This window comes from Caballeronia sordidicola, from assembly GCF_000729995.1.
GTDB classification, from domain to species: domain Bacteria; phylum Pseudomonadota; class Gammaproteobacteria; order Burkholderiales; family Burkholderiaceae; genus Caballeronia; species Caballeronia sordidicola_A.
Map to the genome: position 1 here is coordinate 1 of NZ_JNFG01000020.1, position 115343 is coordinate 115343.

103 protein-coding genes and 1 pseudogene (1 of these 104 running past the window's edge) are annotated in these 115343 nt (G+C 59.6%); 53 read left to right on the top strand and 51 right to left on the bottom strand.

The window, feature by feature from the left end:
• Both FH08_RS53425 and FH08_RS0119255 read left to right on the top strand, forming a co-directional pair.
• On the top strand, positions 1-187 hold a 187-nt coding region (locus FH08_RS53425), incomplete at its 5' end, for a hypothetical protein (protein ID WP_035566649.1).
• 682 nt (positions 188-869) lie between these two features.
• Positions 870-1964 carry a hypothetical protein gene (locus FH08_RS0119255; RefSeq protein ID WP_031359905.1) on the top strand — a complete coding sequence of 365 codons (1095 nt, stop codon included), beginning with the start codon at positions 870-872 and terminating at the stop codon, positions 1962-1964.
• A gap of 205 nt (positions 1965-2169) precedes the next feature.
• Here FH08_RS0119255 and FH08_RS0119260 read toward each other — a convergent pair whose 3' ends face one another.
• Together FH08_RS0119260 and FH08_RS0119265 are read right to left on the bottom strand one after the other, a co-directional pair.
• Entirely contained in the window at positions 2170-2925 is a 756-nt protein-coding gene (locus FH08_RS0119260; RefSeq protein ID WP_031359906.1) for a CHAP domain-containing protein, read from the bottom strand.
• Positions 2926-2936: 11 nt separating this feature from the next.
• On the bottom strand, positions 2937-4091 hold the full coding sequence (locus tag FH08_RS0119265) for a S1 family peptidase (RefSeq protein WP_152602870.1): 1155 nt from the start codon (positions 4089-4091) through the stop codon (positions 2937-2939).
• A gap of 863 nt (positions 4092-4954) precedes the next feature.
• Between FH08_RS0119265 and FH08_RS0119270 the strand changes: the two genes are divergently transcribed.
• The 8 genes and pseudogenes from FH08_RS0119270 to FH08_RS0119310 all read left to right on the top strand — a co-directional run bounded on the left by FH08_RS0119270 (position 4955) and on the right by FH08_RS0119310 (position 13900).
• Complete coding sequence (locus FH08_RS0119270) at positions 4955-6631, top strand: AIPR family protein (protein WP_031359908.1); 1677 nt, start codon at positions 4955-4957, stop codon at positions 6629-6631.
• A 1082-nt stretch (positions 6632-7713) separates the two neighbouring features.
• Positions 7714-7860 carry a DUF3563 family protein gene (locus tag FH08_RS50480; RefSeq protein ID WP_152602871.1) on the top strand — a complete coding sequence of 49 codons (147 nt, stop codon included), beginning with the start codon at positions 7714-7716 and terminating at the stop codon, positions 7858-7860.
• Positions 7861-8015: 155 nt separating this feature from the next.
• Positions 8016-8825, top strand: coding sequence for an alpha/beta fold hydrolase (locus tag FH08_RS0119285; protein ID WP_031359909.1), 810 nt, complete (start codon positions 8016-8018; stop codon positions 8823-8825).
• A 447-nt stretch (positions 8826-9272) separates the two neighbouring features.
• Positions 9273-10448, top strand: coding sequence for an FUSC family protein (locus FH08_RS0119295; RefSeq protein ID WP_031359911.1), 1176 nt, complete (start codon positions 9273-9275; stop codon positions 10446-10448).
• 87 nt (positions 10449-10535) lie between these two features.
• Positions 10536-10640 (top strand): annotated as a pseudogene (locus FH08_RS53430) (LysR family transcriptional regulator); the annotation flags it as partial.
• Between the two features lie 273 nt (positions 10641-10913).
• Positions 10914-11555, top strand: coding sequence for a DsbA family oxidoreductase (locus FH08_RS0119300; RefSeq protein ID WP_031359912.1), 642 nt, complete (start codon positions 10914-10916; stop codon positions 11553-11555).
• A 330-nt stretch (positions 11556-11885) separates the two neighbouring features.
• Entirely contained in the window at positions 11886-13373 is a 1488-nt protein-coding gene (locus FH08_RS0119305; protein ID WP_031359913.1) for a CoA-acylating methylmalonate-semialdehyde dehydrogenase, read from the top strand.
• Between the two features lie 77 nt (positions 13374-13450).
• Positions 13451-13900 carry a PaaI family thioesterase gene (locus tag FH08_RS0119310; protein ID WP_031359914.1) on the top strand — a complete coding sequence of 150 codons (450 nt, stop codon included), beginning with the start codon at positions 13451-13453 and terminating at the stop codon, positions 13898-13900.
• Between the two features lie 25 nt (positions 13901-13925).
• On the opposite strand, the gene FH08_RS0119315 is transcribed toward FH08_RS0119310, so the two are convergent.
• Together FH08_RS0119315 and FH08_RS0119320 are read right to left on the bottom strand one after the other, a co-directional pair.
• The gene (locus FH08_RS0119315; RefSeq protein WP_031359915.1) at positions 13926-15242 is read right to left on the bottom strand and encodes an MFS transporter; all 1317 of its coding nucleotides are present in this window, start codon (positions 15240-15242) and stop codon (positions 13926-13928) included.
• A gap of 43 nt (positions 15243-15285) precedes the next feature.
• Positions 15286-16467 carry a M20 aminoacylase family protein gene (locus FH08_RS0119320; protein ID WP_031359916.1) on the bottom strand — a complete coding sequence of 394 codons (1182 nt, stop codon included), beginning with the start codon at positions 16465-16467 and terminating at the stop codon, positions 15286-15288.
• Between the two features lie 141 nt (positions 16468-16608).
• On the opposite strand from FH08_RS0119320, the gene FH08_RS0119325 reads away from it, so the two are divergent.
• Positions 16609-17541: a LysR substrate-binding domain-containing protein gene (locus FH08_RS0119325; protein ID WP_051888371.1), complete on the top strand. Its 933-nt coding sequence runs from the start codon at positions 16609-16611 to the stop codon at positions 17539-17541.
• Here FH08_RS0119325 and FH08_RS0119330 read toward each other — a convergent pair.
• A complete protein-coding gene (locus FH08_RS0119330) occupies positions 17524-17997 on the bottom strand; it encodes an Lrp/AsnC family transcriptional regulator (protein WP_031359918.1) in 474 nt (157 codons plus the stop codon). The genes FH08_RS0119325 and FH08_RS0119330 overlap by 18 nt on opposite strands.
• Before the next feature lie 119 nt (positions 17998-18116).
• Between FH08_RS0119330 and FH08_RS0119335 the strand changes: the two genes are divergently transcribed.
• Positions 18117-19016, top strand: a complete 900-nt coding sequence (locus FH08_RS0119335) for a DMT family transporter (RefSeq protein ID WP_031359919.1) — start codon at positions 18117-18119, stop codon at positions 19014-19016.
• A gap of 259 nt (positions 19017-19275) precedes the next feature.
• Positions 19276-20133: a 4-hydroxy-tetrahydrodipicolinate synthase gene (dapA, locus tag FH08_RS0119345; protein WP_031359920.1), complete on the top strand. Its 858-nt coding sequence runs from the start codon at positions 19276-19278 to the stop codon at positions 20131-20133.
• A gap of 53 nt (positions 20134-20186) precedes the next feature.
• Here dapA and FH08_RS0119350 read toward each other — a convergent pair whose 3' ends face one another.
• Entirely contained in the window at positions 20187-20990 is an 804-nt protein-coding gene (locus tag FH08_RS0119350; RefSeq protein WP_031359921.1) for a hypothetical protein, read from the bottom strand.
• 345 nt (positions 20991-21335) lie between these two features.
• Between FH08_RS0119350 and FH08_RS0119355 the strand changes: the two genes are divergently transcribed.
• The 3 genes from FH08_RS0119355 to FH08_RS0119365 are packed head-to-tail and all read left to right on the top strand — an operon-like array spanning position 21336 to position 24328.
• Positions 21336-22484 (top strand): CaiB/BaiF CoA transferase family protein, encoded by a 1149-nt coding sequence (locus FH08_RS0119355; RefSeq protein WP_031359922.1) that lies wholly within the window; start codon positions 21336-21338, stop codon positions 22482-22484.
• Between the two features lie 33 nt (positions 22485-22517).
• A complete protein-coding gene (locus FH08_RS0119360; RefSeq protein ID WP_152602872.1) occupies positions 22518-23201 on the top strand; it encodes a hypothetical protein in 684 nt (227 codons plus the stop codon).
• On the top strand, positions 23198-24328 hold the full coding sequence (locus FH08_RS0119365; RefSeq protein ID WP_031359924.1) for a helix-turn-helix domain-containing protein: 1131 nt from the start codon (positions 23198-23200) through the stop codon (positions 24326-24328). The genes FH08_RS0119360 and FH08_RS0119365 overlap by 4 nt, the downstream gene beginning before the upstream one ends.
• Before the next feature lie 23 nt (positions 24329-24351).
• On the opposite strand, the gene FH08_RS0119370 is transcribed toward FH08_RS0119365, so the two are convergent.
• Entirely contained in the window at positions 24352-25962 is a 1611-nt protein-coding gene (locus FH08_RS0119370) for a sensor histidine kinase (protein ID WP_235210413.1), read from the bottom strand.
• Positions 25963-26143: 181 nt separating this feature from the next.
• On the opposite strand from FH08_RS0119370, the gene deoC reads away from it, so the two are divergent.
• The 8 genes from deoC to FH08_RS0119410 all read left to right on the top strand — a co-directional run bounded on the left by deoC (position 26144) and on the right by FH08_RS0119410 (position 35913).
• Positions 26144-27154, top strand: a complete 1011-nt coding sequence (gene deoC, locus FH08_RS0119375) for a deoxyribose-phosphate aldolase (RefSeq protein ID WP_031359926.1) — start codon at positions 26144-26146, stop codon at positions 27152-27154.
• 35 nt (positions 27155-27189) lie between these two features.
• The gene (locus tag FH08_RS0119380; protein WP_031359927.1) at positions 27190-29571 is read left to right on the top strand and encodes an aldehyde dehydrogenase family protein; all 2382 of its coding nucleotides are present in this window, start codon (positions 27190-27192) and stop codon (positions 29569-29571) included.
• A gap of 80 nt (positions 29572-29651) precedes the next feature.
• Positions 29652-30137 carry an RbsD/FucU family protein gene (locus FH08_RS0119385; RefSeq protein ID WP_031359928.1) on the top strand — a complete coding sequence of 162 codons (486 nt, stop codon included), beginning with the start codon at positions 29652-29654 and terminating at the stop codon, positions 30135-30137.
• Positions 30134-31093 carry a ribokinase gene (rbsK, locus tag FH08_RS0119390; protein ID WP_031359929.1) on the top strand — a complete coding sequence of 320 codons (960 nt, stop codon included), beginning with the start codon at positions 30134-30136 and terminating at the stop codon, positions 31091-31093. The genes FH08_RS0119385 and rbsK overlap by 4 nt, the downstream gene beginning before the upstream one ends.
• Positions 31094-31109: 16 nt before the next feature.
• Positions 31110-32144 (top strand): ABC transporter permease, encoded by a 1035-nt coding sequence (locus FH08_RS0119395; protein ID WP_031359930.1) that lies wholly within the window; start codon positions 31110-31112, stop codon positions 32142-32144.
• Positions 32145-32230: 86 nt separating this feature from the next.
• Complete coding sequence (locus FH08_RS0119400) at positions 32231-33235, top strand: autoinducer 2 ABC transporter substrate-binding protein (RefSeq protein WP_031359931.1); 1005 nt, start codon at positions 32231-32233, stop codon at positions 33233-33235.
• A gap of 78 nt (positions 33236-33313) precedes the next feature.
• Positions 33314-34843: a sugar ABC transporter ATP-binding protein gene (locus FH08_RS0119405; protein ID WP_031359932.1), complete on the top strand. Its 1530-nt coding sequence runs from the start codon at positions 33314-33316 to the stop codon at positions 34841-34843.
• Positions 34840-35913, top strand: coding sequence for an ABC transporter permease (locus tag FH08_RS0119410; RefSeq protein ID WP_031359933.1), 1074 nt, complete (start codon positions 34840-34842; stop codon positions 35911-35913). The genes FH08_RS0119405 and FH08_RS0119410 overlap by 4 nt, the downstream gene beginning before the upstream one ends.
• Positions 35914-35929: 16 nt before the next feature.
• On the opposite strand, the gene FH08_RS48510 is transcribed toward FH08_RS0119410, so the two are convergent.
• From FH08_RS48510 to FH08_RS0119460, 10 genes are all read right to left on the bottom strand, one after another.
• A complete protein-coding gene (locus tag FH08_RS48510; RefSeq protein ID WP_200878765.1) occupies positions 35930-36166 on the bottom strand; it encodes a type II toxin-antitoxin system HicB family antitoxin in 237 nt (78 codons plus the stop codon).
• Positions 36167-36183: 17 nt separating this feature from the next.
• Complete coding sequence (locus tag FH08_RS0119420; protein ID WP_031359934.1) at positions 36184-36903, bottom strand: DeoR/GlpR family DNA-binding transcription regulator; 720 nt, start codon at positions 36901-36903, stop codon at positions 36184-36186.
• 171 nt (positions 36904-37074) lie between these two features.
• Positions 37075-38004 carry a malonate decarboxylase subunit epsilon gene (mdcH, locus tag FH08_RS0119425; RefSeq protein WP_031359935.1) on the bottom strand — a complete coding sequence of 310 codons (930 nt, stop codon included), beginning with the start codon at positions 38002-38004 and terminating at the stop codon, positions 37075-37077.
• The gene (locus FH08_RS0119430) at positions 38001-38630 is read right to left on the bottom strand and encodes a malonate decarboxylase holo-ACP synthase (protein WP_235210414.1); all 630 of its coding nucleotides are present in this window, start codon (positions 38628-38630) and stop codon (positions 38001-38003) included. The genes mdcH and FH08_RS0119430 overlap by 4 nt, the downstream gene beginning before the upstream one ends.
• Positions 38627-39445 carry a biotin-independent malonate decarboxylase subunit gamma gene (gene mdcE / locus FH08_RS0119435; protein WP_031359937.1) on the bottom strand — a complete coding sequence of 273 codons (819 nt, stop codon included), beginning with the start codon at positions 39443-39445 and terminating at the stop codon, positions 38627-38629. Before mdcE ends, FH08_RS0119430 begins: the two co-directional genes overlap by 4 nt.
• A complete protein-coding gene (locus FH08_RS0119440) occupies positions 39445-40290 on the bottom strand; it encodes a biotin-independent malonate decarboxylase subunit beta (protein WP_031359938.1) in 846 nt (281 codons plus the stop codon). Before FH08_RS0119440 ends, mdcE begins: the two co-directional genes overlap by 1 nt.
• Positions 40287-40589, bottom strand: a complete 303-nt coding sequence (locus tag FH08_RS0119445) for a malonate decarboxylase subunit delta (protein ID WP_031359939.1) — start codon at positions 40587-40589, stop codon at positions 40287-40289. Before FH08_RS0119445 ends, FH08_RS0119440 begins: the two co-directional genes overlap by 4 nt.
• Positions 40590-40604: 15 nt before the next feature.
• Complete coding sequence (locus FH08_RS0119450) at positions 40605-41462, bottom strand: triphosphoribosyl-dephospho-CoA synthase (protein WP_051888409.1); 858 nt, start codon at positions 41460-41462, stop codon at positions 40605-40607.
• A gap of 5 nt (positions 41463-41467) precedes the next feature.
• The gene (mdcA, locus tag FH08_RS0119455) at positions 41468-43144 is read right to left on the bottom strand and encodes a malonate decarboxylase subunit alpha (protein ID WP_031359941.1); all 1677 of its coding nucleotides are present in this window, start codon (positions 43142-43144) and stop codon (positions 41468-41470) included.
• Positions 43145-43190: 46 nt separating this feature from the next.
• A complete protein-coding gene (locus tag FH08_RS0119460; RefSeq protein ID WP_031359942.1) occupies positions 43191-43931 on the bottom strand; it encodes a GntR family transcriptional regulator in 741 nt (246 codons plus the stop codon).
• Positions 43932-44121: 190 nt separating this feature from the next.
• Here FH08_RS0119460 and FH08_RS0119465 point away from each other — a divergent pair, with 190 nt between their 5' ends.
• Positions 44122-45429 (top strand): MFS transporter, encoded by a 1308-nt coding sequence (locus tag FH08_RS0119465; protein ID WP_031359943.1) that lies wholly within the window; start codon positions 44122-44124, stop codon positions 45427-45429.
• Positions 45430-45703: 274 nt separating this feature from the next.
• On the opposite strand, the gene FH08_RS0119470 is transcribed toward FH08_RS0119465, so the two are convergent.
• Both FH08_RS0119470 and FH08_RS53435 read right to left on the bottom strand, forming a co-directional pair.
• Positions 45704-46099, bottom strand: coding sequence for a hypothetical protein (locus tag FH08_RS0119470; protein WP_031359944.1), 396 nt, complete (start codon positions 46097-46099; stop codon positions 45704-45706).
• Positions 46100-46121: 22 nt separating this feature from the next.
• Positions 46122-47018, bottom strand: coding sequence for a hypothetical protein (locus FH08_RS53435; protein ID WP_235210415.1), 897 nt, complete (start codon positions 47016-47018; stop codon positions 46122-46124).
• A gap of 330 nt (positions 47019-47348) precedes the next feature.
• Here FH08_RS53435 and FH08_RS53440 point away from each other — a divergent pair, with 330 nt between their 5' ends.
• Positions 47349-47483, top strand: coding sequence for a phage GP46 family protein (locus FH08_RS53440; RefSeq protein ID WP_235210433.1), 135 nt, complete (start codon positions 47349-47351; stop codon positions 47481-47483).
• Positions 47484-47738: 255 nt separating this feature from the next.
• Here FH08_RS53440 and speB read toward each other — a convergent pair whose 3' ends face one another.
• From speB to FH08_RS0119525, 8 genes are all read right to left on the bottom strand, one after another.
• Positions 47739-48677, bottom strand: a complete 939-nt coding sequence (gene speB, locus FH08_RS0119485; RefSeq protein WP_031359946.1) for an agmatinase — start codon at positions 48675-48677, stop codon at positions 47739-47741.
• A 10-nt stretch (positions 48678-48687) separates the two neighbouring features.
• The gene (locus FH08_RS0119490) at positions 48688-49230 is read right to left on the bottom strand and encodes a cupin domain-containing protein (protein ID WP_081889525.1); all 543 of its coding nucleotides are present in this window, start codon (positions 49228-49230) and stop codon (positions 48688-48690) included.
• A gap of 128 nt (positions 49231-49358) precedes the next feature.
• Positions 49359-50051 (bottom strand): DUF1989 domain-containing protein, encoded by a 693-nt coding sequence (locus FH08_RS0119495; protein WP_031359948.1) that lies wholly within the window; start codon positions 50049-50051, stop codon positions 49359-49361.
• 25 nt (positions 50052-50076) lie between these two features.
• Positions 50077-51327 carry a M20 family metallo-hydrolase gene (locus tag FH08_RS0119500; protein WP_031359949.1) on the bottom strand — a complete coding sequence of 417 codons (1251 nt, stop codon included), beginning with the start codon at positions 51325-51327 and terminating at the stop codon, positions 50077-50079.
• Entirely contained in the window at positions 51324-52127 is an 804-nt protein-coding gene (locus FH08_RS0119505; protein ID WP_031359950.1) for an amino acid ABC transporter ATP-binding protein, read from the bottom strand. The genes FH08_RS0119500 and FH08_RS0119505 overlap by 4 nt, the downstream gene beginning before the upstream one ends.
• Complete coding sequence (locus FH08_RS0119510; protein ID WP_031359951.1) at positions 52124-52777, bottom strand: amino acid ABC transporter permease; 654 nt, start codon at positions 52775-52777, stop codon at positions 52124-52126. The genes FH08_RS0119505 and FH08_RS0119510 overlap by 4 nt, the downstream gene beginning before the upstream one ends.
• A 7-nt stretch (positions 52778-52784) precedes the next feature.
• Complete coding sequence (locus FH08_RS53445; RefSeq protein ID WP_235210416.1) at positions 52785-54320, bottom strand: ABC transporter permease subunit; 1536 nt, start codon at positions 54318-54320, stop codon at positions 52785-52787.
• Between the two features lie 331 nt (positions 54321-54651).
• Positions 54652-55776, bottom strand: a complete 1125-nt coding sequence (locus FH08_RS0119525; RefSeq protein WP_031359952.1) for an ABC transporter ATP-binding protein — start codon at positions 55774-55776, stop codon at positions 54652-54654.
• A gap of 318 nt (positions 55777-56094) precedes the next feature.
• On the opposite strand from FH08_RS0119525, the gene FH08_RS0119530 reads away from it, so the two are divergent.
• The 7 genes from FH08_RS0119530 (at position 56095) to FH08_RS0119560 (ending at position 64557) form a co-directional block, all read left to right on the top strand.
• The gene (locus FH08_RS0119530; RefSeq protein WP_031359953.1) at positions 56095-57447 is read left to right on the top strand and encodes an ABC transporter substrate-binding protein; all 1353 of its coding nucleotides are present in this window, start codon (positions 56095-56097) and stop codon (positions 57445-57447) included.
• A gap of 73 nt (positions 57448-57520) precedes the next feature.
• Entirely contained in the window at positions 57521-58459 is a 939-nt protein-coding gene (locus FH08_RS0119535; protein WP_051888374.1) for a carbohydrate ABC transporter permease, read from the top strand.
• Positions 58456-59352, top strand: coding sequence for a carbohydrate ABC transporter permease (locus tag FH08_RS0119540; protein WP_035566658.1), 897 nt, complete (start codon positions 58456-58458; stop codon positions 59350-59352). The genes FH08_RS0119535 and FH08_RS0119540 overlap by 4 nt, the downstream gene beginning before the upstream one ends.
• Positions 59353-59398: 46 nt before the next feature.
• Entirely contained in the window at positions 59399-60391 is a 993-nt protein-coding gene (locus tag FH08_RS0119545; RefSeq protein ID WP_031359956.1) for a sugar-binding transcriptional regulator, read from the top strand.
• Between the two features lie 7 nt (positions 60392-60398).
• A complete protein-coding gene (locus FH08_RS0119550) occupies positions 60399-61151 on the top strand; it encodes an SDR family oxidoreductase (protein WP_031359957.1) in 753 nt (250 codons plus the stop codon).
• Between the two features lie 36 nt (positions 61152-61187).
• Positions 61188-62222: an NAD(P)-dependent alcohol dehydrogenase gene (locus tag FH08_RS0119555; RefSeq protein WP_031359958.1), complete on the top strand. Its 1035-nt coding sequence runs from the start codon at positions 61188-61190 to the stop codon at positions 62220-62222.
• 379 nt (positions 62223-62601) lie between these two features.
• Entirely contained in the window at positions 62602-64557 is a 1956-nt protein-coding gene (locus FH08_RS0119560) for a PhoX family protein (protein WP_031359959.1), read from the top strand.
• Positions 64558-64566: 9 nt separating this feature from the next.
• Here the strand turns inward: FH08_RS0119560 and FH08_RS0119565 are convergent, their stop codons facing one another.
• A complete protein-coding gene (locus tag FH08_RS0119565; RefSeq protein ID WP_081889515.1) occupies positions 64567-65997 on the bottom strand; it encodes a cytochrome-c peroxidase in 1431 nt (476 codons plus the stop codon).
• A gap of 113 nt (positions 65998-66110) precedes the next feature.
• Entirely contained in the window at positions 66111-67796 is a 1686-nt protein-coding gene (locus tag FH08_RS0119570; RefSeq protein WP_031359961.1) for a phospholipase C, read from the bottom strand.
• Positions 67797-68223: 427 nt separating this feature from the next.
• Here FH08_RS0119570 and FH08_RS0119580 point away from each other — a divergent pair, with 427 nt between their 5' ends.
• Genes FH08_RS0119580 through FH08_RS0119605 form a run of 6 tightly spaced genes read left to right on the top strand, consistent with a single transcriptional unit; the run spans position 68224 to position 73964 of the window.
• Positions 68224-69279, top strand: coding sequence for a substrate-binding domain-containing protein (locus FH08_RS0119580; protein ID WP_031359962.1), 1056 nt, complete (start codon positions 68224-68226; stop codon positions 69277-69279).
• Positions 69276-70289 carry an ABC transporter substrate-binding protein gene (locus FH08_RS0119585; RefSeq protein ID WP_031359963.1) on the top strand — a complete coding sequence of 338 codons (1014 nt, stop codon included), beginning with the start codon at positions 69276-69278 and terminating at the stop codon, positions 70287-70289. The genes FH08_RS0119580 and FH08_RS0119585 overlap by 4 nt, the downstream gene beginning before the upstream one ends.
• 10 nt (positions 70290-70299) lie before the next feature.
• Positions 70300-71124: an ABC transporter permease gene (locus FH08_RS0119590; RefSeq protein WP_031359964.1), complete on the top strand. Its 825-nt coding sequence runs from the start codon at positions 70300-70302 to the stop codon at positions 71122-71124.
• Positions 71121-72029, top strand: a complete 909-nt coding sequence (locus tag FH08_RS0119595; RefSeq protein WP_051888375.1) for an ABC transporter permease subunit — start codon at positions 71121-71123, stop codon at positions 72027-72029. The genes FH08_RS0119590 and FH08_RS0119595 overlap by 4 nt, the downstream gene beginning before the upstream one ends.
• Positions 72026-73084: an ABC transporter ATP-binding protein gene (locus FH08_RS0119600; protein WP_031359966.1), complete on the top strand. Its 1059-nt coding sequence runs from the start codon at positions 72026-72028 to the stop codon at positions 73082-73084. The genes FH08_RS0119595 and FH08_RS0119600 overlap by 4 nt, the downstream gene beginning before the upstream one ends.
• Positions 73085-73130: 46 nt before the next feature.
• Positions 73131-73964 carry a phosphodiesterase gene (locus FH08_RS0119605; protein WP_031359967.1) on the top strand — a complete coding sequence of 278 codons (834 nt, stop codon included), beginning with the start codon at positions 73131-73133 and terminating at the stop codon, positions 73962-73964.
• A 12-nt stretch (positions 73965-73976) separates the two neighbouring features.
• Here FH08_RS0119605 and FH08_RS0119610 read toward each other — a convergent pair whose 3' ends face one another.
• Positions 73977-75311, bottom strand: a complete 1335-nt coding sequence (locus FH08_RS0119610) for an ATP-binding protein (protein WP_031359968.1) — start codon at positions 75309-75311, stop codon at positions 73977-73979.
• Complete coding sequence (locus tag FH08_RS0119615) at positions 75308-75970, bottom strand: response regulator (RefSeq protein WP_031359969.1); 663 nt, start codon at positions 75968-75970, stop codon at positions 75308-75310. Before FH08_RS0119615 ends, FH08_RS0119610 begins: the two co-directional genes overlap by 4 nt.
• Positions 75971-76259: 289 nt before the next feature.
• On the opposite strand from FH08_RS0119615, the gene FH08_RS0119620 reads away from it, so the two are divergent.
• The 3 genes from FH08_RS0119620 (at position 76260) to FH08_RS0119630 (ending at position 78539) form a co-directional block, all read left to right on the top strand.
• Positions 76260-76991 carry a DUF4118 domain-containing protein gene (locus tag FH08_RS0119620; RefSeq protein WP_031359970.1) on the top strand — a complete coding sequence of 244 codons (732 nt, stop codon included), beginning with the start codon at positions 76260-76262 and terminating at the stop codon, positions 76989-76991.
• A gap of 1 nt (position 76992) precedes the next feature.
• A complete protein-coding gene (locus FH08_RS0119625) occupies positions 76993-77883 on the top strand; it encodes an alpha/beta hydrolase (protein ID WP_031359971.1) in 891 nt (296 codons plus the stop codon).
• 290 nt (positions 77884-78173) lie between these two features.
• On the top strand, positions 78174-78539 hold the full coding sequence (locus FH08_RS0119630; protein WP_031359972.1) for a hypothetical protein: 366 nt from the start codon (positions 78174-78176) through the stop codon (positions 78537-78539).
• Between the two features lie 126 nt (positions 78540-78665).
• On the opposite strand, the gene FH08_RS0119635 is transcribed toward FH08_RS0119630, so the two are convergent.
• Together FH08_RS0119635 and FH08_RS0119640 are read right to left on the bottom strand one after the other, a co-directional pair.
• Positions 78666-78986 (bottom strand): pyrimidine/purine nucleoside phosphorylase, encoded by a 321-nt coding sequence (locus tag FH08_RS0119635; protein WP_031359973.1) that lies wholly within the window; start codon positions 78984-78986, stop codon positions 78666-78668.
• 206 nt (positions 78987-79192) lie between these two features.
• Complete coding sequence (locus tag FH08_RS0119640; protein WP_031359974.1) at positions 79193-79702, bottom strand: Lrp/AsnC family transcriptional regulator; 510 nt, start codon at positions 79700-79702, stop codon at positions 79193-79195.
• 160 nt (positions 79703-79862) lie between these two features.
• On the opposite strand from FH08_RS0119640, the gene FH08_RS0119645 reads away from it, so the two are divergent.
• The 4 genes from FH08_RS0119645 (at position 79863) to FH08_RS0119660 (ending at position 83233) form a co-directional block, all read left to right on the top strand.
• The gene (locus tag FH08_RS0119645) at positions 79863-80879 is read left to right on the top strand and encodes a 1-aminocyclopropane-1-carboxylate deaminase (protein ID WP_031359975.1); all 1017 of its coding nucleotides are present in this window, start codon (positions 79863-79865) and stop codon (positions 80877-80879) included.
• Positions 80880-81298: 419 nt separating this feature from the next.
• Positions 81299-81916: a superoxide dismutase gene (locus FH08_RS0119650; protein ID WP_235210434.1), complete on the top strand. Its 618-nt coding sequence runs from the start codon at positions 81299-81301 to the stop codon at positions 81914-81916.
• A gap of 80 nt (positions 81917-81996) precedes the next feature.
• Entirely contained in the window at positions 81997-82500 is a 504-nt protein-coding gene (locus tag FH08_RS0119655; protein WP_031359977.1) for a DUF3455 domain-containing protein, read from the top strand.
• A gap of 55 nt (positions 82501-82555) precedes the next feature.
• Positions 82556-83233 (top strand): YceI family protein, encoded by a 678-nt coding sequence (locus FH08_RS0119660; protein WP_031359978.1) that lies wholly within the window; start codon positions 82556-82558, stop codon positions 83231-83233.
• A gap of 128 nt (positions 83234-83361) precedes the next feature.
• Here the strand turns inward: FH08_RS0119660 and FH08_RS0119665 are convergent, their stop codons facing one another.
• Together FH08_RS0119665 and FH08_RS0119670 are read right to left on the bottom strand one after the other, a co-directional pair.
• Positions 83362-84504 (bottom strand): DSD1 family PLP-dependent enzyme, encoded by a 1143-nt coding sequence (locus FH08_RS0119665; RefSeq protein ID WP_031359979.1) that lies wholly within the window; start codon positions 84502-84504, stop codon positions 83362-83364.
• Positions 84501-85172 (bottom strand): HAD-IA family hydrolase, encoded by a 672-nt coding sequence (locus FH08_RS0119670; protein WP_031359980.1) that lies wholly within the window; start codon positions 85170-85172, stop codon positions 84501-84503. Before FH08_RS0119670 ends, FH08_RS0119665 begins: the two co-directional genes overlap by 4 nt.
• A 77-nt stretch (positions 85173-85249) precedes the next feature.
• Here FH08_RS0119670 and FH08_RS0119675 point away from each other — a divergent pair, with 77 nt between their 5' ends.
• Complete coding sequence (locus FH08_RS0119675; RefSeq protein WP_031359981.1) at positions 85250-86185, top strand: LysR family transcriptional regulator; 936 nt, start codon at positions 85250-85252, stop codon at positions 86183-86185.
• 105 nt (positions 86186-86290) lie between these two features.
• On the top strand, positions 86291-87469 hold the full coding sequence (locus FH08_RS0119680) for a pyridoxal phosphate-dependent aminotransferase (protein ID WP_031359982.1): 1179 nt from the start codon (positions 86291-86293) through the stop codon (positions 87467-87469).
• A gap of 23 nt (positions 87470-87492) precedes the next feature.
• Here the strand turns inward: FH08_RS0119680 and FH08_RS0119685 are convergent, their stop codons facing one another.
• The 4 genes from FH08_RS0119685 to FH08_RS0119700 all read right to left on the bottom strand — a co-directional run bounded on the left by FH08_RS0119685 (position 87493) and on the right by FH08_RS0119700 (position 92894).
• Complete coding sequence (locus FH08_RS0119685) at positions 87493-89043, bottom strand: methyl-accepting chemotaxis protein (protein WP_235210418.1); 1551 nt, start codon at positions 89041-89043, stop codon at positions 87493-87495.
• Between the two features lie 73 nt (positions 89044-89116).
• Positions 89117-90439 carry an MFS transporter gene (locus tag FH08_RS0119690; RefSeq protein ID WP_081889516.1) on the bottom strand — a complete coding sequence of 441 codons (1323 nt, stop codon included), beginning with the start codon at positions 90437-90439 and terminating at the stop codon, positions 89117-89119.
• Positions 90440-90491: 52 nt separating this feature from the next.
• A complete protein-coding gene (locus FH08_RS0119695) occupies positions 90492-91319 on the bottom strand; it encodes a citryl-CoA lyase (protein ID WP_051888376.1) in 828 nt (275 codons plus the stop codon).
• Between the two features lie 9 nt (positions 91320-91328).
• Positions 91329-92894 carry a class I adenylate-forming enzyme family protein gene (locus FH08_RS0119700; RefSeq protein ID WP_031359986.1) on the bottom strand — a complete coding sequence of 522 codons (1566 nt, stop codon included), beginning with the start codon at positions 92892-92894 and terminating at the stop codon, positions 91329-91331.
• Positions 92895-93218: 324 nt separating this feature from the next.
• Between FH08_RS0119700 and FH08_RS0119705 the strand changes: the two genes are divergently transcribed.
• The 3 genes from FH08_RS0119705 to FH08_RS0119715 all read left to right on the top strand — a co-directional run bounded on the left by FH08_RS0119705 (position 93219) and on the right by FH08_RS0119715 (position 96629).
• A complete protein-coding gene (locus tag FH08_RS0119705; RefSeq protein WP_031359987.1) occupies positions 93219-94031 on the top strand; it encodes an IclR family transcriptional regulator in 813 nt (270 codons plus the stop codon).
• 163 nt (positions 94032-94194) lie between these two features.
• On the top strand, positions 94195-95409 hold the full coding sequence (locus FH08_RS0119710; RefSeq protein WP_051888377.1) for a M20 aminoacylase family protein: 1215 nt from the start codon (positions 94195-94197) through the stop codon (positions 95407-95409).
• Positions 95409-96629 (top strand): diaminopropionate ammonia-lyase, encoded by a 1221-nt coding sequence (locus FH08_RS0119715; protein ID WP_031359989.1) that lies wholly within the window; start codon positions 95409-95411, stop codon positions 96627-96629. Before FH08_RS0119710 ends, FH08_RS0119715 begins: the two co-directional genes overlap by 1 nt.
• Here the strand turns inward: FH08_RS0119715 and FH08_RS0119720 are convergent.
• Positions 96613-97833: an NAD(P)/FAD-dependent oxidoreductase gene (locus tag FH08_RS0119720; protein WP_031359990.1), complete on the bottom strand. Its 1221-nt coding sequence runs from the start codon at positions 97831-97833 to the stop codon at positions 96613-96615. The genes FH08_RS0119715 and FH08_RS0119720 overlap by 17 nt on opposite strands.
• A gap of 238 nt (positions 97834-98071) precedes the next feature.
• Between FH08_RS0119720 and FH08_RS0119725 the strand changes: the two genes are divergently transcribed.
• Positions 98072-98581 carry an RrF2 family transcriptional regulator gene (locus tag FH08_RS0119725; RefSeq protein ID WP_031359991.1) on the top strand — a complete coding sequence of 170 codons (510 nt, stop codon included), beginning with the start codon at positions 98072-98074 and terminating at the stop codon, positions 98579-98581.
• Between the two features lie 28 nt (positions 98582-98609).
• Here FH08_RS0119725 and FH08_RS0119730 read toward each other — a convergent pair whose 3' ends face one another.
• Positions 98610-99551, bottom strand: coding sequence for a LysR family transcriptional regulator (locus tag FH08_RS0119730; protein ID WP_031359992.1), 942 nt, complete (start codon positions 99549-99551; stop codon positions 98610-98612).
• A 108-nt stretch (positions 99552-99659) separates the two neighbouring features.
• Here FH08_RS0119730 and FH08_RS0119735 point away from each other — a divergent pair, with 108 nt between their 5' ends.
• On the top strand, positions 99660-101171 hold the full coding sequence (locus FH08_RS0119735; RefSeq protein ID WP_031359993.1) for a CoA-acylating methylmalonate-semialdehyde dehydrogenase: 1512 nt from the start codon (positions 99660-99662) through the stop codon (positions 101169-101171).
• A 131-nt stretch (positions 101172-101302) separates the two neighbouring features.
• On the opposite strand, the gene tssJ is transcribed toward FH08_RS0119735, so the two are convergent.
• The 10 genes from tssJ to FH08_RS0119785 all read right to left on the bottom strand — a co-directional run.
• Complete coding sequence (gene tssJ / locus FH08_RS0119740) at positions 101303-101986, bottom strand: type VI secretion system lipoprotein TssJ (RefSeq protein WP_235210419.1); 684 nt, start codon at positions 101984-101986, stop codon at positions 101303-101305.
• A gap of 17 nt (positions 101987-102003) precedes the next feature.
• Positions 102004-103023 (bottom strand): type VI secretion system baseplate subunit TssG, encoded by a 1020-nt coding sequence (tssG, locus tag FH08_RS0119745; RefSeq protein ID WP_031359995.1) that lies wholly within the window; start codon positions 103021-103023, stop codon positions 102004-102006.
• Positions 103024-103046: 23 nt separating this feature from the next.
• A complete protein-coding gene (tssF, locus tag FH08_RS0119750; RefSeq protein WP_031359996.1) occupies positions 103047-104858 on the bottom strand; it encodes a type VI secretion system baseplate subunit TssF in 1812 nt (603 codons plus the stop codon).
• Between the two features lie 19 nt (positions 104859-104877).
• The gene (tssA, locus tag FH08_RS0119755) at positions 104878-106485 is read right to left on the bottom strand and encodes a type VI secretion system protein TssA (RefSeq protein WP_031359997.1); all 1608 of its coding nucleotides are present in this window, start codon (positions 106483-106485) and stop codon (positions 104878-104880) included.
• A 61-nt stretch (positions 106486-106546) separates the two neighbouring features.
• Entirely contained in the window at positions 106547-110233 is a 3687-nt protein-coding gene (locus FH08_RS0119760) for an ImcF-related family protein (RefSeq protein WP_031359998.1), read from the bottom strand.
• An 82-nt stretch (positions 110234-110315) separates the two neighbouring features.
• Complete coding sequence (locus tag FH08_RS0119765) at positions 110316-110606, bottom strand: PAAR domain-containing protein (protein WP_031359999.1); 291 nt, start codon at positions 110604-110606, stop codon at positions 110316-110318.
• A 91-nt stretch (positions 110607-110697) separates the two neighbouring features.
• Positions 110698-111963 (bottom strand): hypothetical protein, encoded by a 1266-nt coding sequence (locus tag FH08_RS0119770; RefSeq protein WP_031360000.1) that lies wholly within the window; start codon positions 111961-111963, stop codon positions 110698-110700.
• 10 nt (positions 111964-111973) lie between these two features.
• The gene (locus tag FH08_RS0119775) at positions 111974-112954 is read right to left on the bottom strand and encodes a T6SS immunity protein Tli4 family protein (RefSeq protein ID WP_031360001.1); all 981 of its coding nucleotides are present in this window, start codon (positions 112952-112954) and stop codon (positions 111974-111976) included.
• Between the two features lie 98 nt (positions 112955-113052).
• Positions 113053-114426 carry an esterase/lipase family protein gene (locus tag FH08_RS0119780; RefSeq protein WP_051888379.1) on the bottom strand — a complete coding sequence of 458 codons (1374 nt, stop codon included), beginning with the start codon at positions 114424-114426 and terminating at the stop codon, positions 113053-113055.
• Positions 114427-114683: 257 nt separating this feature from the next.
• Positions 114684-115343, bottom strand: the final stretch of a protein-coding gene (locus FH08_RS0119785) for a DUF2345 domain-containing protein (protein ID WP_031360003.1). It continues 1809 nt past the right edge of the window; the window shows 660 of its 2469 coding nt (coding positions 1810-2469); its start codon lies beyond the right edge, outside the window; the stop codon is at positions 114684-114686.

Here is a 115343-nt window from a genome sequence, read left to right on the forward strand (position 1 = left end):
GGGACTTGACCACATCCTCTTTGATGAAATTGATGTTCCACATGCCGCATTCAATAATCCGCACTTCGTTGCGAGAGCAGGTGTCGTCGGAGTTTGTGCCGTTACGCGTTTTGACACGGTCTGGGCCATGAGCCGCCGCTCACACGCGTCGTCGATCGGACGTTCGGGCGTCGGCTCCGCCCCGTAACCGGCCATTCGATTGTCAAAGACAAGCGCTCCTTCATCGGCCTTTGCGGTCGTTCACACGCTAACGGACTCCGTGCCCAACGAGTGGCTGCTTATTAGCAAGCCTAGCATCGCAGCCCGCACACACGTGCAATTGGAATCCTCACCAGCTGAACAGTAGCTTTCGAAGTTCAACGCTCGTCGGTGCGCCTGCGAGTGCCGGCAGGTCTCGAGGCGAAGTCTTAACCTGTATGGGGGCGAAGTCGGGTGAACGTGGACAACCGCTTCGGCGAAGTTCGGATGAGCATGATCGACGCCCTCTCATCCGAAACGTATCCCTTGTGTCGGGCCTTGGGATGCGCGGTATCAATCCGAGAATTTTCCGAGCATGAAAGCGCCTTATAGAAGGCACCTTTCTCGTAGCACCATGTCAGCGCCTTCCCCCGTGCGACGGAGAAGGCTTGCTCGTCGAAGAGCCATCCTAATTTGTAGCTCCCGTTGGCGCGAAAGTCCAAGGGCACTAATTTTGCACTAAATGCCTACATTGGCTCTCGACGGTCCTTGGGACACAAAGCTGGTGTACAAGCGGCAGTGACAAACTACAGAATTCATCCTAACCTTAATACGCGAGATCGAACAATTTCTAGAACGTGACGCTGCTCGAAAGTCGCTTTGGAAACCGATATTTTTGTTGGAGACAAATCGTGCCGGCAGCCCGGTTGACCCCTATAGTCTCAGCCTTGCTGATCATCGTCACTGCTGTTCATGCCGCCGACGTTTACGACCGGAATGCGCAATTACGCGCGTCCACTATAAACGTAGCAGCGATTATCTCGTCGGTGCGCTCGAATATCGTTAAAGCGGGGAGTCCCGACGCCAGAGGAGCCGACACGCACATCACGTTTATTGTAGATCAGTCACCCTTGCCGAATGCGTCAGAGAATTCCGGGACAATTCGGATATCGAATAGCCTTCACGTGATGTTGCTTTATCTCGCCGACGTCGCAATCGAGCAGAAGGCGGATGCAAAGTTCAATCAATGCGAAGCGGCATATAACGATTATTTAATATCGGCGATCTGGCGAAACAAACCGCGCTTTGTAGACGACCAACCCTTGGACTACATCGCTGCGCCGGAGGAGTTCATCGCCCTTGCCCAGCCACTTTGCCACGGCTTCGAAAAGACTTTTCCCCTCCGGAAAGATTGGAGACCCGCACGAGACGAACGAGTAGCACATTTGCTGGCATTCATTTATCTTCATGAGTTAGGTCACTTCGCACTCCACCACACCGGTATCACCGAGGATGCGGTACACGCCTCATCGGTTGGAAGCGCAGACCCGCAAGTCTTGCTTGAGCTAACGCGCTCGCGCAATCAGGAGTTCGAGGCCGATGCTTGGGGCTATCGCGAGTATCTAAGAACGTATGGCCCTGATGTTGATGTTGCAATCATAGACATGATGCACTTACTCCAGATTATTGGGAATAGCTATGACTGCTCGCATGAGGCTGTGGCGACACATCCCGACGGCATCGAGCGCTACGCAGTTTTGCTGCCAATCTATCGCGAGGAGTATGAGAAGGCATGGGGAATGAGTGTGCCACCCCAGTTAGATAACCTGTTCAACCTCGTCATCAACTTTTCCGTCCGTGCCCGGGACGCGCTTCACTGCGGCCCAGGACAGGAGAGGGCGAAAATCGATCCGAGCGTCTATGGAGACTGCGCTGCGCAGAACCGATGCTTCGGCACATCGCCGGAGTTTCAAGTCCCGCCCGCATCAAGCGGTGTTGCTAAGTAGGCGGAAGTACGCTGTGTGCAGAAACGCCTATGCGGTACGGCGCGGCGCGTATTTCCCTTATCTCAGCGACCTTATTTAAGGTGACACTCGCAAGTGTTGGCGCGATGGGGGTGACACTTGCTATTGCTGCAGCGGCGCGACCCGGGAACTAGGAGAACCAATCGCAATGAATCGGTTGTCTCGATCGAGAGCAACGCGGATTGAGTCAGGTATCCGCCGACCGAGTCGGTATAGTTTTGTAATCCCTGAATGAAGCTTTTTCGAGAATATACCCATCTTTCGGAATGGAAGTTCTATTAATGGACGAATATTTTTTCCCGTGATACTGATTGCCCCCCGCAACCTCATAGGCCGCAGGCGTTTCCCCCAAGTAGATTGCCACGTGACCGTGGCCCACGTCCGGGTTTGCGCCGCGTATCTTAAACACTATAAGGTCCCCGGTGACAGGTTGTTGCGTCTCATGCCCAAGCCCTTTGCCATTACCATTGATGGAACGGAACGAGCCCGAGTCAGCGCGCCCCGTTCCCTCACGACCCAATCGATTCAAAGCCCAGTTTAGGTATGCCGCGCACCACGGAATCGTGTCACCTTTCACATACACCTGCTTATGATCAAGCGAAGTGGCGTAATAAAACTGGACGATGACAGGATTCCAACGATCCGGCCAGGCAGCGTTGTAAGCGTGTCCGTCCACGTTTTTTTCGGTTAAGGATTCAAACCAATCGGTTAGTTCGATAAGAGAATTGCCCTTGGCGGCCGCACATATGTCTAGAGCTTTCTGATTCTCTTCGTCCGTCGCAGGGTGCGTACCAAGCGGCTGAGGCTGTTCGGGAGGATTAGCTCGGTAGTCGGCATAGTCGTCATCGGCGGGATTCCCAATTGCAAACAACCTCCCCGGAATAAAAAGCGAAGGTGTTGCGCCGGCAATAAGGCCCGCCTTGAGCAAGTCACGTCGTAACATGCGACACCTCTTCAATTTAGCTTAACTTCTGTTAGGATCAGTCTCGCCTTAAGCCAACCCCGCCACTGATCGAATAGCGGCCCGCTTTCTAGGGTATAGCGATACACAATCGAAAAGCCATCTGGCGCAATTTCGCCCCTGTCGTTTGATACCCTCGTCGCGCTCAGCGTCTGGACATCGTATTTAACGATTCGGTAACCTGGCGTTGCCTTGATTGGCCCTAAAGTAAATTTTCGTTTTGTGGTTGCGAACGCATCGTGGTCCGAAAGTGTCTCGTCGATACTGTAGGCGACATTCAAAGTGTCCGGAAAACTCGCGTCCAGATTAGTCGGCAAAGTTGGAAGTCCGAGGCCGACAGAGGCGCCTGAGTTCGTTGCCTCAGCGTACTGTGCAGCGAGGGCCTTCCATTTCTCGCGTGTTGTCTCGGGCGGATTCTCCATTTCGGAGACGAGCGTGGGCGGCAGATATTGACGGACCTCGCTCAACAGAATAATCCGTCCCTTTCCCATAACGTAAGGATCACTGACCTCTGCAACTTTTTCTCCATCATGAACTAGTCCAACTACAACTCCATTTACGTAAGCAGGACCACCACTGAACCCTGCGAGCAGCAAGACATCGGTTTTTGCAAACGGGGTTTCGACTCCGGCAACATACCCTCCGGCCCCTTCGAGCGCCCCGCCCTTTGGAAATCCGCGAATCCACACTCTCTGTGATTCGGAAACGCTTCCGCTTAGCGAGACACGCGCCGGCAAAGGAATGGGCTTGTTTTCACCAACTGGGGCACAGTAAGCGAGATCCACGCTCTCAATTGGTGTACAGGCTAAGGTGAATTCACTGGGCGGGAATGTGCTTGATTGAGCCTTAATCTCAACGGCATCCGCCATATCGTGCCCGGGAAACAAGTGCTTTGCCGTCAGAATCGTGCCGCCAGAAGTTGTTTCAATACCTGTGCCGGAGGATTGACACTGATTGCCCGCCAAGCACCGTTCGTTATCAGGTCTCCCAACTTCATCATCGTCCTTTTTGCTTATCCATGTAGACGTTATGAGGAAGGTCGCAGCTGTGTCGGTCAAAGGAAAGACTGAGTCGTCGGAGGCCTCTGAAACTTGCAAGCGGACGCCGAGAAGAACCATACAGGAAAGGGCTTTCAATAATCGACGCATGTGTCTCCCTGCTGAAGGGCGCGCGATGCACGAACGAACGCAGAAGTCGAGCGTTGCTCCCAACCTCGTTCTTTTGAAAATGTTGAAAATAGGAAAACTTAGCCCTTAAGCCTGCATTAATATGTGCGCTCCCCAACGTTTTGGCCGAGATAAATTTTATTTTGTCGAGAACTCCACAAGCAGCGGCGGCACGGTAAAAATGACGCTGAAGAGCCGCTTTAGGGCTAGCTCGGTTAGTTTTTGAATGAAATCTAGCGACGTCTGGTTACCGTGACAAACATGATTTCCCCCACGCCCAGTATGGAAACACGTCAAATAGCAGCCTTGGGCCGCATTCTTGCCTGTGCGGACTTATCCGGGCTCATTTTTCCCCGACGAGTTGGTGTTGCATGAATTCGAAGCGGCGGACGTTGCGCCTCGCGTTAGCAACTGCGTTCCAAAGTAGCTTCAAACGGCGCGGCCCCCCGCAGTACATGTTTCGTTTAATTCGATTGAACCCCACATCACATAACCACGATGGCCCACCACAATAGCCGTTGCCCTTGCCTTGGACGCGTGAAGGAACATTTTGCGCACAGACAGGGACAGCAGTTGCGGCTGGATTTCACGCTCCCGTCACGGTAACTGCCTCGTGTGAAAGATACGCGAGCCTAGAGGCCACGGGAATCTAGCAATACTCGCTCAGCGCATCTCTCACGGACATCTACATCGATCCATTCGCGATTCGACGGGAACGACTCGCTTTCTTAGACGAAAATCGGGTTCTCTTGACATTTGTCCCTGTTATAGTGCACAAATCGTGCGGTCCGTTTTGGCCTTCACATAGTCCTGATGTTTGCGAACATACAATTGCGATTAAAGGTATGAAACCAGATCTGAGCTACCCAGCTATCCTTGAAATTATCGCCCCGTACAAAAGTAATAAGCGGACAGAAAGCGCCGCATTCTTGGCTTGGTACCTTGCGAACTATTATAGGCTTGACAATCTCGAGGCTATTGACTGCATTTGTGACCAACCAGGCGACAAGGGGGTGGATGGCATCTACGTTAATGAAGGCGCCGGCACTATTGATATCTTCCAAAGCAAAATCAGTCAGAAGGCCAATTCCAGCATCGGTGACACCCAGTTAAAAGAATTTCATGGAACCCTGGCTCAATTTCAGTCGGTTGAATCTCTTCAAAACTTAATAAACAGTGCCGGCGACGTTCAGGTTGCGTCACTCATAAAGCGGCTGGATCTTCTTAAAAAAATTGAGGATTACGACGTTCGTGGTGTCTTCGTTGCGAATCTGGATATCGATCATAATGGTTCAGCTTACCTAAAGACGGCAACGATAAAATTCGTCGGGCGCAGTGAGATGGAGGAGACTTACATTTCCGACCAGAAAGAGCAGATGCACACCGGCGAGGCTGAGTTCGATATTTTCGGTGTCACTGTCAGCGACTACGCAGTCGATGGAGAGACAAAAGCCGCGATCGGACCCGTACTAGCGTCGGATCTGGTGAAACTAGGCGGGATTGCGGACCAATCGCTCTTCTCGGCGAATGTGCGGGCATCACTAGGGAACACAAAGGTCAACAAAGATATTGCAAATAGCATTCGGAATCCGGCCTTGCATAAGGCGTTTCCGTTGTTTCACAATGGGATTACGGTCCTGGCAAAATCGGTAGCCCACGATGATAAAAAACTAACGATTAAAGATTATTATGTTGTCAATGGTTGTCAGAGCTTAAACGCGCTCCATCTCAATCGAGAATTCATCTCTGGCGATCTTCGTGTCCTTACCAAATTTATTCAGGTTAAAGTCGACTCCGATCTTTCAGAACTGATCACCACATATTCAAATAACCAAAACGGGGTTAAGGCGCGAGACTTCAAATCAAATCATCCGATCCAAACGAGGCTTCAAAAAGAATTTGATAAATTCTATGCCACTGATTATTCGTATGAGGTGAAACGAGGGGAGCCTCAAGCGGAAGATACGATCTCAATTTCGAATGAGGACGCCGGGCTATTGCTGATCGCATTTGATCTGGAGGAACCGTGGACAACCCATCGAAAGTACCAAATTTTCGAGGACCGTTACGCGGAAATATTTGGCAGACCGGATGTGACCGCTGACAGAATTGTGCTCCTGCACGAGATAGCGGAAGTGCTACGCGAGAAGCTCCCGGAGCTTAAAAACCAGCTTATTGGAAAATACGTATTGACGACGTTTGACATGCTTCTGGCTGTTCGTCGGATACTAGAGCAGGACCTTGTTGGCAAGGAAATGATTTCCACGCCTAAAAAATTCGCTAGAAGCCCTGAGATGCGGCAGAGGTTCCGAAAGATGATGGAATCAATCATTTCAGCGCTTGTCATAGATTTGGATGTGGAAACCCAGGATCTTGCAGACGACTTTGACTATCGGGGCAAGCTACGAGATCGCGAATATGTGGTTGGTCTGGTGAACGCGCTTGTCGCGTCGTATCGGAAAGACGTAATGCGAAAGAAGACACCCAGCATCGGAGAAGCATGGGAAGAAGCCGCGAAATGAGAGTAAGTAGAGCGTAGGCACGTTGGCATTAGGGACTGAACCCGCTTGTAGACTCTGTCTGGGGGTGGCGTTTTAGGCTCTAATGCTGACGTTTTCCTTTTTCTTCTCTCGGTGACAACATATTGCGGGCTAACCGACGGTAGCGGTTTCATCGAAGTAGCAGTCACATCTTCTGGACGCGATCATTTGCGTGAGGAGCCGCGTTGATCGTTTTTCGATATATTAGGCACCCTAAGTGGTTTGACCGCTGACTGAGCCAGAAGCCGTTCGGAGGAACCTGGGCCTTGTATCGCCGCAATGCTCTTAAAATGGTCATCGAGGCGTCTATGATCGTTCGGCGATTGCGGATCGACTTCGGTGCCAAGTTTTTCACGGAAGCTGCCGTTGACGTGGCCTCCCGATCATTGTCCGAAACGGGTCGAGAGCACGCGTTGGCTGACCTTGAGACCTGACATTGGGAGCCATCGTCGTGCGAACCGCAGGAAACCGAGCGGTAGCTGCCTCACCCACATCGTTTCTTGAGCGTCGGCTTCGGCCGATAACTTGCCGACCAACTCGGCGCGGCGAGCGTCCGTTGCACTCCGGTAGCTGCCGGTGCGGCGCCAGGAGTCCGAACGGCAGTTGTGGGTAGAGACCGCCGATGGATCCATATCCGGTCAAATGCCCATAGCGGATCGATCAGACTCATTCGAGCGCGCCGGGACGCGGTCCTTTGTGATCGCAGGTATCGGCAGAACCATCAGATGACGGCGTCGGCGAATACCCCTTCCCAAGACGTAGCGCTCGATATAACGCGACACCCACTCAACAGGTGTTTGTCACGGACCGACTTCCGCTCGACTATTCGTCGGCCCCGCGGCAACACTTCGCCCCATCCGCATCCCTCAGAGACCGCTGAAATTACCGCCAGTCAAGGCTCGCTGCAACATGGCATGGACTCTGCTCTACCCAGCGTCCAGCCGTAGCACGACACGCCCATCCATCGAATTCGATGTCCCGCACCGGATGCACGCCTGGAATCCGCGTGTCGCGCCCCGTTCGTGCCGATACGCAATTGACCAGATCGCCGACCGGAGGATGTTGTGTTGATTTTGTTTATCTATCTGTTGCCGTTTTTCAGAAAGGCGCTTGACCGTGCTGAACACAGTCGTCGTGACGCGTACCTCGCGTCCGCCGTCGACATGGGCGAGCTCGAACGTCGCATGCATTCGATGGAGACTGACCGCTGAGGGTGTGACAAACCAATGCGCCTTGAACTAATCAGTTCGGACTCCGGGACAAGCGCGCCGGTGTCCCGATCATAGCCAGCTACCCGCGCCGAGCCGATAGTGAGCCTTCTCCGGTCCGGCATCCGCGCCCCCACCTCTTGAGTACCATGAACGACATGAATAACACTATCGCGTCGCAAGCCTTCTCATCCGTAACATCGGTGATTGCACTGCATTGCTCCGGTTCGGGAGCGTCGCAATGGCGCAAGCTCGGCGAGGCGCTGGGCTCGCGCCACGCGTTCGTCGCGCCCGAGCACTACGGCTGTGATAGCACGGGCCCGTGGAGCGGTGAGCGCGCATTCACGCTCGCCGACGAGGCCGCAAGGACCATCGGCATCATCGACGCCTCGTGCGGCAAGGTGCATCTCGTCGGCCACTCGTATGGCGGTGGCGTGGCGTTACGCGCGGCCGTCGAACGGCCGGAGCGCATCGCGAGCCTGACGCTTTACGAGCCCTCGGCGTTTCATCTGTTGAAGGTGATGGGCGCGCACGGAGCACACGCGCTCGCGGAAATCCTCGCGATCTCGAAGCGCACCGCCGATGGCGTGAGCTGTGGCGATTATCGGGGCGCGGCGGCTTCGTTCGTTGATTACTGGGGCGGCCAGGGCGCATGGGAAGCGCTGCGGCCCTCGGTGCAGGCCGCGCTCACGCGCTGGGCGCCGAAGGCGCCGCTCGACTTCCGCGCGCTGCTCGACGAACGCATGCCCGCAAGCGCGTACACGGGCCTGCGTGTCCCGGCGCTGATCATGCGCGGCCAGCACGCGCCCGTCCCGACGCGCGCGATTGCCGAGCGGCTGCCAATGCTTCTGCCAGCGGCACGGCTTGCAATCGTTGAAGGCGCGGGACACATGGGGCCGCTCACACACGCCGACAACGTCAACGCGATCATCGTGCGGCATATCGCCGAGGCGGATGCGACGGCTTGAACCGGCCTCCCGATAAAACGCGGCGACTCGCCGCGTAGGGGGAGGTTGAAGGCGCATTCGCTGATTGGTTCATCGCGGGCGCTGTCGCAGCTTGCTTTCACAGTCGCTACCCGCGGTTCATTGTGACGATCTTTTGAGGCATGCAGCCAAGCCGGGATGCGGCCTCTTTTCCTCCTTTCCGATACATCGTTGCAGCGCATCGAGCCGGAGTCCGAAACGGACGCTTAGCGGCGCTTTCACCTCAGCTCGACGTCGGGTCGCCTCATCACGGAATAAACTGTCGTGCGAGGACGCGGGCAGCGACTGGACGAAACGCGTCTCAAGCCAAACGTGGAGTTCAACAACGATGATCTGCGATGATCCTCTGCCGGGCGCGTTGTACATCGGGCCGGCAGATCCGATGAGCGATGTTCCGCGCCTTACCCAAACGCGACTGCGGAGGCGCGGATGACGCTCGCCGGCACGCTGGTCCAGACCTGCCGGGCGGCCGTGTCGTCGCTCGGACGCGAATTGGCGGCCTGGAAGCCTTCCAGGGAGCGCGCGACATTCGGGACTGAAGCAATGCTCTCGGTCGCGCTTTCGGTCGCGCTCGCCAACGCGTTGCATCTGTCAGACACGTGGTGGGCGGCCATCAGCGGCTACGCTGTCATGCAAACCAGTTTCGCCGGCTCCGTGCAGCGCGCTGCGCACCGCATCATCGGCACGGTGATCGGCGCCGCACTTGGAACCTTGGCGGGACCGTGGATCGGCGACCGGCCGTGGCTGTTCGTGCCCGTGCTGGGGGCGATCGGCGGCGTTGCGGTGTATCAGGCCAACGGGCCCAGGGCGGCCTACGCCTGGGTGCTGGGCGGCGTCACGGCGCTGATGGTGACGTACGAAGCGCATGCGCTCGTATCATTCCGTGCGACCGCATTATTTGCAGCGCTGCGAGTCGCCGAGGTCATGGTTGGAACGCTCGCTTGCCTGCTGGTGGCGAGCGTATTTCACTTCGGGCCGACGTGGTACAGGAAGACGCGGCAACCGTCGATGTCTGCAACCGCCCGCGCAGCCGGTGAAGCCGGGACGCCTGACGCGTCAAGTCCTTCGCCGCCACTGGAAACATTGCGCCCGACTCGCATGCTGCTGGGCTTGCAGGGCGCACTGGCAATCGTGATTCTCTCAGCGCTAACGTACGTTTTGCATCTGCCAGGTTTCGCGCAAGCGATGGTCACGGCGATCGCGGTGCTGGTGTTGCAGGTAGGCTTGCCGGCAAACGGGACCCAGCAACCGGTCATCGAAAAGATGGTGCAGCGGGTGGCGGGCTGCTTGCTGGCCGGCGCGCTGGGTGTGGCGCTACTGCCGCTGATGCGGGGCCAGGCGATCCTGTGCATGCTCGCGCTGTCTGCCGGCGTATGGATTGGATGTCACGTGCAGTCGGGACGGGAAGGCGCGAGCTACGTCGGCCGGCAATTCACGATCGCGTTCATCATGGTATTTGTGCAGGACCATCATTGGTCGGCCGATCCGGTACCGGCGCTCATGCGGCTATCGGGCATCCTCACTGGAATTGTCGTGCTGGCAACGGTGATGCTCGCAACCAGCAGGCTGCATTTGCCGCTGTCGACGGATGATGCAAGCCGTTGAGACTCGCATGCACCACGCATCGCCTGGCACTCGTTTTCCGATGTCCGCCTTCGACCATATCGAGCGGCTACTTCGGGTTGACCTCGACTGTTCGCGGTGTATTCGCAGCGGCACCAGATGTCCAACCGGATTCGCGCTTTCGTTGACTTTATCGCCCATGATCTTCGGAATGAAGCGGGGGAGTTCAAGTAGGGTCGATTAGCGTTCCTGATGCGGCGAATTCAGCGCTACCCGGATTCGCAAAAGGGCTGACGCACGCATGCCTTACAGGAACAACTGAATTGCCGCGGGCCATGATCATGTCGCGTCGAAACTCGTCCAGAATAGAACCCATCTCCAATCAGGATTAAACGTCCGGGCGCAGCGGTCGGTCCGGCAAGCATTTGCAAATCCGGCTACGCTGTGTGCGGCTGTTGCCCTCGTGTCGAACCGGTGGCGCGACAGGAAATCATCATCAGGAAAGCAATGAAACAACCAATCAGAATCGATTTTGTCTCCGATGTAGCGTGCCCGTGGTGCGCTGTCGGTCTGTCCTCGCTGCAACTTGCATTGTCACGACTTGGCGATGAGGTCGACGCCGAATTCGTCATGCATCCCTTCGAACTGAATCCGCGGATGGGCGAGGAGGGTGAAGACCTTGTCGAACATATCGCAAAGAAATACGGGCGTACTCCGCAACAGATAGCCCAGGCGCAGGCCGAGCTCCGGCAGCGCGGCGCGGATGTTGGTTTCACCTTCGGCACGCGCACACGCATCTATAACACCTTCGATGCGCACCGCCTGATGCATTGGGCCGGTATCAAAGGTAAGCAGGTAGAGCTGAAACAGGCGCTGCTAAAGGCTTATCACGGCGAGGGCAAGCCGACGAGCAGCCATGACGTTCTGGTCGAAGCCGCGCAATCTGCAGGGCTTGACGGCGCTGAGGCGCGTTCTATTCTGCAAGGAGACGACTACGCCAATGAGGTTCGCGCAGAAGAAGAGAAATACCAGGCAATGGGCATTAATTCAGTACCGTCGGTCATCTTTAATAACCGCTACTTGCTGACTGGCGCACAACCCGCAGAAGCGTTCGAGAAAGCCATTCGACGGATTCTGACCGAAGCGTAATGTGACTTCGGGATCGCAATGGCGCTTCGCCGTTGATTTCTGGATCTCATCACTCGACAGTGAGCGGCTGCAAGAAGCAGTCGTTCACTGGCCCGCCCGGCAATAAGCTTACTCATCAATCAGCCGTCCACGGCTTCCCGTCAGATTTCGATTTGTTCCCGCTGTGCAAGACTGTTTGTTAGCTGCGGGTATTCGAAATCCGGCTCTATGCGCCTACATTTGCCTCTATTGGATTCGTTGGCTCGATCGGCGACGAAGCCGAAAAACCCATGTTCGAAGACATGAGGCGGCGTGGCGCGGGCGGCGCCCGCCTCCACCACGGGAGGACATATGAGCGAAGCAGATCAAGGCGCGCGCGTGCGCGAGCTGAGTCATTTCATCGACGGTCAACGTGCCGCTGGCGCGAGCGGGCAGTTCGCCGATGTATACGATCCGGCGCTAGGCCGAGTGACGGCCCGCGTGCCGGTCGCAAGCACAGCTGAAGTTGCCGCCGCCGTCGCTGCTGCGAAAGCCGCGTTCGCGGCCTGGAGCGAAACCGCGCCGCTGACGCGCGCCCGGCTGATGTTCAAGTTCAAGGAACTGCTCGACGCGCATACCGATGAACTCGCTGAGCTCATCACGCGCGATCACGGCAAGCTGTTTTCGGACGCGAAGGGCGAGGTGCTGCGTGGTATCGAAATCGTCGAATTCGCGTGCGGCATTCCGAACCTGCTCAAGACCGAATTCACCGATCAGGCTGCCAACGACATCGACGCCTGGAATCTACGTCAGCCGCTGGGCGTGGCCGCGGGCGTCACGCCATTCAATTTCCCCATGGTGGTGCCGTGCTGGATGTTCGTGATGGCGGCCGCGTGCGGCAACACGTTCATTCTCAAGCCCTCGGAGCGCACGCCGTCGGCATCCATTCGCCTTGCCGAGCTGTTCATCGAGGCCGGCTTTCCCAAGGGTGTCTTCAATGTCGTGCATGGCAGCAAGGCTGTCGTCGATGCGCTGATCCAGCACCCCGACGTGGTCGCGATGTCGGTCGTCGCCTCGACGCCGGTGGCTGAATACATCTACAGCGAAACCGCCAAGCGGGGCAAGCGCGTGCAGGCGTTGGGCAGTGCGAAAAACCATCTGGTCGTCATGCCCGACGCCAATCTGAACCAAGCCGTCGATGCGCTGATCAACTCGTCGTATGGCTCGGCCGGCGAGCGCTGCATGGCGACCTCGGTCGCGGTGGCGGTAGGGGATGTTGCCGATGAGCTGGTTGAACGCCTCGCGCCGCGTGTGCGCTCGCTCAAGATCGGCGGCGGCATGGAGCCCGATCTGGACATGGGGCCGCTCATCTCCGCCGCGCATCGCACGAAGGTGTTGGGCTATATCGATGCGGGCGTCGCGGCAGGCGCCAGGCTCGTCGTCGATGGTCGCGGCCAACCCTTTCCGGGGCACGAAGAGGGCTTCTTTCTCGCCGGCTCGCTCTTTGATGACGTGAAGCCTGATATGACTATCTATCGGGAAGAGATTTTCGGGCCGGTCCTGTCGGTTGTCCGCGTGCCTGATCTTGCGAGCGCGATAGCACTCGTCAACGCGCACGAACTCGGGAACTGTGTAACGCTTTTCACATCCGACGGCCGCTCGGCACGCACGTTCACCCGGCAGATTCAGGTGGGCATGGTGGGCATCAACATACCGAGTCCGGTGCCGGCGGCGTGGCATTCGTTTGGCGGCTGGAAGCGATCGCTGTTCGGCGATCATCACGCGTACGGCCAGGAAGCCGTGCGCTTTTACACGCACTACAAGAGCGTCATGCAGCGCTGGCCGGATAACGTCGCCTAAGTCAGGAATCGCTCCCGCGCCAGCAAACTGTGCATATTCACAGTATCATCGTTTCCAGACCAACCGGAGGGGAAACGATGAGCCTTATCGATGAAACCGGCGCGGGTCTCGACGGCCTCGCTCAGTTGCGGGCGCTGATGTCCTCGGGACGCAAGCCAGGGATTCTGGAGTCGCTGAATTTCGATTTCGTTGAAGTCGATGCGGGTCGCGCGGTCTTCGCCGGCATACCGGGCGATCACGCGTATAACCCGATTGGCACCGTTCATGGCGGCTACGCAGCCACGCTGCTGGATTCGGCCTGTGGTTGCGCCGTGCATTCACGGCTCACGGCCGCGCAGGCCTACACCACACTAGAGTTGAAGGTCGCGTATCACAAGGCCATCACGCGCGACTCCGGATTGCTGCGCGCCGAGGGCCGCGTGATCTCGATTGGCCGGCGCGCCGCATTCGCGGAAGCCACACTGACCGATGCTACCGGGCGTTTGTATGCATCGGCGACATCGACGTTGCTGGTGTTCGAGCGTTGAGCGTTGCGGCCGCTATGCCGCCAAATCAATCCAGCGCCTTCTGCGATTTTTCATCCATGAATGCGACGGCGATCAACCCCAACAGACCACAGCCGATCACATACCATGCGGGCGCGAGCACACTGCCGGTCGTCACGATCAGCGACGTCACGAAGAATTGCGCGAAGCCGCCAAAGATCGCGACTCCGAGGCTGTAGACCACGGCGCCGCCGGTTGCCCGCACCGAGCGCGGAAAGAGTTCACCGAGCATTGCGCCAACGCCGCCAATATTGATCGCGTGTACCGACGAAAGCAGCGTGACGACCGTGAGCAGCGTGCTGGTTGTCGGCCATCGGTTCAATGCAACGAAGGCCGGATAGATGGCAAGCAGCAGGACGATACGCGTGCCTTGCGCGAGCGCGTTGCGTCCGAAGCGGTCGGTCAGGTATCCACCGACCGGCGAGAGCACAAAAATAATCGCGCCCGATATACAGCCTGACAGCATCGCGATTCCCGGCGGCAGGCCGAGCGTTTTGACAGCGTAGATCGACAGATAAAACACGATGATGAAATGCGCCGATGTCCCGGCAATCGTCAGTCCCAGTCCCGTGAGCACGGCGCGCCGATGATCGCGGAGTACATCAATCAGCGGTAGCTTCGGCGCTTTCTGCTTGGGCGTGTGCACCGGTTCTTCTTCGAGCGTCTTGCGCAGCCACCAGCCGACCGGCACGATCAGCGTGCCGATCAGGAACGGCACGCGCCATCCCCAGCTTTCGAGTTGTGAAGTCGAAAGCGAAGCGGTCAACGCGACACCGGTCAATGCGCCTGCAAGCGCCGAAAGACCCTGGCTGGCGAATTGCCACGACGCATACAGGCCACGCCGGTTCGGCGGCGCTTGTTCGAGCAGAAGCGTAGTCGATGCCCCCACTTCGCCGCCCGCGGAAAATCCTTGAATGAGCCGCGCGATCACCAGGATGACGGGTCCTAAGAACCCGGCTTGTCCGTAGGTCGGCGCGACGGCGATCATCGCCGTGCCCACCGCCATCAGCCCTAGCGTCAGAATCATCGCCTTCTTGCGTCCGGCGCGATCCGCGTACATGCCAATCACAAGCCCGCCCACGGGCCGCGTGAAAAAGCCGACACCGAAACTCGCGACGGCAAGCAGTAACTGCCCGACCGGATCGTGGACCGGAAAGAAAAGCTTGCCGATCAGCAAGGCAAAGAACCCGTAGACCGTGAAGTCGTAGAACTCGAGCGCATTACCTACTGCTGCCGCCGTGACGAGCCGCATGCGGCTTTGCTTGCGCAGGCCCTGAGCAGCGCTCGGCGGAACGTCGAGGCTTGATACGGTAGGAATGCTCATGTCTTCTCTCGGAACGCGGTGGATTCTGCAGGTTTTGAATGGTTCAATCGGCCAGATACGCTTCGGTCAGGCGGACCCAGTAGCTCGCGCCGATAGCGAGAATGTCGTCGTTGAAGTCGTAGCCGGGGTTGTGGACCATGCAGCTGCCCTTACCCTCGATGCCATTGCCGATCCACGCATACGCACCCGGCACGACTTCGGCCATGAACGCGAAGTCCTCGCTGCCCATGAGCGGATGCGCTTGCGTATCCACACGTTGGGTACCGAGCATCTTCTGCGCGACTTCCGCGGCGAACGCGGTGGGTTCAGCGTGATTGACGAGCACGGGATAACCCCATTCATAGTCGATCTCCGCCTCCACCCCGAACGACGCCGCCTGCGCCTGCACGAGTGCCGTAATGCGTTGCCGCAAGAGATCGCGCACGGCGGGATCGAGCGCGCGGATCGACAGTTTCATCTCGGCGGTTTGAGGAATGACGTTGAAGGTATCGCCGGCTTTCACGCTGCCAACTGAGATCACTGCCGACTTCTGCGAGTCGATTTCCCGGGCCACAATGCTCTGCAGCGCGAGGATAATGCCCGCCACCGCGGGCATGGGATCCCGCGACAGATGCGGCAGCGCGCTGTGTCCGCCTAACCCACGCAGCACGATGGTGGCGCGGTCGGCTGAGGCCATCGCGGGGCCGGTGCAGAAGTTCATGCCGCCCGTTTCGTAGCCCGGCATGTTGTGCAGGCCGAACACGGCGTCACACGGAAACTGCTCGAATAGACCGTCTTGAATCATTGCGCGTGCGCCGCCGTAGCTTTCTTCCGCCGGCTGGAAGATCAGCGTCAGCGTGCCGGAAAACTGCCGGCTTTCTGCGAGGTAGCGGGCGGCGCACAGGAGCATGGCGGTATGGCCGTCGTGACCGCAGGCGTGCATGGTCTTAGGTACCGCGCTGGTGTAGGGAAGGCCGGTCGCCTCTTCGATGGGCAACGCATCCATGTCGGCGCGCAGGCCGATGCGCCGGCTGCCGCTGCCAAGTTTCATTACACCCACCACGCCCGTCTTGCCGAGGCCGCGCGTCACTTCGTAGCCCCATTGCGTGAGCAGGCTGGCGACGAGGTCGCTGGTCGCGCGTTCCTCGAACGCGAGTTCCGGATTGGCGTGGATCTGGCGCCGCACGGCGATGAGGTCCGGCGCAATGGCTGCTATTCCGGGAATGACGGGATCGACTGACAGCATGACTAACTCCTTGGATATTCGGCGGGATCAATTCAGCGTGACTGCTTCCGGTCAAGCATATAAAGTCACAAAGAAAACCAAAAGACAGTTAATTAAATTTCTGACTACTATCAGTTGTCGGTATAAACCCTTGAATCCCCGATGAAATACCATCAGTTGCGTGCGTTCCTTACGGTCGCCGAGCAGGGCAGCATCCGCGCGGCGGCGCGTAGCCTGCATCTATCGCAGGCGGCGTTGACGAAGGCGTTGAAAGAACTCGAACAGGACCTGGGCGTGCCGCTGGTCCTGCGTACCGCGCGCGGCGTGCAATTGACCGCGTTCGGCTCGCAGTTGCGGATTCGGGCGCAGATGGTCGTGAGCGAGATGCGGCGCGCCGAAGACGACATCGCGCATATGAAGGGCGCGGTGACCGGCAGCGTGGCCGCCGCCGTCACGCCGACCGCCGCGTTGTCGATTCTCCCTAAAGCGTTCAGCGCATTTCGAAAGAAGATGCCGCATGCGCGCGTGAGTTTTATCGAAGGATTTCCGGGCGTGGCGCTGCCGCGTTTGCGCGACGGGTCACTTGATTTCGTCGTGGCCGTCGTAGTGCCGGAGCATCTGGGTCCGGCGTTCGATTACATCGAGCTATACAAAATCAGTTCGGTGGTCGTCGCGCGGCAAGATCATCCGCTGGCGCACTGTACGTCCCTGGCTGAACTCGTCGATGCGGAATGGCTGTTGAATCCGTCGCCCGAAAGCTCGACACGCGGACTACTCGATTTCTTCGCCGCGAATGGTTTGCCGGTGCCGCAGAAAATTATCGAATGCCCGAGCTTCGTGATTGCGCACGGATTGCTGCGCGGCTCGGATACCGTTGCGATGTTGCCCGAGCCCTTGCTGGACCAACCGTGGGTGCGCGAGGGAATCGCCGTGTTGCCTGTAGCCAACCTGCCGCCGCCGATAGCAATCGGCGTAGTGACGCGCCGCGACAGCCCGCTGACGCCCGCGGCTTCGTTGCTGCTGGATTGTTTGCAGGATGCGGTGACGTCGCTCAGGTTGAACGTTTCGGCGCGCCGGTCAATCCAGGGGCGGTAAGCGGCGTTCGACCGGCGTCGACTTGATGATTGCCGTGCTTGTCTCCGCTCGCTCCGCGACCTTCGAGAGAATCTCGTCGAGTTGTTCGATTGTCTTGAGAAAGAGCCGGCAGACAAAACAGTCGTCGCCGGTGACCTTGTCGCATTCGACGAATTCGGGAATGCGCCGGATGGCTTCTTCCACCAAGTGCAGTTGACCTGGCAGCGGCTTGACTCGAACGATGGCCTGAAGCGTGTATCCCAGCGCGCGCGGATCGAGCTTGACCCCGAACCCCTGGATCACGCCACGCGCTTCGAGCTGACGCACGCGCTCGGCTGTGCTTGGCGCCGACAAGCCGATTCGGCGCGCAAGCTCGCTCATCGCGATCCGGCCGTCCTCGGATAGAACGGCGAGCAATTCGCGGTCGGTCTGGTCGAGCGATACAAGACCCGGCAGGGAAGAAAGGCGATTCTTCAAATGGACCTTCGATTTGAAGTTAAAACGTCAATGTCCGCTCATTTTACACATGGAATCACACTCGGCCGCCCACTAAACTTACTAGACTGAAGGACTGGCACCACTTGAAAGGCGAGGCGATGAGCTCGAGAGAAATGCGCGTTGGTTGCGTAGAAATGAGTGTAGCGATGCTGATATCCGGCACGGTCGGCTGGCTCGTCGTGTCGTCGCAGCAAACTCCCTTGAACGTGGTGTTCATTCGTTGCGTGTTCGGCACGGCGACGCTGTTCGTGATCTGCGCATTCAAGGGGATGCTGCGCAAAAGCCTGTTTTCCTGGCGCATGCTTGGACTGGTTGCGCTCGGCAGCGCGACGATTGTCGGCAACTGGGTGCTGCTGTTTGCGGCTTATTCGCGAGCTTCCATATCGATGGCGACCGCCGTCTATAACACCCAGCCTTTCATGCTCGTCCTGCTCGGCGCGGTAGTGTTTCGCGAACGGATCACCCTGCGCACGATTCTCTGGCTGGTCGTTGCGTTTCTAGGCCTTGTGCTGGTCGTGCGAGTGGAACCCGCGGTGCTGGCCAGGCCCGGTGAATATCTGGAAGGTATTGCCTATGCGCTCGGCGCCGCATTTCTCTATGCGATCTGTTCGATCGTGACCAAGCAACTCAAGGGAACGCCGCCCCATTTGATTGCGCTGTTGCATGTGGCGCTTGGCATCATCATGCTTGCGCCGTTTGTCGATTTCCGGCATCTGCCTACCACCCCGAACCATTGGGCGGATCTCGTCGTGCTCGGCGTGGTCAACACCGGCATCATGTACGTGCTGCTTTATGGCGCCATTCAGAAACTGCCGACTGCGGTGATTGGCGCGTTGTCGTTCATCTATCCGGTCGTGGCGATCATTGTGGACCGGGTCGCGTTCGGACAACGCTTAGGATGGCTGCAGATTGTTGGCGCGGCGTTGATTCTGCTGGCGGCCGCCGGAACAACGTTGGGTTGGGAACTCATGCCGCGAAAACGTGCGGCGTTCGAATAACCAGTCATCTTTTCGTATTAACAAGCTTCCCGGCAACTATCCGTCATGAACCTGCTTGACGTATTTCCGCGCAATGCACCCGATCACTTCCGAGTGATCCGACCAGTTGCGCACGCGGGTTCCAAAAGCAAAAAAACGTCGCTCATCTGACCGGAGCGCTGTTCCGTCAGGTGCGACGGAACAGATGCGGTCACTCGATTTCCATCCCTGTTCTCCGATGCCCTGACGGTTTTTATCGGTCAAACATGGAGAGTAGGGAATGTCGATTTTTTCTGGTATCTGGATTCCGCTGGTCACGCCGTTTTCAAACGGACGTGTCGATCACGACGCGCTGCGAAGGCTGGTCAGGTCTTACATCGATGCAAAGGTTGCAGGGTTTGTTGCGTTGGGAACGACGGGCGAACCTTCGTCGCTCGATCACGCCGAGCAAGAACAGGTGCTTGCGACCATTCTGGATGAGGCGAAGGACCTTCCCGTCGTGGTGGGGCTGGCCGGCAATAACGCGGCGGAGCTTCGCGAACGCGCACTTCGCTTGAACGAGCTTCCGATTACCGGTTTGCTCGTTCCTTCGCCTTACTATGTCCGGCCCTCGCAGGCCGGCTTAACGAGCCACTTCACCACCCTCGCCGATATCAGCACGGTCCCTCTGATTGTCTACGACATTCCGTATCGGACGGGTGTACGGCTGGACCTCGCGACCCTGTTGACGCTCGCGGGTCATCCCAACATTCACGCCATCAAGGATTGCGCCGGATCGCTCGAGACGACCCTAGCGCTGATCCTCGATGGACGTTTGTCGGTGCTGGCGGGTGAGGACCTGAATATGTTCAACACGCTATGTCTTGGCGGGCACGGTGCGATCGCGGCAAGTGCGCATGTGCGCGCGGCTGACTTCGTTGCGGTCTATAACGACATCAAGGGCGGGCGGCTTGATGAAGGGCGTGCGCGGTTTCATCGGCTGGTGCCGTTGATACAAGCACTCGGGTCCGAGCCTAATCCGGCACCCGTGAAGTGTGCGCTCGATGTCTTGGGGATGATTCGACAGGAACTTCGTGCGCCGATGACGCAAGCGACAGACCGGCTTCGTGATCAGCTTGGAACCTTGCTGCCGAGCTAGGCAAGAAACAGCGCGGCAGCCGGTGGATGCGATTCACGTGCATAGGCCCGCGCTTATTTCACCAAGTGCAGTCCCTTGGCCAGCACGATGCCCTTCTCGCGGTTGATCAGCCAGATATCGCCGACGTTCGCGTGCATTGTTGCCGTGCGTGTGGTGATATCGGTGGGCTCCTCGTTGCTGGGATCGGTATGGTCCTTGGTTTGTGTCAGATAAGGCGGCACCACGCGACAGATCAACACGAGCGCGAGATCGCCGTCTTCCTCGGAAAACGCGTCCGGCGACAGCACGAAGCGCCCATGCACCGTCGTCTTGTTGTGCTTGTTGACGGGATCCAGCTCGATGATATCGATGTTCTGTATATAGCCCTTGGATTTCGCTTCGGCCGCTACCACCAGCTTCCGCCCACGCGGTCCGGTGATGGTCTTCTTGAGGACTATCGTGTAGGGGTGGTCGCTGTCCGACAGATCCACGTCCACCGTCATTACGCGCACTTTCGACCGATAGCGAATTCCATAGGGTGCGGGCACCACGAAAGCCAGATCGCGGCTTAGCTTGGCGTCCATTAGCGCTGAGTCGTGCAACGTTTTCGGCAGCGCGTCGCCAATCAGATCTTCTACGCGATGCGTGAACGTGCGCGTCTTGCTATCGGTGAATTTGCGCGCCAGCGCGTCCCTGACGGCCGCCGGATCATCGCCGGTGAAACCGGGCGTTACCACGATGCTGACCGGCGCAACAGTCTCTGCTTGTCCGGGCGTCGTGACCGCGCTGCTGGCCGATTGAGCCTGGGCAGTTACACACAAGCAAAGAAGGGCACAAGCGGCGCTTACGCTCGCTCGTTTTATTTCCTGAAGACTCATTAGCAGACTCCCATGGACATGATCGCGGACCGCCTGGTCTTCGTGCTGCACGAGCAGCATTCGAGTCAATTCGTTGTTATTCAATTCTATTCAATGGTACCCGGCTAGAAAAGATAAATGGGAGACATTGGCGCGAGGAAGCGGTATTAACCATAAGGTGGAGAGCCCTTGTCCGCTGAAGATCCGGTGAGGTGTAGAGTTTCCCGAATCGAAGAGCATCTGGAATTTTGGTGCTTAAGAGAAATGCTGGTCTCGACCAACCTTTCCGCTAGGGAAAACCAATATGAAATCTCCCGCCATTCATGCGTTGCCGAGCCGGGATTGTTTATCGCATGAGACGTTGCGATGAGCGGGCCGCTCAAGGGAATTCGCGTGGTTGAGATGGTCGGGCTTGGGCCGTGTCCGTTCGCCGCGATGATGCTCGCTGACATGGGGGCGGACGTGATCCGCATAGATCGTCAGCCGACCGGCGGCGAGACGCCGTATCCCATGCAAGGCACGAAATTCGACGTGATGGCACGTGGGCGCCGCTCGCTCGCGCTGGATCTCAAGCAACCGGAAGCGCGGGAACTGGCGCTGCATCTTGTTGCTCAGGCCGATGCGCTAATCGAAGGTTTTCGCCCTGGCGTGATGGAGCGGCTTGGCCTCGGGCCTGATGCATGCATGGAGCGCAATCCGAAGCTTGTGTACGGCCGCGTGACGGGCTGGGGGCAGGATGGCCCGCTGGCTATGACCGCAGGGCACGATGTGAATTACATCGCGATGAGTGGCATGCTGCACGAGATTGGCCGTAGCGATGCACCGCCGGTGCCGCCGCTGAATCTGCTCGGCGATTTTGGCGGTGGCGGCATGATGCTCGCGTTCGGCGTGTTGTGCGCGCTGCTGGAAGCGCGCGGGTCGGGCAAGGGCCAGGTGATCGATGCCGCGATGGTCGAAGGATCCGCGCTGCTGGGCGCGATGATCTACGGCTACAAGGCGTTCGGCGCGTGGTCGGGCGAACGAGGCACGAGCATGCTTGCCGGCGGCGCGCATTTCTACAATACCTATGCATGCGCGGATGGCAAATTCGTGTCGGTTGGGGCGATCGAACCGCAGTTTTATGCTTTGCTGCTCAAGCTCTGCGGTATTGATGACGCGGCCTTCGATAACCAGATGGATCGCGAGCAATGGCCGTCGCTGAAAACGAAAATAGCGGCCATCTTCGCGACGAAATCGCGAGCGGCGTGGTGCGAATTGATGGAAGGCACGGATGTGTGCTTTGCGCCCGTGCTCGATATGGACGAAGCACCGGAGCATGTGCATAACCGGACGCGGGGGACGTTTATCGACGTAGAGGGGGTGACGCAACCGGGCCCGGCGCCGCGCTTTAGCCGCACGGTGCCGGAGGTGAGTTCGCCGCCGTCGAGTCCGGGGCAGGATACTGACGCGATTTTGCGGGACTGGAATGTGCCGAGTGAGTTGGTCGAGAGGTTGCGGGGGAAGAAGGTGGTTTAGGGGGGGCTATTCGTCGCCTTTCGCCCCAGACTCTTGCGATCGATCCCGGTTGACGAATCCCTATATCTCCGACAATATGCGGTTGACGAATTCGTCAAAAACCGAAAAAGAGATGGTGTTATGGATTTGCCGCTGCCTTGGAAGTCGAAGCCTGTACTCACGGAAGAACGTCTTAACGTGATCGCCCGTGATCTTCGCGATATTTATTACGGCGTCGAGTCGCTGCTCGATACAGAAGACGACTGTTCCTATGGACGCGGGACCCTGTTTTTCGGTCGTTCTCGACAACGGCTCATCCGACTGGGTACCTCAGGTGAGCACGAGTGGCTGAAGCTCACCAATGCTGCGATGGATATTACGCTCGAAATCGAGGGCGTTCCCTTCCGGTTTTTTCGCGACGATCATGAGTCGCCCAAGAAGAAGGGCTTTTGGCGTCGCAACCAGACGGACCAGTTGTTCGCGCCCACCGATGCCGAGGCGGTGGTCTTTCGGTTTATTGTTCAACGTCCTTTGACTGAAAACGACGAACTCGAGATCTATTTCGTTGGTTATAACGCGGTGGAAGATGCGCTATGCGAATGGCGATTTGGCGATGTCCGGGTCCTCAGCAGCACGGACGACCAGTTGCCGGATGCGGTTCATCAGGACGCTCCTCAAGCCGACCTTCTGCACACTGACGACGGCATTTCCCAACCTCACGCCGATACCGGTAAATGACAGTTGAATTCGATGCGGCCAATCTGAGATTGGTCCGCTGCGCTCAAAGCCTTTCGCTTGCTGATGTAGGGGACGCAGTCGGCAAGTCGAAACAATTCATCCAGCGGGTCGAGTCTGGAATGGCTCAACCCACTGATGAACTCGTCGATGCGCTGGCATCTGTGCTTCGCGTGCAGCGGCAGTTCTTTTTCCCGGGCGCACCGCAAGCGTTGCCCGAAGAGGCATTCCATTTCCGCAAGTTGACGACGGCGAAGCTGAGCGACAAGCAGACCGTTATCGCCAAAGGCGAGCTCTTCCGCCGGTTCGTCGCTTCGATTGATGCCCGGTTGCGGCTTCCCCAATTGGACTTTCCTGAATTCCCAATCGACAGCGCGGAGGCGGCGGAGCGTGCCGCCGAGAAATGCAGGGCGCATTGGGGATTGGGCGTGGGACCGATCGGCAATATGGTCCGCGTGCTTGAAAACGCAGGCGCCGTTGTGACTGCGTTTGAACATTCGGCGAAAGATATTGATGCGCTATCTATTGCGTCATCGCGGCCAATCGTGGTGACCAACCGCAGCGACGCGTCAGCGTGCCGCGTGCGCTTCGGATATGCACACGAGTGCGGTCACTTCGTTGGGCATGTCGGCCGCAAGACGGGGGACAAAGCATCGGAGTCCGAGGCTAATCGATTCGCCAGTGCTTTTCTGCTTCCTCGAAGCAGCTTCGTCAAGGAATTTCCCGCCTTGAGAGGCGGCACGCAGGTTAACTGGATTGCGTTGTCGGAACTGAAAATGCGGTGGCGCGTGAGCAAGGCTGCGATGCTGTATCGCGCGCGGCAACTGAACATTCTTGGTGAAGATCAATACAAGCGCGCGCTGCTAGGACATCTGTTTGAAAAAGGCGAGCGCCACATCGAACACGAAGACGTCTCCATTCCGCATGAAAAGCCGGAGCTTCTTCATCACGCACTGGCTGTGCTCAGAGAGAAACTGGGCTTGTCATTGAATGATATTGCCGTGTCCGTGCACATGACCCGCGCACTGCTCGCAGAAATTGCTCCCTTGGCGGACGACGAGCATGAGGCGGAGACCCGTGTTGTTTCCCTTGCGCAATTCCGCCAGGCTCGCGAGAAAACCAACGGCTAAGCCAACCAACATTATCGGCCGATTCACCCCGCCGGAAACCTCACCACAATCCGGCTGAACGGCACCGACCTGTCGACGGTCACCGCCCCCGCGCCCTTGCCCGCATAAGTCGTCACGAGGCGCATGCCGAGGCCTGTACCCTGCGGTTTCGGGAAGTCGATGGGAAATCCGTCTCCCTCGTCCTCCACGGTCAGCAGCACGGCATCATCAGAGCGTTCCAGCGTCACGCGCACCGTCCCGCGCCCGTACTTGAGCGCATTGGTCACGAGCTCCGCCGTCACCAGCCCGAGCGGCGCCAGCCGCGCGGCGGGCAGCACGATCGACTTTCCCTCCAGCGACACTTCCCGCCCCGCAGCCAATTCGGCCATATCGGCCGTCAGGCCGCGGAGGTAACTGGTTGCATCCGTGGCTTCCGCGCCGTCGTCCTGATAGAGCCGGTGGTGAACCGAGCCCACCGTGCGCACGCGCGTGGCCGCCGCCTGCAAATGCGTGGCGACGGATTTATCGCCGGCGAGATTCGCCTGCAGCGCGAGCAACGTCTGCACAAGCTGAAGACTGTTGCGAACCCGGTGATGAACCTCCTTCATCATCAGCGCCGAATTGCCAAGCTGCGTCTCCTGGCTCAATACGAGCGCGGCGAGTTTCTCCTCGTTCTCGTGCCGATCGGTGACATCGCGCATGGTCAGCACGATGCGCTTCACGCGCTCATCGGTATCGAGAATAGGCGCCACCGATACATCCCACCAGCGCGCATCGCCCGCACGGGTCGGACAGGGACCTTCGAATCGCACCGGTTCGCCGCTCGCGGATTTCGCCAGCGCCTGCAGGACCTTCGGGCGTTGATCGTCGGGCCACAGGTCGGAGCAAGCCGTGCCGCCGACCTCCGCGAAGTCGTCGATGCTCAGCGCCGTCAGGCCGTTATCGTTCATGAATTCGATACCGCCATCCAGCGACAGCACTTGAATACAGTCAGTGCTCGCGTTCAGCACGCTGGTGGAGAATAGTTCGTCAGCGTCGGTTTGCGATTCCGCGGCCAGTCGCTCGCGGCTCATGGAAATGACGTTCGCGATTGCTTCAAGAAAGACGATGTCTGTTTCGGTGAAGTCTTCGTCGTCGGAGCTATCGGCTTCGAGCACGCCGAAGGTTTCGGGAATGCCGCGAATGGGGACGTTGATGGCACGCTTGATGCCGTGCCGGGCAAGCAACTCGGGCGTGCGGAAACGGTGTTCGGTACCCAGGTGATTCGACAACACCGGGCGGCCGCTGACCAGCGCGTGGCCGGCGGGGCTGGCGTCGTCAGCGCCGAGCTCCGTGGTGCCGATGTCCGCCGGGTCCCAGCCCACGCCCGCTTCCAGCACGAAGTTTTCGCTTTCGGGCTGATAGCGCAGCACCTTCGCGAAGCGCGAGTGCACTCCAGCCGATACCGCCTTGCAGGCTTCATCGAGGAGCACGTCGGCACTGTGTACGCGCAACACCGACGTCGCGAACTGCACTGCGATCTCGTGCTGCAGGCGCAGACGGCTTACGGACCGGTCGACGGCACTGCGGATCGTTTCTTCGGGTGGCAATGCATCCATCGGGTTCTCCTTGACCGCGGTGTCGCCCAGGCTTTTTTTCCGGCGATTGGTGTTCACGCGTCAATTCTAACCGTGGAGATTAAAAGGCCACTTATTTGGCCGTGAGTTCCTTCGCGCCGGTGAAGCGCGAACGACCTCTCTCGGTATAATCCCGAATGTTATAATCGTAACAACAAGGTGTTAGAATAATGCATCGATTAACCGGAAAATGTTGTGCGCTGCACAACCGGCCATGCTCATGCTCGATGTTGCTTCCCAACCTGTTCTCCCCTTGCGCGGCAAACCGCTCTCTCATCATGATCAGCAGCGCAATCCCGGCGTTCCGCTAGATCTCTCATGGTTAGATGGCCTGCGCGTCAACCAGCCGGCAGTCGTGCGGCGAGTCAGCACGCTAGGCACGCGCCGCGCGGTTAAAAAAGACGCGCAAGCTGCGTGGCTGCTCAAGGCCATCACGTGTATCGACCTGACGACCCTCAATGGCGACGACACCGCTGCACGAGTCGAACGCCTGTGCGCCAAAGCTCGCCGTCCGATTCGCGACGACCTGCTGGAGTCGCTGGGCATGCCGCCCGGCTCCATCAAGACCGGCGCCGTGTGCGTGTATCACCGCTTCGTCGGCGCGGCCGTCGCGGCGCTTGCCGGTAGCGGCATCCCGGTCGCGGCCGTTTCCACCGGCTTTCCCGCCGGACTGATTCCGCATCCGCTGAAGTTGAAGGAAATCGAGGCATCGGTGAAAGACGGTGCGGCGGAAATCGATATCGTCGTCACGCGTGAACACGTGCTCACGGGCAACTGGCAAGCGCTCTACGACGAAATGCGCGACTTTCGCGCAGCGTGCGGCCCGGCGCATATTAAAGCGATTCTCGCTACTGGCGACATCCGCACACTCTCGAATATCGCCAAGGCGTCCATGGTCTGCATGATGGCAGGCGCCGACTTCATCAAGACGTCCACCGGCAAGGAAGGCGTCAACGCGACCCTCGACGTCTCGCTCGTGATGGTGCGCATGATCCGCGACTACCTTGAACGCACGGGCGTGATGATCGGCTTCAAACCAGCGGGCGGCGTGTCCACCGCCAAGTCGGTGCTCGAATACCAGATCCTGATGAAGGAAGAGCTCGGCCGCGAATGGCTCGAACCGGAGTTGTTTCGCATAGGCGCGTCGAGCCTTCTCGCCGATATCGAACGGCAACTCGAGCATCACGTCACCGGCCGCTATTCGGCTTTCCATCGTCATCCGGTTGCTTGATTCAGCACCGCATCATCTCTTACACGAGCTCCCCAATGAGCGTAGCCGACTACTTCAACTCGATGGATTACGGACCTGCACCGGAAGACGACGGCGCCGCGCGCGCCTGGCTGGAACAACATGCGACAGGCTTTGGCCATTTCATCGGCGGCGCCTTTCGCGCGCCTGTCGCCGGTGAGCAATTCGAGTCGCTGGAACCCGCGACCGGGCGCGTGATTGCGAGCATCGCGCAGGGGGATCAGGCGGATATCGACGCGGCGGTTGATGCTGCGCATCGCGCGCTGCCTGCGTGGCAAGCGCTGGGCGGCGCGGGTCGTGCGCGGCATTTGTATGCACTCTCGCGCATGGTCCAGCGGCATGCGCGCTTGTTTTCCGTGCTCGAATCGATGGATAACGGCAAGCCGATCCGCGAATCGCGCGACATCGATATCCCGCTTGTGGCGCGGCATTTCCTGCATCACGCCGGTTGGGCGCAGTTGCAGGATCGCGAGTTCGCCGACTGGGCGCCGCTGGGTGTTATCGGTCAGATCGTGCCGTGGAATTTTCCGCTGCTGATGCTCTCGTGGAAGATCGCACCGGCGCTTGCACTGGGAAATTGCGTGGTGCTGAAGCCCGCTGAATACACGCCGCTCACCGCGTTGTTGTTCGCTGAGTTAGCAGCGCGTGCAGGCTTGCCCGCAGGCGTGCTGAACGTGGTCACCGGCGACGGCCGCACGGGCGCCGCGCTGGTCGAGCATCCGCGGGTGGCGAAGATTGCGTTCACCGGATCGACAGAAGTGGGCCGCCAGATTCGCGTGGCGACCGCGGGCTCGGGCAAGTCGCTGACGCTTGAACTCGGCGGCAAGTCGCCGTTCATCGTCTTCGACGACGCCGATCTCGACAGCGCCGTGGAAGGCGTCGTCGATGCGATCTGGTTCAACCAGGGCCAGGTCTGCTGCGCAGGTTCGCGGCTGCTGGTGCAGGAAGGCGTGGAGAAGCGCTTCATCGATAAATTGAAACGCCGCATGGACACGCTGCGCGTTGGGCCGTCGCTCGACAAGGGCATCGATCTGGGCGCAATCGTCGATACGGTGCAGCTTGAACGCATCCGTTCGCTGGTCGAGCGCGGTGTGCAGGAAGGCTGCGAGATTCATCAGCCCAAAGGGCTGCGGATGCCCGAGCAAGGTGCGTTTTATCCGCCCACTCTGGTGACGAACGTCGCGCCCGCTTCCTTGCTCGCGCAAGAGGAAATCTTCGGGCCGGTGTTGGTGACAATGAGCTTTCGCACGCCTGACGAAGCAGTCGCGCTGGCGAATCATTCACGTTATGGACTGGCCGCGAGCGTGTGGAGCGAGACTATCGGCCGCGCGCTGGATATCGCGCCGCGTCTGCAATGCGGCGTGGTCTGGATCAACGCGACCAATCTATTCGATGCCGGTGTCGGCTTCGGCGGATATCGCGAATCCGGCTTTGGCCGTGAAGGCGGACGCGAGGGGATTTACGAGTATCTGAAGCCACGTGCGTGGACTAAGCTGGCCGTTCGCGCTGAGCATGTTGCGCAGCCTCCGGCTTTCGAAGCGGACACCAACATCAGCGCGCTCGACCGTACCGCGAAGCTGTTTATCGGCGGCAAGCAGGTTCGGCCAGATAGCGGTTATTCACGGCTGGTGCATGCACCGTCGGGGGCAATCGTCGGTGAAGTGGGCGAGGGTAATCGCAAGGACATTCGTAATGCGGTAGCCGCTGCGCGCAGCGCTGAAAAGTGGTCGCAAGCCAGTACGCATAACCGCGCCCAGGTGTTGTATTACCTCGCGGAAAACCTGTCGGCGCGTGCGGATGAATTTGCCGGGCAACTCGTGGCACGGACCGGCGTTTCCGCCGCCGACGCCGAGCGCGAAGTCGAAGCATCGATCACGCGTTTGTTCACCTATGGCGCGTGGGCCGACAAGTTCGATGGCGCGGTGCATTCGCCGCCGCTAAGAGGCGTTGCGCTGGCGATGCACGAACCGCTTGGCGTGATCGGCGTGGTGTGCCCGGACGAAGCGCCGCTGCTTGGCCTCGTCTCGCTGATCGCACCGGCGCTTGCGTTGGGTAACCGCGTGGTCGCCGTGCCGAGCGAAACGTGTCCGCTGATGGCGACCGATTTTTATCAGGTAGTCGAGACGTCGGACGTGCCGGCGGGCGCGTTGAACATCGTCACCGGCGAGCGTAAAGCGCTGGCGTCGACCCTGGCAAAACATGACGATGTCGATGCATTGTGGTGCTTCGGTGGCGCGGATTTATCGACGCTGACCGAGCGCGAATCGGTGGGCAACCTGAAGCGCACGTTCGTGGACTATGGCCGCGTGTTCGACTGGTTCGACGCCGCGAGCGAAGGCCTGCCGTTCCTGCGTCAGGCCGTGCAAGTGAAAAACATCTGGATCCCGTACGGAGATTGAACGTTCGAGCCCGGGTCACATAGAATCATGAGCGATGACCTCGCAATGCAGCGAGGCACGCTCAACATGAAGGAGACGCAATGCTGAAGAACCTCGATCCGCTGCTGAACGCCGAAGTCCTGCACGCGCTGTGCGCAATGGGACACGGCGATGAAGTCGTGATCTGCGACGCCAATTTCCCGGCCGATTCCGTCGCGCGCCAAACGGTGCTCGGCCATGTGCTTCGGCTCGATGGCGTGAATTCGCCGCGTGCGATTCGCGCGGTGTTGTCGGTGTTGCCGCTGGATAGTTTCGTCGATCATCCGGCCGAGCGCATGGAAGTGGTCGGCGACGCCAACGCGCTTCCTGCCGTGCAGCGCGAAGCGCAAACCGAAGTGGATGCCGCCGAAGGGCGCGCGACGCCCTTTGCTTCCATCGAACGTTTCGCATTTTATGAACGCGCCAAGCAGGCGTATTGCGTGATTGCGACCGGCGAAGCGCGTGGGTATGGCTGCTTCATCTTCAAGAAGGGCGTGAACCTGGCGCCCGATGCGCCTGCCGCTTCAGATTCGGAGAGCGCACGATGAACCGCAGCGTCGTCATCCTCGGCATCTACGTGACGGATCTCACGTTCCGCGCCGAGCGCATGCCGCTGCTTGGCGAGACCATCGCCGGATCGGCGTTTGCGATGGGACCCGGCGGCAAGGGGTCGAACCAGGCCGTGGCCGCTGCGCGCGCCGGTGCCAACGTCATCTTCTGCACGCGCCTCGGCGCCGATGCATTCGGCGACATCGCACGCTCAACGTGGGCCGCGGAAGGCATCACGGCGCGGGCGATAACAACGGACGGCGTGGCGACTGGCGCGGCGCATATCTTCGTTGACGACGCAACGGGCGGCAACGCGATCATCGTTGCAGCGGGTGCAGCAGGACGCTTGTGCCCCGAAGACGTTGAAGCGATAGAAGCCGATATCGCGACCGCCGCCGTGTTCGTCACGCAGCTTGAACAACCCGTTCCCGCTGCGCGGCGTGGACTCGAACTTGCGCGTCGTCATGGTGTGACGACCGTGTTCAATCCGGCGCCCGCAGCGTCGCTCGATGACGACATCTTCCCGCTCTGCGATTACATCACCCCGAACGAGACCGAAGCATCGGCTCTGACGGGTATCGCGGTTGCTTCCGTCGATGACGCGCGCCGAGCAGCTGATGTGCTGCTCGCGAAGGGCGTGCGCGCCGTGATCGTGACGTTGGGCGAAGCGGGTGCGTTGCTGCATACCCAGGAGCAGTCAGTGCTCGTGCCGGCCTTCAATTGCGGTCGCGTGGTCGAGACCGCAGGCGCGGGCGACGGCTTCACCGGCGGCTTCGCCGCGGCGCTTGCGCGTGGCGAAAGCCCACTGGACGCCGTGCGTTTCGGCTGTGCGCTGGCGAGCTTGTCGGTCACGCGTCCCGGAACCGCGCCGTCGATGCCGACGCTCGCCGAAATTGAAGCGGTGCTTCTTGGTGAACCCGTGAAGTCCGGCAGTGCGTCGGCCCACCAATCCTGAACGGAGGAGCGCCGCGATGAACCCATCGAAATGGTTCGCCGACCGGCAACTGAATTTTTTGGTCGGCGTGAACCTGCTGGTCGTGATTGTCGCGACCGCGTTGTCACGTGGCCAGTTCGTCGATATCGACAACCTCCAGTCCATGGGCAGCCAGTTACCCGAACTGGGGCTGCTTGCGCTCGGCATCATGCTCTCTATGGTGTCGGGTAACGGCGGCATCGACTTGTCGGGTGTTGCGCTCGCCAACCTCTCGGGCATGGTGGCCGCGCAACTGCTGCCCATGCTCGTTTCCGCCGATAACTCCCCGTCGCTCTATACCGCTGTGTTCTGCGTGACTACCGTGGTGCTTGGCGCGATCGGCGGCTTGATGAACGGCGTGATCATCGCGCGGTTGAAGCTCACGCCTATCCTTTGCACGCTCGGTACGTCGCTGCTGTTCACCGGCATTGCCGTGGTGTTGAGCAACGGCGCATCGGTGCGGGTGGAGTACGTCGATGCCCTCTCCGACATCGGCAACGGTACCTTCCTGCAAGTGCCTATTTCGCTGTGGATCTTTGTAGTCACGGTGTTGCTGCTCGGCTGGGTCTTGAAGCGCACGCCCTTCGGTTTGCGGCTCTATCTCATGGGCACGAATCCGAAAGCCGCGTTCTACGCCGGCATTCCCCGCGACCGTATGTTGATCCTGACCTACGGCATGTGCGGCGTGCTCGCGTCGCTTGCCGGACTCATCAGCGCGTCGCATACGTCTAGCGCGAAGTGGGACTACGGCAACTCGTACTTGCTGATTGCGATCCTGATCGCGGTGATGGGCGGCGTGAATCCGGCGGGCGGTTATGGCCGGATCATCTGTGTCTTCCTCGCCGCGACCGTGCTCCAGTTCTTGTCGAGCCTGTTCAATCTACTCGGCGTTTCGCAGTTCTTCGGTGACTGCGCGTGGGGCTTCCTGCTGCTAGCGTCTCTGGCGCTGGCGGGCGGAGAACGCGTGCGCGCGATTTTCGGCCTGGGCGGCGCCACTCCCATTTCGAAGGTGCCAAAACCACCGGCGGCGTAGTCAAATAATCACGCGGATAACCAAGCTTTCCCGGCTTCAAATTTCACCTCATGTGCAGCACAGACAAACCATAACGGAGACAACGCATGAAACTCAATCGAATCGCCATCGCGCTTACCGCTGTCACACTTGCAGCCGGAGCCATTGCTGTCGCGCAGGCCGCGACTGACGAAACCATCGTGACGGTGGTCAAGGTCACGGGTATCAACTGGTTCAACCGGATGGACGACGGCGTGAAGGAATTCGCCAAGGACAACCCCGGCGTGAACGCGTATCAAACAGGACCGGGACGCGCGGACGCTGCGCAACAACTGAAGATCATCGAAGACTTGATCGCGAAGAAAGTCACGGCGATCGCGGTCGTTCCCTACGATCCGCCGACCCTCGAACCGGCGCTGAAGAAAGCGATGGATCGCGGCATCAAGGTTGTTACGCATGAAGCGGACAACGAGAAGAACACGATGGTCGACATCGAAGCCTTCGATAACACCGCGTACGGCGCAGGCCTGAATGAACGCCTTGCGAAATGCATGGGCGACCAGGGCAAATGGGCCGTGCTGGTGGGCTCGCTCGGCAGCCGTTCGCAGGTGCAGTGGGCGGATGGCGGTATCGGCAATGCGAAGCAGAAGTACCCGAAGATGGATCTGGTCGAGCCGAAGCTTGAAACCAACAACGACGGCGAACGTGCTTATCAGGTTGCGAAGGAAGTGCTGCGCAAGCATCCGGACCTGACGGGCTTTCAAGGGTCGTCGTCGCTTGACGTGATCGGCATTGGGCGTGCGGTGGAAGAGGCCGGCAAGATTGGCAAGATCTGCGTGTACGGCACGGGCCTGCCGACGGAAGCCGGCAAGTTCCTTGAGAGCGGCGCGATCAACGGCATTGCGTTCTGGGATCCGAAGCTCGCCGGTATCGCGATGAACAAGGTCGCAAAAATGCTGATCGATGGCAAGACGGTCGAGAACGGCGCGGACCTGGGTCTGGTTGGTTATAACAAGGTCACGGTGGAGAAGGGTCCGGGCAAGGGCATCATCGTGCGCGGCACCGGCTGGGTGGACGTCGACAAGACCAACTACAAGCAGTATCCGTTCTGATTGTCTTCACGAAAGCAGTGAAGCGCGCACGGCAGCCGTGCGCGCTGTCTTCAGGAAGTTGAAAGGGTAGAAGGTTCAATGATGAGTACAGCGCCGCTTCTCGAAGTCGTCGATATCCACAAGCGCTTTACCGGCGTGTATGCGCTGCGTGGCGTGAGCCTTTCGTTCCAGCGCGGGCAGATTTATCACTTGCTCGGCGAGAACGGTTGCGGCAAGAGCACGCTGATCAAGATCATCTCCGGTGCGCAGCCGCCCGATCAGGGCGAGCTAGTGATTGAAGGCGTCAGGCATGCGCGGCTTGCGCCGCTGGAGGCGTTGTCGGCGGGTATCGAAACGGTGTATCAGGACCTTTCGCTGCTGCCCAACATGAGTGTTGCAGAGAACGTGGGGTTGACGTCGGAGTTGGCTGAACACGCGGGGCGGCTTGCGCGGACCTTCGATCGCCGCGCGCTGGCTAAAACGGCGGCGCGCGCTTTGGAAGCGGTGGGCTTGCCCGGCGATGCGGATTTCCAGGCCACGCTGGTCGAGCAATTGCCGCTGGCGACGCGGCAACTCGTGGCTATCGCGCGTGTGATCGCGAGCGAGGCGAAGTTCGTCATCATGGATGAGCCGACTACATCGCTTACGCAAAAGGAAGTCGACAACCTGATCGCGGTGCTGGCGAAACTGCGGGCCGATGGCGTCGCCGTGCTGTTCGTGAGTCACAAGCTGGATGAGTGCTACGCGATTGGCGGTGAAGTGATCGTGCTGCGCGATGGTCAGAAGATGGCGCAAGGCCCGATCGAGAATTACACGAAGGCGCAGATTGGCGAATTGATGACGGGCAAGCAGTTATCGAACGAGCGATATCGGCAGGCCGAAGTGATGGATGGGCAGCAAGTTGTGCTGGATGTGAAGGCGTTGTCGCGGTCGCGTCAGTTCGCCGATGTCACGTTCTCGCTGCATCGCGGAGAGATTCTTGGCGTGACGGGATTGCTCGACTCGGGGCGCAACGAATTGGCGCGGGCATTGGCAGGCGTGGCACCTGCGGATAGCGGCACGGTCACGCTGGACGGTTCTATCGTGCGGCTTAAAACGCCGTCTGATGCGAAGTGGCAGCGCATAGGCTACGTGCCCGAAGACCGCTTGAATGAAGGGCTTTTCCTCGATAAATCCATTCGCGACAACGTCATCACCGCGATGATCTCGAGCTTGCGCGATCGCTTTGGACAGGTTGACCGCAAGCGCACACGCGAGCTTGCCGAGCGCACGGTGAAGGAGTTGCAGATCGCGACACCTGACATCGACAAGCCGGTGCAATCGCTTTCGGGTGGCAACCAGCAACGCGTGTTGATCGGCCGATGGCTGGCTATCGATCCACGCGTGTTGATCCTGCATGGCCCGACCGTGGGCGTGGATGTGGGATCGAAGGACATCATTTACCGCATCATGCAGCGGCTGGCGGAGCAGGGGATCGGGATCATTCTGATCAGCGATGACTTGCCCGAGTTGCTGCAGAACTGCGACCGAATCCTGATGATGAAGAAGGGGCGCGTCTCGAACGAATATCGTGCGGGGCAATTGACTGAAGCCGATCTTTATCACGCTTTACTTTCAGAGGCAGCATGAGCGAGTCACTTCATCGCGTTGCTCAGACATCGCAAGGCGCAACCGCTGCCGGTCCGGCTTTGGCCGAGGTTGTGCCGCAGGTGCGGCAACTGAGTTTTACCGCGCGCTTGATGCGCAATCCTGAATGGTTCACAGCAGGTTTGATTCTCGTGACGTGTCTGGTGGTGGGCACGTTGAATCCACGCTTCTTCCAGTTCGCGACGCTCTTCGATTTGCTGCATTCAGGGACGACGGTGTCGTTGTTTGCAATGGGCACGCTGGTTGTGCTGGCATCGGGCGGTATCGATGTGTCGTTCACTGCCATTGCTGCGTTTACGATGTATTCGATCACGAAGGCGGTGTTCGCCTGGTGGCCCGATGCGCCGTTTTTTGTGATTCTGGTTTGCGGCGCAGTGGGTGGCGTGTTGCTTGGGCTCATCAACGGCGTGCTGGTGCATCGGCTGAAGGCGCCTTCGTTGATTGTGACGATTGGCACGCAGTATCTGTATCGAGGGTTGTTGCTGACGTTCGTGGGAACGCAGTTTTTCATGAATATCCCGCACAGCATGGATAGCTTCGGGCAGTTGCCGCTGTTTTTCTATCACACGAAGGACGGGCTTCGGGCAGTGTTGCCGGTCTCGGTGATTGCGCTGTTTCTTGCTGCCGGGGTGACGTGGTGGCTGCTCAATCGCACGATGATGGGGCGGGGCGTGTATGCGATGGGCGGCAGTTTGCCGATCGCCGAGCGGCTTGGTTATAACCTGCGGGCTATTCACCTGTTTGTGTTTGGGTACACGGGGATGCTGGCGGGGATTGCCGGGATCTTGCATGTATCGACGAACCGGCTGGCGAATCCGTTCGATCTGGTCGGGACTGAGCTGGATGTGATTGCGGCGGTGATTCTTGGGGGAGCGAGGATTACCGGTGGGACAGGGACGGTGATGGGGACGTTGCTCGGCGTGGTGCTGGTGACGCTGATTAACAGCGTCTTGATCCTGATCGGTGTGCCCAGTACTTGGCAGAAGGTGATTATCGGGGCGTTTATTCTGGTGGCGGGGACGTTGTTCGCGTTGGGGAGACGGGCGGCGTAGGGGTGGCTGATTTCAGTTACGCGCGGTCGCCGGTTGAAGTGTGCGGCAAATTTGCCGCGTGTAGCTCAGGGTCGATGCCGTTCTCCTTGCAGGCCTCGAGAAACGCAGCCAGGGACTTGGCGCCCTCGGCCTTGAGCGCGGGAATGTCGCTGGCGTAGAAGTCCGCGCCACCGTTCAAACCGAGAAATTCGCCGCGCAGCATATCGGCATCGGGGTCATAAGTGACGGCCGCGCGATAGTTGTCGATGCTCATAATATTCATGGTGTTAGTCACTTCCTGACTTCCATCCCCTTCTCGGTAATTAGCGAATCAAACTGATCGAGCTGAGAAAATCGCACCGCCTTGACCTTCCCCAACTTGCTGGCATCGACTACCAGATGCCTTTCAACCGCACTCTCCATGGCAGCCTGCTTGATCGCGACCTCGTGAAAATTCCAGCACGTTACGCCACGCGCTTCATCTACCCCGCCGGCTGAAATAAATGCCTTGTTGATCCCCATCCGCCGCAACGTCTCGATACTTTCATCGCTGGAAAACGAATCCGACGAAGGCGCATAAACGCCGCCCAATAGAATCATCCGCACGTTGGCCTTGCGCCGCAAAATCTCAGCCACATTCAGCGAATAACACACCACCGTCAAATGCATTTCAGCCGGAATGAGCCGCGCCAACGTGGTCAGCGTCGTCCCGCAATCGATGAAAATGGTCTCGTTGTCAGCAAGCAGCCTTGCAGCCACCGCCGATGCCTCCGCCTTGGCCGGCGCAAAATGATCCTTCTCTTCATCGATCGTATAACCCGCGCCGTTCGGGACATCCGAGGCGCGAACGATATAACCGCCAAGATAGGTAAACGTCCCCGGACTCGATGCTATGTCGCGGCGAACCGTCATCTCCGATACATCGAGCAACGTAGCCGCATCGCGAAGACGCATCACACTTTGCTCGCGCAAAGCATCGGCAAGAACACGCAAACGATCGCTTTTGGTCATTCGCTGAGGACAGTGGACGCAAGCTGCGCGTCGTGGATGTGGTTGTTAGATTTTGTTCGCTAGATGAAATGATTATAACAAGCGAACCCGCGAATAGTGATCGGGGAAAACGCTTTGCAATAGCGGGTTGATGAAACGTGTGGGGGGGAGCGATAAAGTGCAAATGGAAGGCTATCCGGCGGCGCGCGCCCGGATCAGCGCGGCGGCCGATGGGATCGATGTCTGCTCTATCGCGACTTTGGCTATGTCGGGCAGCGCGTCTTCCGCGAGTTGCGTCAGCGTGCGCCCCGGCGGCATTTCAACAAACACCTGCGCGCCGAGTTCACCCAGCACGATAGTCGAGTCATGCCAGCGAACGGGATATCGCAGGTTTGTCGCGAGGTCGGTACGGATAGCGTCAGCCTGGCGCAAAGGCCGTGCGCCGCGATTGCTGATATACGGAACCGTCGGCGCATGGAACGTGATCTTGCTCGCGGCTTCGGTGAGCTCGCGAGCGGCATCGTCGAGTAGTACGCAGTGGGACGGCACACTCACGGCAAGCCGCTCCGCCTTGCGCGCGCCGGCTTGCAGCGCGCGTTCTCGAACGAGGTCGAGATCCGCGTCGGCGCCTGCCACCACGATCTGTCGCGGCGCATTCAAATTCGCAATGTAAGCGGCCTGCGTATGGGCATTCGCGATCACAGCGTCCAGTTCACGCTCGCTTAAGCCGGATACCGCCAACATCCCGTAGCCGTGCGGATAAGCACGCTCCATCAATTGAGCGCGTAGGTGAAGGAGCTGCAAGGCATCGCTAAAAGATACGGCCTTGCATGCAACCGCAGCGCCATACGCGCCGACAGATAAACCCGCCACCGCCTCCGGTGCGATGCCTTCGTCCTGCAACGCACGCACAGTCGCGACGCTCGCAACGAGCAAGCTGAGTTGCACGGCGACAGTTGACTCTAATGCATCGGCCTGATCGAGCGAGAGCACGTCGACATGCAGCACATCGCATGCTTCTTCGATGGTTTCAGCAAAACGCGCATCCGGTGTCGCGCCACCAAGCGTGTGCAAAAAGCCCGCGAATTGTGAGCCCTGACCGGGGAAGAGGAAAGCGATCATGCTGCTTGACTCGTCTGCCACGGGTCGACGACGAGCTTCGGTCCATCGGCGCAACGCATCATTACGCGTGCGCCGGGATGCGCGAATTCTGCCAGCGAGAACGCGCCTTCACGCGTCTGCATTTGCATATCGATGCGCGTGCCATGGTCTAGCGCGGTTTGGGAGAGGGCATCAAAGAAGCTTTTAGCTGTCGCGCGGTCGAGAGGATCGGGGGCACGCATCAACAGATCGAGGTCGCTTGTTTGCGTGACTGTTGGACAACCGCTTGCGAGTTCAAAGCCGGCGCTGCCCGTAGGCCCCCAAACGTAGCCGCTCAAATCGCAGACCGGGGTAACCGCTTGCAGCAACGCAAACGCGGGCAACTTTGCACGCGTCATTGAGGGCTTTAACTTCGCAAGCAGCGTTTCGGGTTCAAGTACCTGCTCCACGTAACGCGGATCAAGCCAAGAGCCAAAGCGTTCGCTACGTGTCGAGCCACGAATGCCGACCGCAATCAACCCGTTCACCGACACCGCCCGTCGAACCACCACGAACGGTGCCCGTTTCAGCGATGCTGCAACCCACGACGGCGCATCGGAAAAATCAGGCGTACCCGGCGAGAGTTGCAGCAGGTCGTGTGGACTCACGACGCGTCCCATTGCTCCGCCATGCGCTTGCGGACTTCTATCGATGCCGCGCGAATCCGCTTGGCATCCGCTGACTGCAACCGCGACGAGAGATCGCGCGGACCTTTGCGTGCATCGTCAATAGCCGCGATCAACGAAGACTGCACGCGGTCGATATCCTCGTGCCCGGGCGTATCCGCATTGATGCCGCCGATCAGCTCATGCAGCAGCCCAAGCTTCGCGTAAGCACTCATCTTGTACGACATGGGCAACACGCGATCGCCGAGTTCATCGAGTCCTTCAACACTGCGGCGGGTGACCCGTGCGGCGGCTTCCTTGCCCATCGCGTGCACGGCGATGCCGTCCGCGTCGAGCGCGATAATCCGGTTCGCCTGATATCCATGCGCGAGAAAAGCACCGGACATCGCCGGGCCGACAATCAGCGCGATCACAGGATGACCGGCGAGCCGCGCGCTTGCATACGCATCGACGCCGGCCGCGCACGCGAGATGAACGCCAAGCAGTTCTTCTCGACGGCCGTACGCCTGGCTCTTCACATCGACAATAGCCACGATCGGGCGTTTGACCGATGCATCGCGGTCCGCATCCATCGCGTTCCGCACGGCGCGTGCGACCAACCAGCCCTGTTCGAGGCCGACCACGTTATCGGTCGCGCGCGGAAAGCGATTATCCGGATCCGGCACGATCGCGATGAAACGCGCGCTCGTGTCGCCAAGCGGCGCATCGGCGCTGCGGATCGGGCCTTCATTAATCGAAGCCGAGCGTTCGTTCGACGTCAACGCGTCGAACCAGATTTGCCCACGTGATGCGCTCATCAAACTTCTCCTTGCCAAAGCGTCCGTAACACAACGGGATCGATTGCCGACGGGTCCACGCGTGCAAGCCGTTCAAGTTGTGCATCGACCTGTTCGGTCCGATGGCTCGCCGGCACGCCGCGTTGGAACGCGCTGAGCACGGCGTCGCGAACCTGAGCGGTGTCGTCTTCCACGAGGGTGTCGACCAGGCCCACGGCTGCGCGTTGCTCGCCCCCGATCATCGACCAGATGAGGCGTTTATCGCGCGAATCGAGTTCTTCCACGCCCGCTTCCTGTTCGATGACTTCGGGCCCGTTCATCCCGAGCCGCGCTTGCCGCGTCATGATCAGCCGGCTGCACAACGCCGCCGCCAGCGACATCCCGCCGAAGCAGCCGACCATGCCGCCGATCACACCAACCACCGGGACGTGGCGGCGCAAAGCGACGATCCCTGCCTGAATCTCCGCGATCACCGCGAGACCGAGATTCGCTTCCTGCAGCCTGACGCCACCGGTTTCGAACAGAATCACCGGCCGAATCTTGCGGCCTGCTTCGAACTCGCGCACGGCCATTTCAAGCGCCGCGGCAATCTTCGCTCCCGACACTTCGCCGATGCTGCCGCCCTGAAATGCTGGCTCGATTGCCGCGATGACCGCCGCTTCGCCGCCAAGCGTACCGCGTGCAATGACCGCGCCGTCATCGGCCTGGCAAACCACATCCTGCATGGCGAGCCACGGCGATTCGAGCCGGTCGAACGGTCCGATCAACTCGCGGAAGGTGCCGGCATCGAGTAACGCGCGGGCACGTTCGCGCGCGGTCAGTTCGATAAAACTACGCTGCGCGATGAAGGTTTCGTGACCGCTCATGATGCGTCTCCTTCACTCGCTTCCACCGCTTCAGCGAGGCGCAACATGACGACGCCGGGTGTTGCACCGAAGTCGTTGAGTTCGAGTTTCGCGGCGCCATCGTAGCGCGAGAAGAAACGGTCCAGCACGCTTTTCCAAACGTGTTCGTAACCGTCCACGCTCGTGCGGATAACAACCTCCGCGTGTTGACTCTCAGACGGCGACAGCAGAATTTCCAGGTCGCCCGAGCCGACCACGCCCACATGCGCGCGTTGCGGCACAGGGCGGGTGGCGGGGTATTCGTAGCGCAAGTTTTCCATGGTCTTTTCTCCGCGTCAGCCGACGTGCGGCAGGGTATCGAGGAAGAGGGTGGCGGCCAGCAAGTCCGCCGCGCCTCCGGGAGATGCGTTCAATTCGGTCAGACGCTGGTCGAGGCGGGAGAGCGCAGCGCGGCCTCGCGGTTGTGCTGTGCCGCCAGCCCGCAGCACTTCGCGCGCGCCGGTTTGCGCGGCCTCGAGTGCGACCTGGCCGCCGCGATGCAGCAGGCAGGTATCGTCGAGTGTCGCGATGATCGCCAGCAGTGCGTCCAGCCGCGCTTCATCTTCCGTTGCGCCGCTCGCACGCGAGCGATGCAACGCGGGCAAGCCGGCCTCGAGCACGTGGGGGAAACCTTCCGCTGCCTGACCGCGTGCGCCGGCCACGCCGAAGCGCTGGACAACACGCGCACCGTTGCTCATCGCTTTGGGCGCCGGGGCGAAACGATCCTCAAAGCGGGCGATGGCGGCGGCTTGCTCACAGAGTTCCAGGGGTTCACGCAAAGAACACATTGCAGCCGCGGCGCATAACAAGCCAACAATCCAGATCGCCCCTCGATGAGCATTGCTGCCATTCGTTGCGCGCAGCATTGCTACTTCACCTTCGCGGCCGATACGCGCAAGTTGTTCACGCAACCGTTGCGAAGGAGCTTGATTGACGGCTGCGCGAGCCAGCGCGAGAAACGTCGGCCGCAACGAATGCGCTGAACGCAGCATGGTGTCGAGGTCGAGATCATGATGCGCACCGCTGCCACGCCGGTCCACCAGCGCGGGTTTCGGCGTGAGGCACGCCTCATCGATCAACGCAGCGATGGCAAGATCCGCGAGGGCCGACGGGTCGCAGGCAACATCGATTACCACGGGTTGAGTGCAGGCCATCGCGTTCACCAGCTGCGGAATTGCGCCGGCGGCTGATACAGCCCGCCCGACCACGCGACCAGATCGTCGATACTCCGTGCCGCCAGCAACGAGCGTTTTGCTTCACCGCGCCTGATGCCGAGATCTTCCGGGTACGCAACAATGCCACGCCGCCGCAATTCCGCCGTCTTGACGGGGTCGGCGCGCATGCCGATGGGTGTAACCCCTGCGACGGCGCGCAACGCTGCACGGCGCTCTTCCACACCCTCGGCGGCGTGCAGATACGCGATCCCTTCTTCCGTCACGACATGACTCACGTCGTCGCCGTAGATCATGACCGGGGCTATCGGCATGTTGCTTTGCTTGCCGACGGCGATGGCATCGAGGGCATCGACAATAGTCGGCTCACCGCCCTTCTTGAAGGTCTCGGCGGTTTGCACGACCAGCTTGTGCCCGCGTCCGATTGCGCTGTTCGGTCCATCGTTTTTCATCAACTTCAACCATGCCGCGCTCGAATGACGACGCCCGCGAGGATCGTGCCCCATGTTCGGCGCACCGCCGAATCCGGCAAGACGGCCGAGCGTAACGGTCGATGAATTCGCGTCGGCGTCCATCTGCAGCGTCGAGCCGATAAAGAGGTCCACGCCGTATTGACCCGCAAGCTGGCACAACACGCGGTTTGATCGAAGGCTGCCGTCACGGCCCGTGAAAAACACATCCGAGCGTGCTTCGATGTAATCCTCCATGCCCACTTCGCTGCCGAAGCAATGCACGCTTTCCACCCACCCACTCTCGATGGCGGGGATCAGCGTGGGATGCGGATTGAGCGCCCAGTGCGTGCAGATCTTGCCCTTCAGCCCATGCGCTGCGCCATAAGTCGGCAGCAGCAATTCGATCGCGGCGGTGTCGAAGCCAATACCGTGGTTCAGCGCTGTCACGCCATAACGCTCGTAGATACCGCGGATGGTCATCATTGCCATGAGGATCTGCAACTCGCCGATATGTCGCGGATCGCGCGTGAACAGCGGTTCGACGGCAAACGGCCGGTCGGCCTGCACGACGACATCGACCCACGAGCCGGGGATATCGACGCGCGGCAGTTCGTCGACGATCTCGTTCACCTGCGCCACCACGATGCCATGACGGAACGCGGTCGCCTCCACGATGGTCGGCGTGTCCTCGGTGTTCGCACCCGTGTACAAATTGCCGTGACGATCTGCCTGCACTGCGCAGACGAGCGCGACTTGCGCCGTCAGGTCAATGAACATGCGCGCATACAGTTCTATATACGTATAGATGGCACCGATCTCGAGTTGCCCGTCCTCGAGCAACTGCGCCACGCGCAAACTCTGCGGCCCTGCGAACGCGAAGTCCACCTTGCGCGCGATGCCGCGTTCGAACAGCGTCAGGTGCTCGGGCCGGCTGATGCTGGAAATCAGCAGATGAACATCATGCACGCGCGACGGATCGAGCTTCGCGAACGCGCGCGAGAGGAAGTCAGCTTGTTTCTGGTTATTGCCTTCCAGCGCGACACGATCGCCGGATTTGATCAGTGCTTCGAGGGCGTCGACTATGCGTTCTGCCTTGAGCACGCCGTTGTCGAGCCAGCCTTCGATACCCTTCAGGCGCCGTGCCTTTTCCAGCGCACGGGTGTTCCACTGGCGCGGTGCTGGGGGGGTGCCGGCTTGTGCGGGAGGATTCATGCGGTGACCTCGGTGGTGAGCAAAATCAGCGAAACGAAATCAGCGCTTAGTCTGATCGCGAAGTGGAGGGACGGCGGCGCTTCTTTGGCTGCGAGGCTTGAGCCTGCATTTGTGCGTCGTGGAGAAAACCATAAACCAGTTCGCCGGTCGCGAGCAGATGGCGCGCGACCAGCGTTTGCGCGGCTTCGGTATCGCGGGCATGCAATGCGTCGAGAATGGCTTCGTGCTCGGCGTCGGACTGTCCCTTGAAGGTAGGCATGCCGAACTTCAGCCGAAGATATCGCTCGCCCCGCCGATGCATCGTGCCGATCAGCTCCATCAGGTGAGGGCGCTCAGCAGGCGCATACAGGCTCATATGGAACTGTTCATTGCGTACTACATAGAGCGCTTGGTCCTGTTCGTTGGCCGCGGCCTCCAACAATTCGCGCGCCTCGGCCAGCGTTGCATCTGTATGACGCTCGATCGCGATGCCGATCGCCAGGCTTTCCAGCGAAGCACGGATCTCATAGATCTCGCGTGCTTCATCGGGCGATTGCAGGCTCACCGACGCACCCCGATTCTGTTCGATGGTGACCCAGCCCTCGGTGTCCAGTTGCCTAAGCGCCTCGCGCACAGGAATTGCGCTGACGGAGAACTGTTTGGCGATAGCGTCCTGGCGCAGCGGCTCGCCTGGCAACAGCGTGCCTTCGACGATCGCCGATCGCAACGCGTCCGCTATATAGCGCGACGTGCTTTGGCGCGGCTCGAAGTGCGCCTCGCGAAACAGGGGATTCAGTTCACTTTTCATGCTTTTTCCTACCGAAGCTAGGTACAAGTGCGGAGTGGTCAACACCTCGTTTTCAAATATTATATATGAAAATGCACATTTGGGGTTTGTAACGCAGACCCGGTGCTTAATGACAGATGCCCGGATCTCAGAACACAGCGCGTCGTTCATATCCGGCTCATACAGGTTTACACCTACCAGGAAGACAGTCATGCCAAGCACGCTGGAACCTTCGATAGGCGCCGCCCGGCGCACCCGTACGCCCCTTAACCGAACCCAGATAGTAGGCTTCTGGGGTGCCTGGGCCGGCTGGACGCTCGATGGCATGGACTCGTTCATCTATGCATTGGTGCTGGCGCCCGCGCTGACCGAGTTGCTGCCGAAGTCCGGCTATGCGGCCACGCCCGCGAATGTCGGTCTGGCAGGGTCGATCCTGTTTGCGCTGTTCCTTGTGGGTTGGGGACTGTCGTTCATTTGGGGTCCGCTCGCTGACCGCTTCGGGCGCACCAAGATACTAGCCGCGACCATCTTCACGTTCGCGATCTTTACCGGACTCGCCGCAACTTCACATACGGTGTGGGAGTTGGGCATCTATCGCTTTCTTGCGGGCGTGGGGATCGGCGGGGAGTGGGCGCTGGCCGGGACCTATGTAGCGGAAGCGTGGCCGGAAGATCGTCGCAAGATGGGCGCGGGTTATCTGCAGACGGGTTATTACGCGGGCTTCTTCATGGCCGCTGCACTTAACTATACGATTGGCGCGACCTTCGGCTGGCGCGCGATGTTCCTCGTCGGGATCGTGCCGGTGATCGTCTCCATTGTCGTGTTGCTGCGCGTGAAGGAAACCGACAAGTGGCAGAAGGTCGAAGCGACCGTGGTCAAGAAGGCGAGTTCGCTGCGATTGATCTTTTCACCGCAGTACCGGCAGCGCACCATCGTTGCGACCGTGTTGCTGACGGTTGCGATTATTGGACTGTGGGCGGGCGCGGTCTATGAACCGTCGGCGGTCATTCAGCTTGCGACGAAGGCGGGCATGACGAAGGCGGACGCGTCCAGGACCGCATCGATTGCTACCGGGTTGTTGTCGATCGGCACGATCATCGGGTGTCTTGCGTTGCCGCCAATGGCCGAGCGTATCGGCCGTAAGCTTACGCTCGCGGTTTATTTCGTGGGCATGGCTGTATCGATTGCGCTGGCGTTCGGATGGGCGTTCTATCTGGAGAATGGGCTTGTGCCGTTCATCGCACTGCTGGTCGTGCTCGGGTTCTTTGGCGGCAATTTTGCGCTGTTCAGCCTGTGGCTGCCGGAGCAGTTCGAGACCCGCGTTCGAGCAACGGCATTTGCATTCTGCACATCGATAGGACGCTTCTTTGGTGCCATCGTCAACTTCGGGATCGGCGCGATGGTGCTGCATATGAAGACGCTTGGTGTGCCTATTGCGCTGACTGCTGTTGCGTTCGTGATTGGGTTGGCGGTGATTCCGTTTGCGCCGGAAACTAAGGGGCAGGATTTACCAAGTTAGGGAGCTCGCGGTTGTGGGCAGTGTTGGAGTGAGTGGCCTTGGCTTTACCGGTCTGAGTCAGTGCCACACGCACTACTACGCGCTGCAATCGAGCTGCGAAGTCCTGGTCGAATTTGGCGCCGGGCCGCGCAAGGTGTTGATTACGCGCCGCAGCGATGAAGAATGGGAACGGCGGTTTGAGAGGCAACGCGCTAACGACGATAGCGTTAGCAATGCGGCATACGCCCGGCCACGCCGCAAGCGACGTGCAACGGCGCGACTACGCGAAGCCTCTTTACTCGACGTGGGTGACTGACTCGCAGACCACGACCAACTCCGCGCCTATTGACGGCTCCAAAACAAGAATACTAAATCGTCGATGCTGTATTCCGCTTAGAAAGTATGCAGCCCTTGCGTCGGTCATGGCGTGCTCGTAGCCATCCCGACTGCACGCCCAATTAATATTTTTACGGATATCATCCGGTGGAAATTCCCGCTCGGACGAAATCAACAACCGGGAAAGGACGTTTTGTAATCCCATTTCGCCAAGTCGAAAATGGGTTACCCCTTCACACCTTACGACGGCAAGATCGCCGCTCGCAAGCTGGAAACTCAGCATTAGCGTTTGCGTGTCTCGCGCGAAGTGCAGTCCGATAAATTCGGCGTCGTGAAAGTTTTTTGCCTGTTTCATTTTTTGCTCCATCGCGTTCGCGCTACCAAGGCAAAAGCGAAAAGCTCCGCCCGCCTTCTCGGTTGAATTTCCCGTCTTCGCTAACCGGTCCATAGTTGTGCGCGTGTGGAATTCCTTGGCCGTGGTCATGATCGAAGTCGAAGTCCACGACGGGCGCACCAGTATCGCCGTATAGCCGCATTTGTCCGCTACCGGGGTTCGTGTACCACGTACCCGGATCGCCGTAATTTGGCGTTTTCGCAATGTCAAAACTCTCGCCAAAGCTCGGCATATCGCCAAGCTTAAACGGCGCGGCGTCACCTAGCGACGTGCTTCGCCCGCCAATCTCGGTCACATCGCCAAGATCGAAAGCGTCATCGTCACCGGACGATGGCAGCGCCGCCGCAACAGCGGAAACTACGGATACAACCGACGCCGCAAGCGCGCTTATCTTTTCACTGGCGGCGCGCGCAGCAATGTTACGCGCTTGCGCTTCCGCCATTGTTTCCACGTGTCGGAACGGTTTCTGTAGTGCCCGAGATTCCCGTGCGATACGCTCGTCGATTTCCTGGTTATACGCCTTCAGGTCATCTCGGTATGCTTTCGACCGGGCCGCGTAACTGCTGGCGCGTTCAGCAATGTCACGTTCATACGCGTCATAATCGAATTCGCGCGTCGGAACGAAACCGTCATGAGCGATGTAGGCGGGTTCCGCTCGCACAATCACCACGTCCCCGCTGCGCAGTTCCCGGCAAAGCGCGTCGATAATGTTCTTCGGGCTTTCACCGTATCGACTAGGCCGGTAAGCTGGGAACGAATCGATAAGAAACTTTTGCACGCGCTCGACTAGATCGGGCTGGCTCGCCCAATGCTCGATATTAGCGGCCTTGAACAGCGCTTTTCCGGCATCCAGCGCCTCCTGCTGCTCTTTCGTTCTCATGTTTCGCGCGTAGTCCCACTTTTTATAAAGTAGGAAGCGATAGCGGCCATACCGCATCAATTCGGCTGTCATCTCAGTTATTTTGTAGTTACAACACCCCGGACGCTAACGCACTTTTCCGCGCGTCCATCTCAATAAACGGACGGACGCGCGGACGGTGACTCTCACGGGGGCTTGCGTCAGGGACTTTGCAGCAACGCGCGGATGGCATCGACGCGCCAGAGACCAACCGTGACCGACACCGCAACGCTTTGGGATATCCCCAATTCGCGCGGCGATTGGCATTTGATCGGCCCCCGCTGCAGATCGAAAACGACCTCTCAAACCGCGATGCTTAACAGCCTCTTTACCGACCGACAAGCGCGAGCCGATGACGTAATCCCTGATGGTTCCGACGATCCGCGCGGCTGGTGGCGCGATACCGACCCGTTGCATCCAATCCCAATGCGATACGAAGCAAGTTGATTGCGTCATAGAGTTCGCGGTTCAAGTCTCCCATGATTGAATAAGGTTCGGATTGCCTCCGGTGCCCGCGCCGCCGCTTCCAGTACCGCTTACGTTTCCGCCTAGCCCAAAAGCACGGTGCTCGCCAGAGCCACGGATGTGTGAACCCCTCTTTCTCCGAACACGGATACCCACACGCTTCGCCACCAGTGACTGAACCTGCCCAAGGTGCACCCCGCGCTATCCGCGGACAACCTCCCGCCAATCGCTGGGCTTTTACCCAAAGCGCCGTGCTAGCAGGCACAGGATTTCATACATGAGCGTGGCGGCGACAAGCGCCGTATTGCCGCTCGGATCATAAGGCGGCGATACTTCCACCACGTCACCGCCGACCCAGTTCAAACCATCAAGCCCGCGCAGTAGCGCCAGCGTTTCGCGCGTCGTCAGCCCGCCTATTTCAGGCGTTCCCGTACCCGGCGTGAAGACCGGATCAAGGCCATCCACATCGAGTGAAAGATAGGTTGGACCATCGCCCACGACCTTGCGCGCTTCATCGATGATCGCGCCCACTCCACGCGCTTCAAACTCTTCGATGAACACCACACGCATGCCGCTTTCGAGCGAATAGCGCCAGCCTTCGTCGGAATTCTGTGCGCCGCGGATACCGATCTGGATGGTTCGCTTCGGGTCCAGCAAGCCCGCCTCCACCGCGCGACGAAACGGTGCGCCGTGCGTGAATTTTGATCCCTTGAAACTATCCCACGTGTCGGTGTGCGCATCGATGTGCACCATGCCGATGGGCTGCTTCGGCGCCATCGCCTGGAAGATCGGGTAAGTGATCGAATGGTCGCCGCCCGCGCTTAGCGGAATTTTGCCGGCCGCGAAAATGGGTTCGAAGAAGCGCCGGATGTCCTCGTGCGAACGCTCGAGATGATAGAGGTCGGTGAACGGGACATCGCCTATATCGCCAACGCGGCACACATCGAAGGGATTGAAACGCGTCACATGATGGATCGCGCGAGTCATGCTCGACATGTTGCGGATTTCGCGCGGGCCGAACCGAGCACCCGGACGGGCAGTGACGCCACCGTCGAACGGCACGCCGGCCAGCACAATATCGAGTTCATTGATATCCGTGCAGTACGGCACCCGCATGAAGGTAGGAATGCCGCTGAAACGGGGTAGCGCCATCTGGCTTCGATCGGTGCCGGGCATGATGTTCTCGTCAGAAGGTAGGCGGAGTATTGGTCCACAGCACGCGCGTAACAGTCTTGCCGGGGTTCCGGTAACTGTGCGGAACGGTGCTGGGGAAATAAAAGGTGTCGCCGGCATGAAGCAGATAACACTCGTCGCCAAGCGTCAGTTCAAACTGGCCCTCGATCACGTAACCGAGTTCTTCGCCAGCGTGACTGATCTGCTCGTCGCTGCTTGCAAGCGGTTCAATCACGTGGATATCGCTTTGCAACAACTGTCCGGCGGCGGGCACAATCACCCGCTCCAACATGATCGAAAGGCGCTTGCCGGCTGACGGAAATTCCGTGGTGGGACGCTCGTTCGCGCGCTGCACGGGCGACGTATTGATGTCCGGTCCCGAGACGAGCGCGCCCACGTTGGTGGACAACGCCAGCGCGATCTTGTGCAGCGTCGCCAGCGAGGGCTGCGCGTGGCCACCCTCGAGTTTGGACAACATGCTCTCCGAACAACCGGCCTCCGCTGCGAGCGCTTTCAGCGTCAACTGCTTGACCATCCTCGCGTGCTTCAGGCGCACGCCGAGCGTGGCGGCCGGATCGGGCTGGGCCTCGGGCGGCAAGCTTACGGACCGGCGTGGGCTCACTGATTTGCGTGCTGCGGTTTTTTTTGTGGCCACCGGAAGGCTCTTCCTAAAAGTAAAGGGATCTACGCGAGCACCGTGAACTCGACTTCCAGCGGATTCAGCGCGTTGATCGGAATAATATCCTGCGGGCAAGCCGACATGACCACGACGCAATCCATCAACGCCTTGATCTCCACGTAATCACCCGCCTTCGATACCGGCGCGAGCCATTCAATGGAATAGTCCGGCTTGATCGGGATGTTCATCCACAGGTTGAATGGTTGTGGCACTTCGCGGGCGCGCAGGCCGATCGCTTTCAGCGCGAGCCGCATGTTGTCGGCGCAGTTGTCGTGATAACCGGTGACGCCCAGGTTCTTGTAACGGTACAGATCGCATGCGGCCATCAGTGTGTCATGCACGCCCGGGGAGGTGTCCGTGACCAGCTCGGCAATCGGCCGGCGATGATTGGTCATCAGCGGATCGCCGGCTTGGGGAATGACCTTGTCGAGCGATGCTCGGGCATGTTCGAATGACAGGAATTCGTCGAGGTGGGCGGCGTTGAAGATCCACGTATCGCAGACCTGGGTACCGTGCGTGTTCGTGATACGGATTGTCTGGCCCGACTGCACCCGCACCGCGCGGCCGTTGCGAGCCGGCACTGTGTAGGTCTTGCCGATTTCCGGGGTGCCATCGGCGGAAATGGGTTCGCGCAGCGTGGCGTTCTCGCCGAGTGCATGGCTGTTGTCGTGATGATGTTCAACGTGCGGCGTGCTCATGGTGACTCCTTCAGTCGTATCGGTTTCAAGGTGCTTCGTTACAGAGATGAACCAGGCAATGCGCTAGCGCACGTGTGCCCAGTACGAGGTGATCGTCGTCGGTGGCTTCCTGCGGGTTGTGACTGATGCCGCCGCGACTCGGAACAAACAGCATCGCGCTGGGGCAATGTCTCGCGAGATACATGGCGTCGTGGAATGCGCCCGACGTGATGTTGAGCGAATGCGTGCCGAGCGCGTGACATGCGTCGGCCACGCGTTGGACTACGGAGGGCGCGAAGACGACGGGAGGATGGATGAACAGCGCTTCCGATGTCACGGCGTGATGGGCGAGGCAAGCCGCCAACTGCCGATCGAACGCGTGGAGCACCGCCGGGTTCGGGTGACGGAAATCGATGGTGAACGTGACGTCCGATGCAATTGTGTTGATCGAGTTCGGCAGCACAGTCCAGCGGCCGAAGGTGACGCGCGTATCGTCGCCGCCTAGTTGGTGCGCAAAGGCCGAGATCTCGGCACGAATGCATACGGCGAGCGTCATGGCGTCGTGGCGGGCATGCATTGGCGTGGTGCCGGCGTGTGCCGCGACTCCCTTGCAACGCACCGCATACCATCGCACGCCTTGAATTCCCTTCACCACGCCCAGCGGAACATCGGCGAGTTCCAATAAGGGCCCTTGTTCAATATGCAACTCGATGAACGCGTGCGCGGCCTTGTCTGTAACGCGTTCCTCGAGCGATGGAAAAGCTTCGCGATGCGCGACGAGCGCGCGGTCGAGCGAGATGCCATCGGCGTCTTTCGTTTGGCCGTAGCGCTCCATCAATGCGGGATCGACGAACGCGCTCGATCCCATGGCGCCCGGCTGGAAGCGCGTGCCTTCTTCGTTGGTCCATACCACCACTTCGAGCGGGCGGCGCGTGCGGATACCGGCGTCGTTGAGCGCGGCGAGGCATTCGAGGCCCGCGAGTACGCCATAGCAGCCATCGAGTTTGCCGCCGGTCGGCTGGGTATCTACATGGCTGCCTGTCATCACAGGTGGAAGGTCTTCAAGACCAGGCCGACGGAAAAACAAGTTAGCGCACGCGTCGGTATGAACCGTACAGCCGAGCGCGAGCGCGTGTTCAACGAGAAAACGCCGCGCGTCGATATCGACCGAAGACAGCGCGGGGCGATCCACTCCACCGTCATCACGCGCGCCGAAGCGGGCGAGCGTTTCTATCGATTGGAGCAGACGCGATGCATCGATAAAAGAAGCGGCCTCAAGTGCGTCATTCGGGTTCATGCGGCCGCCGTGACAGAGGTAAGGCTGCGGTCGAACCACGGCTTCAGGAACTGCTGCAAGCGCGGCGTGCGAGAGTTGCCGAAGATTTGCCCGGGCGGTCCGGCTTCAACGATCTGCCCGGCCTCCATGAACACCACGTGGTCCGAGATCTTGGCGGCGAAGCTCATCTCGTGCGTGACCATGACCATCGTCATGCCGTCTTGCGCGAGCGAGCGGATCACGCTTAGTACTTCTTCCACGAGTTCCGGATCGAGGGCGGAAGTCGGCTCGTCGAGCAGCATGACTTCGGGTTCGATTGCCAACGCCCGCGCGATGCCCACGCGTTGCTGTTGACCGCCGCTCAGGGATGCCGGGTACGCATCGGACTTCTCGGCAAGGCCAACCCGCGTCAGTGCGGCCAGAGCCCGTTTATGGGCATCGGCCTTGCCGGTTTTCTTCGATAACACCAGCGGCGCGGCCACGTTGCCGAGCACGGTCATGTGCGGCCAGAGATTGAATTGCTGGAACACCATGGACACAGGCCGACGCACTTCCGCGATGCTCTTTTCACTATCGCGATCGCGTTCCGAACGGCCTGCGGAGCGATAGCCGAGCAATTGGCCTTTGATCCACACCTCGCCCTCATCGTAGGCTTCCAGAAAGTTCATGCAGCGCAAAGCGGTTGTCTTGCCGGAACCCGACGGCCCGATCAGCGAGACGATTTCTCCGCGCGTTATGGCGAGATCGATGCCCTTGAGCACACGGTTAGCGCCGTACGATTTTCCCACGGCACGCAGTTCGAGAATGGGCAATGAACTCATGAGGTTTTCCGCGAGGGAGCAATCAGCACCTGTGCCCAGCGGGCGGCGAGGGCGATACATTGCGTAAGGAGCCAGTAGCACACGATCAACATCGCGTACGGAGCGATGTACGTATAAGTCGACGAGACGATGTCGCTTGCCGTCATCGTCAATTCAGGCACGGTGATGATCGACGCCACCGCACTTTCCTTGATGACGAGAATGGTTTGATTGGCGAGCAACGGAATGACGAAAGCGATCGCCTGAGGCATTTCGATGCTGCGAAAAGCAGACCATCGGCTAATGCCAAATGCGCGGGCCGCTTCCCCGTGTCCGCGCGGAATGCTGGCCCAGCCGGCGCGAAAAATCTCCGCGAAGTACGCGGCTGAATAAAACGCAAGCGACACAATAGTGGCCTGCACAGCGGTCATGGTGATGCCGATCACCGGCAAGCCGAAATAGACAATCACCAGTTGTGACAGATACGGTGTACCGCGCACGAGCCACACATAGAACCGATAAGGTGCCGCAAGCCGGCGCGGAAACCGCAGCCGCAGCGCGTTCAGCGCGAAGCCAACCATCGCGCCAATGAAGGCCGCGAGCAAGCTGACCTCAAGCGTAACCAGGATGGCTTCGGCGAAGCGCGGTATGAGCGGGAGGAAACTGTTCATGTTCGGCTCACCCTCGACCCGCCACACGCCGTTCAATTCCCCGGCCAGCCAGCGACAGCAGCGAAGTGATCGCGAGATAAAAGCAGGCAGCGAGCGTATAGACCTCGAGCGGCCGGTAACTGACCGAAGACAGTTGCTGCCCGACGCGCATGAGGTCCGTGACCGCAATGACCGAGACCACCGCCGACGCCTTCACAATATCGATCATTTCCGACACCAGCGCCGGCAGCGTCAACGCGACGACTTGCGGAATCTCCACATGCCACAAGGTCTGGCGGCGTGTGAGATTGAAGGTCTGCGCCGCTTCGATCTGCCCGCGCGGAATCGCGCGAAAGCCGGTACCCAGAATTTGCGACTGGTACGCCGCCGTATTCATCGACAGACCCACTGCCGCTGCGACCACGCCGGGGATGGCCCACCCGAGTCCCGAGGGCACGTAGTAGAACAACAGCAATTGCGCGAGCACCGGCGTGCCGCGAAAGATGCTCACATAGACCCGCGAGGCGGCGGCTAGCGTACGGCTCTTGCTCGCCGACATCATGTAGATGAAGATGCCCGCGAAGAAGCCGCATGCCACCGCGATAGCCGAGAGCCACAGTGTCGTCATGGCGCCGTCCAGCAGTTGCGGCAGATAGCCGAGACAACGCGCGAGGAGATCGGGTGGGTTCATAGGGGTTGATGCTGCATACATTGACGGCTCGGGCATGGCGTCGGCGGGGACGTCCATGGTCGTGCCGAACCACTTCATTTGCAGTGCCTTCATCGTGCCGTCATGATTCGCGTGAGCGATCGCGTCGCTAAAGAGCTTGAGCAGCGTTGCGCTGTCCGCGTCCTTGCGTGCGACCCACGCGAAATAGCTCTTCGGTCCAATGCTTTGCGGCAATACGGCGAATACACCCGGACGCGATTTCAGCAACGGCCCGAGATTCGCGACAGATTGCGCGACCGCGTCGAGCCGGCCGACCGCGAGGTCCGCGTAGGCCTCATCGAAGGCGACGTATTGCTTGATCTGCTTGATGCCCGGACCACCGGCGGCCTTCAGGTTCTTGTCGAGCGTCATCAGCGCTTGCAACTGCGCCGAGCCTGTTTGCGATCCGACGATCTTCCCGTTCAGATCAGTGGGCGACTTGATGGACGCGTCGTTCGAACGCACCAGGACGCCCGCGGTTGCGTCGGCAATGGGCAGCGTGAACGCGAAGTGGCTCGCCCGGTCCTTGTTGACGGTGACGGCGGTGATCACCATGTCGAAGCGTTTTGCGTCGAGGCCCGGCAGCAAGCCCTGGAACGGCAGGTCGAGTTGCTTGAGCTTGACGTCGGGCAACGACTTCAGCACGTATTGCAGCAAGTCAGCGTCATAGCCGACTATCTTGCCGTTTTCGACGGATTCGAACGGCGCATAACGCGCTTCCGTTCCCACCGTGATTTCCTTGTTCGCTTTGATCTGGGCAAGCAGGTCGCCGCTTTGCGCGTGACCTGCGATCGACGCGCACAGCGCAAGCGCGCCGGCCATCGACAAAACAAACCTGCGAAGTGACTTATGCATGATGCTCCCGTGCGGCCACGCCGCAAAGTGGGGTTAGTGAGTGTATTCAAGTTACTTGAATAAAATTCACTATGCATGAAGTGTGCCATATGAAAAAGGCTTGCCGCGAGATGTTTTGGCCTCGCTTGTATGCACCGGAGTGGGATTTGAACGCGCACAGGCACCGATAAAGTGCCGTCATGCACAAGACAATGGCAGCGCGGCCGTGTATTTCGAACGAGGAGTGGGGGATACGACGAGGTATCGCCGATCACCGTTTGAAGCGCGCTTATTCGCGCGCACCGAGGCTGGTCGCCCCGGGTTTATCCAAACATGAGGGAATGACGAGGCCTTAAGCCGCAGTCGCGCTCGCTGCCACTGTCTGTGAGTGCTTCAGCGCTTCGCCATTTTCGCGGAACAGATGGGCATGCCTCACGCCGAAACCGGCGTCGATGGATTGCCCGTCCACCGCCATCGATTCGCCCGATCCTTTCACCTGGATCGTCGCGTCGCCGTCCAGATCGACATGCAGCAGCGTTTCACCTCCAAGGTGCTCGACGACTACGATCTTCCCCGACAACTTCCCCTGCGCACCGCTTGCCGCGGTTTCCGCCAGATGCTCGGGACGAATGCCGAAGGTCAGTTTATCGCCGGCTTTCACGCCCTCCGCACTGAACGGCAGCGTGATCGGCGTGCCGCCCGGCAAGCCGATCGTGACACCGGTTGCGTCCGCACGCTGCGCGGTGACAGGCAGAAAATTCATCTTCGGCGAGCCGATGAACCCCGCCACGAATCGATTCACCGGCGTTCTATAAAGCTCCAGCGGCGAGCCGATCTGTTCGACCTTGCCCTGATTCAACACGACAATCCGATCCGCCATGGTCATGGCCTCGGTCTGGTCGTGCGTGACATAGATCATCGTTGCATTGAGCTGCTTGTGCAGCTTGATGAGTTCGAGCCGCATTTGTACACGCAACGCCGCATCGAGATTGGATAGCGGTTCGTCGAAGAGAAACACCTTCGGTTCACGCACGATCGAGCGTCCGATTGCCACCCGCTGGCGCTGACCGCCAGACAATGCGCGAGGCTTGCGTTCAAGCAACTGTTCTATCTGCAGGATCTGCGCCGCGCGCTGCACGCGTTCCTTGATCTGCGCTTCGGGCAGCTTGATCATCCGGAGTCCGAACGCAATGTTCTCGTACACCGACATATGCGGATACAGCGCGTACGACTGGAACACCATGGCCACGCCACGCTGCGACGGTTCCAGGTCCGTAACGTCCTCACCGCCGATCAGTACTTGTCCCGAATCACTGCGTTCCAGGCCGGCAATGGTGCGAAGCAGCGTGGACTTACCGCAGCCAGAAGGGCCGACAAACACCATGAATTCACGGTCCGTCACCGCAATGTCCACGCTCTTCAACACCTCCGTACCAGCAAACGCCTTGCGGATTTGATGCAATTGAACTGCACTCATGCATGTCTCCTTCAGATGCTCGTGCCGCATGCCGGCGAGCAATGGAATGGGTGTTGGCACCTGCTTTTGCCTTGCGATGCAGCATGCAACGCCTTAGATAATTTGTTCTTGACAACCCGCTCGCGTCCAAATATACAATTGTAAAACTGAAATTACAAGTGAAACAGAACGCGGAAACGGAATCGGTGGAAGCGAGGCAGCGAATTGCAGGATCGTCATGAAAGGTGATGAGCGTCGGCCGTGAGGCGTTGCTTCGAGCAACTCAACCGGCCCTGATCGTTATTGGGCATTTTAAAAAGAACTTCCCAGGAGACAGTCATGAAGAAGCGTTACACGCAGGCCACCGCATTCGCGGTGCTGGGCGTTACGGCATCGTTGCTCGCTGTATCGAATGCGTCCGCCTGGACGCTGAAAGAAGCGGCCGAGCCGTATTCGGGCACCACCATCAAGGCCGTTTTCCTGGACCGCCCCGGCTACAAGGCGGCCTCGGCGCTGATCCCGCAATTCGAGAAAGAGACCGGCATCAAAGTGCGCACCGAAGTGGTCCCTTACGAGAATACCCGCGAGAAGGAAGTGCTCAACTTCGTGGGCGGAGGGGACCAGGACGTCGTGCTGGTGGACGTGGTGTGGATCGGTGAATTTGCGAGCAACAAGTGGCTCGTACCCATCAAGACCTTCACCGACAACCCGAAGCTAGCCGACCCGAAGCTCAACCTGCCGGACTTTTTCCCGATCCTGCTCGACTCGTTCGGCACCTGGGACAAGACGACGTACGGGCTGCCCTTCGATAACTACTCGGGCCTGATGTTCTACAACAAGTGCATGTTGAAAGACGCAGGGTTTAACGAGCCGCCGAAGACCTGGGACGAATTGCTCAACGTCTATGCGCCGAAGTTGACCAAGCCCGACAAGAACCAGTTCGCGTACGCACTGCAGTCGCGTCGTGGAGAAACGCAATCCGCCGATAGCTTCATGCGCATGCTCTGGCCGAACGGCGGCTCGCTTCTCGATGCCAAATTCAAATCGAATCTGATGTCGCAGCAATCGCAAGCGGGCCTTGAATATCGGCAGAAGCTGATGAAATACATGCCGCCGGGCATTGTCGACTACGACCACGCGGAGGCGGTGAATGCGCTTGCGCAAGGACAGGTCGCGATGATCACCGAGTGGTCGGCGTTCTACCCAACGCTCACGGACCCGAGCAAGTCGAAGATCGGCAACTGTCTCGCGATCACGACCGAACCAACGGGGCCTGCAGGACTGAAGCCGGCGCTCGGTGGATTCTCGCTGGCGGTGAACGCGAAGTCGAATGCGAAGAAGCAGGCGGCGTCGTGGCTCTTTATCCAGTGGATCACGTCTGCGGAAATGGCGAAGCCCTATCTGGACGCGGGCGGTGTCAGCGGCCGCATGGGGGTCTACAAAGACCCGGCGGTGCAACAGAAATTTCCCTTCGTGAAACCGATGGTGGAATCGTGGCAGGGCGGCGTGCCTGACTATCGGCCGCGTTTCCCGGAATGGCCGGCAGTGTCTGAAGTGATCGGCGAATGGGGCAGCAAGATCATGCTGGGCCAGGTGTCGGTGAAAGACGGTGCGAAGACGATCGGCGACAAGACGGAAGAGATCCTGAGCAAGGCGGGCTATTACGACGGCAAGAAGCCTTTGCTTAAGTAAAGCAAGCGCGGCGAGGCGCATTGGTGCCGCCTCGCTGCGCTCCCAGTCAGGACATCCCCCGCGGAGAAGGTTCATGCTCAAGACCACGGTTCCCCCGGCGACCGGCGCAATGCGGCCGCGACCGCGCGCACGCTTTCGTTTCATGCCGCGTTCGCCCGCGTTCTGGTTTCTGTTTCCGGCAGTCGCGGCGCTGGCGATCATCGGCATCTATCCTCTGCTGCTTGCGGTCTACAACTCGTTTCATCTGTACAAGCTAGCCGACGTCGCTGCAGGCACGCCATTTGTCGGACTCGATAACTACATCGCCACCCTCACCGATCCTTCGTTCTGGGGTGCGCTCGGCCGCACGGTGGTGTTCCTGTGCCTGACGTTGCCAATCGAGATAGCGTTCGGCATGTTCGCCGCGTTGATGCTGCATCGTTCGGGCTTGGCGTGGTTTCGTGTGGCCGCCCGCGTAGGCCTGGTTGTTCCGATGGCGACCACCTACGCCGTGGTCGGCCTGATCGGGCGGCTGATCTTCAACCGCCAGTTCGGGGTGGTCAACTATTTGCTGAGCCTGTTCGGCATTGCGCCGCTCGACTGGCTCGCAGATCCCACACTCGCGTTCGTCTCCGTGATGATCATGGACATCTGGCAATGGACGCCGTTCTGCGCGCTGATCCTGCTGGCGGGGCTCTCGATGGTGCCGAAGGAAGCAGAGGAAGCCGCGCGCCTGGAGACGCCGAAATGGAGCAAGATCCTGTGGCATCTGCAACTGCCGTATCTCTTGCCGGGCTTGACCGCCATCCTGATCCTGCGTTCGGCCGACATGCTCAAGATGTTCGACGCAGTATTCACCATGACGCGCGGCGGCCCGGGCACGGCGACTGAATTCATCAGTATCTATATCCAGCGTGTCGGGTTCCGCCTCTTCGATCAAGGCATGGCGTCCGCCCAGGCAGTAATCCTTCTGATCCTCACGATCGTGCTGTCGCGGCTTTACATTCGTTTTGTTTATCGGGAGGCTGTGTGAGCACATCAACGGATACCGGCGCTGCTTTGGACCCGTCCTCCACGCCCTTGTCGCCTCGTGCGCGTCGTGCGAGAAACGCCCGGCGTCGTGCAACGGGATGGCATTTTATAGGATTGCTGATCGTATTCCTCGCGTCGGTATTTCCGTTCTACTGGATGGTCACGACCAGCCTCAAGAGCCAGGCCGACGCGCTCGCCGTGCCGCCGGTCTGGGTGTTCACGCCAACGCTGAGCCATTACATTGACGCGCTGTTCGAGCATGACGTGGCGCATAGCCTGCTGAACTCGCTGATCGTGGCGAGCAGTGCGACTTTCCTGTCGCTGCTGCTTGGCACGCCCGCTGCCTACGCACTTGCGCGCTTCGAGTTTCGCGGCAAGGAGGACCTTTGGTTCTGGTTCATCTCGAACCGGATGGTGAGTCCCGTCGTGCTGGCGGTGCCATTCTTCCTGATCGCCACCAAGCTGGATCTTGTCGATACGCACATCGTGCTGATCCTGCTGTATCTGACATTTTCCTTGCCCATCGTCGTATGGATCTGCACCGATCAGTTCCGCAGCATTCCCGTTGAACTCGATGAAGCCGCGCGCCTGGACGGCGCGTCGCCGTGGCGTATTTTCTGGCGTATCAATCTGCCGCTCGCCATGCCCGGCATTGTTGTCTCGGCAATCTTCGCGTTCATTTTTTCGTGGAATGACCTGCTGTATGCGCTGGTTCTTACGCGCACCGACGCCATCACGTCGCCGGTGGCCGCGACCAGCTACATGAGCGGGTACGAACTGCCGTGGGGCGAAATCATGGCGACAGGTACGCTGATCGTGCTGCCGATGGTCGTGTTCGCACTGGCGGTGTCGGGCCGGCTGGTGCAGGGGCTTACCATGGGCGCGGTGAAATGACGGGTGAACTAAGATCCGTCCGTCCCTATAGAAATAGATGAAGCTCATGAATAAATCCGCACCGACTGCCGTCCCCTCGCTTGCAGAACCCTCCGTCGACTCATCCGCCGATCCCGAGGAGGAACTGCAGGCGCGGGTGGCCTGGCATTACTACGTCGGCAACCTCACGCAGCAGGAAATCGCGCAGCATATTGGCAGTAACCGCGTGCGCGTCAACCGGCTGCTGGCCGCAAGCCGTGAATCCGGGATGGTGCAGATCACCATTAATAGCCGGATCGCGCCATGCGTTGCGCTGGAGGAAGCGCTTACAAAACGCTTCGGCCTGGAGGCCGCCGTGGTGGTGCCGACAGGGGCCGACACCGACGCCAACATGGCCGCGCTCGGCATTGGCGCGGCTAACTATCTGTCGCGGCAGATCGAGGCGGGGCAGACGATTGGACTTGGCTGGGGACGCACCATTCGCGCCGTGCTGCGGGCACTGCCGCAGCGCTCGTATGGACCGGTATCGGCGGTGTCGTTGCAAGGTGGACTGTCGCATTGCCCGAGCATCAACACCTTCGACATCGTGTCCGACTTCGCCAATCTATGTCAGGCCGATGGCTTCCTGTTCGCGGCGCCGATCTATGTAAGCAGTCAAAAAGTACGCGACATGCTCCTGCAGGAGGACGCGGTGCGTGAGACCTACGAACGCGCACGCCAATCCGATCTGGCGTTGCTGACGTGCGGGGATCTGACGGAGTCGTTGGTGGTGACCTACGGCATCAACGACCCGGAGCAAGTGCGCACGCTTGAAAGGGCGGGTGCAGTGGGCGACATGCTAGGGCATTTCATGGATGCCGACGGCGAAGCAATCGATCACCCGCTCAATCGCCGCACGGTCGCCATCACGCTGGACGACCTGCGCAAGATTGGGCGTGTCGTGCTGGTCAGCGGCGGCGCGAAGAAATTTTCCGTCACGCGAGCGGCGCTGCGCGGCCGTTATCCGTCGGTGCTCGTCACTGACGAAGACACCGCACAGCGTCTTTGCAACGAACCCTGAGAGAACGATGAACGTGGACCGCAATCGCGAATTCGCCGGCAAGACTGTCCTCATCACCGGGGCGGGCAAGGGCATAGGCTACGCAACCGCGATCCTCATGGCGGAGCGTGGAGCACACGTGGTTGCGTTGAGCCGGTCGCAGTCGGATCTCGACGCGCTGAGCAACACGATCTCGTGCAAGACGATCGCCGTCGATCTCGCCGATGCTGCCGCCACGCTCGCAGCGGCGCAGCAAACCAGTGCTTTGCAGCCCGTGGATCTGCTGGTGAACTGCGCAGGCATTGCGGATCTGGCGCCGTTTCTCGAAACATCAGTCGATGCCTTCGATATCACCATGGCGGTCAACGTGCGCGCCGCGATGATCATCGCGCAGGAATACGCGCGTGGTGTGATCGCGCGAGGCACGGGCGGCGCGATCGTCAATGTATCGAGCATGGCCGCGCAGGTCGGCACGCCGTTGCACGCAGCGTATTGCGCGTCCAAGGCTGCGCTCGACGCGCTGACCCGCGTGATGGCGGTCGAGCTGGGCGTACATGGTATTCGCGTCAACACGGTCAACCCGGTCATCACGCTGACGCCGATGGCCGAGAAGGTCTGGAGCGAGCCCGCGAAATCCGCGCCCATGCTTGCCCGCATTCCCTTGCAACGATTCGTGCAGCCCGATGAAGTGGCACGCACGATCGCCTACCTGCTCAGCGGCGACTCGAGCATGGTCAACGGCGTAAGCCTCGCTGTAGACGGCGGTTTTCAGGCCGGCTGATTTCACTACTTTTACTCATAGCAGAGGGCTTCAATCATGGAAGCACTGGTTCTCGAAGAAGCGCGCCGCATCAGTTTGCGCCCGTTCACGTTGCCGCAAGTGGTTGGCGCACGCGACGTACGCATTCGCATCAACACGGTCGGCATTTGCGGCAGCGATATCCACTACTACCAGCACGGCCGGATCGGGCCGTTCGTTGTGAATGAGCCGATGGTCCTGGGTCACGAAGCGGCGGGAACCGTGATCCAGATCGGCGATGAAGTGAAGCACCTGAAAGTCGGCGATCGCGTCTGCATGGAGCCCGGCGTCCCCGACATGGAGTCACGCGCGTCGCGAGAAGGCATGTACAACCTCGATCCGAGCGTGCGCTTCTGGGCCACCCCACCGGTGCATGGTTGCATGACGCCGTTCGTCGTGCACCCGGCGGCGTTCACGTTCAAGCTGCCCGACAACGTGAGTTTCGCGGAAGGCGCGATTGTCGAGCCGTTGGCTATCGGCATGCAGGCGGCCACGAAGGCGGCGATAAAACCGGGGGACGTAGCCGTTATTCTGGGTGCCGGCACGATTGGCATGATGTGTGCGCTCGCCGCACTCGCCGGGGGATGCAGCCGCGCGATCGTGTGCGATCTCGTGCCGGAGAAGCTGGCGTTGATTGGCGCCGTGCAGGGCGTGACCGCAGTGAACATTCGTGACCAGCGCGTACAGGACGTGGTGTCGGAACTCACCGGCGGCTGGGGCGCGAACGTGGTGTTCGAAGCAAGCGGCAATGAAAAAGCGTTCGAGGGTATTGTCGATCTGCTGTGTCCCGGCGGTTGCCTCGTCCTCGTCGGGATGCCGCAACAAGCCGTGCCTATCGATATTGTCGCCGTCCAGATCAAGGAAGTGCGGATTGAATCGGTGTTCCGTTACGCCAACATGTTCCCGCGGGCGATCCAGTTGATCGCATCGGGTCGGCTCGACGTCAAGCCGTTCATCTCGCGCTCGTTTGCCTTCGCGGACGGTATCAAGGCGTTCGAGGAAGCCGCAAGCGGCAACCCCACCGACGTGAAGGTTCAGATCGTCATGGAATAGCAGGGGCGTTTTAATCTGATCTCATGAATTCAGGTCCAATGTTCAAGCAACGGACCTTCGCGTCCTCCAACAGGATCGCTGCGTGGAAACGGCAACGCTTCCATGGCAGCGATTTCTTTCTCTGATTACGTGCCCGTGCTCCGGCGCACGTCAGATAAAGCTCTCCCTAATCGCGTTGAAAAAACTGCTGCCTTATCGGCTGCCAAAGCACGTCTGCGAAATCTTCCATATTCAATACCATTAACTGTCATATGGCTTTCATTAATGAAACTTACACTTCGCCTTCATCGCGCACCCCGGAACCCATGACCTAAACGCTCAGACGTTTAAATGACAGGGTGCGCTGGCCCCCACCCAACAGAAAACCGGACCAGACGACATGCAAGAGCAGCCCAACGTATCGCGCCGCAAAGCCCTCAAATTGCTCGTGGGCGCACCCATGCTGCCCTTGGGCGCGTTCTCCGTTTCCACGCTGTTGTCCGGCTGCGGCGGTGACAGTGCAACCGCTCCGGTCACGTCGGCATCGTTCAAGTCCGCTTCATTCGCTTCAATGGCCGCGCCGTCTCTCGCGGACACGGCTGCCATGGCGACCACCACGGTCGGCTCCACGCTCACGGTGACCTACAGCGACGGCACGACGCAAGCGTACAAACTCGCCTACCAGCCATTCTTCGTGACGGGCGACAGGGTGCCGAACGGCAGCGGCGGCACGACGCTCGCCGGCGGTTATTACGACATCAACAACCAGCCGATCATCGACCAATCGGTGGCAGGAAAAGAGCGCCAGTTCTTCTCGGATTGCCCGGACGGCACGTCGCTGCTGTCACTCGATAAACCGACGGTTGCCGGCATCAAGGGCAAGGCCGTATTCGCAGTCGTCCAGTTCGAATACGCAACGCGCGACCAGAGCCTGGTGTCGACGTATGGACAATTGCCTTCGCCTATCGCCGTGCTCACGCTCGACCAGGACCAGACGACCGGCAAACTCACGCTCGTGAAGTATCACAACGTGGATACGTCGAAGGCGAACGGATTGTGGATCACCTGCGGCGCGAGCTTGTCACCGTGGAACACGCATCTGTCGAGCGAAGAGTACGAGCCGGACGCAACGGTCATTGCGACCAACAGCCAGTTCAAGGCGTTCAGCACGAGCCTCTACGGCGACGCGAGCCGCGCGAACCCGTACAACTATGGTCACCTCCCCGAAGTCACGGTGAACCCGGACGGCACGGGCTCGATCAAGAAGCACTACAACCTCGGGCGCATCTCGCACGAACTGGTGCAGGTGATGCCCGACAAACGCACCGTCATGATGGGCGACGACGCGACCAACGGCGGCCTCTTCATGTTCATCGCGGATCGGGCGGAGGACTTGTCGTCGGGCACGCTGTATGTGGCGAAGTGGGCGCAGACATCATCGGCGGGCGCGGGCTCGGCCAACCTGACGTGGATCAGGATCGGCAGCGCAACGAGCGCCGAGATCGAAGCGATGGCCGCGAAGCTGAAAGCGTCGGACATCATGGACGTGAGCACCAAGGACCCCCTCGACGCGAGCTTCACGAAGATCAATTTCAACGGCACGTTCAACTGGATTCGTATCAAGCCGGGCATGGAGAAGGCCGCGGCGTTCCTGGAGACGCATCGTTATGCGGCGTATATCGGCGGGAGCATGGGCTTTACGAAGCTCGAAGGCACGACGATCAACGCGAAGGACAAGATCGTGTACACCGCAATGTCACGCGTCGAGAAGTCGATGGTCAAGGGCAACGCGGCATCAACAGATGTAGCCGTCGATAAAGCCATCAACGCCGGTGCAGTTTATGCGTTGAACCTGAGAGCGGGGCAGAGGGATACGAGCGGTACAGCGATCAACAGCGAATGGGTGCCGGTAGACATGGCAGCACCGGCCGCGCTGGTGGGCGAAGACCTCTCGCCACCCGATGCACTCGGCAATACCGCGAACGCGGCGAAGATCGCGAACCCGGACAACCTGAAGTTCTCGGAGAAGTTGCGCACGCTCTTCATTGGCGAAGATTCGGGCATGCACGTGAACAACTTCCTGTGGGCCTATAACGTGGACACGCAGACTTTGTCGCGGGTGCTGTCGTGTCCGGCCGGTGCGGAATCGACCGGCCTTCACGCGGTTGACGAGATCAACGGCTGGACCTACATCATGAGCAACTTCCAGCACGCGGGCGACTGGGAGAGCCCGGTACACGACAAGGTGAAGGCCGCACTGGATCCGCTCGTGCGGGCCAACTACAAGGACCGTTTCGGCGCCACGGTCGGTTACCTGACCGCGGACGCCTCCAGCATCAAGCTCATCAAAAGCTGATCGAGTGGGTTAGCTGCCCTTGTGATAACCGTCGTTCAGCGTATGCAGGAACGCGATGATGTCCTTCATCTCCTGATCCGTCATCGCGGGCTTGTCGCCGAACTTGCGGTCGAACGGCGCATCCGTCACGTCGATGTTCGCGTGTAACTTCGCGGGCAGGTCGTCGTACTTATTGACCTTGCCGTCGGGGCCCTTCGGATAGAACTTCTCCGGCGCCGTATTGCGGTCGTTATAGAAGGACATCACGTCGTCGAGCGAATGGTAGACGCCGTTATGGAAGAACACTTGCCGTGTAGCCGAGTTCCGGAGCGTGGGCGTGAGGAACATGCCGCAATACTGCGTCTGGTCCTTGATGTCGTCACGGAACGGGCCGCATACGCCCATGTCGAAGAACTTCGGATCGTGGTTGACGGCAAGCGTGGTGTTACGCGGTACGCCGAGTGCTTCGTACTGGTAGTCGGTGAACATCGGCGGCACGCCGTCCGAACTGGGCTTGGACAAATGGCAGCCGGCGCAGTTGGCCTTGTCGGGATCGTTGAAGAGGCGCAAGCCATGCAACTCCGCTTGCGTCAGCCGTGCCTTGCCCTCGAGCCAGTAGTCGTACTTGCTCGAGTACGGATGGAACGACTGCTCTTCGACTTGATAGCGCGCAACCGCAAACATCGCCTCAGAGACGGTGAGCTGCGTGCTCTGGAAAATCTGCGGGCCGAACAGCTTCGTGAAGTCGGCCTTGTAAGCCGTGCGCTGCAATTTTGCGGAGACATCGGCTTCGCTGGTGTTCGCCATTTCCACGGGGTTGAGCATCGGGCCGGACGCTTGAGCTTGCAGCGTATCGGCGCGGCCGTCCCAGAAGAAACCACCTTGGGGCACCATGGCCGGCGCAGCGGGCGCTACGCCCGCGTTCTTTTGCGCCTTGGCGGTTCCTGCGGCTTGCGAGGCGAGGGCGGCGAAATCGGGCGGCGCTTCGGCTTCACCGGCATCGGGTCCAATGCTGAAGTTGGGCTGCAGATACAGGTACATCAGGGAAGGCGGCGGACGGTAGCCTTCCAGGTTCATGTGCGGTCCGCCCAACTGCACGGAAAGCTTGTTCGGCGGCCCATAGGCATGGTCCGGGCTGTGGCACGACGCGCACGACTGTTTCCCGGATCCGGACAGCGACTCGTCGAAGAAAATCTTCTGGCCCAGTTGCGCGACCGCGCTCAACGGCGCGACCGGCGGACGCGAGAGTACAACGGGATTCGGATTGGCACCCGTCAGGTCTTCCACGATGACGCCCACGCGGGCCGGTACTTGCGAAGGGAACGCGACGGCCCATGCGCTGAATGCGGCGGCGCCGAGAACCACGGCGGCGAGGCATCCGAGCAGGATGTGTCTGGGGCGAAGAAAGTTTGGCTTCTCGCCGGTGGCAGGCGTTACCGGAGGTATGACGGTGTGCGACATGTTAACCAGGAAGCAGAGGCAGTATGGAAAACGCCGCCGGCCAATTTCTCGGCGGCGACGCGGCAAGAGTAACCGCCCGCGTCAGTGATCCGACGCGGGCATTCAGGCAACAATCAGATCGTGGGAACCGATGCGACCGGCGTACCCAGGTTCGGATCGACAAACAGCGTCGGGTTGTTACCCGCACCGCTGAAGTTGAACAATCCGTTGATGCTGCCGGCAGTCGCGTCAAACGAACCGCCACCGAGACGCGTGCCGTTGAGCCAGTTGTCTTCGATGAAGCGAGTCACCGAAGCCTGGCTGATCTGCGTGTGGTCCACGTAGTTCACCTTGGCCCACGGCGAGATCACGACGAACGGAATACGCGTGCCCGGACCGCAGCGGCCATTCACCGGCGCGCCCTTCACACCCAGCGGAGCCGTAGCGGTGCCGCACGTGCCGGCGCCATTCACCTGGTCGGCAATCGCGTCGAACGACGACGAGGTCGGCACTGCATACGCATGGTCGTACCAGCCGTCCGAGTCATCCCACGCCACGATCACAGCGGTGCTCGCCCAATCCGGCTGCTGCTGCAGGAAGTTGACGATCTTCGCCGTAAAGGCTTGCTCGTCGAGCGGATCCGAATAGCCTGCGTGGCCATCCTGGAACGCCGGCGCCTTGATGAAGCTGACCGACGGATAGTTGCCGGCCTTGACGGTGGCGAAGAAGTCGTCGGTGTCGTACTGGTGATTCGCCGGTTCCGGCGTCTTGCCGTCCGCTTCGAGCGACAAGCCGATCACTGCCGCCGAGCTCGGGCGTGCATGCGTCGGGTTAGCCGTCGATGCGAAGTACTGGAACCAGTTGTGGTGCGGGACATAGTCGGCGGTTGTCTGACCCACCACCGGCGACAACGTGCTGCGCTTGCAACCAGTCGTGCCGTTGCTGTTCACGGTCTGCAAGTTGAAGCCGCCCATGAAGCCGCCCCACGAGATGTTCTGAGCATTCAACAAATCGCCGATGTTCTTCGCGTTCAGCAAAGCGGTGTCGGTCGTGCTCGAGCAAGTGTCGCTGGCCGGATCAACGTCGTTGATCAGCGTGAAGCCGCCCTGGCCGTCATTCACGTAGTACGAACCCGTGGCCGTCGCGCTGACCGGGCCCGTGCTGAACTTGACCGGCTGCAGGCCGTTGGTCTGGCCCGACACAACTTCAAGTGCGCCCGGCGTGGACGGACCGTAGGTGGACGTGTACGCGTTGTCGCTCATCGCGAACTTCTGCGCGTAGTTCCAGAGGGCGCCGACCGTGTTGCCGTCGAAATAACCCATGACCTGGCCTGCGGTACCGAATGCGCCTGCGCCGCCTGCCGTGCCCTTACCCGTGTACTTAGGGAAGAGGTCGGCTGCGCCGTTATCGTAGGCGTGTTGTTCGGCCGTGTACGCGTGGTTCTGGTCGGCGGTTGCGGCTTGCGTCCGGTCCAGGCGGAACGGATTGGCAGCGCCCGTGCCGTTGGCCGTGTTCGTGAAGTTCGGGTTGGCCGTCAGCAACGTACCGGTCAGACCATTGACTGCCGGCGTGCCCGCTGCCGGCGTGAATGCCGGTTCACCTGCCGGGTTCGCCGCGTTCGGATAGGTCGCGAAGTAGTGGTCGAACGAGACGTTCTCGTTATAGATCACGACTACGTGCTTGATGGGGGTAGCCGTCGCCAACCGGTTTTGGATGGATTGCGACGAACTAGGATTGCTGTTGTTGCCACCGCCGCAGGCATATAGGCCGATAGCCATTGCTGCAGTGGGTACGCCAACCATTAAGGCTCGACGAAACATGTGTGAAGCTCCCGATGTCGTTGTTTCAGTGCTTGTGTGGCCGCGTGGCCTTTGGGGGGACGGGTGCGGACTAGGATGCGGACTTTAAAAGACCTTTCTTTCGATCCGAGCGCATTGGAACACTTACGTATGAACCCTAAAAGACGGTCTGCTTTCGCTGAGGTTACGTGTAAATAACAAGCAGAAAGAGTCGGTAAGGTTGAAGGTCGAAGTACGGTATGGGCTGACGCTTCGATGCCCGTGACGCGAGCGCTGGACCGAGTGTCGGGTGGTAAGTTTTTTTTGCGCATGAAAAGAGAAGGGTGGTGCGATTCATCCGCATGAGCCACCAAGCTTTCAAGCTTTCACGAGCACGTCACAGAGCCCTTCGATAATCGCGGCTGTAAACGTTTTCAGCGAATTCTTGCCCAAGCTCTTGCCACAGCCCATGCACTCCACCATCAAGGACGTAGCCGCGCATTCAGGCGTGTCTATCGCCACCGTCTCGCGTGCGCTTAACGCCCCGCAATTGCTGAATGCAGAGACGCTCGCCAAGGTGCGCGAGTCGATCGAAGCACTCGACTTCATGCCCAGTGCACGAGGCCGCCAGCTTCGCGGCGTACGCACGCGGCTGGTCGGCGTGGTCGTGCCGACACTGGCCAATCCCGTCTTCGCCGAGTCGCTGCAAGGCATTGATGAAGCGGCATCCGCCAGTGACTACCGCCTGATGCTGATGACCACCGCGTATGACAGCGCGCGTGAGCGCCGCGCGATCGAGACCTTGCGCGAGCAACGCGTGGATGGCCTGATTGCAACGGTGGCCGACGCCGAATCCAACCCCTTGCTGGACGACCTCGATCGCATCGGCTTGCCTTATGTGCTGGCGCATAACGACACGGCGTACCGTGCGGCGGTATCGGTGGATAACCGGCGGGCGGCGCGTGACGGAGTGTGTGCGTTGCTGCAGCGCGGGCATCGGCGGATCCTGATGCTGGCCGGTTCGTTCGCGGAATCGGACCGTGCGCGCTTGCGGTATCGCGGTTACGAAGACGCAATGCTCGACGCCGGCCATACGCCTCATCCGCCTATCGAACTCGATTTCAACGCGGACGATCTGCCGCCTACGCTGCTCGCACATCTTTCCGATCCCGCTCGCCGGCCCACTGCGCTTTTCTGCAGCAATGACCGCCTGGCGATCATCGTGATGCGCGGTTTGCGGCATGCGGGTTTGTCCGTGCCGCACGATATCTCGGTGCTCGGCTTCGACGGCATTCCGCTTGGCGAATGGTTATCGACAGCGCTGTCCAGCGTCGCCACGCCGAACCGCGAGATTGGCCGGTGCGCATGGCTTCATCTCGCGGCCCGGCTTGGTTTGCCCGGCGATACAACCAGTGGCCCCGTCCCTTTCAAGTTGCCTCATAGCGTAAGAACCGGCGCGACCATCGCGCCATTGATCGATCCTGCGGCCAGAACGGCCTCCCTCGTATCGGAGAATCCTGCATGAAAATTCGTCATGTCCTCGCCACGCTGCTAGCAGCAACGGCTACCTTCTGTGCGGCCGGCGCGGCCTATGCCGATGGCACCGCGATCTGCTACAACTGCCCGCCGGAATGGGCGGACTGGGCGAGCCAGATTGCTGCCATCCAGAAGCAGACCGGCATCCGCGTGCCGTTCGATAACAAGAACTCCGGCCAGGCTATCGCGCAGATGATGGCCGAGCAAAAGAGCCCGATTGCCGACGTGGTGTATCTCGGCGTTTCATCGGCGTTCCAGGCAAAAGACAAGGACCTGGTGCAGCCATACAAGCCTGCGCACTGGAACGATATCCCTGCCGGCATGAAGGATCCCAACGGCTACTGGTTCGCGATTCACTCGGGCACGCTGGGCTTTTTCGTCAACAAGGACGCGCTCGATGGCAAGCCGGTACCGCGCTCGTGGGCGGACTTGCTGAAGCCGGAATACAAGGGCATGGTCGGTTATCTTGATCCGTCGTCGGCGTTCGTGGGATATGCGGGGGCAGTGGCCGTGAACCAGGCGTTGGGCGGCACGCTCGATAACTTCAAACCCGGTCTCGACTGGTTCGCAAAGATGAAGGCCAACGCGCCGATCGTGCCGAAGCAGACCGCGTATGCGCGCGTGATGTCGGGCGAGATTCCGATCCTGCTCGACTATGACTTCGACGCGTATCGTGCGAAATACAAGGATCATGCGAACGTGGAGTTCGTGATTCCGAAGGAAGGCACGATCGTGGTGCCGTATGTGATGAGCCTCGTGAAGGGCGCGCCGCACCAGGCGAACGGTGAGAAGGTGCTGGATTTCGTGCTGTCGGATGAAGGCCAGCGTCTGTGGGCGAACGCGTATCTGCGACCGGTGCGCGGCGGAGCGTTGCCGCCTGACATCGCCGCGAAGTTCCTGCCGGCGTCGGAGTATGAGCGCGCCAAGGACGTCGACTTCGCGGAGATGGCCAAGAAGCAGAGCGCGTTCGGCGAAGAGTATTTGCGCGTCATGCACTGATCTTTCAACGATGCAAGATTCCACCTTCTCCACCCGCGCGCGGGTCTTCCTGCTGGCGCCTGCGCTGGCCGTGTTCTGCGCGTTCTGGTTGCTACCGCTGGTCGCGTTGCTGCAGGCCAGCGCGGTGCCGGACGCGTTCACTGCGTATCGCGAGGTCCTGACCAACTCGCGTTATCTGCATAGCTTGCTTGCGACGATTGCGTTGTCGCTGGCGGTGACGGCGGCGACGCTGGTGTTATCGACGATCGCGGGCTTGTTTCTCGCACGCCGGGACCTGCCGGCGAAGCGCTTGCTGGTCGCGTTGCTGACCTTTCCGCTCGCGTTCCCCGGCGTGGTGGTGGGGTTCATGGTGATCATGCTGGCCGGGCGCCAAGGGTTGATCGGCGCCATCTCCACACGGCTGACGGGCGACCGCTGGGTGTTCGCGTATTCACTCAGCGGTTTGTTCCTGGGCTATCTGTATTTCTCGATTCCGCGCGTGATCGTCACCGTCATGGCGGCTGCAACGAAGCTGGATGCGTCGCTGGAAGAAGCGGCGCGTTCGCTGGGGGCATCGCCGTGGCGGATCTTTATCGACGTTGTTATGCCCGCCCTGATGCCTGCATTGATCGCGGCGGGTGCAGTGTGCTTTGCTACCGCGATGGGCGCTTTCGGCACCGCGTTCACACTCGCCACCGACCTCGACGTATTGCCGATGACCATCTACACCGAGTTCACGCTGAACGCGAATCTTGCGACGGCAGCAGCGTTGTCGATCGTGCTCGGCCTGGTTACGTGGGCCGTGTTGGCGGTCGCTCGCAGCCTCACCGGCGCGACTGTCGCCGCTACCGCATGAGGACGCCGATGCCTGAGTTCCTGAGACCGCGTCGTTTGCTTGTTGCCGGGCAATTATTGCTGACGCTGGCGCTGGTTGCGTTCATGGTCGTGCCCGTGGTGATGTCGGTGATGGCCGGATTGACCGTCAACTATTTTCGCGGCGTGTCGAGCGGGTTGACGCTCAAATGGCTCGAGCAAGTGTGGGAGATGTATCAGGGTTCGGTCTGGTTATCGATAGAGATCGCGCTCGCAACGCTCGCCATCACGCTCGCGATTGGTGTGCCTGCAGCGTACGCCTTGGCGCGCAGCAACACGCGTTGGGCACGGTTCGTGGAAGAGCTTCTGGTGCTGCCTATTGCGTTGCCAGGGCTCGCTACCGCGTTGGCTTTGTTGTCCGTGTACGGCGGCTGGAGCGCGTTTCGATCGAGCATGTGGTTCATCGTCGCCGGGCATGTGGTCTTCACCTTGCCGTTCATGGTGCGCTCGGTCGCCGCCGTCTGCGCGGGTACTGACCTGCGGACCATGGAGGAAGGCGCGGCGAGTCTGGGCGCGTCGTTCACGCAGCGCTTCCTGACGATCGTGCTGCCGAATGCGCGTCCCGGCATTGTTGCCGGCGCGCTCGCGGTGCTGACTTTATCGATAGGCGAGTTCAACCTGACATGGATGCTGCATACGCCCGACACCAAGACACTCCCGGTCGGACTCGCCGATGCATACGCGTCCATGCGTCTTGAAGTCGGCAGCGCCTACACTATTCTTTTCCTGCTGATGACCTTGCCGTTGCTGATAGCGATGCAGTGGCTGGGCGTCGATCCGGCTGGGGCGCAAAGTGCCCGCGCCGCAGCAAAACGCAAGCGCGCATTGTCGCGAAGCAGCGCTCCGGGGCAGCAAACCCTTACCCAACCCGTAGAGACCGCACGATGAGACTCGAAGCCGTTCCCGTCACCCTCAGCCGTTGTGCGAAAACGTTTCGCGGGCAGCGTGTGCTCGAACCTGTCGATCTCAGCATCGAACCCGGCGAGACGCTGGTGCTGCTCGGACCGTCAGGCTGCGGCAAGACCACCACGCTGCGGTTGATTGCGGGGCTGGAAAAGCCCGATGCCGGTGGCCGCGTGAGCTTCGGTGCCGACGATGTCACGGCATTGCCCATCGAGCGTCGTCAGGTCGGCATGGTGTTCCAGAATTACGCGCTGTTTCCCAATCTAACCGTGCGCGGCAACGTGGGTTATGGCTTGCGGATCCAGAAGGTGGAGGCATCGGCGGCGCGTCGGCGGGTGGATGAATTGCTCGAGATGACTGAATTGAACGCCCACGCCGACAAGCCGATTACGGAGTTGTCCGGCGGTCAGCGCCAGCGTGTTGCATTGGCTCGCGCACTGGCGCCGAGGCCGCGTGTATTGTTGCTCGATGAACCGCTGACCGCACTCGATGCCCGCCTGCGCGAAACCCTGCGTGCCGAGATGAATGCGTTGCTGCGCGAGCTTCGCGTGACCAGTATCTACGTCACGCATGACCAGTCCGAAGCGATGGCTTTGGCCGACCGGATCGTGGTGATGAGCGAAGGGCGCATTGAGCAGTGTGGCACGCCGCGCGAGATTTATTACCAGCCGGCGAGCCGCGCGGTGGCGCAATTCATCGGTACATTGAATCGGGTGGCGGGAGAGTGCCGCGATGACGTATTCGTCACGCTTGGCGGTACGATTAGCGTGACGGGACTCGTTGCGCAATTGCGTGCGCGGGATGGTGCGCGGACGGAAGTTTTCTTCCGGCCGGAAGATGCTGTCCTTGTCGATCCGCAATCTGCGCAGCTGCGCGGCGCGGTGGAGTCGGCGCTGTTTTTGGGTGAACGTACCCGCTTGAAAATCAGGGACGCGGCGCCGGATGCATTGATTGTCGATGTGCCCGGCCGCGTTGAACTGGCGCAGGGAACGGCGGTGGGGATATCGGTGCGCGACGAGGGCTGGGTCGCGTTGCGTTGATTCTTCACGTTCTCTCGTTCGCCTGAAGCCAAACCAAGGAGATGCCATGCTGCTCGCTCAAATCACGGATTTGCATATCAAGCTTCCCGGTGTGCTCGCGTATAAGAAAGTCGATACCGCCGCGTGTCTGCGTGCTTGTGTCGAACGGTTGAACGCGCTGAGTCCGCGTCCTGATGCGGTGCTGGTGACGGGCGATCTGGTGGATTTTGGAACCGTCGATGAATACCGGCACTTGGCAGCGTGCCTGAAGCCGTTGGAAATGCCGGTGTATCTGATGGTCGGAAACCACGACGATCGCGCGGCATTGCGCGAAGTTTTCGATGCCGGTTATCTGCACGAAAGCGGTACAGGTAGCGACTTTGTGCAATATGCGTTCGATCTGCAAGATATGCGGATCATCGCGCTGGATTCGCAGAAGCCGCAGGAAAGCCCGGGCACGTTATGCGATGCGCGTCTTGCGTGGCTTGAGCATCAGTTGGAGGCCGCTGACGGTCGTCCGGTGATTGTCGCGTTGCATCATCCGCCGTTTGCTACCGGTATCGGGCATATGGACGACATGGCGCTTGACGCGCAGGCCGCGTCGAAGCTCGAGGCGCTGATTTCGAGGTATCCGAATGTGGAGCGTGTTTTGTGTGGGCATGTGCATCGGCCGGTGTTTAAGCGCTTCGCGGGAACGATCGCTTCTATTGCGCCATCGACCGCGCATCAGGTGGTGCTTGATCTGCATGTCGACGCACCGTCGGCGTTCGTGCTCGAGCCGGGGGCGTTTGCCTTGCACTATTGGACGCACGACGTGGGGCTCGTGTCGCATCATGAATACGTCGAGCAGTTTGACGGCCCGTATCCGTTCTTCGATGACGATGGGGCGTTGGTGGACTAAGGGCTTAGCCGGTTACTTCCCCGGCGCCAACGACCCCACTCTCACCGTCAACCCACCCCCATCCTCGCGATTGCGCACCTCGAGCGTAGCCCCATGCCGCCCCGCAATGCTTGATGCTATCGCGAGTCCAAGCCCGCTACCCGCCCCCTGCGCACCCGTACCGCGATAAAACCGGTCAAAAACCCGGCCCAGTTCATCGGGCGCAATGCCCGACCCTGTATCCACGACTTCAACGCCCATGCCTTGTACATCACGCGTAAGGATCACATCGACCTTGCCGCCCTCGGGCGTATGGCGAATCGCGTTATCGATCAGATTGTTCAGCAGGATCCCAAGCGAATGTTCATCGCCCAGCACGACATACTCGTCCGATGCATTGCGCGTGCGCTCCTCCAGTCCCAGATCGATGCGTTTGGCCTCCGCCAGCAACGAGAGATCACTGACTGACCTCTCCGCGAGACGGCGCAGACTCACGGGCGCCATCGACGCAGCACGATTCGCATCCTCGCGTGCCATCGCCAATAACTGATGTGCAAGGTGAATGATCCGGTTGAGCCGTCCCTCGAGACGCTCGAGTATCTGGCCGTCGCCTTGCAAAGTGCCGTCACGCCGGGCCGCCTGAAGCTGCAACTTCAACGCGGTCAGCGGCGTGCGCAATTCGTGCGCCGCATCGGCAACAAAAACTCGCTGCGCTTGCGACGCATCGTTCAACCGGCGCAGCAAGTCGTTGAGCGCATCGACCAGTGGACGGATCTCGACCGGCACGCGAGCGCCAGCTTGCAACGGCTCAAGCGAGTCGAGCGAGCGCCGCGATAACGCCCGCGACAACCCACCGATCGGCGCAAGCCCCCGTGCGACGACAAACAACACCAGCGCAATGGTCACCGGCACCACCAGCGCTAGCGGCCACAAGGTGCGCCAGGCGAGCCGCAGCGCAAGATCCTCGCGAACCGAGAACGGTTGCGCCACCTGAATGTACCGCTCAGGTTGCTGCAGGCCAAACACGCGCCATCGGTAGTCATCGCGTTCAATCGACCGGAATCCTTCAGCGATGCGCGGCAACGCCGGCTCCTTGAGCGAGTGGTAAACGAGCTTGCCTTGTTTGTCCCAGATATCGATAGCAATCCGGTCGTCGGCTATGCCGCTGAAGTCGTGGTTGGCCCGTTCGGTAGCATCGGCGGTAGCAATATTTGCCGGCAACGACAGCGCGACGGTGCGCAGCTCGTAGTCGAACAACTCGCTCGCTTCACGGCGCGCGGTGTTAAAGATGCCATAGGCCGCAGCCAGCGACGTCGCGGCCAGTCCGAAGATCAGCCAGCCGAGCAGCCAGCGGCGGATAGATGTCATTCGATACCCTTGAGCCGGTAGCCCACGCCCCGGACCGTCAATATTTGCTCAGCGCCAATCTTGCGTCTGAGACTGTGGACATGTACCTCAATGGTATTGCTGCCCACTTCCTCTCCCCATCCATACAGCTTCTCCTCCAGTTCCGCACGCCTGAAAACGCGTGTTGGCTCCTCGATCAGCACCTGAAGCAACGCGAACTCGCGCGGCACCAGCGGCAACGGCACACCCGCCTTGCTAGCTTCGTGCGACGCGGGATCAAGGGCAAGCTCGCCATGCGTATAGATGGGCTGCTTTTGTCCGGTACGACGTCGCAGCGCCGCGCGCACGCGTGCGGCCAGTTCGTCGAGATCGAAGGGTTTCATGAGGTAGTCGTCGGCACCTGCATCCAGCCCGCGGACGCGGTCGTCCACGGCATCGCGCGCAGTCAGGATGATGACTGACGCCGCTCCGCCGGCCTTGCGGTATGTGTTCAACACCTGGATGCCATCGCGTTTCGGCAAGCCGAGGTCGAGCAGCACGAGGTCGTACACGCCATTGCCAAGCGACAGTTCCGCGGCGCGTCCGTCCGCCGCCCAGTCGATTGCGTAACCCAGCCGGCGCATGGAGTCGAGCACGGTCTCGGCAATCATCTCGTCGTCTTCTACCAGTAATAGCCGCATCGTGAAGTCTCCCCGGTCCTACCAAAAAATATCGAGCATGAATTGTCTGCGGCAGCTGCTTAAGCGTTCCTTAAGCACGGGCTTCCCAGAATCAATCGCTTGTGCCATGAATCTTTCGAATTCACAGTAATCCTTACCATGTCTTTATCCAGGGCCGGCCCTTCTCCGTGACAAGTCCAATGCCCGGAAGTCTTTAAGCATCGCTTAAGCTTATGCATGCGACACTGGCTGTAACTGTGTGTAATAATCCACCCTCGTTCTGGTTATCTCGCTGAAACAATCCGCATTAATGAATATTCAAAACGCCCGCCGCTGGGCGCCGCGAGGCAAGCGAGTGTGGGTAATGAGCGCGCTCGCACTTTGTGTCGCCAGCGGGGTCAGACTCGCCTTGCACCCATTCCTCGGCCCGGTCATGCCAGGTGTCGCCTTCTGCATAGCGGCGGCCATGGTCGAATATTTCTTTGGCCTCATTCCTTCGCTGACAGTCATGCTGCTTGGACTGGGCATTGCCGATTTCCTGTTCGTTCCACCTTACGGCCAGATTGCGGTCATCGATCGCGCTGACGTCATGCTCGCGATTTCGTATCCGCTCGTCACGCTGTCCACTATCACACTTATCGAACGGCTGCGGCGCTCGCAATTCAGTACAGAACTGATCGCGGCAGTGGCGCTTTCACGCTACGAAATGCTGCTGCGCGCCGATAATGAGCGTGCGCTGTCGCGCCGGGCGGTGGACGAAACGCATCGGCTGGTGCGGCATCTTCCGCATTACCACGACGCCATCATCTTGCTGCAGGCCGTCGATCGCAACGCGGCGCCAGGCGCCAAGGAAATGGCGCCGGGGCGGCTTTTTGCCAGTGCGCATCCTGACGATATCGAAAGGCTACACCGTGGTTTGCAACCGGGGCGGCATCGCGTGCGCATCAGTTCGGGCGACGGTGTGCACAGACTCGTGGAATGCATTTGTGAGCGCTTTACCACCCACGCCGGTGAGTTTCTGATCTTGCGCAGGGTTGATTAGCGTGACCAAGAAAACCTCCGCGTTGACCGCGTCGACCTTCTACTCCGGCAGCGACCATGCAGTCCTGATGCTGCACGGCCTGTCCAGCTCACCGCTCGAAATGCGCCATCTCGCGCGCTACTTGAATAGCGAAGGGCTCACCACCTGTGCGCCCAACCTCCACGGTTACAGTGCAGGCACGCCGGAACTGCGCATGGAAGCATGGGTTGCGGCCGCGGTCAGGGAATTCGATGCGCTGAGCGAGCGTTACTCGCGAGTCTCCGTGTGCGGCCTTTCGATGGGCGCAGCGCTCGCACTGGCGCTCGTGCGTGAGCGGCCCAGCGCGCAGGCTATCGTGCTGCTGTCTGTCACGCTCGACTACGACGGTTGGGCGATGCCGTGGTATCGCTTCCTGCTCGGCTGGGCGTATTACACGCCGCTGCGCCATCGCTGGCGGTATCGCGAGGAAGCGCCGTTCGGGCTGCGCAACGAGGCGTTGCGCGCGAAGGTCGGCCGCGCGATGCAGCGTAACGACTTGAGCGAAGTAGGCCCGTCGAGCATCTCGCTTCCTGCGTTGCATGAAGCGAGCCGCCTTGCCGCGAGCGTGAAAAGAACACTGGCGGCGCTCAAGAACGATTGCCTGCTGATTCATGCAATCGACGACGAGACCTCCAGTCCGCGCAACGCGCAATTCGTTGCGTCGAACATTGGATCGCCGGTTCTGCGCACCATCTATCTCGACGATTCGTACCACATGATCACCTCCGACAACGAGCGGGAAATCGTCGCCCGCGAGACCGCCGTGTTCCTCAAGGAAAGCGAAGCCGCCAGCAGTGCCGAAGGAGGAGCTAAGCCGGTGGTATCGAAGGCGCTTGCACGGCGCCTCAGGCAGATGGCCTCCATCAGCAAATAAAGCCTGGGCGACAGCCTGGCGGCGGCCTGCAGCGGTGCCGAAGCTTTCAAAACAATTTTTGGTAACTGAACGCTCCGCGCGCGGATAAGCGTCGCTTAAGCATGTCCCGTGCACTCTATCTGCACTGTGGGCTCGGTCGGTTGTGCGGCGGGCGGATTTCGCCGGCTTACCGCGGCAACGCGTTCCGCGTTCCGCCTTGCCGTGGACATTGAGCCCAGCATCGGATGGAAGCGGGGCCTTGTTCAAGATTGAAAGCAAATTTCGCTTGGTGCGAGACCGGAGAAACCGTCATGCAAACCACTTTGTCGATCGCATTGCGCGCCCATGCGGTGCTCTTGTCGGCATCGGTGGCGGTGCTGACGGCGATGTGTCTATGCATCGTCTTGTTGCTGCACCTGCCGTTGGATCATCAGGGCACGTTCGGACTCAGGGCGACAGTGTTCGTTATCGCGGCGCTCGGCGCGCTTTATGTGCGGCATAGGGCAAGCTGCGCGTTCAACGCAGCTTTGCAGGCGCGGCAGATCCGCTTAAGCGACGTCAACGCGAACGGCATTTCAATCAGCGACGACTGCCCGCACGCGTGGATGGTTCAGCTATACGCAGAGCTCCATCCGGCGGCGGCGCGTCGGCAGATCGCGTCGAGGAAATGTGCTTAATGCGCATGCGACGTGCGTTGCCCGAAGACGGTGGACTGACGGCACTACAAACCCCTGTCGTCAATTAATCATCTTTTTGTTCAAGTCAGGCGCGGCGGGCACACCCCACGACGATCCAGCCTGAGCTCAAAAGTAGTGGCACACGTAGTCGACGGTCTCAATCACTTCGATCTCGAAGCTGGTGTTGCCCGGCACGGTGATGGACTCGCCGGCGCCATATTCACGCCACGCTTCTTCTCCTGGATTACGCACGCGGCATCGTCCGGCATTGACGTCGATCTGTTCCGGCGCTTGCGTAGAGAACGTCAGCAGCGCCGGGAAAATAACGCCTAGCGTCTTGCGCGTGCCATCGGCAAGCAGGATGGTATGCGAGACACATTTGCCATCGAAGTAAATGTTGGCGTGCTTGATGATCGAGACGTTGTCGAATTGTGCAGTCGTTGTCATGCGTGGAAATTCCTATGGTCCGGGTTGTTGGCCGACGGCATGGGGCTCAGGCCGTCGGCGCATTGATCTGTCGTAATCGTATCGCGAGGCGAGGGATCGCCGATCCTGGAAGCGTGGTTTGGCGCCCGGCGAAACATAATCATTATCCTTCAGCTTGGCAATGATTCGGCGCGTGCGCGATGCACCCGGCGGCTAAGCGCGGAACCCTAGATAGGGAAACTGGTTGTCGACAGGATTTCCTTCAGGACCATGAAGGTCCTGACCTGGCGCACACCGGGCAAGTACAACAACTGCTCGGCGTGAAGGCGGTTGAAGCTCTCGCTGTCGCGCGTGCGTACCAGCATGAAGCAGTCGAACTCGCCCGTCACAATGTGGCACTCCATGCATCCCGAGACCTTTTGCGCGGCTTTCTCGAACGCGGCGAAAGACTCCGGCGTCGAACGGTCGAGCACCACACCGATGATCATCAGCATGCCCGCGTTGAGCTTCTTCGGGTCCAGCAACGCGACCGTCCCGCGAATCAAGCCCGCTTGTTTAAGGCGCTCTACACGACGCAAACAAGCGGGTGCACTCAGGTTCACCTTGTCCGCAAGCGCGACGTTGGAAATAGAGGCGTCACGCTGAAGCTGCCTGAGGATCGCGCGGTCGACGCGGTCCAGCTCAACGCCGGATTGCTCGCTTACACGCGAGCCGGCACGAACTTTTGTTGCGCTCATGACTATTTCTCCACACGTTAATTACGCCGTTCAGTCATTCGTTCAGTGAGAATTAAACAAGCGACAATTTATTCGCAACCCTGTTTCAGCCAAAGTTTTTTACCATACTTCTCATCGACGCAAATTAATGCGACGAAGTGGCTGTCTACCGGAGCGACACATGAACCTCAAGAAATTTCCCCGTCACGCGCTCACTTTCGGGCCAACACCGATCCAGCCGCTCGCACGGCTGTCGGAACATCTTGGCGGCAAGGTCGAGCTCTATGCCAAGCGCGAAGACTGCAACAGCGGCCTAGCATTCGGCGGCAATAAAACCCGCAAGCTCGAATACCTGATCCCGGAAGCGATCGCGCAAGGCTGCGACACGCTGGTGTCCATTGGTGGGATTCAGTCGAACCAGACACGTCAGGTCGCCGCCGTTGCCGCGCACCTCGGCATGAAATGCGTGCTGGTGCAGGAAAACTGGGTGAACTACTCGGACGCAGTGTATGACCGCGTGGGCAATATCCAGATGTCCCGGATCATGGGCGCCGATGTGCGCCTGGTCGCGGACGGTTTCGACATCGGCTTTCGCAAGAGTTGGGAAGACGCTTTGGACGATGTACGGAAAGCGGGCGGCAAGCCCTATGCGATTCCCGCTGGTTGTTCGGACCATCCGCTAGGCGGCCTGGGCTTTGTGGGTTTCGCGGAAGAAGTGCGCCAGCAGGAAGCGGAGCTGGGTTTCAAGTTCGATTACATCGTGGTCTGTTCGGTTACGGGCAGCACGCAGGCGGGCATGGTCGTGGGTTTTGCGGAGGACGGCCGTGCGGATCGGGTAATCGGTATTGATGCATCGGCCAAGCCTGAAAAGACCCGCGAGCAGATCCTCCGGATCGCGCGGAAAACGGCCGAGCAGGTAGAGCTCGGACGCGACATCACGTTGAACGATATCGTGCTGGATGAACGCTATGGCGGTCCCGAATACGGCTTGCCGAATGAAGGCACGCTCGAGGCCATCCGCTTGTGCGCGAAGCTGGAAGGTGTGTTGACCGATCCCGTGTACGAAGGCAAGTCCATGCACGGCATGATCGATAAAGTGAAACGCGGTGAATTCCCGGAAGGCTCGAAGGTGCTCTATGCGCATCTTGGCGGCGTGCCGGCGTTGAACGCCTATAGCTTCCTGTTTCGCGAAGGCTGATCGAGTAAATGCGCGGACGAAAAGCGCTCGGATGCAGGGCGTTTCGTTCGCGGCTACGGCCATGGGGATATGACGACACTATGTCTTCGCCCCGAAGCCATCGGTATCGAAGCAGATGTTGCTGAATTCTTCAGCTTGTTTCCGCCGCCCGTTAATAACTTGCGGAGCCGATGGAATAGATGTCGAACCCGAAGCGTTGTGTGAATGCAGCCCGAACAGACCGGTGAACCGGTGATGGCTGCAATCACTCCACACTTACGGGTTTCTTCATGCTCAACTCGCTCATTTCCCGTCGTCGCCTGATTGCAGGCGGAACAATGGCATCGGCCAGCGTCGCGCTCTCGAAGTTCGCGTTCGGCGCTTCCATGCAAGACACATCGGCCCAATCTCCCGCCGATGCAAAACCGACGCTCGGCGTTGTGCCCGCTTACCTCGGTTCATCGCCGCAAACGCTGCCACCCTTGCCTTACGCTGACAACGCGCTCGAACCGGTGATCTCGGCGCGCACCATCGGATTTCATTACGGCAAGCACCATCGCGCGTATTTCGATAACCTGCACAAGCTGCTGGCCGGTACGCCGCTGGAGCAGGCATCGCTTGAACAAGTGATCATGCAATCGCACGATCAACCCGCTCTCGCCGATGTCTTCAACAACGCCGCGCAAGCCTGGAATCACAATTTCTACTGGAATTCGCTGAGCCCGGTTACCACCCAGCCGAGTGAAAAACTCCAGGCGGCAATCGTACGCAAGTTTGGTTCAACCGATGCGTTGACGAAGGCATTGGTGAAGACGTCGGCGTCGCAGTTCGGCAGCGGCTGGGGCTGGCTGGTCGTCGACCAGGGCGAGCTTGCGGTCGTCAAGACGAGCAACGCGGAGACACCATTCACGCGGGGACTTGCGCCGTTGCTCACGGTTGATGTATGGGAACATGCGTATTACCTGGACTATCAAAATCGCCGTCCGGACTACCTTGTCGCTACCGTGTCACAGCATTTGAACTGGGCGTTTGCGTCAGCGAATCTGGACCGCGTCTGAGCAGGACTGGACCGATATGCCCGCAGCGTGGCCGCAGGCGCACAATCCATGCTCACCAATTCCATTCAAGCAGGAGTTTCATGTTCACTCATTTCGACCGCGCGAGCCGGGTGGCGGCTTTGATGGTCCTCAGCGTTGCCAGTACTGCCGCGTCCGCCGCGTCCTCTATCGATCCTCCTCAGGCGGAACGCGTCGTGACGACGACCGCTTCCGGCGTGCAAGTGTATTCATGCGAATACGATGCGCAACATCATTTGGGTTGGGTGTTCAAGAACCCGCAGGCAACGCTCTACGATACAAGCGGCCAGGCGTCGATCCGGCACTCGGCGGGGCCATCGTGGGAGGCGGATGATGGCAGCCGGATCGTGGGCCACGTGATAGCGCAAACGCCGAGCGAGACCACCGCAAGCGTGCCGCAGTTATTGCTTGAAACCCACAGCACTGCGGCGAGCGGCATGCTGTCTGCTATTCGTTATGTTCAGCGCGTGAACACCGTAGGCGGCGTGATGCCGGCCTCGCCGTGTTCGACCGAACATGAGCTTGGCAGCTCGCCTTATATCGCTAACTACATTTTCTACAAGTAGCACAGGCGGCCGTGATGGCTTGCGCTACAAGCGTCGATCTCTTCAAAGGACAATCATGCGTGACTCCAGATTGTTGCCTCGCTTTCGTGCGCTTCGTGCACTCCGTACGGGTTTGCTGATTGCGTTTGCCTTGTCGATGTCGGCTTGCACGGCATTGAGCGTGGTGACACATTCAGTGTCGCCTGATGAAGCAAGTGTTCCTGCGGGGCGTTATCAACTTGACCCGCATCACTGGAACGTCAGTTTCGATGTGGATCACTTCAAGTATTCGCGCTTCGTCATGCGCTTCGACAAGACGACCGCGCAGTTGAACTGGAATGCAGCCGGCATGGAGCAGAGCACGGTGACGGCGGATATCGATGCAACCAGCCTGGACACCAACGTCCCGATTCTCGACAAGATGGTCAAGGGCCCGGATATGCTCGACGTCGAGCGTTTTCCGACGATTCATTTTGCGAGTACGGCGTTCAAGCGTACGGCGGACGACAAGGGCGAACTCACCGGTGACCTGACCATCCATGGCACGACCAGGCCGGTCACGCTCACGGTTACGTTCAAGGGGCACGCGCCGAATCCGCTGACCAAGCAACAGACGCTGGGCTTTTCCGCCGACGGGCATTTCAGCCGCGCACAGTTCGGTTTATCGACGTGGTATCCGGCCGTGGGTAACGACGTGCACGTGGCGATTCAGGCTGAGTTTGTAGCGGTCGCGCCGGACGCCGCGTCTCAGTGATTGACGGCGTGAGCGCGGGGAAGCGGGTGCTTTATCTGCTTGCTACACGTCGCGGGGCGCGTCATGCGCCCGCGCGTTTGATCCTGCCTGCTGTTCGGACACTCGTCGTGAGTGAGGTCGTCGCTGATCTACCAGCCGTAAAAGCGGTTCCATGCGGCCACATCGCCATCTTCCGAGCGCGCGTGATAAACGGGAAATTGCGCACCGGTAGCGCATGCATGATTCGGCAAGATCAACAGCCGTGTACCAACCGGCAGATGGACCGAGATGTCCTTGTCGGGATGATCCACGTTCGCGAGAATGCCATGCTCCTGGTTCGCGCCCGTGAGCATGTAACCATCAAGCGGTGCGCCATCGAGCGTACAAGCCTGTCCGTAACCATAGTCGTGCGTCTGCTTCGCCGTGCCGCGATCGCGGCTCATCGCCATCCAGCCGGCATCGAGGATAGCCCAGCCCTTGTCCACCTGATGACCGATGACCGTCGTCAACACGCTGAGCGCCAGATCGCCGGTCGTGCAGACGCCAACGTTGCGCATGACGAGATCAAAAAACACATACACGCCGGCCCGTACCTCCGTGACGCCTTCAAGATGCTGCGCGGCAAGCGCCGTTGGCGTGGAACCAACGCTAACGACATCGCACGGCAGACCCGCGTCGCGCAAACGCTCGGCGGCGTGCACGCAACCCGCGCGTTCCTGTTCGGCTAGCGCGGCGAGGGCGTCGGGCGTGTTGAGATCGTAGCTCGACCCGGCATGGGTCATGACGCCACCAAGACGCGCACCACGGCGATCGCCATCGCCATGCAGCGTCCGCCCGATATCGAGCAAGCGAGGTTCATCGGGCTGGACGCCGGAACGATGACCGTCGGTATCTATTTCGATCCACACCTCGAAGGTTTCACCATGAGCGCGGCCGAATTCGGCAACGGCCTGCGCGGCCTCCAGGTTATCGACGATCAGTTTGAGATCGCATCCCGCTCGCCGTAACGCCAGCGCGCGCGGCAGTTTCGATGCAATGATGCCCACCGCATACAGGATGTCGTGAAAGCCCGCCGCGAAAAACTGCTCCGCTTCCTTGAGCGTCGACACCGTGATGCCGCGCGCGCCCGCATCGCGCTGCGCCCGCGCGACTTCCACACATTTCGTCGTCTTCACATGCGGGCGGAACGCGACACCGAGCGTGTCCATCCGGTTCTGCATCCGAGCGATGTTGCGCTCCATGCGCGGCCGGTCGATCAACGCGGCAGGGGTTTCGATCTGATCAAGAATCATGACGTGGACGTTCCCTTCGATAAGTTGAAACCGCGCAGCCAAGGCAGCAACGCGTCGAGCGTAGGTGCTTCGAGCTCGGGCGCCTGCGCGCCCGGCACGAGTTCCAGACCCACGCGGTTATGCCAGTAAGTGCGCAAGCCGGTCGCTGCCGTGCCGAACATGTCGTAGCTCGAACCGGCAACGAATGCAGCCTCATCCGCGCCGACCTTCAAACGATCGAGCGCCATCTGATACGGCCGCGGGTCGGGTTTATAGAAGCCCGCGCTTTCGGCGGTCACGATCACGTCCCAGTCGATATCGAACAGACCGGCGGCCTGCTCGCCGAGGCGCTTTGAGCAGTTCGTCACAATCGCCAGCCGGCAATGCGGCGCGAGCTTGCGCAGCACTTCATTCGCGCCGCTCCAGGGCGCTAGTTGCAGCCATTGCGCTTCCAGCACGCGGGCGGCTGACTCACGCAAACCGACCTGCACCGCGGCCTGGCTTACGAGTTCTTCGTAGGGAACGTAGGCGCCGCAACCGTAGGTCAGGCGCAAGTATTCCGCGCGCCAGGCGCGGCCGGCGGGTTCACTGCCGGCTGCACGATTCCACAGGCTCCATGAATCAAGCAGGGCGGTCAGCAGGTCGAACAGCACCGCTTTTGGATAAGTCAGGGTAGATTGATTTGGCATGATGGAAGCGACTTTACTGATGAAACCCTAAGCTGTGTTTAAATTCAGGCACATCTATCCTTAAGTAAAATTGAACGATGGAACTCGCTGACCTTAGGCTCGTCACCATGCTTGCGCGCTCGGAATCCTTGAGTGCGGCGGCGCGCGTCCTGAACGTGACGCCGTCCGCGCTCTCCATGCGGCTCAAGAAGCTGGAGAAGGCGCTGGGCGTGACGCTCGCTACCCGCGATGCAAGGCATATGTCGCTGACTGCGGACGGCGCGAGACTGGCACGCGAAGCGCAAGGGTTGCTGAGCGCCATCGAGGCACTCCCCGACACCTTCCGCGAACAGACCGCGCAACTCGCCGGGCATATTCGGATTGCCGCGCCGTTCGGTTTTGGACGCGTGCATATTGCACCATTGCTTGCGCGGTTTGCCCGCGCGAACCCGGGGATTCGCCTGCAACTCGATCTGCTCGAAACGCCCTGGCCCCACAGCCATGCCGCCGATATCGTGATCCAGATCGGCACCGTCCGCGACTCATCGTGGAGCGCGCGGCCGTTGCTTGCGAACGAGCGCTGGTTGTGCGCGAGTCCGGGTTATATCGCGGCTCGGGGTTATCCGTGTGAGCCGCGCGAGATTCTCGAACACGACTGCATCTGCATCCGCGAAAACGATGAGGATGTGACACTCTGGCGTGTGCGCCGGCGAAAGTCGGATGCTGGCAGGAAGCCGTCGTCACCCAACACGTTGCGCGTCACGCCCGCGTTCACCACAAACGACGGCAGCGTCGCGCGCCGATGGGCGGAAGAGAGTCTGGGGCTCGTGCTGCGCTCGCAATGGGATGTGGCGGATGCGGTCGCGGCCGGCAAGCTGGTGAGGCTCCTGAGCGAGTGGGACTTCGGCAGCGCGCCGGTCATCGCATTGGTGCCTACGCGCAAGGGGCGCTCGCTGCGCATCCAGGCGTTGTTGAATTATCTTGTGGAGAATCTGGGCGCGGAAACTACCGGCGAAAGAACAAAAGGGCGCTGACGCAGCCGCTTGACGTCTGCATTCCGGTGGACTTTATAATCGAAGCGATCGAATTAAAAAATCATCGCGTGCCGGGTCGATCGTCACGCTTCAGGGAGTGAGCGCATGAAGTATTCAAACCTCGTGGAGCGCCTGCAGGGCAAGCGCACGGCTGCCTGGGAAATCCATCACGCGGCGCAGCAGGCTTTGCAGAACGGCGAGGACGTCATCGTCCTGAGCGTTGGAGACCCCGACTTCGCGACACCCGAAGTAATTGTCGATCGCGCGGTGGCCGCGCTGCGCGGCGGCGACACGCATTACGCGGAAGTGGTAGGCCGCGAGCCGTTGCGTTCGGCCATCGCACGGGATCACTCGCGCCAGACTGGCACGAGCGTGGATGCGGGCCATGTGATCGTGGTCGCGGGCGCGCAGAACGGGCTCTTCGCTACGTCCTTGTGCCTGTGCGAAGCGGGCGACGAGATCATCGTGCCCGAGCCGATGTACCTGACCTACGAGGCCAGCGTCCGCGCATCGGGCGCCACGCTGGTGCCCGTGGCCGTCGATCCGGCGAGAGCATTTCATCTGGACTGCGCGGCGCTTGAGGCTGCCATCACCCCTCGCACCAAGGCAATTTTCTTCGCCACGCCCTGCAACCCGACGGGTGTAGTTATGCCGCGTGAAGATCTTGAACGTATCGCCGAACTGGCTCGCAAGCATGATCTCTGGATCGTCGCCGACGAAGTGTATGCAGACCTGACGTTTGAGCGCGAGCATGTGAGCATTGCTTCGCTTGCGGGCATGGCCGAGCGGACTGTGACGATCGGCAGCTTGTCCAAGTCGCATGCCATGCCCGGTTGGCGCGTGGGCTGGGTGATTGGACCGAAGACGCTGATCGAACATCTCGGACGGCTTGCGCTTTGCATGCTCTACGGCTTGCCGGGCTTCATTCAGGAAGCGGCGTTGACCGCGCTCGAGAACCGGGCGCAGATCGTGGCGGACATGCGTGAGATTTACCGGCGGCGGCGCGACGTCGTGTTCAATCGTCTTCGCGACGTGCCGGGCTTGCATTGTTTGTTGTCCGAGGCAGGCATGTTCATGATGGTCGATGTGACCGGCACGGGGCTCGATGCCTATGAGTTCAGCTGGCAGCTATTCCGGGCGCAAGGCGTTTCGCTGCTCGATGCCAGCGCGTTCGGCGAGACGGCGAACGGTTACGTGAGGCTGGGTTTTGTCGTCGATGAAACCCGGCTCGCGCAGGCTTGCGATCGCATCGCGGCGTTTGTTGCTGGCTTGACGCGGGGTTGATGCGGACGGTGAAGAATGGAACACTAACCAATCGTACCGATTTTAAAAACACTGACGATCTGCGTAAGCTTGGCGCTGTGCTCTTTCAGCGAACTCGAGGCGGCCGCAGCCTCTTCCACCAAAGCGGCGTTCTGCTGCGTGACCGTATCGATCTGCAGGATCGCCTGGTTCACCTCCTCGATGCTGATCGACTGCGTCTGGCTGGCAGAGGATATTTCGCCTACCAGATGCTGGACATGCTTGATGTTCTCCACCATCTCGAGGATCGTTTTTCCCGCACGTTCGACGAGGTAAGTCCCAGTGTCCACTTTGCCGACCGAATCACCGATCAGCGCCTTGATTTCCCGTGCGGCAGACGCGCTGCGGTGCGCCAACCCCCGTACTTCGCTCGCCACAACGGCAAAGCCTTTGCCTTGCTCACCGGCTCGCGCTGCCTCGACGGCCGCGTTCAAAGCAAGGATGTTGGTCTGAAAAGCGATGCTGTCGATGACACCGATGATGTTGACAATTTGCTTGGCAGAACTGCTGATTACGGCCATTGTCGCAACGACTTCCGCCACTTCCATGCTGCCACGCAGTGCCACTTCGCTGGCTACCCTGGCGAGTTGATCAACCTCACGCGCATTTGACGAATTGTTCCTGACTGTCTGAGTCAGACTTCCCATGGTCGCGGAGGTCTGTTCCAGCGATGCGGCCTGTTCCTCCGTACGCGCCGACAGGTCGATATTGCCAGCTGCAACCTCCGAAGAAGCGACTTCTATCATGTCCGAACCGCTACGCACTTGCGCGACAATTCCCCGCAACGTGACGCTCATCTGATCGAGCGCATCAAGCAGTTGTCCTGGCTCGTCCTTTGCCGAGTTCCGGATGCTCGCGGTCAGATCGCCGTCTGCCACGAACCTGGCCATCCGTAGCGCCGACGCTAGCGGCCGCGTAATGCTCAACGTCAACAGCAAGGCGACGAGGCCGCCTGCGAGCATCGACAACACCGCCATCATGATCAGCGCATTGCGCGTCCTGAACTCCGCCGCATCAATCTCATCGGAGACATGGTCGATACTCGTCCTTTGTGCGTCGAGCAGATCGCGTAAGCGTAGTTCGTACTCTTTTGCCGCAGGAACAAAGGTTTCATCAAGCATTTTGCTCGCGAGTTCGTTCTTCCCGTCTTCCTTTGCCTTCTTGAGCGCATCTCGCGATTTGGCATACTTACCCCTCGCATCAATCAGGGCAGTGTAGAGCGCCTTTTCCTGATCTGTTTCCAGCAATGGTGCGATCTTGTTCTGCATGTCAGTCGCAAGCTGCAAGGCGTCAGCGGCGTCCTTTGCGAAGAAGCTGTCAAGCGACGTATCGTTGCTTTTGGCTATCGCCATGGTCCGCCGGATCGAACCGTAGGTTGCGCGGTACCAGTCACTGATCATTCGTTCTTTGGCGAGTGGGGTATGCATCATTTCGTGCGTCGTCGTTGCCACGTCATGCAGACGCCAGATGCTCACGAGCGAACTTGCCAATGAAACGAGAAAAATCAAAGCGAATCCAACGGCCAGTCTCTTGCCGATCTTCATGTCGCGAAGCATGTTTATCACCCTCTTCTGATATTTGGCCGCCGTTCGACCCATTTCTCGCCTGGCGGCTGGCTTATCCGTGCGCTTATTGCGACGGAACCAACCAACGCGCAGACCTGACGCTGCGTCCGAAGGCCATCGTGAGCATGGCGGCGAGAAGCAGAAATCCGGAGAGTGCCAACAGCGAGCCGCTATAACCCGGCGTGGTCTGCTTGAGCCAGCCCACGAGGTAAGGGCCGAAGAAGCCCGACGAATTGCCTATCGATAGAATCAGGCCAAAGCCGCCCGCTGCCGCGCGGCCCGTGAGAAATGTCGACGGCAGTGCCCAGAATGTCGCAAGAAAACCGAATGCACCAATCAGCGCGACCGTCAGTCCGATCATGATGAAGATGCCGTCGTGCGCCAGACTGCTGGCCGCCATGGCGACCGCGCCGAGCAAACACGTTGCCGTGACGTGCCAGACCCGCTTGCCGGTGCGGTCGGAACTCCGGGCCCAGAGGATCATGGCGACCGCACCCAGGAAGTTCGGTATCGCGCTGACGAGGCCCACTTCGACATTGCTGAGGCCCAGCGATTTCACGATCTGGGGCATCCAGTAATACACCCCGTTGAGCCCGATCAATCCCGTCAGATACGTGCATGACAGGATGACGACGCGCAAGTCCGTGAGGGATTGGCGCAGGGTCATGTGACCCGTGGTTTCGATCCGGGCGCGCTCAAGCTGAAGCTCCGATTCGAGCCAGGCCTTTTCTCCGGGGCTCAGCCAGGTTGCTTTCGATGGCGAGTCCTTCAAGGTGAAAAGGCAAAATATCCCGAGCGCCACCGCAGGGATGCCCTCGAGCAGGAATAGCCACTGCCACTGCTTCAGGCCACCCAGGCCGTGCAAGCTCAGGATCGCACTGGACAGCGGACCGCCGATCACCGCCGCAAGCGGGACCCCGAGAAGGAATGTGGCGATAGCCTTGGCTCGCCACTGCGCTGGGAACCAGTATCCGAGGTAGATGAATATGCCCGGAGCAAACCCGCCTTCGGCCACGCCGAGCAGAAAACGCGCGATGGTCAATTGTGTGGGCGTGCGCGCGAATGCGCATACGACGGTCATGATGCCCCAGGTAATCATGATCCGGGCAATCCAGATTCGGGCGCCGAACTTCTGCAGCGCAAGATTGCTGGGAATCTCTGAAATGCAATAACCGATGAAGAAGACGCCGACCATCCATCCGAAGCCGGTGGGCGTAATGCCCAGATCCTTGTTCATCGTGAGCGCGGCGAAGCTGATATTCGTCCGGTCGATGTAATTGACAAGAAAACAAAAACACACGAACGGCAGGATGCGACGGGCGACCTTCCCCATGGTTCGCTCCTGGCTCACCCCCTCTTCGAAAGCATCCACTGAAACAGAATTCACGACACGTCTCCCCATTGTCTGGATTATCTTTGATTGCACTACCGGCTGTCAGCTACCGGGATTGGGAACGGCCGGTTTGTGGAGCGACAAACGGAATCGCTTCCTCCACGGTGTCCCAGATGAAACGCCCGGACGGACACTCTTGTTCCTCGACAATGTGCGAGACCAGGCCGGCCGCGCGCGAGATGACGGCGAAGCCTCGCATGGCATCGGTGCGCACACCCACTTCGCCCAGCAACGCGGCTACTGCACCCGTCGCATTGATCGTGATCGGGCGCCCGAATACTTCGTTGATAGCGGCGGAAAACTGCTCGAGCATGGCGACCTTCTCGCCCGGGAGATCGGGCTCGGCCTTGGCCAGTTCCAGCAGTTTGTAAGCACGCGGATCGACGGGCTTGTGAAGATGGTGGCCGAAACCCGGGATCGCCTTGCGCGCCTCTTTGTGCTCGCGCGCGATAAGCAAGGCTTCCGCATAGGCGTCGTCAGAAGCCAGCAAATGATCGAGCAGGCGAGAGCAGTTTTCCATCGTACCCACAAACTGGCTGCCGACCGCCAGCAATCCGGACGCGACTGCACCCTGAAGATTCTCGGGTGCGCTCATGTAGACGAGACGTGTTGCGATGGAGCTTGGCGTGAGGCCGTGCTCCATCAGCACGACCAGCACCATGTCGACGATCCTGACATCGACCGCGCGCACAGGGCGGCCAAGAATCTGCATCAACAGAACTTCGGTAAAGGTTTTTTTACCGATCAGGTCATCGACGAGATTGGCGTCGCCGTAGTGGAGCGTCGTCAGCGTATGCGTGCAAAGTCGCGTGACAGGCGGCTCACGGTCAGATGCTTTAGCAGATTTGGCAGTGGATTCCGTAGCGGATGTCATGGCATTTCCTTAGGCGTCGACATTTGACGCGATGTTCGATAAAACGTCTTCACGCACGGCGTTCTTCAGCACTTTCCCAATGGAGGAGCGTGGCAGGTCGTCGTAGAAATAAACATGTTTCGGCGTATGTACCGGGCCCAGCTTTTCCCGCACGAACGCGGTCAGTTCAGCCTCGGTGACAACCATGCCGGCGCGCAGTTGTACCGCTGCTTGTACGGCCTCTCCCCACTTATCGTCAGGAATGCCGAATACGGTGCATTCGTGCACGGCCGGATGCTGTCCCAGCGCATTCTCGACATCGACCGGATAGACATTGAAGCCGCCGGTGATCACCAGGTCGCGGATTCGATCTTTCAGGTAGAGGAAACCGGCCTCGTCGATAAACCCGCTGTCGCCCGTATGAAGCCAACCGTCCACAAGCGTTTCCGCGGTTTTCTCAGGCAGATTCCAATACCCCGTCATCAGCAGGTCGCCGCGTGCCACGACCTCACCCACTTCGCCTGAAGGCAGTAGCCGGCCTTCGGGCGACATGATCGCGACGTCGCTGAACCACGTTATTGCGCCAACGGACGACCATCGCGCGGGATCTTCGAAATCTTCCGGGCGCATGACCGTCAGGATCTGCGGCGCTTCGGTCTGGCCGTAGGTGGTTCCCAATACCGGGCCGAAGAATGCGCGCACCTCACGGATCTTTTCGGAAGGCATTGGCGCACCGCCATAGATCAGGCGCCGAAGCTTCGGAAAATCCTCCCGCGAGACACCGGGGAGCGCCATCAACATGTAGATCAGGGTGGGCGGCATGAAGCTGACCGTTCCGGCGCGATCACGAAAGGCGTTGCGCACAGCTTGTGCGCCTGCTTCCGCGAGAATGACGTGGCATCCGCCCTGGGCAAGAATGGGCAAGATGTAGGTTGAGGTGCCGTGAGTGATCGGTGCACCTACGATATAACGGTCGTGTTCATCGAACCGCCATGCCTGGATCTGGTTCGTCACGTTGGCCATCCATGCACGGTAGGGCTGCATCACGCCTTTGGGCGTGCCTGTCGTGCCACCGGTAAACTTGATGGCTTGCGTGGCGTTGTCAGGCAGGTCGAACCTGCTTGGCGATAAGCCCGCGTAAGCAGCAACGAGATCGTGTAATCGAGGTTCCAGGGCTTCCTGATTCTCTTCCCCGTGCCCGGTTTCACTCGCATGATCGCCGTAGCCTCGGCAGAAGATCCGGCGTGCCGTTGCGCCCGCTATCAAGTCGACGTATGCCGTATCCACTATCAGGATGGTGGGCTGCGTGGTGTTGATAATCCGTTGAATCTCCGGCTGAGTGCTGCGCGGATTGAGCGGCACCCAAACCTTTCCGCTGGCAAGCACGGCGAGCAGCGCGATCAGATGTTCCGTGCTGTTGCCCGCACAAATGCCGACGCGGCTCTGCAGATTCGGATCGATCGCCTGAAAGGCCGCAGCCAGTGCTGAAACCTGGCGCCCAAGTTCGTCGTAACGGATCTTCCCGTCGGGCGCGTCGATTGCAATACGTGTAGGCCACCGCCGGGTAGCGCGCCAGAAAAAATCGATTGGATACATGCTAAGGAATCCTTCGAGACGCCGCGTGGCTGTCCCTTGTTGTGCGGGCTTGACGTTCGGGAGCGATAGGCGACTTATGTTGCTGTGGCGCCGATGTCCCCTCCGAGTAGTCGCCATTCTCCCTATTTACTGGACTATGGGAAAACTGGATCGTCCGGTGAGTGGACGTTATGAGCGGTTTGTCAGCCCTCAAGGAGTTGGTGTTTTCCCTGCTTGCGGAGAAATTTTTCAGATCGAGACGGCGTCGATTTGTCTTAAAACCCTGCTGAATAGGGAATTCAATCTGGCATACTGCCTTCCATCCTCCACACCCTCATTCCTCTCATGTCTCCAAGAGCCGCCGGCCAGAACGTTCATCAAACGGACACTGTGAGCGAGCCGGACAATGCAAGTTCAAGGACGCTGCGCCGAGGTTTGAATGTGCTGGAAGTGATTCTGAGCGCAGGCAGCGAAGGTGTTCGTGTCATTGATATTTGCCGCCGCTGCGCGCTGGAGCGGGCGACCGTATACCGTCTGTTGCAGACGCTTATCGACGAAGCTTATGTCGAACCGAGCGGTCGATATCGATACGTGCCGGGGAAAAAAGTGAACCAGTGGCGAGTCGAAAGCATGCTGACGCAGTCAGGCATTGCGGCACGGCTTGAACCTGTGCTCCAGCATGTCAGCGCCGTCAGCGGCGACGCCGCATTCGCGGTTGTCCGGGAGGGCGGCATGTCCTCTTGCATCGCCCGGCAGGTGGGAACCTACCCCATCCAGATACTTGCCGTGCAGGTGGGAACGCGGCAGCCACTGGGTGTCGGTGCTGCGGGCCTCGCGCTTCTCGCGGCTCTACCGGAGGACGATGCAGAGGCGGTCATCGCCCAACACGACGCCATGTTGTTGAGCTACGGCGGCATGACGCAGGACCGGTTGCGGCTTCTGGTCAAGGCATGCCGGGAGCGCGGGTGGTCGGTGATCGGCAATCATGCGGCCAAGGGCGCTATCGGCGTGGGGATGGCGGTTAGCGACCGTCTGGGAAACCCTGTCGCCGCCGTGAGCGTGGCTGCGCCTATCGACCGGATGCCTCGCCCACGACAGGAGTTTATTGTCGGCGCCATTCGATCCGCGCTTAAAACGGTGATTGGGCAGGGACTGTGATGCGCGATGATTGCTTGTACCGTTCCGCGAATTGACCGTGCCGGTTCGGGCCTATAAATAGAATGAAATTATCGAAGATGGCGCCTTCAGTGAGATTTTTTCTCAGTCGATGGTTCCTATACTGGAGCACAGCAGGAATCGAGCGGACACGGGGAGATATACGATGGACACAAGCAGCGCAGCGTTGGACTTCGATCGTCAATTGACGCAGTGGCGACACCGCTTTCATCGCGTGCCCGAGACCGGCTTCGAGGAACACGAGACAAGCGCCTTCGCGGCGGAGGTGCTTGAGGGCTTCGGGCTTGAGGTGACGCGGGGTATCGGCGGAACGGGTTTTGTTGCGAGCCTGTCCTGCGGCGACGGTCCCGGTGTGATTGGTCTGCGTGCGGAGATGGATGCGCTCAACATCCATGAGCAAGCGCCGGAGCGCAGTCACGCGTCCATGCGCACCGGCAAATCCCACGCTTGCGGACACGATGGTCACATGAGCATGGTGCTCGGCGCGGCGAAGCTTTTGAGCGAGCGTCGCGATTTCAACGGGACCGTGCGTTTCATCTTCCAGCCCGCCGAGGAACACGGCAAGGGAGCGAAGGCGATGATCGCCGACAAACTGTTCGAGCGGTTCCCCATCGATGAAATCTATGGTGTTCATAACATTCCAGGCATGCGAGCGGGATCCATCGCAACGCGGGCCGGCGGGATCATGGCGAGCGAAGATAATTTCGTTATCCGTATCAATGGCCGGGGTGGACATGCTGCACGACCGCATATGACTATTGATCCCATTGTGATTGCTGCAGAGATAGTGCTGGCTTTGCAGACGGTTGTATCGAGGAGTGTCGACCCCGGTGTTCCCGCGGTGATCTCCTGCACGGAGTTGTTCACCGATGGTATTCGCAACGCGATTCCCGGACAGGTGATCATCAAGGGCGATACACGCAGTTACACGCCTGACGTGCAGCGGTTGCTCGAGAGCCGGATGCGCAGCATTAGCGAGGGCATTTGCGCGGCTCACGGCGCCGAATGTTCGTTCGAATACACGCATGAGTTTGTTCCCACGGTGAACACGCCAGAATGCGTTCCGACAGCGATCACGGCCGCGACGGCGATTGTGGGCGCGGCGAACGTGAACGGCAACGTGGCTCCGATGATGATCTCGGAAGACTTCGGCGCGTTCCTTCAGGTGGTGCCTGGAAACTTCGCGTTCATTGGCAATGGCGCTGAGGGTGAGCCGGGTGCGACGCCGCTTCACAACGCACGCTACGATTTCAACGATGCTGTCTTGCCCATTGGCGCGCGTTATCTAGCCGAGATCGTGCGCACGAAACTGCCGGTCGTCCATGGCCATAACCCTATCCAGAACCAGAGGAAAGTTTGATGCTGCAACTTAACACCGGCGCGCGCCGGGGGCGTTACGATGAATCGCTTCGCGACATCCTGAACATTCAAGCCGCCGATGAAAGCCGCGCGTGGTTATCGACGTGGGATGGATTGAACGCCGGTCCGACACCGTTGTGGGACTTGCCGGATCTTGCTGTCCGGCTGGGGGTTGGATCGATCAGCGTGAAGGATGAAGGCCGTCGTTCCCCGCTTGGCAGCTTCAAGGCGCTGGGCGCACCGATCGCGCTGATCCGTTTGATTCGACGCCTTTGGCCCGAGCAGGACTTCGTCCCGGCGAAGTTAACCGCTGGGCATTACAAGGCGCTGCTGCGGGATTTCACGGTCATCAGCGCGACCGATGGCAACCACGGCCGTGCATTGGCTGCAGCTGCGCGCAGTATTGGTTGCCGGTGCGTGATCGTGCTGCATCGCCACGTGAACGATGAACGGCGACTCGCGATAGAACAGTTGGGCGCGGAGATCGTGCAGATCGACGGCAACTATGACGAGTCGGTGAAGGAGGCCGCGCGTTTGGCGGACGAGCATGGCTGGCACGTCGTCTCCGATACCTCATACGACGGCTATGAAACCATCCCGTGCGATGTGATGCAGGGATACGGGACAATCGCAGCCGAAGCAATCGAGCAACGTAGCGAAGGCCTTTATACACATGTGTTCATTCAGGGCGGAGTGGGCGGACTGGCGGCCGGTGTCGTCAGTTACTTCGCCGAACACTTCGGCGAGCGGCGGCCGTTCTGCGTGATTGTCGAACCGGACCAGGCGGATTGCCTGTTCCAAAGCGCGGTTAAAGGACAGGCAGCGCTTGCCACCGGCTCCGTCGACTCGATCATGGCAGGGCTTGCTTGCGGAGAAGCGTCGCCGCTGGCGTGGCGTTTCCTGGCCGTTCTCGCCGATGCCTTCATGACCATTCCCGACGATGCCGCCGTCGATGCCATGCGGATCTTCGCAGCAGGTGCCGAGCGTGATGTTCCGATTGTGTCGGGGGAGTCGGGCGCAGCCGGTCTTGCGGGACTCATCCAGGCGGGCAGCAGCGCGGAAGATCGCGCTGCGCTGGGACTCGATGAACGCTCGAACGTCCTGCTGCTGAACACAGAGGGCGCTACTGCGCCGGCGTTGTATCAGCAGTTGGCGGGGTTTCATGCCGATGAGGTGCTAGAGGCGCAGCGGCGCCGGCTCGCAGTTAGGCAACAACAGTGACCGCGGGATCGGCCGCGGCGAATGCCGCTGCGCGATCGGCAGCAGGCGGATAGATCCACTCGGTGCAAATCTGCCGTTTGAGCGCCTTCGCCTCCGTGCCGACGAGCTTGATCTCGCGATCCCACCCTTCGGTATAAACCGCGCCCCACGATCCGAGATCGAGACACGTCACATACACCGGCTGCCGATAAGGCAAAAGCGCCACGCTGACCAGATCAGCCGCCACGTTGTGGCCTGCGAACCGGCCCATGTTCATCGCGTGCTGGCATGACATGAGTGCGTGATTTCCTAGGTCGTCGGTAGCGGCGAAGGCGACATCGCCGGCGGCGAAGATGTCTTGCGTTCCGGATACACGCAGGTCCGCATCCACATGCAAGCGCCCGAGCCGGTCGCGCTCGGCGTCAAGTTTCTTCGTGAGCGCGTTGGCGCGCATACCCGCTGTCCAGATCACCGTCTTTGTATCGATGCGTTCGCCGGTCGATGTGACGATCCCATCGGTATCGATGGCGCTCACCGCGGTGCCCAGATGCACGGTTATACCGAGTTCGGTCAAAGCTTGCTCAATCACAGGCCGGGGACCGAGGCCAAGATCCGGGCCTACTGCATCGGCTTGTTCTATCACGATCACGTTGACGGACGTGGTGTTTCCCAACACAGACCGCAAGCGCTCCGGAAGCTCGGTCGCTATCTCGATGCCTGTGAATCCGCCGCCCACCACGACTACCGTGTTGCGGGCCGGCGTATCAGGTTGATCGGCGAGCTTGCCGAGATGCGCCTCGAGAAGCGCGGCGTCCCCGATCTGGTCGATGCTGAACGCGGCCGTAGCCAGGCCCGGCACCGGAGGACGAAAGAGTGAACTTCCGCTCGCCAGCACGAGCTTGTCATACCGTACTGTGAACGTGTTTCCGTCCGCGCCGATGGCCTCGACTTCGCGGGCCGCCGCACGAATTTCGCTCACGCTGCCCTGAATGAATCGAACGCCGGTTGCGTCGAAGAGCGGCAACAAGGGCGCTTTCATGCCAAGCGGATTGGACTCGTGAAGACGCGGCCGGACATGCAGCATCGGCTCGGGTGCAATCAAGACCACTTCGATCCGCTCTCCCGATTTGTTTGCGATGTCCAGCAGGCGAGCCGCACCAAGCGCGCTCCACATACCGGCAAAACCGGCGCCGACTACCAATATTCTCTTGCCGCTATCAGTCATTTTTCGATTCCATTCATTGATCAGGTCATCTCACTTCGACGTCATGCGTTGGGACTGCATGACGAAATTAAGAAGTTTTGTCGGTCGCGTAACTACGACTATAATTGTCGTAGTTAGATTTGGCAAGTACCTACTTCATCTGTCTGTGTTTCGGATACCTGCTGTAAAGATTGATGTTGCTCGCCATCGGCTGACTATATAAAATGTCAAAACTAGGATATATAGAGTCGGAGATAAGATGAGCCACATCAGTTCGGGCGTCGAATACGCGCTGCACTGTCTTTTGTATTTGACCGACGCGCCCGCAGGCGTGGGCGAGGCGAGCGTGCGTGACCTGGCCGAGCTGCAAGGGTTATCGGTTGATTACGTCGCCAAGCTTTTCACCAAGCTTCATAAGGCGGGATTGACGGTCGCCACCGAGGGCGCGCGCGGGGGATTCACGCTCGCGCGACCGGCTGAGCGGATTACCGTGCTTGACGTCGTGCTGGCTGTCGACGGTCCGAAGCCGCTTTTCGACTGCCGCGAAATTCGCGCACGTTGCGCAATCTTCGGGGATACCGCGCCCAAATGGGCGACGAGCGGCACGTGCTCTATTCACGCAGTGATGCTGGACGCCGAGAAGCGCATGAACGAGGTGCTTGAAGCACAGACGCTGGCGAGTCTGGCGGTGCGAACGGTCGCAAAAGCGCCGCGCACTTATCACACCGATATCGTCAACTGGATCGACAATCGGGCGACCAGCCGTTAACTCGGTGTGTAGTGAGCGGGCTCGGAGGCTAGTCCGAGAAACCGCTTTCGAAGGTCTTGCGCAGGTAGGAGACAAACGCTGTCACTGCACGCGGCACATGCGACGCGTAAGGCCGGACGATATAAAGCTGTTCAGCGAACCCGCCCTTGGGTTGCCACTCCGGGAGTACCTTGATCAACTGCCCGGCGCGCAGCGCAGCTTGCGCGCTGAAATCGGGTAGCAGCGCGATACCGAGGTCGTCGAGTGCGGCGTCGCGCAGGGTCTCGCTATTGTTCGCGGAAAACGGCCCGTTGATTGGCACGGTCACGCGCTCGGCTGCGCTCTTGCGTCCCGTCGCGCGTTCGAAGGTCCAGGCGGGCGCCTCTTGCGCGCGGGGATAGAACAGGCAGTCATGCGCGGCCAGGTCCTGTGGCGTGGCGGGTGTGCCGCGCCGGCGCAGATACGCTCGCGTCGCTACGATTACCGAGTGAGTCGCGCACAGGGTCCAGGCGACATGTGTTTCCGGTGCGACGGCGCTATGACGGATCGCGAGATCGAAACCCTCGCTGGCAAGCGAACTAATGCGGTCCGACACTTCGAGCTGCACGCGTACTTCCGGATTCGCCCGCAGAAACGCCGACAGATGCGGCACGAGTTGCTGTCGCGCGAATGCCACCGGGGCGGTGACACGCAGCTCGCCGCGAGCGACGCCCGCCGAATCGCGCACGCCCGCGAAACTTTGTGCAATACCTTCATATTGATCGCGGGTTTGATCGACCAGACGCTGCCCAGCCTCTGTCAGCCGCACGCTGCGCGTTGTGCGCTGCACCAGCGACACTCCCGCTGCGCGCTCCAGTTCGGCAATCCGCTGGCTCATGGCAGCCTTGCTCACACCTAGCCGCGTGGCGGCGCGCGTATAGCTGCCTTGCTGCGCGAGAATGGTCAGCCAATACAGATGAGTCCAGAGCGCCTCGACGCGTTGCGTTTCCATATCTTCATTGTTCACCATAGAAAACAATCATTTCAATCATAGCGCCTTTGCAGACGCGTCTGACGTTCTTACACTCTGAAGACTCCCATCACATTCAGGTGTCACATCATGCAAAGCTTCAGCGATCGCGCGGACGTCGGCCACTTTATCGAGGGCCGCCGTGTTCCTGGAACGGGCACGCGTACCCAGCCGATTTTCAATCCCGCGACCGGCAAGGAAGCACGCACGCTGCGTCTGGGCGATGTGGCCGATGTGGATGCCGCTGTCGCCGCCGCAAAGAAAGCGTTTAGGGGCTGGAGCGAGACGCCGCCGATCCGGCGCGCGCGCGTCATGCTGCGTTTTCTGGAGTTGATGAATAAACACCGTGACGAGCTCGCCGCGATCATCACCGCCGAGCACGGCAAGGTGTTCAGCGATGCGCAGGGCGAAGTGTCGCGAGGTATCGACGTAATCGAATTCGCTTGCGGCATTCCGCAGCTTTTGAAGGGCGATTACACCGAGCAGGTATCGACGGGTATCGATAACTGGACGACGCGTCAGGCGCTTGGCGTTGTGGCTGGCATTACGCCGTTCAACTTCCCGTGCATGGTGCCTTGCTGGATGTTCCCGGTTGCTATCGCTGCGGGTAATGCGTTCGTGCTGAAGCCGAGTGAGCGTGATCCGTCGGCGTCGTTGTTTATGGCGGGGCTGTTGCAGGAAGCTGGGCTGCCCGATGGTGTGTTCAGCGTGGTGCAAGGCGACAAGGTCGTGGTCGATGCGCTGCTCGTCCATCCCGATGTGAAAGCCATCAGCTTTGTGGGATCAACGCCGATCGCGAATTACATCTATCAGACCGGTGCGCAGCATGGCAAGCGCGTGCAGGCGCTTGGCGGCGCGAAGAATCACATGGTGGTGATGCCGGATGCGGATATCGATCAGGCTATCGATGCACTGGTTGGTGCGGGTTATGGCTCGGCTGGCGAGCGCTGTATGGCGATTTCGGTGGCTGTGCTGGTGGGTGATGTCGCCGATAAGCTGATTCCGCGATTGGCAGAGCGCGCACGTACGCTGATCGTGAAGAACGGTATGGAGGCTGATGCCGAAATGGGTCCGGTCGTCACGCGTCAAGCGTTGGAACGCATTGAAGGTTATATCGCGCTGGGTGTGGAAGAGGGTGCTTCGCTGGTTGTTGATGGACGTGGGCTGAAGGTGCCGGGGCATGAAGAAGGCTTCTTCACGGGTGGTACGTTGTTCGACAATGTGACGCCTGAGATGCGTATTTATAAGGAAGAGATCTTTGGGCCGGTGCTGGCGTGTGTGCGGGTGAAGGACTTTACTGAAGCGGTTGATCTGATCAATGCGCATGAGTTTGGCAATGGTGTTGCTTGCTATACGCGTGATGGACACATTGCACGCGAGTTCGGACGGCGGATTGAAGTAGGGATGGTGGGGATCAATGTGCCTATTCCCGTGCCGATGGCTTGGCACGGGTTCGGTGGATGGAAGCGTAGTTTGTTTGGTGACATGCACGCGTATGGCGAGGAAGGCGTGCGGTTCTATACGCGGCAAAAGTCGATCATGCAGCGGTGGCCGGAAAGCACGGAGAAGGGTGCGGAGTTTGCGATGCCTACGGCGAAGTGATTTGCTGCCCCAGGTAGTGCGGGGGCGTTAGCGGCGTAGAAGAATGATCTTCATGCTGAGGTCTACACGATGCAAGTCGATGCTTGCTCGGTAGACCTCTTTCGCTTTTGCGGCTCAACGAATCGAGCTGTTTAGCCGGCTCGTACCCAGTCATCGTGGGACGGGGTTTCCTTTGCTTTTGGCTTTGCTGGTGACGGCGCACCCGGCCTCACAGGTTGTATCGCGTCGGGACTTGTGTTTTGCGGGGCATTCACCGTTTGGGGTGCGGTTTGCCGCTTGACGATTCTGTCGCCAATACCAGCAACACTCAACGAGCTGTCCCGCACTTCGACTTTGACCGGATCGGTCTTTTTCCACTGCTTCTTTGGTATCACCAGTTTCCACTTCGAATCCCGCCCGTCATCGCGAAAGAACGCGACAATGCCGACGTACTCCGCGTCTTCGCTCATCGGCTCACTGACGCTGGCGTTCGCATTAGGCCGAAGCACGAGATCCGTCGACCCAAGCAGGTCAGCCTTCAGCGCGTCCATATCATTCGTCTGCAACTGCACGTAGTCGAGTTGATCGAACGCTTGCGGCGTCTTTAGCTGATAGATTCGCACCACGGTCGATAACGATTGTCCCGTGCCGTTTGTATTCGATGACGACCGGCTGACGAAGTCGACGTTCATGGTTTTAACCTGCGTGGTGAACGCCCATTTCGCTGCATCCACTGTGCCGCTTTTTACTGCTTGCCCCACCCCGCAGCCCGCGATGGAAAGGATGGCAAACGCCGCAACGGCGAGTTGCATCTGTCGGATCATCGTGCGATTCATACTTGCGTTCCATTGTTTTAATGTGTTGACCGTGTGTTCGCGGTGCGACCGTCCCACGTGCCAAGTTGCACACGGGTGGTGGCGCCTGTCGCATAGGGCAGTTCAGCTTGCGCGAGTTGGCTCGTGTAACCAAGGCTCACTTGGTCCGATGAAAGCTCGGCTTTTGGCATTAGGTCGGGCGCAACATGCATCTCCAAATGCGCGTTCGATTCGTAGCCGAGGTAGAAGCGCAGCAGCGCCATGATTTCGCTGTGCACTTGACGACCAGGCGTCAGGCCCAACACCGATTCGGCTGTCGTTGGTGCGATCACTACGCGTGCACAATTACCTCGATCGTAGAAGCCGCGCCCCAGTACGCAGTTCTCACCTAACGCCGTTGGCTCAAACTGGTTCAACTGAATCCATACCGGATGGAATTCGGTGACTGTGATGGTCGCATCGGGCACGGCATGTTGCAGGACGCCAGCAAGCCCCTCGGCTGTGCGGGTCCGCTGGCCGGCAAGTCCGAGCATCGACAGCAGCTTGCGTGTGCCGACGATCTGCTCGATATCGGCATGTCCGATACCCAATCCCACCAGACTGACCAGGCAGCGCGAGACGTCATCGGTGCCGCCTTTCTTAAACCCTGCGGGGAATCGATATTTGCGCCACGTCCGATAAAACTGTGTCGCGATTCTGTGATGGAACATGTCCAGAAACGCCGACAACGATTCAGCGCCGTCACGATTCTGCGCGACTTCGTCGATGAAATACGAAGGCATGCGCGCATCGACGCCGTAGAGCCCGAGGAACGTGGTGCGGATAGCCGGCGGTTTCGATCTGTCGTCATTGTCGTACTCGACCGCGTCGATTTCCCGATTTGGGAATCCGAGTCGGGCGCGCGAGCGAAAGCGGATTGGCTCGTTTGCCAGTGAGTCGGTTGAGCCGAGTGATGGTAGATCTGGCGCGGAGAGTTCGATCAGTTCACAAAAGCGCAGGAAGTTCATGCGCGTCGCGTCGCGCAGTAAAGCTGGCAACAGGACGCGCTCTTCAAGCATTGGAAACTCTCGATGGGGCGCGTTCAAAACGGTGCGCCTTCAGCTTTGTTGTCCGGCCACGTTATCCTGCGACCACTCGGTAACGAAATGACGACAAGCTTCGTATAGATATTCATCGTCGCGTAGAGCGCGAAGAAGCGATTGAGCATTTCGCCGAACAACGCGAGATCACCGTCGCCTGCAAACTTGTCACTGTTAAGCGTGACTTCGATTTCCACACCGCGCAGCAAGCCGCCCTTGACAAGTTTTTGCAGGGGCTGATGTTTGACGTCAATAATCGCATCGATACGCCGCCGGTTCAGCTCGCCATCGGTCCAGTCGTAAAGCGCAAGACTGCCGCGCAGGATCTCTGCATCCAGCAGGGATAGATAGTTCGGGGCGAGATGCGAGAGCACACGCCAATGGAAGCGGTCTCCTGTCGGCGGATAAACGGGCAAGGTCGGCGCTGTGAGGTTTCGCACCGATGCGACGTTCGTAAAGCCGCCGCGCGTGCGATTGATACTTGCTTCGCGCAGGCCTTTGCGTGGCAGCATGCCGTTCGTGCCCGTCACCGAAAGTGATAGCGTTTCCTCAGGCAGGGTGGTTTCGCTTTCCCATGCATGTCCGCCCAGAACAACCCACGTGTCGAACCGTCCTGACGGTCCGCGTCGTGCACGCGTGTGGAAGTATCGTTCGGGCATCTCATGGCGCAACATGCCGCCGCGATGTCGGAACGACGCAAATGGCGCGTACTCGAAACGCGAGCCGTTTGAGGTTTCAAAGCCCACGACCGAGTCGACCGAATACGCTTCTACAAAGTCACCGCGTGCTTTCACCGTATGCACGCGATATTCCGTTTCGAAGTGCGAGACTGTGATCGGATCGGCCTGGATCTTGAACAGGTTGATGATCGGCGTGCAGAAGAGCCGAACGTTTTCTTCCGTGAAGCGCATGTCATCCGGGTATGGCTGCGCAAGAACGATCTCGACATCGAAGTACGGCGCGGCTTGAGGAATCATCTGCATGTCGAGTCCTACGAGATCCACGAACATGAACTTCTCGGGGAAGGTGAAGTACTCAAGCAGAAGTTGATAGCCACCGAACGCGTTGTCGGCTTTGGGCCATAGGCGTTCGTCAGCCTTGAATCCCGCGGCTTCCACGCGCAGGCCCTGCATGGTTTGCGGCAGTCCCGGCCGGTCCTCGGGGTAACCCGGAATGCGAACGTGAACCGCGAGCGGTGCCGCGGTCAATGCGGTGTAAAGGCTCAGCGCAACCGGTCGGTCGGCATTAAGGTATAGCCGCAGACGCGGTATGTGCATTTGCCCCCTCGGTATCTGCGGCTGCAGTTCCAGCCTGAGTCTAATGACCGAGCGACCGTCTTCGCGTGCGAAAGCGTTCGCTTCGGTTAGCTTGACCGGATACAAGTCGACCGCTTGCGTGGTGCGATAGACGCACTCGACGCGCTCGTCATCGACCGGAATCGGATCGGCCAGCACCTCAAGGCCCGCCGCGAGCACTTCATGGCTTTGCAGCGAACCTTCCGTGGGCGTGATTTCGAGTATCGAAAGCGACGGAATCATCCGTAGATAATGCGGCCACAGCATGCTGACGAGGCCTTCCGTCAACTCAGGCAGTTCGTCGTCGAGTTTCTGACGCAGCCTTCCGACGAGAAATGCAAAACCTTCGAACAGGCGTTCGACGTGCGGATCGCGGTCACCGATACGGTCGATGTTGAGCATCTTCGCCCGGTCAGGAAACGCTTGTGCGAACTCCTTGCCGGCCTCGCGCAGATAGCGCATTTCGGCTTCGTAGTAGCGCAGGATTTCGTTGTCGTTGGGACTGTTCGATTTGGTCACGGGTCTGGGCTTTGATGGTCTAGTCGAGCGCAACGGCGCGGGCGGCATCGATGGCTGTCAGCTCGCCCGTCAGCATCTCTATGCGTTGGGCGAGCGCGGGCTTGTCAGCGTCCTTGCGCGTCATACGGACTTTGAGCAAGCGCATCAGGTGCTGCTTGGCTTCGAACGCGAGCGATGGCTCCCAACGCGTCAACTCGAAGCGGCGCGCGGTCGTATCAACGCTCGACAAAAGGTGCAACGCAGTGTCCGGACGGTCAGCGCGTTCGGCGACGCGCGCCATGACCATCTGCCTGACGAAGCGGTCCCTATCGCCGTCTTGCGCGGGCAAACGTTGCAGCCATGAGAATGCGGAATCCAGTCCTTCATGAGTGGCGAGATCGTTGGCTTTCGCTTCGGTTTCAGCCCAGTCTGTATGTGCCGATTGCGCGGCGACGGGGATCAGGGTCTCGCCGCGATCGATGTCTCTGACAGTCGCGTAGCGCGCAATCCATTCGAGCGTGGAATCGTCCGCGAAAGGCGAGCCATCGGAGAAAGACAGCAAGTGGAAACCGGGCAGGCGTTCAAGCATTAACGCGCAGTCTGTTGCCGCCAGATCTCGCACGGGCGCGTATTCGCCGCCAGCCTGCTCCTGGGCGACGAATGCGTAATATTGCAGGTCGAGCCAGAAGTGGTTTGCGCCTTCGGCGAACGCGAGTTCGACGCGATCGAGAAGCTCAAGCCATTGCTTTTGCATCAGCAAACGTTTGAGCTGAGCCCGAAGTTCGGCGCGCGGAGGCACGAGTCGCGTCTTGCTGGTGGGGTCGCAGGGTGGCACCTCGGTGAGCGTGTCCCAACGGATGCAGCGCATCAGGCGATACGCAGCGAGATACCCTTGCGGCTGTTCGCGTAGGAACGCCGCCATTTGACGGGCGCGGTCGAGCAGGTCGCGAGTTGAGGAGACATCGGCTGCGGACGTTAATGAGGTTCCTGTGCTCGCATTGGGCGCCGTGGTCTTGGCGGGGGTGTCGGCGGCTGTCGGCGACTCGACGCGGCCCTCGAACCGGCGGTACAAACCGCTGAGTTGTGGCCTCGCGTTGTCCGGCCATTCTGCTGTGCGTTCGGTGATGAGCGCGAGTGCTGAAAGCGAGCGTTCGAGCAGATCTCCCGTCAGTCCTTGTACGCGGTCAAGCCGCTCTGCAAAGGTTGTGCCTGCGAGCCATTCGAGCGCCGTCCTACGAGATTCGGCACGTGCGGGGAGTAACTCAGTACCGAAGCGATCGATCAACGCCGATAGCAGTTCGAAGCCTGCAGCGACACCTTCGGCACCATCGCGACGCATGCGACCATAGACGTAATAGACGGCTATTCGCGCGTCTTTGGCCGTGTGCTTGAGCAGATGTTCGGCGGTCTCGATGATCAGCGTGTCATTGACGTCCGACAGTTTCGCCACTTGCTCCTTGATCGCGAGGAAGCCGTCGTCGTATCCCGGGTCTTCGCCGACGTGCGCTGCTTCGGTCGCGATATCACCAGGATGCAGTTCGATGATCGGCTGCAGCCACGCGTCCCATTGCGATTGGGACGAACGCGCGAGATCGGACGGGGTTCGTGTGCCGAACAGCGCGTTTAGGAGCTTCGAGAAGGTAATCATGCGGTGCGTGCTCCTTGCGGTAGGGCAGCCGGGATAGCGGCCTGTTGCGATGCGAGGGAATTCATAATGCAACGTCAGGCAGCGGCGTCACGGCGTGTTTCGCAGCGTCACGCGCGGCTTTAGGCAACGGCGGTGGGCTGGCGGACGTACTGATGTTCGCCACGCGTGCCGGCTTGTCGATGAACATGCGGTTCGGCAAGACAAATCCCTTCAATGCCAGCAGTTCAAGTGGTCCTTTACCAACGTCCGTGCGCATCAGATAGCTCAACGGGTACGTCAGGTTTGTGGGTGGCGCGGTGAGCGGTTCTTGCGTGACGAGGCTATCGAGTGCCAGATGCTCGGTCGATGCGCTTTGCTCCTGCACGGAACCGTTCCAATCGTCGCCGGCTCGATGCGACGGATTTTGCGCAGTCGGTGAAGTCGATGAAGCCGCGCTCGGTGATGCGGCTGCGGCCATGCGCATCATTCGTGTGTCAGGCGCGGCTTGCCACGTAAGCTGGAATGTCGCGCTATCCACGGGCTCGACCTTTGCGCGTTCGAGCATCCGCACGAGTGCCCATCGGCCGCCGAACTCGAAGTTCTTGTTCGTGCCAGCCTGCTCGGTCTGCCATTGCAGGCGCGTGCCCTTCGTCTCAGGATCATTCGATGGCCAGACCAGACCCTGCCAGGTTTCGCGCTGGTTGTAGTAGTGCAGCTTCTGCGCATCAATGGTCAAAACCGTGTCCGTGATTCCCGGTGTCGGAATCGGTTTGAAGTCGAAGCGATACTGAGGCTCGCCTTGCGCGAGCAAATGCCCCGCGACCCGCTGCAACATGTTCACGGCTTTGATAAACGCCGGATCGAACTGCAATGCGCCGCCGCGTGTGTTGGTTTCCACCCACTGGTCACCTTGAAGCTCCAGCACGCCCGCGAGTTGAAGACTGAGGAACGTCGATATCAACCCGCCTTGCGGCCGGATAAAGCGCGCGAGTTCGGGAATGGATGCGTCGTTGTCGGTGTTATTGAACGGATAGCGGCCGGTAAATGACTTGTTCCAGTTTGCGACGATAGTCTGCCGCCATGCATCGTTCAGGCTCGCTTGCGCCGGTTGCAGCACGATCTGCGTGGCCTGCGCGACGGGGCGAACGAAGAGTGCATCGCCCATGCCGGACCACTGCGCGCCGAGGCTCGCGGCGATGAGTTGCGCGTAAGCTTGGGTATCGGCGAGTTCGGAGCCCTTGCCTTGGAACAGCGCTTGCGCGAGTTGGCGCGCCTGGGCGTCGCCATCGGTGCCGTTACTCAGTTGCTGTAGCTTCAGCCGCAATGCCGTGACGCGTTCGAGATAGCGTTGCAGGCTGACATCGCTGGCGGGTGCACCGGTCTTGGCGGTGGAATCACCGTCACGCCCTATGAGCCGCAGCACCGGTCCGAAAGACGCCGACAGCGGCCCCGATGCATTCGCCGTCGCGACCGCTGCCTCGGCATCTTTCTTACCGAACATGTTTTGCGCCTTGGCAACTAGTGTGTCCGATAGCGACGCTTGACGGGTACCGGCCGTGCCTTGGTAGTCGAGCGACTTCATTAACGCGATGACCGGCGATTGACGCGCATCGGTGAGGAGTTTCATCTGTTCGATGGCAGCGGGAACGTTCGGTGCCGGCTGCCACTGCAGCGCGTTCATGAAGCCCTGCCAGTGCTCGGCATAGTCGTTGAAGTACTGCGTGGTGAGAGCGAGTTCGAGCGCATCGGTTGATGAGACTTGTGCAGCGTCGACCGGGTTCGCAGAAGGCTCATTGTTGACGAGCACCCAATCGCGGGTCACGTCGCGGCTCTTGGCGGCTTGGGCGATTGCCGCCGCGACATGACCTTCGTACGCTTGCCGTGTGTAGACGCCCGGCACGGTGACGCTCGTTCGGATGAGTCCGCGTGTGTCGGTGCCTGCTGTAAGCGATGCCAGCGTCTGGTCCGGGTATTTGTTGCCCATACCCGCCAGCACGCTTTGATAAACGGTGTCTTCAGAATTGCGCACGCCGATCACCGACAGCAACGTTTGACGCGACGCGTTCACCAGATCCGCGCGCGGCTGGATGCGCCAGGCGTCGTGGGCTTTGAGATGTTGTGCGTAGAACCCCGCCAATCGCTCGGAGATATCGAGCTTCGCGCCGACGGAAACGTTTGCGTTCGTGGACCAAAAACGCACCAGTTGCGGTGTAATGAAACTCGCATCGACGCGGCTCGGATCGGCGAGCATCAGATAGGTCTTGAGCGCCTTGTGGCCGTCCAAAGCGGCAGCGTTGGCGTGGTCGTCGAGTGAATCGGTTTGCATCTGGCTCAGATCAACCAACGTCGCTTCGAGGTTTTGCTGGATCGGGGTCACCAAGACCGCTTTGCTCGCGGCAGCATATGGTGGCCACAGCGCGGCAAGGACCGACGTGTCCTGATTCAAGCCGAAGCGAGTCCATAACGGCGGCTGGTGGGCGACCCGATCTTCGTAGCGGCCTATCTGCTGTTGTAGCGCGAGCAAGGCTTGCAGACGGGCAGCGGGATCGGGCGCGGTCTTGAGCGTTTGAATAGTCTGCTGTGCTTCGGACAAGCTGCGTCCGTTGCTCATACCTGAGATCAGCATGCCAGCGGTCCATATGCCGATCACGGTCAAGGCGATGGTCGAGAACACTGTTGCCGGATGCCAGCCCATGCGTCGACCGCGTTGCTTGCGTGCGATCGCGGCAAGGTGGCGCCATAGCGGCAGATCGGCACTGGTGAGCTCGTTTGAATCGGCGGCTGTGCGTGTATTAACGGCAACCGGAAACGGCGCGAAGAACGCACCGCTTACAGATCGATGCCGTTCCTTGCGATTTGCCAACGATGCGATCAATGCGGCCAGCGGCGCGCTACGGGTATCGAGTCGCTCCGACAACTGCGCGGAGTATCGGTCTTTGTAGCTTCGGATCAACTGCCCGACGCTCATATGCCCGATACGGCTGCGCAACTGAAGCAAGCTCGATTCGATCGAACGCTCGTTGGCGCCGGGTGCGAACTCACACCCGAGCGCCGCCGTACGACCGTTGTTGAAGGCGTCGGTTTGCGCGACATCGAGCACATACACTGGCGCGGACCAGCGCAGCGCGTTGGCGATGCGCGCGAGCATCACGCCATATACGTTAGTGGTGGCGCGTTGCAACGAAAGATCCATGTTGCCGTCGAGCGTCAGGATCACGGCGTCAAGTGGGCGATTGCGGCGAAGTGCGTAGAGCTGCTGAAGCCAAGCTCCATCGGGTCGGCCGTCCCTGTCTGTCTTGCTCCACAACAGCACAGCATCTTGCGTGGCGAGCCAGCCTTGGAAGACGAGATCCGGCAGCGATTTTTCGATCGTCGCGTCGTCGCCGGTCAACAGAAGCCACGATTGACGATATCGCCAGCGCATGCCGTTCTCGACGCGCAAATGTTCACGAAGCAGACTTAACCCGTTCGACGAGGGCGCTTGGGTGTTCTTCGATTTAGCCAACGCACCTTGTGTGGTTGCGTCTGTCTGAGGCGCACGAATATGCAGCCACCTTGCCAGGCTTCGCGCTGCACTGCCTAACCTCGCTCGATTATCGAAAGTCAAGGAAAAGGCAAGTACCAAAGAGCACATTGCTACAGCCGGTATCCAGATACTTCGGGCGTCCGCTGTGGCGATGCCAAGCTCCTTACCCCACACGAGGATGACGAGGCAGACAATCAGAGCGAGCGCCGTGATTCCGAGTATGTCTAGGGAGAGCTTTTTCATGTGCGGTGGTTTCTTTTCAGCGAAGTCCGGCTGGACCGCCTGCGCTCGGGCGGTACGAAAACCGATTGGCGTTGAGCTGCTGTTACACGTCCATGTATGACGTGTACTGAGACGGAAGGAAGTGCGAACTTGGCTGACAAAGGCACAGACAGATGTCGTCGCTTAGCGCGGCCTCGCGTCCGTCTGGAGAAGTCATCGAATGGCGGGGTCCGACGCACACGATCCGTCCAATGGTCTTGCATACCGGACAGACCACCGGATCGCCTTCGTATGCCTGCTCGCGATTGCCCAGCATGTCGGTTGAATCTCCGCTCACTATCACTGCACCGTTGAGCGTTTTATCGCCCTTCATCAGGTCATAGCGCGTTGTCATATCGTTTGCTCGTTGTGAGATGACTGTGAACGCTCATCGAAGAGCGCCTGTTAGCACTTAAATAGCTAAGCGTTTCCCGCGCTCCGCATGCCTAAGCGGAAACGTCGTTCGCGACGGGGCGAACCAGCACCGCGCAGTCGAACGTTGATTTCGAACCTGCGAATACCATTTGCTTCGAGGTATCGTCGGACAACGATTTGGCAGCACACGCGATCGCCAGCCAAGGCGCGGCAACACGGGTATTGCCGATCGATAGATCCATCTTGATCACATCCTCGGTGAGCCCAAGCAGTGCGGCTTGCGGATAGACCCGCCCCCACTGGGCCGCTTCGAGACCAGTCTGCCAACCGCCCTCAATGTCAGCCGCGCTAGAGTCGGCCCATTTCAGCGCAGGTTGCAGCGCGTCGTTTGCTTGTTCATACCCCGCTCTGACGGGTCGATGGAGAGCTACCGCCGCTTTCATTTTGTGTCGCGTCGCTACGCCGTGAGGCAAAAGAAGCAATGCGACACCAGCTTCCGCAGCGCCCGATGGTGGCGAGGCACTTTGCAACACATTTAGTTGAACGGCAAGGACGAGCCGAGCTTTGCTATCGGGGGTCTCAATGGCCTCATCCAGCCAGCGATCGAGCGCCATAAGGCCATGATCTTCGTCACTGGCCGCGATGTCGATGTTCCTCAAGCCACGCTCCCACCAGGCGTCATTCCAAAGCCGATCTCGCTCTTCAATCGGCAAGAGACTCGACATGAAGAAATGAACGTTGACTGAAACCCTTGGTGGCAATGCTTTGATAGCCTCGATAAGCTCATCAATCAATTCTGCGAATAGCCATTTGGTGACGTTTTTGTGCCGTGACATGTCGGCGGCTAGGGAGCCGGCCGCGAGACTGACGCAAGGCAGTTCGATCCACCGAGCGATCACTGGCGGGGCGTCGCTTGCAATCGCGGCCTGCGAAATAAGCTTGATGGACCTATCGTGGACACCTATCAGCGCGTTCTCGTCCCGATCGAATGAAAATCGGTGAGCAGCGAAAACCACAGTGAACGGCTTGCTTGCGGCGTCGAAAACGCTCCGGTTGTAAGCTCTGACGACTTCGTTCTTGGCGCGTACATCTAGCTTGCTCACCTCAAACGCACTGAACCGACGCGCCACGACGAAGCTCGCAAATGCGGCTGGAAGAACGGTAAGTGACATCCCAAAAAACCAGCCGTTCGTCGGCATGCTCTTCGGCCAAAGTAGCACCGTTGCCGCGGCTCCTGCGGTAAGCAGAAGTGCGAAGACGACGCTCCAAAGGAGCTTCGATGGCAGATTCACCGGTTCAGGTTCTTCACCCGGCAGTTGGAGAGGGTCGACAGCCATAGCCGCGTCCCTAAAAGCCATTCGGCCTGGGTCGCAGCGTGCGCGAAACCGCATCCCATAGGGCGATTGACTTGTCTTCGGTGAGCGAGGCTTTTTCTAGCTTCTGTTTTGGCAGGCCATCCGGAGCAGGCCATCCGTTATGCATCTCCACCCCGACAAGCGGGGTTTGAGCGCTACTAGTGGTCGAGTTTGCTTCCAACATGAAAAAGGTGCCTTGCACTGAAAGCGGGCTGAGCCCGGCCATCAGCCATTCCTCTGCTTGGATTTCTGGTAACGACAATGGTCCGCTTCGTATCGTACGGCCGCCTTCAGCATTTTTAAGCATGCCTGCTATCTGATCGCCCCGTTGTAGAAGCGTCGTTGTTTCTCTTATCCCCGAGTTCGTTTCTACGCCAAAACTGACGTCAGTTGCAGCCTTAAGGATGAATTGTGAAGACACGTTTTCGTCGATTTGCGCTTTACCCGCGAGGAACCCTCCGAGAAAACACATGCCAGGCTCAGTCGGAATGACATTATCGTCTCGGCCCCGGATACGCCCTAATAAATCGAACACTACCCGGGACTTCTGCGGAACGTCGTTTTTAACGTCAAGGTTCATCACAGATGGCGTGTTCTTGTAGATCGATTCGGTAAAGTCAGACCCGGTAATGCTCAATTTCAGGCGATAGCCGTCGGCCCATTTGTATGCGTCAATGGTTCGGCTGCTATCGCTTGACTCGTTAGGGGTTTTTAGGTGAATGAAATATCGAGTATTAGTGGTGGGGCCGACCCCGTGCTCGTATAAATACTTGTAGCCGAAGACGCTCTTTGTGTTCGTCAGTTTCGCTTCTGTCGCCTGCATATCGCGAACGAAATCTTCACGGCTCATTTGTTTCGCGTCGAGAGACACTCCCTGCACTTTCGCGCGACCGAACGTTAATGCATCTCTCGGCGCGTTGACGACAAAACGACCGATGCAGCGCGCAGCCAAATCTATTTTTTCTACGTTCATAAGACTACTCTTTGGGTATGTAATCGATATTGAGCTTCCGCACGCACCAAGGCAGATAGCTAGAGTCGTGACAAAAAGGCCGGACGATATCGAGATTCTTAGCATCCGTGTTCCGACGAATGGACGCTGTCAGCAATCTTTGTGATCGCCCATAGCGCAAACGACTGCTGAATGGGCTTTTTGTAAGCCCCTTCATGATCTACGCCGGAATAACCAAGGCATACTGCGGCTTTTGGTGTTGGGGCTTTCCCGGAGCGTATTGGCACAGTTCCATCCCCGTTTTCACCGGCGGCCTGCATCTTGAACATAGCTTTTATCAGTTTTCCGCCGGCGACTTGACTCAGTGTCTGATAACCATAACCTCGGTCTTTCAAGACCTCACCACTCGCGGGATCGTCAATTGCACTAGACGACCCGAACATTCTGGTCAGAATGGGTATATCGCGTTCCCATACGACATCGCCCCAGGTCGCGTGATCGACATCGTCGCCATAAAACGCATAAGTGTTTCTGTGGTATAGCCCCGTCCCGTCTTCGCCCGCGAGCCGTTTGTGGAATGTCATCACGCTCTCAGTTATCAATCTGGCGAACGCTGACCAGTCAGAATCTAAGTTCTTTTTCTCCACGTCGAGGGGGTTAATGAGATTCTCGTCGCACAAACTCCACCATCGTCCCCTTGCCGCATAAATCTCGACGTATGGGTCGGCTTTCGGTAAAGTGAATACGTTTTCCCCGTCTCTGATCTTCAGCCAATCCATTCCATACTCTGGAGTCGGCAACAGCTGGAGAGGTCCGGGCGATTGTGCAAAAACAGCGGTCATTTGTGCAGCGTTCAAACCGAGCGCGATGCCTGCGGGGAGCTCGGTTCCCGCCTTCACACGTTTATAGGCCGTTGCTGAACCGGTGGCTGGCATAACACCGTGCACAACCCCTGCAACTTGCGCGTTACCCCCGAGGCACTCAGAGTAGAAGCGAGAAACTAGCCCACCCATTGAGTGAGTTAACAAGATTACGGAGTCGCACTTGAACCCTTTAGATACGTAATAGCTTTTAAATTCTTCGATCTTTTGCTGCAGGCGTTGCGCGGAATCTGTATTCGATCCGAGCCAGTTGTAACCCACAGCGTGCAGTGGTAACTGGTATCGGTACGAGGACGCGACCTCTGTTAAGGTCAACGGCGGAACTCCCAACGGCTCGACGGCCGTCTCTTTCATTAATTCTGCTCTGTGGCCCGATTCCCATGCGCCTACGTCATTAAGAGCGGTTTGCAACGCTTTGAAGAAGGGCCCATAGCTCATAAATGCTACCTCGCCCCATCCTCGCCTCTTTAGCTCGTCATCGTTCAAATTCATACCGCTTGGAAGCTTCCCATCGGTGTAAACATCCGTGGCTTGGGGATCAAGTAACGATTTCCGTCGTTCGGAACCTCTCCCAGCCCAATCCCAAACAACCTTCAACTGGCTATCGACCATCCAGACAGGAGTCGGAGGTTCCGAGTTTGACCTCAAGTTTGTTCCCATGACTCCCGGGACGAAAATCACAGGGATGTAGTGATCGGAAACCATGTGACAAACAGCAATGCTGCAGTCGCTCGGAGACGTCACGGACGAGTAATGAACCGACCCATCGTCGTCGATTTTCGCTTGTAGGGTTCGTTCTTTTGTGTACATTGGCTTTGTATAGGCTTTAGATGACGTCGGATAGCTTGAGCGACGACTTACTGCAGTTCTTACTTCGGGTCTATGCGCAGTCGAACGCCTTCCACGAACACGCTTTTTTGCAAGCCCGTCATTCCCGCACTGTCAGTCACACCCTTAATCACGCTACCGTCTTCTCGAATAACCGAAAACGCGCGGTTAGCGACAGGCTCGTTGTCGACAGGCCATTTCAAGACAAACTGCTCGTCGAACTTCGCGTGCTTCCACGCGTTCATTGATTCGCCAAGCGAAGATGGCCCCTGCCGGCTAAACGAAGCAGACTTGACGGTTCGATCGCCGCGAGTGCCATCTTCGATGCCAGTGGATGACATGCGGAAGTAGGATCCGCCACACTTAAGCAGCAGTTCTTCTTTCGCCTCGATTGTCACCCGCCCGTTGACGCTGGTGATGGTCATATTTTGGTCAGCCAGCAATCGCATCTCATCGCTCTGCGCCTGTATCTCAACTTTTCCCTTTGCCGCGAATAGCTTCATGCCACGCCGTTGCGCATAGAGCGACACAGCTTCGCCGGCAGCCACCGTGAAGCGTTTTATTACTCCGATGTCTGCGTTCCCTCCGGCCGTAGCAATCAGGTTATCGGTTGCGCTGAGTTGCAGATGCTCGCCCGAGGCCAGTGCGATGCCAGCCGGCGCACTCACGAGAATCCCAGCCTTTTTGAGCTCTTTTAGCGT

What these genes read in the sequence shown, in the direction of transcription:
- FH08_RS0119260 (WP_031359906.1), bottom strand. Translation starts at nt 2,925, where the DNA reads ATGTTACGACGTGACTTGCTCAAGGCGGGCCTTATTGCCGGCGCAACA.
- FH08_RS0119265 (WP_152602870.1), bottom strand. Translation starts at nt 4,091, where the DNA reads ATGCGTCGATTATTGAAAGCCCTTTCCTGTATGGTTCTTCTCGGCGTC.
- FH08_RS0119270 (WP_031359908.1), top strand. Translation starts at nt 4,955, where the DNA reads ATGAAACCAGATCTGAGCTACCCAGCTATCCTTGAAATTATCGCCCCG.
- FH08_RS0119285 (WP_031359909.1), top strand. Translation starts at nt 8,016, where the DNA reads ATGAATAACACTATCGCGTCGCAAGCCTTCTCATCCGTAACATCGGTG.
- FH08_RS0119295 (WP_031359911.1), top strand. Translation starts at nt 9,273, where the DNA reads ATGACGCTCGCCGGCACGCTGGTCCAGACCTGCCGGGCGGCCGTGTCG.
- FH08_RS0119300 (WP_031359912.1), top strand. Translation starts at nt 10,914, where the DNA reads ATGAAACAACCAATCAGAATCGATTTTGTCTCCGATGTAGCGTGCCCG.
- FH08_RS0119305 (WP_031359913.1), top strand. Translation starts at nt 11,886, where the DNA reads ATGAGCGAAGCAGATCAAGGCGCGCGCGTGCGCGAGCTGAGTCATTTC.
- FH08_RS0119310 (WP_031359914.1), top strand. Translation starts at nt 13,451, where the DNA reads ATGAGCCTTATCGATGAAACCGGCGCGGGTCTCGACGGCCTCGCTCAG.
- FH08_RS0119315 (WP_031359915.1), bottom strand. Translation starts at nt 15,242, where the DNA reads ATGAGCATTCCTACCGTATCAAGCCTCGACGTTCCGCCGAGCGCTGCT.
- FH08_RS0119320 (WP_031359916.1), bottom strand. Translation starts at nt 16,467, where the DNA reads ATGCTGTCAGTCGATCCCGTCATTCCCGGAATAGCAGCCATTGCGCCG.
- FH08_RS0119325 (WP_051888371.1), top strand. Translation starts at nt 16,609, where the DNA reads ATGAAATACCATCAGTTGCGTGCGTTCCTTACGGTCGCCGAGCAGGGC.
- FH08_RS0119335 (WP_031359919.1), top strand. Translation starts at nt 18,117, where the DNA reads ATGAGCTCGAGAGAAATGCGCGTTGGTTGCGTAGAAATGAGTGTAGCG.
- dapA (WP_031359920.1), top strand. Translation starts at nt 19,276, where the DNA reads ATGTCGATTTTTTCTGGTATCTGGATTCCGCTGGTCACGCCGTTTTCA.
- FH08_RS0119350 (WP_031359921.1), bottom strand. Translation starts at nt 20,990, where the DNA reads ATGAGTCTTCAGGAAATAAAACGAGCGAGCGTAAGCGCCGCTTGTGCC.
- FH08_RS0119355 (WP_031359922.1), top strand. Translation starts at nt 21,336, where the DNA reads ATGAGCGGGCCGCTCAAGGGAATTCGCGTGGTTGAGATGGTCGGGCTT.
- FH08_RS0119365 (WP_031359924.1), top strand. Translation starts at nt 23,198, where the DNA reads ATGACAGTTGAATTCGATGCGGCCAATCTGAGATTGGTCCGCTGCGCT.
- deoC (WP_031359926.1), top strand. Translation starts at nt 26,144, where the DNA reads ATGCTCGATGTTGCTTCCCAACCTGTTCTCCCCTTGCGCGGCAAACCG.
- FH08_RS0119380 (WP_031359927.1), top strand. Translation starts at nt 27,190, where the DNA reads ATGAGCGTAGCCGACTACTTCAACTCGATGGATTACGGACCTGCACCG.
- FH08_RS0119385 (WP_031359928.1), top strand. Translation starts at nt 29,652, where the DNA reads ATGCTGAAGAACCTCGATCCGCTGCTGAACGCCGAAGTCCTGCACGCG.
- rbsK (WP_031359929.1), top strand. Translation starts at nt 30,134, where the DNA reads ATGAACCGCAGCGTCGTCATCCTCGGCATCTACGTGACGGATCTCACG.
- FH08_RS0119395 (WP_031359930.1), top strand. Translation starts at nt 31,110, where the DNA reads ATGAACCCATCGAAATGGTTCGCCGACCGGCAACTGAATTTTTTGGTC.
- FH08_RS0119400 (WP_031359931.1), top strand. Translation starts at nt 32,231, where the DNA reads ATGAAACTCAATCGAATCGCCATCGCGCTTACCGCTGTCACACTTGCA.
- FH08_RS0119405 (WP_031359932.1), top strand. Translation starts at nt 33,314, where the DNA reads ATGATGAGTACAGCGCCGCTTCTCGAAGTCGTCGATATCCACAAGCGC.
- FH08_RS0119410 (WP_031359933.1), top strand. Translation starts at nt 34,840, where the DNA reads ATGAGCGAGTCACTTCATCGCGTTGCTCAGACATCGCAAGGCGCAACC.
- FH08_RS48510 (WP_200878765.1), bottom strand. Translation starts at nt 36,166, where the DNA reads ATGAGCATCGACAACTATCGCGCGGCCGTCACTTATGACCCCGATGCC.
- FH08_RS0119420 (WP_031359934.1), bottom strand. Translation starts at nt 36,903, where the DNA reads ATGACCAAAAGCGATCGTTTGCGTGTTCTTGCCGATGCTTTGCGCGAG.
- mdcH (WP_031359935.1), bottom strand. Translation starts at nt 38,004, where the DNA reads ATGATCGCTTTCCTCTTCCCCGGTCAGGGCTCACAATTCGCGGGCTTT.
- mdcE (WP_031359937.1), bottom strand. Translation starts at nt 39,445, where the DNA reads ATGAGCGCATCACGTGGGCAAATCTGGTTCGACGCGTTGACGTCGAAC.
- FH08_RS0119440 (WP_031359938.1), bottom strand. Translation starts at nt 40,290, where the DNA reads ATGAGCGGTCACGAAACCTTCATCGCGCAGCGTAGTTTTATCGAACTG.
- FH08_RS0119445 (WP_031359939.1), bottom strand. Translation starts at nt 40,589, where the DNA reads ATGGAAAACTTGCGCTACGAATACCCCGCCACCCGCCCTGTGCCGCAA.
- FH08_RS0119450 (WP_051888409.1), bottom strand. Translation starts at nt 41,462, where the DNA reads ATGGCCTGCACTCAACCCGTGGTAATCGATGTTGCCTGCGACCCGTCG.
- mdcA (WP_031359941.1), bottom strand. Translation starts at nt 43,144, where the DNA reads ATGAATCCTCCCGCACAAGCCGGCACCCCCCCAGCACCGCGCCAGTGG.
- FH08_RS0119460 (WP_031359942.1), bottom strand. Translation starts at nt 43,931, where the DNA reads ATGAAAAGTGAACTGAATCCCCTGTTTCGCGAGGCGCACTTCGAGCCG.
- FH08_RS0119465 (WP_031359943.1), top strand. Translation starts at nt 44,122, where the DNA reads ATGCCAAGCACGCTGGAACCTTCGATAGGCGCCGCCCGGCGCACCCGT.
- FH08_RS0119470 (WP_031359944.1), bottom strand. Translation starts at nt 46,099, where the DNA reads ATGAAACAGGCAAAAAACTTTCACGACGCCGAATTTATCGGACTGCAC.
- FH08_RS53435 (WP_235210415.1), bottom strand. Translation starts at nt 47,018, where the DNA reads ATGAGAACGAAAGAGCAGCAGGAGGCGCTGGATGCCGGAAAAGCGCTG.
- FH08_RS53440 (WP_235210433.1), top strand. Translation starts at nt 47,349, where the DNA reads ATGCTTAACAGCCTCTTTACCGACCGACAAGCGCGAGCCGATGACGTA.
- speB (WP_031359946.1), bottom strand. Translation starts at nt 48,677, where the DNA reads ATGCCCGGCACCGATCGAAGCCAGATGGCGCTACCCCGTTTCAGCGGC.
- FH08_RS0119495 (WP_031359948.1), bottom strand. Translation starts at nt 50,051, where the DNA reads ATGAGCACGCCGCACGTTGAACATCATCACGACAACAGCCATGCACTC.
- FH08_RS0119500 (WP_031359949.1), bottom strand. Translation starts at nt 51,327, where the DNA reads ATGAACCCGAATGACGCACTTGAGGCCGCTTCTTTTATCGATGCATCG.
- FH08_RS0119505 (WP_031359950.1), bottom strand. Translation starts at nt 52,127, where the DNA reads ATGAGTTCATTGCCCATTCTCGAACTGCGTGCCGTGGGAAAATCGTAC.
- FH08_RS0119510 (WP_031359951.1), bottom strand. Translation starts at nt 52,777, where the DNA reads ATGAACAGTTTCCTCCCGCTCATACCGCGCTTCGCCGAAGCCATCCTG.
- FH08_RS53445 (WP_235210416.1), bottom strand. Translation starts at nt 54,320, where the DNA reads ATGCATAAGTCACTTCGCAGGTTTGTTTTGTCGATGGCCGGCGCGCTT.
- FH08_RS0119525 (WP_031359952.1), bottom strand. Translation starts at nt 55,776, where the DNA reads ATGAGTGCAGTTCAATTGCATCAAATCCGCAAGGCGTTTGCTGGTACG.
- FH08_RS0119530 (WP_031359953.1), top strand. Translation starts at nt 56,095, where the DNA reads ATGAAGAAGCGTTACACGCAGGCCACCGCATTCGCGGTGCTGGGCGTT.
- FH08_RS0119535 (WP_051888374.1), top strand. Translation starts at nt 57,521, where the DNA reads ATGCTCAAGACCACGGTTCCCCCGGCGACCGGCGCAATGCGGCCGCGA.
- FH08_RS0119545 (WP_031359956.1), top strand. Translation starts at nt 59,399, where the DNA reads ATGAATAAATCCGCACCGACTGCCGTCCCCTCGCTTGCAGAACCCTCC.
- FH08_RS0119550 (WP_031359957.1), top strand. Translation starts at nt 60,399, where the DNA reads ATGAACGTGGACCGCAATCGCGAATTCGCCGGCAAGACTGTCCTCATC.
- FH08_RS0119555 (WP_031359958.1), top strand. Translation starts at nt 61,188, where the DNA reads ATGGAAGCACTGGTTCTCGAAGAAGCGCGCCGCATCAGTTTGCGCCCG.
- FH08_RS0119560 (WP_031359959.1), top strand. Translation starts at nt 62,602, where the DNA reads ATGCAAGAGCAGCCCAACGTATCGCGCCGCAAAGCCCTCAAATTGCTC.
- FH08_RS0119565 (WP_081889515.1), bottom strand. Translation starts at nt 65,997, where the DNA reads ATGTCGCACACCGTCATACCTCCGGTAACGCCTGCCACCGGCGAGAAG.
- FH08_RS0119570 (WP_031359961.1), bottom strand. Translation starts at nt 67,796, where the DNA reads ATGTTTCGTCGAGCCTTAATGGTTGGCGTACCCACTGCAGCAATGGCT.
- FH08_RS0119580 (WP_031359962.1), top strand. Translation starts at nt 68,224, where the DNA reads ATGCACTCCACCATCAAGGACGTAGCCGCGCATTCAGGCGTGTCTATC.
- FH08_RS0119585 (WP_031359963.1), top strand. Translation starts at nt 69,276, where the DNA reads ATGAAAATTCGTCATGTCCTCGCCACGCTGCTAGCAGCAACGGCTACC.
- FH08_RS0119590 (WP_031359964.1), top strand. Translation starts at nt 70,300, where the DNA reads ATGCAAGATTCCACCTTCTCCACCCGCGCGCGGGTCTTCCTGCTGGCG.
- FH08_RS0119595 (WP_051888375.1), top strand. Translation starts at nt 71,121, where the DNA reads ATGAGGACGCCGATGCCTGAGTTCCTGAGACCGCGTCGTTTGCTTGTT.
- FH08_RS0119600 (WP_031359966.1), top strand. Translation starts at nt 72,026, where the DNA reads ATGAGACTCGAAGCCGTTCCCGTCACCCTCAGCCGTTGTGCGAAAACG.
- FH08_RS0119605 (WP_031359967.1), top strand. Translation starts at nt 73,131, where the DNA reads ATGCTGCTCGCTCAAATCACGGATTTGCATATCAAGCTTCCCGGTGTG.
- FH08_RS0119610 (WP_031359968.1), bottom strand. Translation starts at nt 75,311, where the DNA reads ATGACATCTATCCGCCGCTGGCTGCTCGGCTGGCTGATCTTCGGACTG.
- FH08_RS0119615 (WP_031359969.1), bottom strand. Translation starts at nt 75,970, where the DNA reads ATGCGGCTATTACTGGTAGAAGACGACGAGATGATTGCCGAGACCGTG.
- FH08_RS0119620 (WP_031359970.1), top strand. Translation starts at nt 76,260, where the DNA reads ATGAATATTCAAAACGCCCGCCGCTGGGCGCCGCGAGGCAAGCGAGTG.
- FH08_RS0119630 (WP_031359972.1), top strand. Translation starts at nt 78,174, where the DNA reads ATGCAAACCACTTTGTCGATCGCATTGCGCGCCCATGCGGTGCTCTTG.
- FH08_RS0119635 (WP_031359973.1), bottom strand. Translation starts at nt 78,986, where the DNA reads ATGACAACGACTGCACAATTCGACAACGTCTCGATCATCAAGCACGCC.
- FH08_RS0119640 (WP_031359974.1), bottom strand. Translation starts at nt 79,702, where the DNA reads ATGAGCGCAACAAAAGTTCGTGCCGGCTCGCGTGTAAGCGAGCAATCC.
- FH08_RS0119645 (WP_031359975.1), top strand. Translation starts at nt 79,863, where the DNA reads ATGAACCTCAAGAAATTTCCCCGTCACGCGCTCACTTTCGGGCCAACA.
- FH08_RS0119655 (WP_031359977.1), top strand. Translation starts at nt 81,997, where the DNA reads ATGTTCACTCATTTCGACCGCGCGAGCCGGGTGGCGGCTTTGATGGTC.
- FH08_RS0119660 (WP_031359978.1), top strand. Translation starts at nt 82,556, where the DNA reads ATGCGTGACTCCAGATTGTTGCCTCGCTTTCGTGCGCTTCGTGCACTC.
- FH08_RS0119665 (WP_031359979.1), bottom strand. Translation starts at nt 84,504, where the DNA reads ATGATTCTTGATCAGATCGAAACCCCTGCCGCGTTGATCGACCGGCCG.
- FH08_RS0119670 (WP_031359980.1), bottom strand. Translation starts at nt 85,172, where the DNA reads ATGCCAAATCAATCTACCCTGACTTATCCAAAAGCGGTGCTGTTCGAC.
- FH08_RS0119675 (WP_031359981.1), top strand. Translation starts at nt 85,250, where the DNA reads ATGGAACTCGCTGACCTTAGGCTCGTCACCATGCTTGCGCGCTCGGAA.
- FH08_RS0119680 (WP_031359982.1), top strand. Translation starts at nt 86,291, where the DNA reads ATGAAGTATTCAAACCTCGTGGAGCGCCTGCAGGGCAAGCGCACGGCT.
- FH08_RS0119685 (WP_235210418.1), bottom strand. Translation starts at nt 89,043, where the DNA reads ATGCTTCGCGACATGAAGATCGGCAAGAGACTGGCCGTTGGATTCGCT.
- FH08_RS0119695 (WP_051888376.1), bottom strand. Translation starts at nt 91,319, where the DNA reads ATGACATCCGCTACGGAATCCACTGCCAAATCTGCTAAAGCATCTGAC.
- FH08_RS0119700 (WP_031359986.1), bottom strand. Translation starts at nt 92,894, where the DNA reads ATGTATCCAATCGATTTTTTCTGGCGCGCTACCCGGCGGTGGCCTACA.
- FH08_RS0119705 (WP_031359987.1), top strand. Translation starts at nt 93,219, where the DNA reads ATGTCTCCAAGAGCCGCCGGCCAGAACGTTCATCAAACGGACACTGTG.
- FH08_RS0119710 (WP_051888377.1), top strand. Translation starts at nt 94,195, where the DNA reads ATGGACACAAGCAGCGCAGCGTTGGACTTCGATCGTCAATTGACGCAG.
- FH08_RS0119715 (WP_031359989.1), top strand. Translation starts at nt 95,409, where the DNA reads ATGCTGCAACTTAACACCGGCGCGCGCCGGGGGCGTTACGATGAATCG.
- FH08_RS0119720 (WP_031359990.1), bottom strand. Translation starts at nt 97,833, where the DNA reads ATGACTGATAGCGGCAAGAGAATATTGGTAGTCGGCGCCGGTTTTGCC.
- FH08_RS0119725 (WP_031359991.1), top strand. Translation starts at nt 98,072, where the DNA reads ATGAGCCACATCAGTTCGGGCGTCGAATACGCGCTGCACTGTCTTTTG.
- FH08_RS0119730 (WP_031359992.1), bottom strand. Translation starts at nt 99,551, where the DNA reads ATGGAAACGCAACGCGTCGAGGCGCTCTGGACTCATCTGTATTGGCTG.
- FH08_RS0119735 (WP_031359993.1), top strand. Translation starts at nt 99,660, where the DNA reads ATGCAAAGCTTCAGCGATCGCGCGGACGTCGGCCACTTTATCGAGGGC.
- tssJ (WP_235210419.1), bottom strand. Translation starts at nt 101,986, where the DNA reads ATGAATCGCACGATGATCCGACAGATGCAACTCGCCGTTGCGGCGTTT.
- tssG (WP_031359995.1), bottom strand. Translation starts at nt 103,023, where the DNA reads ATGCTTGAAGAGCGCGTCCTGTTGCCAGCTTTACTGCGCGACGCGACG.
- tssA (WP_031359997.1), bottom strand. Translation starts at nt 106,485, where the DNA reads ATGATTACCTTCTCGAAGCTCCTAAACGCGCTGTTCGGCACACGAACC.
- FH08_RS0119760 (WP_031359998.1), bottom strand. Translation starts at nt 110,233, where the DNA reads ATGAAAAAGCTCTCCCTAGACATACTCGGAATCACGGCGCTCGCTCTG.
- FH08_RS0119765 (WP_031359999.1), bottom strand. Translation starts at nt 110,606, where the DNA reads ATGACAACGCGCTATGACCTGATGAAGGGCGATAAAACGCTCAACGGT.
- FH08_RS0119770 (WP_031360000.1), bottom strand. Translation starts at nt 111,963, where the DNA reads ATGGCTGTCGACCCTCTCCAACTGCCGGGTGAAGAACCTGAACCGGTG.
- FH08_RS0119775 (WP_031360001.1), bottom strand. Translation starts at nt 112,954, where the DNA reads ATGAACGTAGAAAAAATAGATTTGGCTGCGCGCTGCATCGGTCGTTTT.
- FH08_RS0119780 (WP_051888379.1), bottom strand. Translation starts at nt 114,426, where the DNA reads ATGGTCGATAGCCAGTTGAAGGTTGTTTGGGATTGGGCTGGGAGAGGT.